Raw genomic sequence first — 113,400 nt, forward strand, 5'->3', positions numbered from 1 at the left:
GTACCGGTATACCGGGCATGACTCCAACCCGTGGGTCGGTATCCCCGGTAAGGCGGTGGATATCGGTGTGGCCGCCGATGGCACCGTCTGGCACGTCAACTCCGGTGGCGGGATCTATCGCTACACGGGAGACCAACCGAGCTGACCCCAGGCAGCAACTGCGAGAGGCCCCTGCCCGGGATGGCAGAGGCCTCTCGTGGCCGAGCACCAGCGCGGCCGGGCCGCTGCCGCGTTGCCCGACCTCGGCAGAGGGAGCAACTTGAAGGTGCTCTGCGAGGCGTAGAGGGCATGACCGAGGAGGGCGAGCAGTCACAGTGTTCCCACTCCGGCAACAGCTCCGAGTGCGCCCTCGCACACAGCCGACCGCTCGGAGCTCTCACTCTGCGGCATTGACGGCCCCTCCAGGTGTATTGATCAGGAGCGTCGAAGGGGGCCTCACACACTCCTGGCGAGCAGGAATACCCGCGCTTCGAAGCGAGCGGTTACCAACATTCGAGTGATCTCAATCGTGTTGATCATCACGCCGTGCTGACTGAACGTATGAGCTAGCGTTCGGAAAGTGATCAACACCGCACTCCCCTCTGACCAGGCCTCTTCAACCGCCGCCGCGCTGACGAGGGCGCTCTTCGGCGAGCGGATGGATGAGCTTCACGAGCCCTGGCGCAAGCTGTTCAGTACTGAGCCGTTCAGCTTCAGGGAAGGGCTGTCACCTGATGAACGTGCCGCACTGTCCTATAAACGTTTACGCCTGATCAACGAAGCGCTCGACAGACCCGAGGACTTCGTGGCCGATGTGGAACGACTCACGGCACTCCATGAATGGGTCGGCCCGGTGGACGCGGGTTTGGGAACAGTGGCGAGTATCCACTACAACCTCTTCCTCGGCAGCCTCCTCGAACACACGTCGGGCCCGAACCGCGATCTGCGGGAGTTCGTCGAGCTGCGGCGCGCAGGAACGTTTCTGTGCACGGAGGCCGGGCACGGCAACAGTGCCTCCCAACTGGAGACCACCGCCACGTACGACCGAACCGCGGGCGAGTTCGTGTTGAACACTCCCAGTGCGGCCGCCCGCAAGTTCATGCCGAACACCAGCTCCACCGGCGGGCCCAAAACCGCTGTCGTCGCCGCCCGACTCATCACGGACGGCAAGGACCAGGGCGTCTTCCTGTTCCTCACTCCGCTCAGCGACGAGACCGGGCGACCGATGCCAGGAGTCGAGATACGCAGGCTGCCCCAGACAGCCACCGCCCCTGTCGACCACTGCGTCACCTCCTTCGACCATGTCCGTCTGCCACACGAAGCGCTTCTGCAGTCCGACCACGGACGCCTCACGCCGGAAGGCGTCTTCACCAGTTCGATCGGCAGTCCCCGCAAGCGTTTCCTGCACTCCATCGGCCGCGTCACCGCCGGCAAGCTCTGCATGAGCGGCTACAGCCTCGGTGTCACGCGCCACGCGCTCGCTGTGGCCGTACGGCACGCCCACGTGAGGCAGACGTCCGGCGTGACAGCAGGCGGCAGTGTTCCGCTGTTCGCTCACCGCAGCCACCACGCTCCGCTCATCGACGCCATCGCCACCACCTACGCCGCGACTCTCCTGCACCGCGCCGCGGTACGGCAGTGGGCGCAGGCAACGGAGCCGGAGCGGGAGAACGGTGAGCGGTTCGCAGCCATAGCGAAGGGCTGGATCACCTGGCGGGCCCGTGCCGTCATGACCGAGTGCCGCGAACGCTGCGGTGCGCAGGGGCTTTTCCTGGCCAATGGGATCGCGGGCCAGCTGGCGGCCAACGAGGGAACCATCACAGCGGAGGGTGACAACCTCGTCATCTGGGTCAAGGCCGCCGGCGAAATGCTTCTTGGGCACTTCACTCCGAAGGAGCCCCATGATGCGCCGCCCGAGGCTCGCGACCTCGACGATCCGGTCTTCCTCCAAGACCTGTTGGCGGACATCGAACGCATCTGGCACCAGCGTGCACGTACGCGCCTGCGCAGCGCACCGGCCGGCAATCCCCTCAACCGATGGAACACCGCCGTCACACCGGCTCTGGAACTGGTCGACGCCTACGCGCACAGCCAGGCTGCCCAAGCTCTTCTGGACGCCGCCGACCAGGCTCCTCACCCCGAAGCGCGGCGCCAGCTGCGTTTGCTGCACCGCCTGTTCACCCTGCGCCGCATCGCGGCTCACAGTGGAGACCTGCTTGCGGAGGGGCACCTGACCAGCGCTCAGGTGAGGCAGCTCCCCGACGCGGCCGAGAGTGTCGTCGTAGACCTCGCACCCGAGGCCGTGACCCTCACGAACGGATTCGCCGTCGTGGAGGACGTTCTCCGTGACCATCCCATCAACCATCCTGATGCCTTCGACGGCATCGAAGGCAGCCTGCTGCCCGGGTGAGAGCTCAAAGTGAGATCTCCGCGCCGTGCGCTCGGCGGCGCCGTGCCGGGAAAGGGCGTGTCACCACAGGGGACACGGTCCTAGAGTGGCGCGGTGATGACCCAGATGATCGTGCTCAACGGCGGCTCCAGCTCCGGGAAGTCCGGGATCGCCCGGTGCCTGCAGGCGGTCCTGCCGGACCCCTGGCTGGCCTTCGGGGTCGACACACTGATCCAGGCGATGCCCGCGTCCATGAGTGCATCGGACGCGGGCATCGAGTTCGCTCCGGACGGTGAGGTGATCGTCGGCCCCGAGTTCCGTGCGTTGGAGACGGCGTGGATCGAGGGGGTCGCCACGATGGCCCGTGCCGGAGCCAGGGTCATCGTCGACGAGGTCTTCCTCGGCGGGGCGGCGTCGCAGCAGCGATGGCAGAAGGCGCTCGGTGGGGTGCAGGTGTTGTGGGTCGGCGTCCGGTGCGAGAGCGCGGTCGCCGCAGCCCGTGAGGTCGCGCGCGGCGACCGGGTCACGGGAATGGCGGCGTCGCAGGCGGATGTGGTCCACCGGGGCGTGATCTACGACCTGGAGGTGGACACGACGCGGAGCGAGTCCATGGAGTGCGCGCGGATCATCGCCGACCGCATCGAGTGATGCGGTGGGTTGCTGTGGTCGCTTCCGGCCACAGCACTACACGTCGCCGAGCTCCAGCTCACCGACGACCTGATCCCCGCTCATCTCCCCGGTCAGCCGGAAACCGAGCTTCAGATAGAACTTCTCGGGCCCGTGTGCCCCGGGAACCCAGGTCACGGTCGTACGCGTCTGCCCGCGCCGTCGTATCTCCTCGCACACCGCCTCCACGGCGAAGCGGCCGTAACCACGGCCCTGTTCATCGGCGGCGATGTTCAGGCGCCAGAGCCCGGAGCGGAGCCTGTCATCCGGCTCGTCCGGATCGAACCGGGCATCGAAGAAAGCCATGACGAAGCCCACGAGCCGCTCACCGTCGAAGATCAGCCGGGGCCAGGCGACCTCGGGTGCGGCATACGCCTGGGCCAGCGACCAGGCGACCGGCTTCACGAGCCCGTCCTGGTCGGGGCGTACTTTCAGCAGGCAGGCGGCCTCGACGTTGTCGGGCGTGACCTTTTCGAGGCGAAGTGATGAAGACATGTCTGCAACCTACAGAGCACGCTGAAAAACCACCGGGATCAACCGCCGACGCACGATGCAGGAGCGCCTTCGCCCCCGTTACGGCCATCGGGCCGTGACGGGGGCGTCTGAACAAACTCCCTTGCGGGAAGCGTCAGTTGGCGGGCGCCTGGTACAGGCCCCGGCCGGCGCGGTGCGCCCGGGAGGTGCCGACGAGTCGGTCGAGGGTGCTGCGTACGGTGTTGATGCTGTTGGGGGTGAGTTCACGCCCCAGGGCCTTCGTGACCTCGCGGGCACGGACAGGTGTGTCGCCGAAGGTGGACAGCACCTTCATGGCCATCTCGGTGAGGCTGCCGCTGTCGTCGACGGCAGGTGCGGCAGGGGCGGCAGGGGCTGCCTTCTTCGACGCCCTGGCCTTGGCGGGCTTGGCGTCCTTGGCAGGAGCGGTGGCCTTGGCGGGCTTGGCGTCCTTGGCGGGCGCGGTGGCCTTGGCAGGCGCGGCGGCCTTCGCGGGCTTGGCGGACTTGGTGGCGACGGCCTTCTTGGCCTGCCCGCGCTCGGTCTTCGGCTTGGCAGGAGCCTGCTTGCGGCCCTTGGGCGCAGAAGTCTTCCGGGCGGTGCGGCGCGCGGGGGCGGCCGCTGCCGGCTCCTGCGGGACCTCCGCCGGGACGACGGAGTCAACGGAATCCTGAGCCTGCTGCGGAATCCTGGGAGCGGCAACGCTCTCGGTCTCCGCCTCCGCCTTGACGTCCACGGCTTCTGCCTTGACGTCCTCCGCCTTGACCTCCTGCGCCTCCGTGGTCGAGGAGGAAAGCGGGGAAGTGGACAGCGAACGCAGGGCCGTCAGTGCGGTCCGCACCGATTCCAGGCGCTCGGTGACGGTCGCGAGCTCCTTTTCCAGGGTTTGCTGGTGCTGTTCCAGACGAGGAAGTTCCGCCTGCAACAAGGCAGTTGTGGCATCGATGGTGCCGAGCGTGTTGGTCTCGGAGGTCATGTTGTCGCCCTTCTCTCCCGGCCGACCGATGGTGACCGATATGTTGCAGCGTACGGTGCGTTGTGTTGTGGCCGGAAATCGACCTTCGGTGCGAACTGTCCCGAGGCACCTTCAACGCTGACTGCCAGTCTCCTGAAACTCCCTGCCGCGCGTCCGGGAGACGGTCTGATCGGCACTCATTTGGCCGCACATGCCTCACCGGAGCCGGCCCCCTCCAGCCCCCTTCTCCAACCCGCTTCCGCCCCCGGTCACCTGCCGTCAGCCGTGGCCGGCCACATCGCCGCCGCGCGAGGCGGCCTCAGCCATGCGAGCCGTGGTGCCGGCGCCGTCCAGTGCCTCGCGGATGATGTCCGCGTGCCCACTGTGGTGCGCGATCTCCCGGAAAACATGCAACAGTACGTGCCGGACGGTCCACGTGATCGGTTTCGGCGGCGACCAGGGGTACTGCGGGAGAGTCACGAGGCGGTCGAGGTCGGGCTCCTGCCGGACCGTGCGATCGAACTCCGCTGCCGCCGCATGGAAGGCATCGAGCAGGCCGGCCAGGGTCTCGCCCTCTGTCATCCGGGTGCCGTCGGGGTCGAGATCGGCCCGGTCGACCTTGCCCGGCGCGGTACCGTCGACCACCGCGAGCCATGTCCGTTGTACTTCGCCGAGATGCTTGAGCAGCCCGCCGAGCGTCAGCTCGCTGACGGTGGTGGCGACGCCGGCCTGCTCATCGCCGATGCCCGCGACGGTGTAGAGAAAGTTGGTGCGCTGATCAGCAACGAGCGCGAGCAGATCCTCGCGCTCACCGCCCTGTAAGTCGTTCGCGCTCGTCGTCCCCATGGGTCATGGCCCTCCTGGTCGGCTCGTGGGAGCCACACCAGGATGCCTTCCGCGCAGGCGGGCGGAGCGGAGACGGATGGGTACGGCTGGAACCGGGTCGGGCGGAGGGCGGCAGAGGCGAGGAGATCCATGCCGCCCTCCAAAGGTTCAGTTGCCCGAGCCGGAGTTCACAGCGTTGCGCCAGACAGTCAGGTCCAGCGTCATGTACGTACTGGGCGAGTCCTCGGGCGAGAAGCCCTGATGGTCACGAGGCCCATGTGCCCCGTGCCTGTGACGACGAGATCTGCCGCCCCTTCGAGAGCTTGCTCACGTAGATGCACTCGGTGAATCGGGTGTCCGCGCGGCAGGCGGCGAGCGATCCCTCCTGCCTCGGATCGAGCAGCATCAGATTCCCGTCCTCGCTCTCCGCGTCGAGGTATCCGCCGGTGTCGTAGGAGAGTTCGTACCCACCGTCCTCGCCCTCCTGAGGCCGGACATTGTCGTCCCCGAGCGTCAGGTGGTAGCCGGCGGTGAGGTTGATGCCCTTGTAGTCGACGGGCTTCGGCCCGGGTTTGACGCTGGGCTTCGGGCTGCTCTCCGGGCTCCCGCTGTTCTTCTCCTCGCTGCCCTGTGAAGAGCCGCCGCCTTGTGCGGAGTTGTCGCTCTGCGTCTGCTTCCCGTCGTCGCCCTTGAGTAGGAAGTACGCCGTGCCGCCACCGGCGATCCCGAAGATCAGCGCGGCGGCGATGGCGATGACCGCGCCCCGGTTGCCTTTACGCTTCGCGGGCTGGGGTGCCTGGGGCATGGGGCGGCCGGGGTACATCTGCGCGTGCGTCGGAACCTGGGTCGGGGCGTAGGCATGGGCCTGCGCTTGTGCCTGCGCCTGGGCCTGGGCGGGAGTGCCGTACGGCCCTTGGGGCTGCGCCGGGGTGGGCGGGCCGTACGGCCCGTGGGGCTGGGCGGCCTGAGTGGGCTGAGCGTGCTGGGCGTGTTGGCTCGTGGCGGGCGGGCCGTAACCCGGGGGTGGGGTGGCCGGGGCGACCGGCGTGGTGGGCGAGTAGGCCGCGGGCGGTGCGGAGGACGGGGGAGGCGGGGTCTGGACCGGGGCGGGGGCCGCCGCGCGTACGGTGATGTCGGCGGCGACCGAGCCCGGCAACCAGTCCTCGGGGCGACGCGTCAAAGGACGGCTCGTCGGCGCGCGTTCCGATGAGGGGCCCGGGGGAGACCCGATGACCGGCTCCGGTCGACTCAGCTCCGAACGTCCCCGAGTGTCCGCATCTCCTGGCCGGTGGGCGGCGTCTGTCGCGCACCGGTGCGGTCCAGTCCCAGCCGCAAGGCCATGGCAATCAGTGCGGCGACCGCGAACCCGGCTCCTGCCCAAGCGAGTTGACGGGCACCGTACTCGGCCAGGACCCAGCCCCCGACCGCGGTTCCGACGGTGATGCCGAGGTTCGAGAACGAGATGAAGAGGCTGTTGCCGAACTCGGGCGCGTCGACGGCGTCCCTCCCCAGCCAGCTCTGGCTCACGATGAGCCCGCCCGAGTGCACGGCCCCCCAGACCAGTACGGCCACAACCATCGGCGCGAACAGCGGGCCGACGGCGTACAGGAGCACGTAGACGAGCAGAATCAGCACGGGGTAGGCGACCACCGTACGAATCAGGTTGCGCCGCAACAGCCCACCGAAGACGAAATTCCCCAGGATCATGATGACGCCGAACGCCATCAGCATGGCGCTGACCCACGTGCCGTCCATGTGCGTGACCTGGCCGAGGTACTCGGCGAAGTAGCCGTAGACCGAGAACATCGCCGCGAAGACGAGGACGACCGACGTGATGGTCAGCCACATCCGGGACTGCTTGAGAACGCTCAACTGGGCACCGTAGGACACCCGTTGACCGACAGGCATCGACGGTACGAACCGCAGGATGCCGAGGAAGGCGATCAGGTTGACGAGCGCACCGAACCAGAACGCCGACGCCAGGGACACATGCTCCGCGAGGTACGAGGTCAGCGGCACGCCGAAGGCGAAGCCGACGGTGACACCGCCGAACACGGTCGCCGTGGCCCGGGTCGCGTCTCCGGCGGGCACCAGCCGCGCGGCGGTCGCGAGCGCGACCGCGAAGAACACGGGGTGGAAGAGGGCGGGAACGACGCGGAAGGCCAGCATCACCTCGTACTGCGTGGTGAGCGCGTAGACGGCGTTGGAGACGGCGAACACCGCGATTGCGGCGGCGAGCACCTTCTTACGGTCGATGCCGGAGGCGAGCAGTGTGGTGAACGGCCCGGACACGGCGATGACCAGGGCAAAGACGCCGACGAGCCACCCCGCGGCGGACGGAGTGACACCGAGCTCGGCCGAGACCTGGGGGAGTACGCCGACCATGCCCATCTCGGTGGTGATGATCCCGAACACGCCCAGGGCGAGCACCAGGACGGTGAGGGAGGTCTTTCTCATCGGGACCTTTCATTAAATCTAGAAAAGTAGATACATTGAGCTGTGGGAGAGGGCGTGCGCACGGAAATCGAGTGGGCTACAGGTGGGCTACAGCTCGTCGCGGACGTGCGCGGCGAACTCGGCGATCACCGTTTCGTTGCGTCGGTAGTACGTCCACTTGCCGATGCGTTCCGAGGTGAGCAGTCCCGCGTCCTTCAGGGTCTGCAGATAGCCGGACACCACCGACTGTGCCAGCCCGGCGCGCTTCCGGATGTCGCCGACGCACACACCGATGTGGAAGCCGAGCCCCTGCTGTCGGTAGGAGTCCTCGTCGAAGTACTTCGCCGGATCCTTGAGCCACTGCATGAACTGCAGGCGCGCGGGGTTGGCGAGCGCCTTGTGTACAGCCAGGGGATCCATCGGTCTGCCTCTCTGTCTGCCTCTCCCAGGACGCATCTAGCTTTCGCGATATGTAGGGACAAGTCAAATCGGGTGGCTTCCCCCCGCTCCCTTCGGGCGATGTTCTGAGCGGCAGGGAGTGGCGGAGTGGTCGGGTCGGCCCGGTCGAGGACCGCCGAGGATCAACGGGGCGTAGGCGGCACTGCCGGGCGACGTGTCCCTGGCCGGTGAGCGTGACGATCCGAGCGTTCGGCAGGGGGTTGCCGCCAGGTCGGCCAGGCGCTCGCGCAAGTGGGCGGGACTGAGGTCTCCCTCGACGAGGGGCGTCGGCATTCCGAGCGCTGCGAAGCGATCAATACCGACGCCGAGCGCCGCTCGAACCCGCTGGTCGGCGAACATCGCATCGACCGCGCCCGCGGGCGTGGGGACGATGTCGCGCATGTGGATCCGCATCGCCTCGACCGGGTCGCCCGCGTCGAGCGCCGCACGGGCGTGAACCCCCGACCGGTGGGGGTCTGCGCTGTGATGCACGGCCACCGCAGGATCTCCGGTTGTCCTCACAAGCCATCGGTGATCAACGCGGTGGCCGTCCTCATGCCCGCGCCACGCCCAACGTCGAATCCGAGTGACGTCGGACTGGCCGCATCAGCCAACGTTCGCCCTGGTGTTCCCCGTCCCTTGCGCCGTTCTGTGAGCCGGTAGGCTCGTGGCCGTTTCCGGGAGCTGGGGGAGAGCTCAGACGGCTTTGGTCAAGAGCCCGATCCCTCATGTATCCCGTTCAGGAAAGACGCTGGATCATTGGGCGCATCCCGCCTTACGGTGGCGCCATGAGCGATCACTCGGAAGTGCCTGTCGCGCCCGTCGAGGCCTATGAACCCCCCTACTACGTGGCTGTCTTCACTACGGTGCGAACCCAGGATCAGAGCGGCTACAGCGAGACCAACGCACGCATGGAAGACCTGGTGAAGGGCATCCCTGGGTTCCTGGGGATGGACCACGCGCAGACTCCCGGCGGGCTGGGCATCACCGTCGGGTACTTCCGCGACGCCGACGCCCTTACGGAGTGGCGGTGCAACGCCGAGCACCGCGCGGCGCAAAAGCGTGGGCAAGCCGAGTGGTACCAGAGCTATACGCTGCATGTGGCGAAAGTGGAGCGGAGCCGCGGGTTCATGCGAGCGTAGGTCCTGCAGAGCCCGACAGCAGGCTGACCAACCGAAGTCACCTCCTGGTCCGGTGAAGCGCCGTCCCGCCAGGCTGTCCGGGTGGCAGAACGAGTACGCGTCCGCGAGATCGATGACGACGAGGGCAAGCGCCTGCTGCGGATCATCCGCAGGGGCACCGGCTCGGTGGTGACCTGGCGGCGGGCCCAGAATTGCCTGATGCGGCACTAGGTGAGAGTAGACACCACGTACGCGGCGGCCTCGGCGAGGAGGGCCTGGTCGTACTCGGCGTCCTTGGTGGCCTTGCTGGACATGATCGCGATGACGAGTGGCGCGGCATTCGGGGGCCACACCACAGCTATGTCGTTGAGGGTGCCGTAGTCACCGGTCCCGGTCTTGTCCGCCACGTTCCATCCCCGCGGTACGCCGGCCCGGATACGTTGCGCGCCGGCAGCGGTGGCGTTGCGTTCCAGCAGGCGGCGGAGGAAGGCGCGCTTGTCCGTCGGCAGGGCGTCCCCCAGCAGGATCTTCCGGTAGTTGGTACCGAACGCCCGGGGCGAGGTGGTGTCGCGGGGATCTCCCGGGGTGGCTTGCGCGATCGTCGGCTCGATCCGGTCCATCCTGGTGACCGTGTCGCCGAGGCTGCGCACGTACGCCGTGAACCGGGCCGGCCCGCCGAGATCGCGGAGCAGGAGATTTCCGGCCGTTCCGTCGCTGTAGCGGACCGCGGCATCACACAGCTGTCGGATCGTCATTCCGGTGGCCACATGCCGCCTGGTGATGGCCGAGCTCTTCATCAGGTCGCCTTCGGTGTACCTGATGACCGTATCCAGGTGCGACAGCGGATTGCGGTGCAGGACCGCCGCCGCCGCCAGCCCCTTGAACGTCGAGCAGAACGCGAACCGTTCGTCCGCCCGGTGGGTGAGGGTGGCCCCGGTGCCGGTGGCGAGGGCATACACCCCTAAGCGGGCTTCGAACTTCCTTTCCAATTCGGCCAGTTGAGCGTGGCGAGTGCGCGCCGTGGCGGAGGGGGACGAGGGCGCGCCCGCTGACGGTCGCGTCGCTGTCCTCTTGCCCTCCGCGCATCCGGCCAACGGCAGGAGTGCCGCCACCCCTAGAAGAGTGCGGCGCGTGATGGCCGGCTGTCGTGACGTCATGGTCTTCCCTCCACTGGGGCGAGTTACGACTACGGCAAGCGGGCTCGAGTTCGCTTGCCGCAGATGGGGTGACCGCCTGGCAGTATTTCCCCTCCGGAAGCTCATTACCGGCAAACCGGTATCTACCTCGAGAGATGACCCAGGTCGGGCAGAAGGCAATCTGGCATCCGGCAGTACATGCTGTCCAAGACAGAAATGCGCAGACCCATGCTGATCCGGCATAGCTATAAGCTCCGGCCGTGGACATGGTCAGGGCCTGCGAGGCGTTCGTGGCGGTGAGTGGGCATGGCAGCTTCACCGTCGGTGCCGCTGCGGCAGGCATGCCGCAGTCGGTCGTCAGCCGGCGGATCGCCGCCCTGGAGGAGCACTTCGGCGCCAAGCTGTTCGACCGGTCGTCGCGAAACGTCACTCTGACCCCGTTCGGCCGGGACATGCTGTCCTCGGCCCGGCGGCTGGTCGAACTCGTCGAGGCGATGGAGCACGACGCCGAGTGCGCCAAGCGGCGCCGGTTCCGGCTGGCCGTACCGGCGGTCTCCGCCCCATGCCGGCTCGCCGGGCTCGTTGCCGAGGCGCGTCGGCACGACCTGAATCTCGCCCTGCACGCAGCCGGGCCGGGTGAACGCGCGGCGCTCGTCCGGACGTTGGAGGTCCGGGCGGCGATCGTGTCCGTACCCGCGGACGGAGCGCCATGGCGGATACCGTTGGGGCTGGCCGGCAGCGCCGAGCCGGCGGGGCAGGCGATATACGTGGAAAACCTGCGCGCGGGCCGGGCCGGACGTAACGCACGCCGACGACGCGTCTGGATCCAGCCGGAGGATGACGTGCCGCACGTACGCGACCGGGTGATCCGCTTACGGGACGGGGTCGGCCTCCAACCCGCCCAGGTCGTGGTCTCGGCCTCACTCGTCGACGCCGCGGCCGAGGTGCTCGGCTCGGCCGACCTGTTGCTCTGCTCCGCCGTCCAGGCCGACGAACTGGGGCTGTACTGGCGGCCGATCGGCGAGTTGGAGCTGGTACGCGGTTACGACGTCGAGGCCGGACTGCGCGAGGATGCCCAGCGCATCCGGACCCTCCCGCTCGCCACGATCGGACGCTGCCTCGGCATGTCGGACCACGGTAGCCGGAGCGGCGACGTGCCGGGCGACGGTGAGGCGTAGTGGTGGGGACGACCAAGGTCCTGCGCGATGCGCGGGAGGCCCTGCACGACGGCGGCCTGCGCGGCTCGTTCCTGGTGCGTGACCTCGACACCGGCGATGAACTCGCGATCGACGCCGAGGTGGAGTATCCGATCGCTTCCCTGGTCAAGGTGCCGCTCGCGATCGCCACACTGGAACGTGTCGGACGCGGCGAACTCGACCTGGCCGCAACGATCGTGGTGCAGCCCGGCCGCGTCACCGTGCCGGGACCGACCGGCCTGACCAAGTTCCGGCACCCGGCCACGGTCGCGCTCGAGGACCTGCTGTATCTCAGCACGGCGATCAGCGACGGCACCGCGGCCGACGCGCTGTTCGCCCTCACCCCGCCCGCCGCGGTCACCGCGGAGCTGCGGCGGCTCGGCTACGACGGCATCGTGGTACGCCACCTCATGGGGGACCTCACCCAGACGCCGGCCGAACGGTTCGCGCCGACCGAGGTGCACCTTGCCCACGCCCTCGCCATCGGCGCGGCGACAGCGGGACAGGGGCATCCCGTGGCCCAGCTCGACATCAGCCGCGCGAACGTCGGGTCGGCCCGGACCTTCGTCGACCTGCTGGACGGATTGTGGCGGCCGACGACGATCCAGCCCGCCACCGCGGCGCGGGTCCGCGAGCTGATGACGAACAACGTGATCCGGCAGCGACTGGCTCCCGACTTCAGCTCCGACGCGTCCCGGTGGTCGTCGAAGACCGGTACGTTGCTCAACCTCCGACACGAGGTCGGGGTCGTCGAGCACGCCGACGGGCAGGCGTTCGCCGTCGCCGCCCTCACCGAATCCCGCGTACCGGCCGTGCTGCAGCCCGAGACGGAAGCACTGATGGCGCAGGTCGCCCGGACGCTCCGCGACCAGTTGCGGATGGCATGAACGGATGGACGCTCCCACCACTCCTGACGGCTCAATGGGTCTTCGCCCGATGATCCGTCAGGTACGCCATCACCGCCCGGTTGGCCTCCCAGCCGTCGGGGAACTCGACCGGGACGTTCAGGTGGACCGGCTCGGTCGACTGGCTCGTCTGATGGTGAGAAGCCCTGTTCGCGTGGGGCTGCCCGCGCCACGGTCATGGGAACACGCTCGGAGCCTACGTTCTCAATCGTTATGCGGGACTAACTGGGCAAGCGGTGCGCTGTGTGACACAAGTGGTCAGAGGTGCATTGACGGGCGCACGCGGTCGCAGGAGGCTGAGCGGACCCCCCACGCAAACCCCCCACGGTAGCCCCCTTTCTCCTTCACCGTTGGATTGCCCATGCGCCCACTCGTTTCCGCAGGCACGCTCACGGCCGCCGTCACCGCGGCCCTGCTGCTCGCACCCACGGCATACGCCACCGCCCCCGGCGACAACGGCACCGTGAAGATCCACGACGCCGCGACCGGTGAAGAGCTCCGTAAGAACGAGCCTCACGTGTGCACCTTCTATCTCGATGCCTTCGGTTTCGACGCCGACCAGAAGGTCGACTGGCGCATCGAAGCCTGGCCCCCGACCGCCGAGGTCAAGGGCGAAACCGTGAAATCCGGTTCGCTGACGCTCGACGACAAGGGGCATCGCCGTTCGCAGGACCAGTCCCTGCCCGACGGCCACTACAAGCTGTTCTGGAACTTCGACGGCGAGCACGGCCGGGCCAAGCACAAGGTCTTCTGGGTCGACTGCGACGGCAAGGGGCAGCCGGGTGGTGGCAAGCCCGGCAAGCCCGATGAGCCCGGCAAGCCCGGTAAGCCGTCGACGCCTGCCACCCCGTCGACGCCTGCCACCCCGTCGACGCCTGCCACCCCGTCGGCGCCCGGCACTTCGTCCGGCCCGGCGCGGCCGACCGCGGAGCCCACGTCGTCCGCCCCCGAGGGCACCAAGCCGACGTCCTCGACCTCCTCCCCCTCGTCCCCCTCGTCGTCACCCTCCGCACAGAGCGGCGGGGACCTCGCCGAGACCGGTAACGGCGCGCCCGTCGGCCTGCTGTCCGCAGCGGCTGCCGCGCTCGTTGCGGCCGGTGGCTACCTGGTGTTCCGCCGTCGCAAGGCGCAGCAGCAGCACTGACGCACACCGGTGCCCCCGTGCTTCGCAGTACGAGCACGGGGGCACAGTCATGCGCGGTCTCAGCCGGACGCGCGCAGACCAACTGCCGGGAGCCCCGAGGCACTCGGTGATACTCCGTGACCGTGCCGGGGCAGTGAGCAGGAGTGAGTCCTGTCTCACCGGCACGCCCCGAACGGTGTTGGGCGCACTGGTCCTCCGCTTTCACGACCTGGGCGGCGACGCATATCACGTATGCGGTCCGTCCCAGGTGGGCGGAATCCCTACGACCTGGCCATGTGGGTGTGGCCAAAGGCGACGGGGAGGCCCCGAACCATCACTCTGGTGATACGGGGCCCCGACTGCTGACACCACACCCGGCGTCCCAGATCGCGTTACACACGTTACGCACACCTAGATGATTGATTCCAAGTGGTCAGTGGTCAGTGGTCATAGGCGGTCAGTGAGCGCAGGACGGGCTGTCCCATGTAGTCGTTGTGCCAGATCGCTGCGGTCAGCGCGAGGATGCGCTGCATGACGCGGGCGATGACCCCGCCGGGCGTGCGTCCTCGATGTTGTTCGAGATCGAGCTGTCCCTTGAAGGTCTCGTTGACTGACTCGATGACCTGCCGCAACGGCTTGAACAGGGGTGCGCCGGGCCGTTCCGGCTCGCCCTTGCGGGCCGGCCGCAGTAGTCGGATGTCCTGCTCAGCCAGTTGATATTCGAAGTCACGGCCGAAGTAGTTCTTGTCGCAGATCAGCGTCTGGCCGGGTCGGCTGGCGAGGAGGGCCGGTTCGGCGGCGAGCAGGGCCAGCAGGGTCTCGCGCTCGTCGGCCTTGGCTCCGGGCAGGGCGAAGATGACGGGCAGGCCCTGGAGGGTGCACACCAGGTGCAGCCGAAGACCCCAGAAGAAGCGGCTGTGGCTGGCGCAGTACCCGTACTCGGTCCATCCGGCCAGGTCGGAGCGTTTGACAGTCTCGCGTGAGCGGCCACACTCCACCGGCGTGGAGTCCACGATCCACACGTCGTCGCTCCACACGGTGGTCTCGGTGGCCAGGAGCCGGGTGACCCGGCGGAGTAGCTCGGCCGCCTTGCGCAGGCGCTTGTTGTAGCCGGGCTGCTTCGGCCGGTACGGGAAGAGATGCCGCAGGTGGGAGCGGGCATGGCGGAGTCACCGGGCCTCGGAGGTGAAGCCGGGCATGGCCTGCATCATCGCGAGCGTGACCAGCTCGGCGTCGGTGAGCTTCGGGGCGATACCCACCGCCGGCCGCCACGGAGCAAGCTGCGGCGAACCTTTCAGCAGGTCGTCGGCCTCCGCATGGAGTGCGGTTGCGAGGGAGCCCAAGTCTGGTGCCATAACTTGACTTTGGGTTCCCTTGTCTCATCAGCTGCGGGTTCCCGCTTCTCGTGGCTGGCGCCGGGTGGACCGCGCCCGGTTGCCGCAGCCGAGGGAACACCATGCCTGGTCACGGCGCCTGGCCAGGAAGAACATGCCGCAACTGGGGGCGGGGCAGCGCCGCACCCGCTGACGGTCCGGACCCGCGGCCAGGACGAGCGTCTCGCGGGCGACGACGGCGTCGGCGCCGCCACCCTGTTCCTGCTGTGCGAGCAGACCGTCGCCGGTCATCCGGAAGACGACGGGGGCGGACGAGGCGAGTTCGTTCAGGCGGGTCCGCAGGCTGTCGGTGAGCGGCCGCTGTCCGGCTGTCGCGTCCAGCGCGTCGCGGACCAACCCACGCAGCCGCTCCAGCTCCTCCAAGGAGAGGGCGGCCAATCTGCGGTCGGCGGCGCGGGCGCGCCATCGCCTGGTGAGTTCCCGATCGGCGAAGAAGTCGATGTCGCCTCGCCCCGGGCCTGCGCCGACGACGACGGTGTTGGCCAGGTCGAGGACCGGGTCCTCGCCGATCCACGGCATTTCCTGCAGGTCCCGGATGGTCATGCCCCTCAATCTACTGGATTCAGGTCAGCGAACCCGTGATAACTTCAACTCACGGATTTGATCCACCAACTCCGTGAGTCACGTGATCGACGAAGGGTGATGCCATGAGTACGACCATCGAGTACGTCAGGTTCGACACCGACGACCCCGCCGCTCTCACCGCCCACCGGGAGCAGCTCGTCGAACTACTCAAGGAGCATTACGGCGACGGCTTTCAGGGCGCCCACCTCGCCCAGTTCGACGACGGCACCGTCCTGGACTTCATCATCTGGTCGTCCGCCGCCGTCGCCGAGCGCGCGGCCAAGGAAATGCCGACCGACCCCCGGGCACAGGGCTTCTTCAGCCGAATCGGCACCGTGCACGAGATGCGGCACGCTCAGGTGCTGCACACCGCATAGAGCCCGAGATCAAGGAGAATGACGCTGTGCCCTCGGCAGACGAACTACTCAGCGCGGACACCGTCGCCAAGCTCGCCCGATGCCTCACGCGAGCCGGTGACGGGATCACGGCGCATGAGACCCGGGGGTGCAGCGCCGCCCTGGACGGGCTGAGCTTCACCGAGCGTGTCGCCCTGATCAGAAATGCCGTCCTGGCTGATCTTCCGGCGGACTACCCGGCCTTCGCGAACGTGTTGCGCGCCGCACTGCGGGACAGCGATTTCACCGGATGGATGGTCTTCCCTGTCACCGAGGCCGTCGCCGTACGGGGCCGGGACGCCTTCGAACCGGCGCTCGCCCTGCTTGCAGAACTCACCCCGCGCCTGACCGCGGAGATCGCCGTCCGGCCCTTCCTCCGTGCCGACCTGGAACGCGCGCTCCGGGTCATGACGCCGTGGACCGCGCATCCCGACCTCCACGTCCGCCGACTGGCCAGTGAGGGCACGCGGCCAAGACTGCCCTGGGCGCCCCAGCTTCCGGAGCTGATCGCGGATCCGACACCCACACTGCCCCTGCTCGACGCGCTGTACCGGGATGACTCCGAATACGTCCGCAGATCAGTGGCCAACCACCTCAACGACATCAGCCGTGACCACCCCGACATCGCCACTGGTGTCGCGGCGCGCTGGCTGAGCGAGCCGGCACCGACGACGACCCGGTTGGTACGGCACGGCCTGCGGACCCTGATCAAGTCCGGCCACACCGGAGCCCTTACGCTGCTCGGCCACTCCCCGGACAGTCCCGTCGCTGTCGAGGGCCCGCACGTCCACGCCTCAGAGATCCGGGTCGGCGACTATCTGCTGTTCGACTACTCGGTGACCAACGCCCACCATCAGACCGCTCACCTCGTCATCGACTACGTCGTCCACCACGTGAAAGCCAACGGCAGCCGCACTCCCAAGGTCTTCAAACTCGCCACGCGGTCCCTGGCTCCCGGCGAGACGTGGCGCGCGACACGCAGACACTCCTTCAAGCCGATCAGCACACGGCGCTACCACCCGGGTGTCCATCTGGTGCAGCTCCAGGTAAACGGCCGATCCCACGGGGAAGCCTCGTTCACGCTGCTCTGCTGAGGGCAACCGCCTCGCATCCCGCTTCGGTGACGTATCCGCCATCGCGCCGCCACCCCCATGGGGCTTCCGCCGCCAGAAACGGGAACCTGCATCCGCGCGGCTATCTCTTGGAATCAATCATCTAGTCAGGCGCACCCACAGACCAGGAACACCGTTCACTCAATCGTGTCCATGTTCGCCAAAACAAGTTACTGGACCAGCAGTTGTGAACCCCCGCTGCAGCGCCTTCTCCGGGGAGTGGTGTGAAGTCCCATTCGCATGGCGGGAGATGAAAACAATGCGGTACGGTGACCAGGCCATCACGCTCTGTGCGCCATCGTGCGCATGGAGCGGCCCCCGGCGGTGCTGTAACACCAACCGAGGGCCTTCATCACCAGTGGATCGAGACCACCGGAAATGCTGCGTCATGCTATCGCGCCGTCCGCGCGCTATACGAAGGCATCGCACGATGTCGTCCGCCATCCGCGTCTGAACAGTGACGCGAAGGTCCTGCTCGTGTACGTCCAGGGTCTTCCCGAGAACGCCATGGACAGGCCCCTGAGCGAACTCGCCCAGAAGCTGGGCATCAAGGGCCGCGCGTACCAGAAGGCGAAGCAACTGCTGGTCGAGCACGGGTACGTACACGAGTGGCGGAGCCAGGGCGGCGGCGGCCGCTGGATCACTGAGCAGCTGGTCGCGAACAACCCTCTGACGAGTGAGCAGGCGGGACACCTGCGAGGGACCTCATCCGCAGCCGCCCCGCCACCGAGTGAGCAGTTCCCGACCGTCGGCGAACCGACTGCCCGGCCGGCCGGTGGCTATGAACCGGTAGAAGACCACAGTGATAAGACCACTCCCCACCCACCCTCCGAAGCCGAGCCAACGGCGGACCCGGATCCCGAACCGACGGCGAGGTCGGCCGACTCCCTCCAACTGGCCCGGGCAGAACGGGTCCTGCTCTCCCTGCGCCACTCCCGCCGCGAACTGCACCTGGGCCTACGCGAGGCCCGCGCACTGGCCGTTGAGGCGGTCAAGTGGCTGGAGCGCGGCCTGAGCGAGTCCGACCTGCGCCAGGCCTTACTCGCCGAACGCCCACAGGACGGCGTGCGCTCAGCAGTCGGCTTCCTCCGCTACCGCCTCATCCAGAAACTTCCCGAGCCCCAGGCCCCACTCCCGCCGTACGAGCCCGCGCCCGTCCGTGAGCTGCTGGAGTGCGAGGGCCCGGGCGAGAAACACGTCTTCCGCCCACTGGCCGACGAGACGGAATGCGCCCCGTGCCGCCGGTCGACAGCACACACAACGTTCCACAACGCCCCCGCACCGGAGCCCGACCGTGTCCCGTGGCGGGAGCGGATCGCGAGAATCAACGGGACGTCGGCGGCGCTGCCCGCGCGGCAGTAGGACTGTCCGACCTGACTGCCATAGTGCGGTCCATGGATGAGGACTCCTTCTGGGCCCTGATGGAGGGCTCTCAGCAGCAGACCGGTGACCCGGACCAGCGGCTGGAGGCGCTGCGTGAGCAACTCATGCGTCGACCACTGGCAGAGATCGTGCAGTTCCAGTCGTGCCTGCACCGGGTGCGACGGCGGATCGACACGTGGGAGATGTGGGTCGCCGCCGAGCAGATCCACGGAGGATCGTGCTCCGACGACAGTTTCTGGTACTTCCAGTTCTGGGTGGTCGGCCTCGGCCGAGAGACGTACGAGAGGGCTGTGGCTGATCCGGATTCGTTGGCGGAGACCCCGAAGCTGCGCGCGCTGGCCGGACGCCCCCTGCAGGACTGGTCGGACGACGAGTGGCCCGAGTGGGAGTCGCTGGACTACGTCGCGGCCGAGGCCTTCGACATGCTGACGGGCGAAGAGGAAGGACTTGAGAAGGCACTGGAGGCCGAGGGCCTGGACAACCCGTGCAATCCCGAACCGAGCGGCGAGGCGTGGGATGTGCGGAACGTGGACGAAGCGTCTCGTCGGCTGCCGCGTCTCAGCAGGATGTTCCCGCTCACCGGCTGAGCGCTCGGGGGCGCGTGGGTGCCGGGGCAGTCGGTTTGCTCTGGCGTTCCTCAGCCCCGGTGCAGAACTGGCGGCGCCACTTCGGCCACAGCTCGCCGACGTGTCGGATCGCGGCGACCAGGGCGACGGCCTTGTGCCCGCTGCGCCCGGTGTAGCTCAAGCACGCCACGTCCACTCGCGCGGAATCTGCTGAAGGTTCCGCGGCCCAGTCGCACCAGAGACACTCGGCCTCGAACGTGACGTCCGCGTCGGGGTGCACGGTGATGCGATGCAGCACGTAGCGGAAAGCGGCTCGCACGCGAGGGGTCGTCATGGGCGCTCCTCGTGATGCCGCCGCACCGCGACAGCCGACGTCACCAAGCCGCATCAGGCGGAAGACGTCGTTGAGAAAGCCATCGACGAGACGGTGGCCGAGGTAGTCACCCCGCCGCGTTGCTGTCGTAAGCACGGCGGCCCCGCCTCATCCGTGACGGCTGAGGCGGGGCGCTCGGATTTGTACATTCACTCAGGCCGGAGGTCCGGAAGCCTCCGATCAGGTGGTGTACTCCAGTTCGGTCATGGCGGCCTGCCGGACAGCCATGGCTACCTGAGATATGTCGAGCCCTGCCAAGTACTGGACCAGGGCGTCGCGAGTGTCCAGGAGCTGTCGACCCAGCTCGGCCCCTCCCAGTTGTCCGGGACGGATGACGCGACGGAACTCGCCCTCTGCGATGACGCCCCGGGCGGTACGTACGTTGTCCAGGGCTAAGAAGTCACCGATCCCGGGGCCCTGGCCCAGATGACGATTCCGGACCACGAGACCGCGGTCGAGGTCCCCAAGGCCGCGATCACAGCCCTTCTGGAGGAACCACATGGAGCTGATCTCCAGCGCCGAGCGCAACCAGCTCTTTGAGAGCTTCACGCACGACGCCTTCCACCTGGAGTTGAGGGACGACTACTCAGTTCCGGACGAGGCGGGACCTTTTGAGGACTGGCTCAACGGGACACGAGCCGACGACTCGTTCATGGAATCCTGGACAAAGCTCATGAAACGAGTCACGGACTCAGGAAAGACCGTCCGCCGAGTGCGGGTTGTCACCGAGCCGCACAGCCCCTACATCCAGTGGGAGTACGCCACCACTGACGTCAACGAAGAGGCCGGCGAGTCGATCCGGTGGTTGCCGCGGCACAAGCTTCCCGAGGGCCTGCGCTTCCCCGTGGACGGCAACGACTGGTGGCTCTTCGACGACAAGCTCTTGGCCGTGGGGCACTTCGACGACGCAGGACGTGTCCTGGGCTCCGAGGTCATCGAGACGCCCGCCATCGTCGCTGAGTGCATCCGCGTTCGGGACCTGCTCTGGCCCATCGCCACTCCCACCATCGAGTACAAGCCCTGACAGACCTGTGAGCGACCAAGCACGAGAGACACGTGAGGCGTTGGGTGCCCGGCTGCGTGGATTCCGCAAGGACGCGGGGTTCAGCAGCGGCCGGGCCTTCGCCGCTGCCACTGGCTGGCAGGAATCCAAGGGGCGGCGCCCGGCGTGCTGCCGGCCCCGCACGGTGGCGCGGGACCGGCACGGGGTGGCCGGTGGGCCGGGGGTCAGGAGGCGGGCAGGACCTTCCAGGAGCCGGTGCCGGTGCCGCGGTCCCAGTAGTGGCTGGTGGACACGTCGTACTTGGCTCCGCCCTGCTGGTTGGACAGGCCGTTGGTGTCGAGGAAGCCGCCGTTGGCGGAGCCGTAGTCGTTGAGCAGGTGCACGGTGTCGTTGGTACGGATGTGGCCGTCGGCGGGGGAGGACTTCTTGCCGAAGATGTGCCACTTGCCGGTGCCGGTGCCGCGGTCCTTGGTGGCGGTGGTGGACACGTCGTACTTGGCACCGGAGCGGGCGGAGTGCCCGTTGGTGTCCAGGTAGGTGCCGCTGGAGTACTGGTTGACGAGGTAGACGACGTCGCCGCTGGTGACGCGGGTGCCGTTGGCCTTGCCGGTGGCGGAGACGATCTTCCAGACCGACGTCTTGGGACCGCGGCTGTTGGGGGTCTCGTTGGTGCTCACGTCGTAGGTGGCGCCGGGTTGCGCGGAGTGCCCGTTGGTGTCCAGGTAGCCGCCGTCGCCCTGGTACTGGTTCTGCAGCAGGATGTTGCTGCCGTAGGTCAGTTCGTTCAAGGCCGCGGAGCCGGCCGCCGCCGTCGGAGCGGTGAATGTGGCTGCCACGGCGGCGAGAACGGCCGTGGCCGCGAGGGCGGGCATGGCGAAGCGGATGCGCATGGGTCTTCCTCTGCTGTCTACGGAAGGGTGGGTACGGAAAACTGACGGCAATCACACAGGGTTGATTGTCGGATGCTGAGCGTAGCAATATGTGATCTAGGTTCGGTTGGGGCGCGCCCCGGCCTTCGCGAGGCCATCGGGCAGCGCGCCCGGTGCAGGGCACCGCCTCGCGGGCCTGGGCCGGCATCGGCTCCACCGGAATGGCATCATGTCGTCCTGCATGAGCTGTTCGCGGCCGAAGTCAACGAGCTCGAATGTTCCGGACTGACGCTGTGAGCCGCCCTGTTGTGACCCCAGTCGCAACAGGGCGCCATCGCTCAGTGAGTTGGCTGAGCTGCCCGTTCCTCACAGCGCCTATGAAGTCGCTCCAGGCCCCCGTGCGCACCTGAATCCGCGCTGGTTGCTACCGACGGAGTCCCGTGGCACGCACCGCTCATCACCTTCCCCCTTCGCAGACGAGGAAGACCTGCAACGACGACCGGGCGAGCGGCCCTTGGCACTCCGTGGTCCTGAACGCTCTGCGATACAGCGCCCGAAGCCTCACCGAAGCAGCGAGCGAGGGGCGCAGGCCCCGGCCGCAAAGGGTCCGCCGCCGCGTGAGCGTCTACCGCTTCCCCCGACACAACCGCGACCGCGGGGTCTCCGGGATTCCGCCCTGGCGGAACGCAGGGCCCGCCAACGCCTCCGCGCTCAGGCAGGGAGCATCCGGCGCCTGGTGAACACTCCCACCGGAGAACTCGCGCGCGAAGCCGCAGACATGGCGGACGTACCACCGGCGAACCACCGGCACAGCTCGATCTGGCTCGCCTGAGGGTGCGAAGTTCCGTTCGCATGGCGGGAGATGAAAACATACCCATGCCCGGCACCGACCAGGCGCAGTCGATCGGCGGGACCGGTCTCGACGGTACCCATGTCGTGTGGCCGGCGGACGACGACGCCGACGGCACGATGGCAGCCCCTCAGTCGCAGGACGGTTGGTGGTTCAGGTGCGGGAGCAGTGCTTTCCACTGCTTCTTCTCGACGCTGAGGGGGTGGGTGTCGCACAGCCGGTCGTAGATGCGGTCGGTGTCGAAGTCGATCAGGTAGGTGAGTCCCCTCGAGTACCGCCCTTCCAGGTTGCTGTTCGGGATCACAGCCATGAAAGGGCTGCCACCGGGCAGCAGCCTCAGGTCCTTGACGCCTTCCACGGTGGCGATGGCCGGCGTGCGCCATCTGCCGTCCTTCTCTGCCTCCCAGATGCGGTAGGGCTCGTCCGTCAGGACCCACCTCCCGTCCGGCGACGGCCTGATGTCCGTGAGGGCACCGTCGAGGCGCATCTCGCCCATCTCCCGGGGCTTGTACGGGTCTCTCGCGTCCCAGAACTTCACGGTTCCGTCGGTGAGCGTCGTCGCCAGGACGCCTTTACCGACCGGCTGATAGCCGCCGGACGCGGCGGGCAGCAGGGCAGCCTTCCGGGGCCTGCGGATGTCTCGCATGTCCCAGAGCTGGGTCCGCTGGGCGAGAGCGTCGTGCATCAGGAGCCGCGTCGAGGGCACGTAGCCTGCCTGCCCCATGGCCGCGTCCTTGATGAGGAGGCCCTTGACCGGCTCGGCGGGATCAGTGAGGTCCCAGATGCGCAGGTCCAGCGGTCTGCCCCGCCCTGGCTCGCCCCGGTCCACGATCGCGAGCCCCCGGTCGCCCAGGAAGAACAGACTCTCCCATTCGGAGACCGGCACCGCGGGAATCGTTGCGCGCCGCACCGGGCGGCGGACGTCCCGTATGTCCCATACCTGCACCGTGCCGGTGGCCAAGCCGCCGAGGACCAGAAGCTTGCCGTCCGCGGATACCGCTGTGCGCACGTCCGCGGCCGTCACCGGGATCTCTGCTCCCGGAACCGGAGGTCTCTTCGCGTCTTTGCCGAAGTCCCACAGCCGGAACGCGTGGTCCTGCGTGCCCTGCGTCCATCGGTGCGCCATCAGCACCGGACGCTTGGTCCCCGGGAGGAAGTAGCGGGCCTTCCACGGCTTGGGCAGCGTGAATCGCAGACGTGGATCGGCCCCTTCGGCCGTGTCCGCGCTGCGGAGGTCCCAGACCTGGGTGGTCTCTGTGTCCCCTGTGCCCTCGGCGACCATGAGCGTTCCGTCGTCGCTGATCGGACTGGTGCCCGGGTCCCCGTCGGTCATCGCCCCGAGAAGCCGGGGTGCGGGAGCACGCTGTGGCCAGACTCGTACGTTGCCTCCCATGTCGCCCGCGGCGAGATGGTGTCCGTCGGGGCTGTAGGCGACCGACTGGGTCGGCTCGCCCCCGCGTGCCGTCCCCAGTTCGGCCAGGGAGCCGAGCAGCTCCGCACCGGTCGCGACCGTTCTTCGGAGCTGGGCGCCCCCGCCGGCCCCGCTGTTCGCCGCGGCGAGCCTTTCCCCGTCCGGGCGGAAGCTCAGTGAGGGCAGGTCACCGTAGTCCCATTGGCTGCCCCACTCGTCCTCGGGCTCGATGCGCTTGAGCCGGCGGCCGCCCTCCACCGTCCACCAGGCCATCTTTCCTCCTGCGCCGGTCGCGACCACCAGGTCCCGCGTCGGGTGGGCGGCGACTGCCATCACTGAGGGGGTCTTGGCGGTGTCCAGCAGCCGCGCCCATGCCGGATCGCGCACATCCCACAACCGCACTTCCGCCGGCCGCTCCGACGCGCCTTTCCCGCTGATGCCGTTGCCCGTGACCAGCAGGCCGTCGTGGCGGAAAGCCAGCGAGATGAGCGCGGTAGGAGCCGCCGAGCGGTCCGTCCGCAGCAGCGGCGCCGAGGGTTTTGACACGTCCCACAGCCGTAGACGTCCCTTGTCGTTGCCTGCCGCGAGCGTGCGGCCGTCCGGAGCGAACCCCAGGGTGTACGTGATGCCTTCGGGGACGCCGCGTGTGGCGAGCCGCTCGGGCCGCCGGGGGTCGGTGACGTCCCATAGGGCGAGTTCCGTGGCCGTCTGCGCCGCCAGCAGCCGGGTGCGCGGGTGGAAGGCGATGGCTGCGCTGCCCTTCAGTTTCAATGTCCCCGCCTTCACGGGCACGTTCCGGCGGGAGATGTCCCACAGCTGCACCCGCCCGCGGCGCTGGCTGGTTGCCAGGACATCTCCGTCCTGGCTGAACGCGATATTGAGCACCGGCTCGCGATGCCCGCCCGAGACTTCGACCGGCGTCTGGGTCAGGTAGGCCGAGTAGAGGCTCGACCGGGTGGCGGGCGTCTGTGCCGTGCGGTACGCCGCCAGGCTGAGCCGCAGCGCGGTCTGCGGATCGCGTTCGCGCATGGCGTCCGCCTTCGCTGCCACCTGGTCGGCGAGCAGGACGGTCGCCCGGCCCTCCGCGTCCCGCTGCGCGCCGCGCGCCAACACGGCGAGCGTCGTGGCGAGCAGGGCCAGCACGGCCACGACGGAGAACGCGGCCCGGCGCAGCTTCCTGGTGCGGTGCTCCGCGCGACCGCTCGCGTGGAGGAAATCCCGCTCGACGGGCCGCATGGGCAGCGTGCCGCCGCTCCCGGGGAGCTGGGTGCGCGCCGAAGCCAGCTGATCGCCCCCGTACAGGCCGCTCTGCGGGCGGCCCGCCTCGTGCCATCCATCGGCCGCATCACTGAGCCTTCGGCGTGCGAGGAGTCCGGCCCGGTCGTCCGCGATCCAGTCCCGCAGCCGTGGCCAGGCGTTGAGCAGGGAGTCGTGGCACAGCTGCGCCTCGTCCTGGTCGACGATGACGAGCCGGGCCGCGGCCAGCTGTCCGAGCAGATCGGCGGCCTGGTCGAGTTCCCGCGCGGGGACGCGGCGGCGCACCGCGCGGCCGCCGTCGTCGACCACCAGGACCATGCGTAGCAGCAGTTCCCGCAGCCGGCTTCGGTCGTCGGCGCCGAGCGCGTCGTGGACTTCGTCGGCGGTCCGGGCGACGGAGGTGCGGATCCCGCCCGTGGCCTGGTACGCGGCGAAGGTCAGCGTGGTGCCGCGGCGCCCGGCCCAGGTCTGCCGCAGGGCGTGGGCAAGGAACGGCAGCGCGACCGCGTCGCCCTCGGCGGCCCGCTCCTGGCGCAGTTCGCGCAGGATGTGGTGGGACAGCCCGTCCTCCAGGCGCAGCCCGGCGTGTTCCGCGGGCTGTTCGACGGCCGCTCGCAGTTCATCGTCGGACATGGCGGCCACGGTGAACTGCCCGGACCTGACGATCCGCGCGAGCCGTGCGTCGTTCAGGCCCTGGTCGTAGAAGTCGGCGCGCAGACCCAGCACGATGCGGGGGCTGCCGGAGACCGCCCCGGCCAGGGCGCGGACGAACAGCTCGCGCTCTTCCACGTCCCGGCACTGGGTGAACATCTCCTCCAACTGGTCGATGACCAGCACGCCCGGCCCGCCGCCGCCGAACCGTCCGGTGCCCAACTCGTTCTCCACCTCGGCGAACGGCCGCCCCACCGCCGTTGCCCAGCTCTCCACGAGCGTACGGAACGGTCGCGCACCGGGCCCCGGAATCAGCAGCACCCCCTCACTCTCCAGACCGGCCACGAGTCCGGCCCTGAGCAGGGAGGACTTACCGGCTCCCGACGCGCCCACCAGGACGACCGGCCCCGCGTACGGTTCATCGGTCACCCGGCTCACCAGGCTGCGCGTCAACTCCTCACGACCGAAGAAGAGATGGTGCTGCTCCGGAAGGAACGGCCGCATTCCGGGGTAAGGGCACGGGCCGCCTCCCTGCGCGGGCTCCGGTTCCATGGCGGCGTCGTGGACGAGCCTGCCGGGGTTACGGGCGAGGATCAGGTCGGAGGCCCGGCCGACACCATCCGAGTGCGGGCGTGCGGCACTGCCCTGGAAACGGTGGTCGAGTATCCGGTAGAGATCGAACAGGGTGAACCAGGCAGGCCCGCCCGGATCGCCTTCCGTCAACAGCCTCAGCAACTCCCCGCTGAACAAGGTGTGTTCGGCATCTGCGGGCGCGAACGAGGCGGCATAGTGCGTCGCCGAGGCCAGCAGAAAGCTGCCCTCGGGGCGGGCCGAGGTGATGACCTCGCGGTACGACTCCTGCGGCGCGGCTTGCGCGAGGCCCGAGAAGCAGCAGTCCAGGACGACCACTGTGCTTGCCGCGGCCTCACCGAGCCGCTTGCCCACCTGGTCGTAGGGGACGGCGTGGACGGTGTCGTCGGCCGAGGAGGTGCCCGCTGTGGCCAGGTACAACTGCCGCCCGGGGCCGACCAGGCCGTGGCCGATGAAGTAGAAGAGGACAACTCCGCCCTCGGAGGCGTCGATAGCGGCCTGCACGGCGGCGAGCACCTCGGTCGGCCCCTCCGGGTCGATGATCTCGGTGACCCTGCCGTCCATGCCGCAGTTCTCCCGCAGCGCCGCGGCGACAGCCCGCGCCGAGCGCGCGGCGCCGGGCAGGTCCGACAGTGCTGTGCCGCCACCTCTGCCGTACCGACCCGTACCGACCACGACCGCATGGCAGTTGGCGCCGCTTAAGTCCCCTTGCTGATCCGTCATGGTCGGTTCCGCTCCGCCGTGTCCGGCTGCTGGTCTTCCCGCCCGTCCGTCGACGGGGCGGGTTGCGGCGGCTGCTGGAGCGCCTCGGCCACCCGCTGCGCGAGATCGCCGGCTCCTTCGGCCGTCAGCCCCCGCACCCGCTCGGAAGTGACGGTGACCTGCGTACCGTCCGGCCGGTTGATCGTCACCGTCTGGTTTCCCCGCCTGCTCTGCAACCAGGCGACGACGGCTGCGGCCACGGCAGCGGTGAGCCCGCCGGGTGTCAGCAGCACGGGGATGAGCTCGGCCGCGCCCCCGCTCATGCTGCCCGGCATGGGCGGCCCGGACAGTGCCCGACCGACGGCGCCCCGCAGCTCGGGATTGCGCCGCAGCCACTGCCGCAGATCGTCGGTCTCGGCGGGGCCGCCGACTTCCAGGGTGATCCTCATGTCCACTCCGGGGTAAGGGTGTTCCACACGAGTCCGCCGAGGATATCCGCCTCTTACCGATGGCGACCAGGCGTTCCTGAGTCATTCCGCAGCGTGATCAGCGGCTTCGGGTAACGGCCCGTTATGCGTCGGCTGCCCGCAGTGAGGTGAGGCGTGCCATCTCCTCCTTCGAGAGCCGCAGCGCGCCGGCCGCCATGTTCTGTGCGAGGTGGTCCGGATTGCCGGTCCCCGGGATCGCCAGCACGTGCGGCCCCTGCTGCAAGGTCCAGGCCAGTCGGACCTGCGCGAGGGACGCCCCGTGCGCGCGGGCGGCGGCGCGCACCGCCTCGCTGTCACCGGAAGCCGGACCCGCCTCGCGGCCGGGACCGGCGATCGCGAAGAACGGGACGAAGGCGACGCCGAGTTCACCGCAGAGCTGCAGGAGTTGCCGGTCCTCGCTGGACGCGCCGATCCCGTACGGGTTCTGCACGCAGACCACCGGGGCGATGGCCCGGACCTCGGTCAGTTGCTCGGACGTGATGTTGGAGACGCCGAGGTGGCGGATCAGCCCGGCGTCGCGCAGCTCGGCCAACGCGCCGAAGTGCTCGCTGATCGAGCCGGTCCGCATGCTGGGTGGCACGCGCAGGTTCACCACGTCCAGGTGATCGCGGCCGAGTTGGCGCAGGTTCTCCTCGACCTGGCCGCGCAATTGCGCCGGTGCGGCCCACCACCACGCGCCCGAGGGATCCCGGCCCGGCCAGACCTTGGTGGTGATGACCAGGTCCTTCGGGTACGGCGCCAGCGCCCGGTTGATCAGCTCGTTGGCGGAGCGCGTTGCGGAGAAGTAGAACGCGGCGGTGTCGATGTGGTTCACGCCGAGCTCGACCGCTCGCCGGAGTATGCCGATCGACTGCTCGCGGTCACGCGGCACGCCGCGGTCGAAGGGCGCGGTACCTGTCAGGCGCATCGCGCCGAACCCGACACGGTTGACGGTCAGGTCGCCGAGCTGCCAAGTGCCCTCGGCTGCCGAGGTGTTCGTTCGTGCGCTCATTACATGGATCTCCTCTTGCGGATTGGGGAACGGGGGACCCGATGGGTGATCGCGACGCGTTCAGGCCGCTCGGCGGGGCGAGCACCTCAAAGCGGGGCAACCAGCGCCGGAGCAGGCGGGCCCCGGGCATGAAAAAAGCCTCCCCGGCGGATCGGTATCCGCACCGGGAAGGCTCACGCGATGGCCAGCATTCTAGCAGGGCAGCAGCAAGGGCGTCCGTCAGCAGTTCATCGGATTCGGGGGCTTCTGGGACGGGTGTCCCAGCGGCAGAGGGACCAGGCGCGTCGGATGAGGCAGCGGACGGCGATGATGGCACTGTCCGACCTGACTGCCATAGTGCGGTCCATGGATGAGGACTCCTTCTGGGCCCTGGTGGAGGGCTCTCAGCAGCAGACCGGTGACCCGGACCAGCGGCTGGAGGCGCTGCGTGAGCAACTCATGCAGCGGCCACTGGCGCAGATCGTGCAGTTCCAGTCGCGCCTGCACCGGGTGCGACGGCGGATCGACACGTGGGAGATGTGGGCCGCCGCCGAGCAGATCCAAGGAGGATCGTGCTCCGACGACAGTTTCTGGTACTTCCAGTTCTGGGTGGTCGGCCTCGGCCGAGAGGTGTTCGGGAGGGCTGTGGCCGATCCGGATTCACTGGCGGAGGTTCCGGAGGTGCGCCGACTGGCCGGACGTCCCCTGAAGGCCTGGCCGGACGACGAGTGGCCCGAGTGGGAGTCGTTGGACTACGTCGCGGCCGAGGCGTTCGACATGCTGACGGGCGAAGAGGAAGGCCTTGAGAAGGCGTTGGAGGCCGAGGGTCTGGACAATCCGTGCAATCCCGAACCGAGCGGCGAGGCGTGGGATGTACGGAACGTGGGCGAAGCGTCTCGTCGGCTGCCGCGTCTCAGCAGGATGTTTCCGCTCACCGGCTGAGTCCACTCAGGAACTGTCCGGGTCTCTTCCGCCTCGGTTGCAGACCAGCGGCTGAACTCGGTTGCAGCGGGCCTGTGGTTGGCGCGCTGAAGTCAAAGTGCTGGCGCAAGACGCGGACGAGGCCATGGAGCCAACGGACCTGGTGACGCGGGAGCGTCCGGCGGGCCGGTGGGCGTAGGCAGGTGGTGGCCGGCACCACGGGCATGGCGGAGCCTTCGACGCGTCCTCGCGTGGGGGGCTTCGCCATGCCGGCCCATGGTGCCGGCTCAAACGGGATCGATGGGGCGTCCGGTGCTCTGCCGAGTGAGGGCTGACCTCGCCGGTGGCGGGGTCTGCGATCAGCGGGGCTCACCGAACGACCACGGCAAACGATGTACGAACGTGCCGGAAGCTCTTGTGCCCACTGAGCCCGGTGCGGCCCATGCACTCCACGTCGACACGCGCGGTTCTGCGGCAGGTTCGGCGGCCCAGTCACACCAGAGACGTTCGGCCTCGTACGTGATGTCCGTGTCGGGGTGCTCGGTGATGCGCGGGTTGCGTGCCCACGCGATGCGACGAACGAAGTCCCGATTGCAGTGGTCCTCAACAAGCGCCGCGCAGTCGTCGAGAAATGCATTAATTCATGGTGATTCGTGCTCACCCAGGGAACGCGTGAGTCGAATCGATATGTCTTCAGAAGCTGCCAGAAGCATATTCGACTCCAACATGCGAACGAGTGTACGTATATCTGCGCCGAGGATTGCACTTGGTGGTCCTGATTCGCCCATACGTGCACGTGGGCCTGGTGTCAGAAGAGTTGAGTTAGGTACACTCAATGGCAATAAAAGGAGAGGGGGGTGGTCGCCATGGGACCGCCATGATGCCCCGAATAGCGGGGCGTTGAGCCAATCGAGGCTCAACGAATCAATGACATATATGAGGTGATATGCCGTGAAGGTCTAGAAGATGAGGAACTGTCAAATGTTGTCTCTGTTCGCCCAAAAAGTATCTGTCTCTCTGAACGTCATCCTCGTCAGCACCACCGTCAGTGGAGTTGTCGCCACCTGTGCGGTTGTTGCTGGAGTGGCCACCCTTACTGCGGTCGGCCTGGCTGTCGGTGTGATTCCGGTAGTGGGAACGTTCGGATTTGTTGTTACCAAGGCCTTGGGCCTGACTTCATGATTTGAGACCCATCCATCGCTGCGGAGCAGCCAGCTCCGCAGCCTGACCGAGGAGTTGGGACCGCTCCCGGAAACCTAGGCTCCACAGCGGCCCCGAATAGGGTGAGGCCCCGAAACCATCGGGGCCTCAGTCATGTCAGCCACCAGCTGGGGCCTGCCGTGATCCGGCCGCCGACGGGCCGACGAACGGCGCTGTTGTCGCCGCTGTAGTCGACCGCGACTAACTCGTGGACGTCGAACTCATCACGGAGCCGACAGAGGTGGTGCACTGCTCGCTGGTGCGCGATGCGGCGTGGCGTCACGCCGTCCCGCAGAGCTGTTCGCGGCCGAAGTCAACGAGCTCGACTGAAAGCACGTGCTGAACCGGTGAGTACGGACTACCGAGAGGCACGGGCGGTCCTGGGGGCCAGGCTTCGGGAACTCCGCACTTCGCGCCCTGGGGCCCGCTCATCGGCTCGGAATTGGCCGCATGCCTCGGCTGGGCACAATCCGAGATCAGCAAGCTGGAGAACGGCCGTCAGTCTGCCGCCCCCCGAAGATCTGAGGCTGTGGGCGGACGCAACCGACCACCCGGATGCGTACGAGGAGATGCATGCCCGGCTGAGGGGATTCGGGTCCCACGTGCGTTCATGGCGAAGGCAGCTCGCGTCCGGCCATCGCCCGGTACAGGACACCTGGAACGAGATGGCCGCCAGTGCCTCGACCACCCACGAGTGGGAACCGACGATGGTGCTGTCCATGCTCCAGACGGCCGACTACGCGCGCCATGTCTTCCTCGGACCCGCGGAGCTTCAGAACTGGTCCGCGACACGGAAGAAGCCGTCCGCTCACGGATGAAACGGCAGGAGTGGCTGTACCGCCCGGGCAAGAGGCTCCACGTCCTGATGTGGGAGGCGGCGCCGCACACCCTGATCTGCCCTCCGCAGGTACTGGCCGCGCAATTGGACCGCCTGGCCGGCGTCACCGGCATGGAAACCGGCGATCTAGGGATCGTCCCCCTCCACGCAGCGGTGAAGGCCTCTCCGGCCAATGGCTTCTGGAGCTTCGACGGCCGCCTCGTGATCACTGAGGACTGGCATGCCGAACTCTGGCTCGACGACGCGGACACCATCGCCACGTACCAGCGGGTGTGGCAGGCCCTGAGCGAATCCGCCGTGTTCGGAGCTGGGGCACAACACGTGATCGCCCAGGCACGTCGGAGCCTCGGCGTCCGCTGACTCGGCCCCGAAGCCTGGATTGATCGCTCACCCTCAACCGCTGGCGGAGCACCCCGAGTCTGATCACGAGCGCCCAGTGCGCCCCCTGGACGCTGGCTGTCGCAGGCTCTGTACGAAATCGGTCCAGGTGCTTCGTTGGACGGCGATTCGCGGCCCTTGGGGCTGCTTCGAGTCGCGTACACCGATGGCGGATATCAGGTCGGCGACCTCGATGCACTCGGTGCCGCTACCGCCGCTGTAGGACGACTTGAACCAGTGCGTGCGTTCGTGATCCATCAAAGCTCCCCACAGACTTGGTCCAGGAGCGCGGCAGACAGGTCGATATCCAACGCCTGCGCTCGCAGGTACTCGAACGCCAACTTATAGCGTGCGAGTTCTTGCGGCTTCTCCATGAAGAGTCCGCCACCGATGATGTCCACGTACACGACGTCGAGTTCGGGCGCAGGGCCGCCGAGGACGACGAAACTGCCCACCGCAGCGGCGTGAGCACCCGCTTCGAACGGCAGTATCTGAACAGTGACGTGGGGCTGGGTGGCCTGCGCACTGAGATGCTTCAACTGCTCGCGCATGACGGCGCGGCCACCCACGATGCGTCGGATGACCGCTTCGTCAATCACTGCCCAGATGTGCGGAGGTTCGGCCCGAGCGAGGAGCTCCTGCCGCTTCATACGGATGTCCACCATGTGGTGGATTTCCTGGTCCGTACACCGCATCTCTGAGGCGCGATGAACTGCTTCTGCGTACGCGCGCGTCTGGAGCAGGCCAGGCACGTACATGCAGGCGTAGTGGTCCTCACTGACCACTTCGTCTTCAAGGGTCAGCATGAGATTCATCGACTCGGGGATTGGATCCGCAAGGGATCGCCACCATCCCTGGATCCGGGCGCCTTTGGCTAGCTCGACCAGTGAAGCACGTTCCTGATCCGAGGTGCCGTACTCACGGCAGAGGGCGTCGACTGCTGGCCACTTGACCGCGCCCTCCTTCGTCTCGTAGCGGCTCAAGGTTGCCTTGGAGATGCCGACCCGAGCCCCGGCCTCCTCCAATGTGAGGCCCTTGCGCTCACGGAAACGGCGTAGATCTGCGCCGAGTTGACGTCTACGAGTGGTTGGTCCGACTGGCATGGCTGTGGTCCTTCACGTTGATCCCTAAGAGCGTGCATCGTGCAGGGTGCATCGAGCAAGACAGCGCACTCCGGGGGCGCGCGTCAGTTCGCGTGCTCCCATTGCTTCTCCATGAGAGTTCCATTTTGAGAGTTCCACTGTCACCGTATGAGAGACAGCGGGCACACATGGTGACCGCCTGGTGGTGGAGGAGTGGTCGGCTTGGATGAGTGTCGTTTCGGCGTGGACAGAAAAGCTTGGGATCTGGCGTTTCTGGCAGAAGCGGAGGAGCTCGCCGGCCTACGGCGAGTGATGCGGTTACACCTGGAGCGCTGGGGGTTGCCGGGAGTCGTCTACGCGGCGCAGATCTGCGTCACGGAGCTAGTCGCAAACGTGGTCAGGCATGTAGGTCCCGGCACCCCGTCGTGTCTCGCCGTATCCATGAACGGAGACCGCCTTCGCATTGAGGTAAGCGATCCCGATCTGCAAGCACTCCCTACGCTCATCACGGCAGCGGGGGAGAGCGAGGCGGGGCGGGGTATGGCCCTTGTGGACGGTTTCGCAGATCGGTGGGGCGTCATCCCGCGCGGTGACTCCAAGGTCACCTGGTGCGAGCTGGCCACCGGCCTTCGGTCATCAAACGATCACGTCGATGGCCCTCAAGTCGCGAAAGCGGAAGCGCTGCTGGGGCTTTGTGGGCTAGGCGGCGTCCCGGCTAGCTCCCGTCGCGAACGGCTGAGCCTGACCTTGGGGAGGGAGATGGCGATCGATCTCATTGTCGACCTCCTCCATTGGCTCCGTGCCCACGGTTGCGATCCGGACGACGCACTCGACTGCGCGCAAACGCACTTCGAAGCCGAGGCGGCCGATCTGGCATGAAGCAGCCTTTGCCTGAGGAGCTTGTCGAAATCGCCGAAGAGCTGGATGACTTGGAAGCGGACTGCGACTGGAGAGACTCGTGCAACCTGTGGTGCCTCGTGTGCGCTGCACAGCATTGTGGCTTCTTGCCCGGAGTATCGGTGCACCAACTCGTGCCCCTCGGTCGGCGGGACGACTTCTTCCTCATCACTGTTGAGGTGACGCCGACGCTCGTGTTGGGGACAGCACCCATTCACTGGCGTGAAATCGAACCTCCAGCTCCGGGTACTGGGACGGCGGCGATCGGTCATCTGTTGGCGAGGATCGGCGATGAGTGCTCGAAGTTGCTCGTGGCCTTTCACGAGAACGCCGCAAGTCGCTTCGATGAGTAGCCAAACCGATCGTCGACCTCTCCACCGGCTGTGCCCGCGGCCAGGACCCCGACGAGGTGTCGGACCGGGCCCAGTCGGTGGTCGCCTTTAGGTCAAGTGTAGTGGGAATTCGGCCACTTAGCCTCACAAGATGGCAGGAGTGATCAAAAATGATCGAATAGCCGGAAGTATGTTCGCATGGCTGCGTACAGAGCTTCCTTTGGGCATGTAGGTGAGTTCCTTCCGGGCGTCCATTTTGAATCCCGGCAAGCTGTCAAGGATGCCAAGCTTCACAAAGAGCGCGAGGCGGGTATCTCCTGGGGGCTTGGTGCTGACGGGGAGAGAGTTGCCGATGCGATCGTGCTAAATCAAGGCTATGAAGACGACCTCGACAAGTGGGATGAGGTCATTTACACGGGTGCTGGCGGTCGGGATCGAAACACTGGTCGGCAGATAGAGGATCAGACTTGGGAGAACCGTGGCAACGCGGGTCTCCGGAGAAGTCGGCTGCTGGCAAACCCCATACGGGTCATCCGGGGCAGTGAAGGTGATCGAGATTATTCGCCTGTAAGTGGATATCGGTATGACGGCCTCTATCAGATTGTCGAGGACTGGGCTGAAGTCGGTAAGGCCGGCTTTCGGATCTGTCGGTTTAGGCTGCGTCGCCTCCCAGCTGAAACGCAGGAACTTACGCCCGTTGAGCAGCAGGTCCGAGACATCCTCGACCGGCAGGACCAAGCTGCAGCAGATGAGCACAGTGCTGACGCGTCTGAGGCGACTACTCAGCGACGGACGACTACGGTCGAACGCATCGTCCGCGACACGGCTGTTGTCCGCCGGGTTAAGCGGTGGCACAAGTACACGTGTCAGATCTGTGGTCTAGCGCTGACAGTTGGGGCTGAGGGTAAGAGCTATGCCGAGGGGGCGCACATACAAGCGCTTGGCGGCTCGGCAGGGGGTCCCGATGTCGAAGGGAACGTGTTGTGTCTGTGCCCCAACTGCCATGTTCGACTTGACCGTGGTGCCCTTTATCTGACCGATGAGTTCCATGTTGTGGATCGCTATGCAGAAGGTCTGACCTCGCGATCGGTTCCGTTGAGGACGGTGGATCAGCATCGCATTGGAAAGCGATTCCTTCGAGCGCACCGACGTTTCTGGCGTATAAGCGATCTGGATCGCTAACCTGCAGCAATCGCTGAGTAGGTCCATACATCAGCAGGAATCTCATGACGGAGCTTCCAGACAATGCCCATGGGCTTGTTGCCCTTGTGTTCGACGTACTCGGCGGGGCCAAGAAGTATCCACGGCTGGGGGCCGCCAATGTCCGTCTTCTTGTAGCGGCGGACGAAGAGCAGGACGTGGGTGTCCTTCTCCTTGTGGGTCTGGTAGCGGATGCCGGTGGGGGATGCCTCGGAGGTCTGGTTCTGGGATTCCCAGTGGAACAGGGACTCGTTCAGGGCGTAGTCCTTGTAGCGAGTCTCCGGGGAAAAGTCCTTCTCATCCTTTTCGAGGGTGATGAGTAGTGCGTCGGTCTCTATGTTTTCGCACCACTTCACACCTTCGCGGAAGTGTCCCGGCATGAAGCCGCCCACGTAGGACTGCCCCAGGGCGGGGAGGATCTCTTCGCGGCTGTACGAGGAGTGCACTGTCAGCGGCAGGCTTGCATGCCTGCCGAGCAGCGCGACGGGTACGTGGTCAGCCTGGTCCAGGACGTGGGAGAGGACCTGGCGGAGCTCGTCGCGGAAGGCGTGCTGAGGGCGAAGGGTGTTGAAGCCTGCCTGGTAGCTGTTGAAGTCGCCGCCCAACGGCCACAGAGAGAAGAAGAACATGCGCGCGTAGGCCTGTTCCTGCTCGCTGAGGTCGTCGTATGTGGGGGCCTCGTCAGCGAGGAGCTTGCTGTACGCGGCGGCTCGGATCGGGTCATCGACGTGAAGGAACGCCGATATGCGCTTCAGTAGGGGTGCTTCACCCTCTGGCCCGGTCTCAGGGAGGAGCTTGGCTCGGCGGAGTAGACCCGTCCATGAGTTCCCGTTGCCTCGGTAGAGCTCCTTGAGCTCTCGACCGCTCTCCTTGAGGTAGTCGGCGAGCTGAGGTTCAGCGTACTTGGCGACCTCGCGAGCAAGTTGAGTGACGTTGACGCTGATCTGACTGCGGATGTTGTCAATGATCAGCTCTTTGGCCTTCGACTCAAGGATGATCTGGCAGCCAGAAGGCAGCTGCGGAAAGTCGTGTTCGATGTTGGCGAGCAGGCGATTGCGGGTGAGGTTGGTCAGCGCGCGGAACTGCTCCTCGAAGCGGAACTCCTTGCGGTGCTGACCGATGAAGTCCAGGACAGTGAGGACGGCCTTGTCCTCGGTCCGACGCAGGCCTCGTCCCAGCTGCTGGAGGAACACTGTGGCGCTGGAAGTAGGGCGCAAGAGGAGCAGAGTGTCGACGTCAGGGATGTCGAGTCCCTCGTTGAACAGGTCGACAGAGAAGATGACTTGGAGCGTGCCTGCCTTGAGCTGATCCAGGGCGTCCTTGCGCTCATGGCGTGAGGTCTCGCCGGACAGGGCGATCGCATTGAGTCCGGCTCGACGGAAGAAGTCAGCCATGAAGACTGCGTGCGCGACTGACACACAGAAGCCCAACGCGCGCATAGAGCCCGGGTCGGCAACCTTGTCCTTCACGGCCTGCACGACGAGCCTGGCTCGTGCGTCATTGCCAGTGAAGAGATTACTGAGGGCCGTGGCGTCGTACGACCCCCGCTTCCAGGTGATGGCGCTCATGTCGGTGTTGTCGGTGACGCCGAAGTAGTGGAATGGGCTGAGTAGGTCGTTCTCCAGGGCTTCCCAGAGACGCATCTCTGCGGCGATCCGACCGTCGAAGAACTCGTCCTGGATGTTCAGCCCATCCATGCGTTCCGGGGTAGCGGTGAGTCCCAGCAGTTCCTTTGGCTCGAAGTGATCCAGAATCCGGCGGTAGGTGGGGGACGTGCCGTGATGGAACTCGTCGATTACGATGACGTCAAAGTGGTCCGGAGCAAAGCGTTCCAGTGAGCGGGAGTTGAGCGACTGGACGCTGGCGAACACATGCGTCCAGTTGTCAGGGATATCCCCACCGACGAAGAGCTCGCCGAAGTTCGCGTCAGTCAGCACGTTCTGGTAGACGCGCAGAGACTGTTCCAGGATCTCCTTGCGATGGGCGACGAAGAGAAGCCGCGGGTCACGGCCCAGCGTCCGCCGCAGGCGCTTGAAGTCAAGAGCGGCCATCACAGTCTTGCCGGTGCCGGTCGCCGCGACGAGGAGGTTGCGGTGCCGATCGTGGACGGTGCGCTCCACTTCGAGGCGCTCCAGCATGTCGCGCTGGTGCGGATAGGCGCGGACTTCAAGCCCGGAGAGCGTGATGGTGGTGCCGCCGCTTTGGCTGGACCCGCCAGCGTGAGATAGCGCATCGTCCAGTCGCTGCGCGTCGCTGTCGGGGTCGTATGGCTCGAAGGAGCGCTCACTCCAATACGCGTCGAATGTTGCTTCGAACTTGCGGAGGACAGATGGCGTGGCGACCGACGACAGCCGAACGTTCCATTCGAGCCCGTCTAGAAGCGCGGCCTTGGACAGGTTCGAGCTGCCGACGTATGCCGTGTCGAAGCCGCTCTCGCGACGGAAGAGCCAGGCCTTGGCATGAAGGCGTGTTGAGCGGAGCTCGTAGTTGACCTTCACCTCGGCACCGAACTCGCGGACCAGGCGATCCAGCGCGCGACGCTCCGTGGCTCCGATGTAGGTCGTCGTCAACACGCGGATGGGTACGCCGCGATCGCGTGCGGAGGAGAGCGACTGCTCAAGGACTCGCAGTCCGTGCCACTTCACAAAGGCGCAGAGGAGATCAACACGGTCCGCCGTAGCCAACTCAGCGCGCAGTTCAAAGCCCAGGCTCGGATCATCAGGCGAGTTGGTGATCAGTGCCGTCTCGGAGAGAGGTGTTGCTGGGCGAATGGCGTAGACGCCAGGAGCTTCTTGCTCCGCGACAGCGAGCAATTGCCGAGGGCCCTCGATGACGAGATCGACCCACTCGGTCGCACCTTCGATGGTGTTGAGCGAATCCAGGATGTGGTTGGCGGCAACCACCTGCTCCGCAGGTGAGAGGCCCTGGAGGACCCGCCGCACGACGCTCCCGATGTGGCGTGACAGCACGTGAGGTGCAGATTCAGCGCCGACTATTTCATCGATGGAGCGCCAGCCCGTGGAGTCGAGTTGCTTCATACGCTCTTCGAGGCGATGGGTGATCAGTGTCTCGTAGAGCCCAGCAACCGGAGCTGCTTCGCCTGCAAAGTCGTCGGGCATGGCCGAGTCCCCCTCGTCTCGTCAGCTATGCATGCAGTTCTATCAAGCAGGACTGACGAAGCCGCTATCGCATGCGCCTGCCCGTGTTGGGCGGAGGGTCTTCAGAAGGGTGTCGTGAACATCCCAAGGTAACTTCCATCAGCGCCGAGGATGCAGCCGAGGGGGCGTTCCCGATGCCACCGAAGGTCCTCGCCCGGAAGCTACGGCAGCGCTGATGCAGAGAGCTTCGTCGCCGCCCCCAAATCCGAGATCGGCTCCATCCTCCGGCCCAGCCGCGAATCGGCTCGGGCCGGCATCTCCCGCTTCGCGCAGTGCACTGCAACCGCCGACAGCTGCACTCCACGCCCGGCTGCCGAAACCCGCACGAAGCGTCTCAAGTAGAGTCACGACATCGCCCTCGCAGCGCAGAGATCGCGTGTCCACCCCGCTGGGGGAGCTTCACCGGGTGGAAACACCACACTTGAAGGAACCACCGCACATGAGCGACAGCCGCACCATCACCAACCCTGCCGGGCTGCACGACCCCACCCCGTTCGGTTACAGCCATGTCGCTTCCGCACCCGGCGAGCTGGTGTTCATCGGTGGGCAGTACGCCTCCGACGACACCGGTCAGGTCGTGCCCGGTGACTTCGCCGCGCAGGTCGAGCGGTCCTTCGGCAACCTGCGCATCGCGCTCGCCGGGGTCGGTCTCGGCTTCGAACATGTCGTACGGCTCGGCACATACATCGTCGACCATGACCTGGAGAAGCTGGAGATCCTCGGCAAGGCGCTGCACGGCGCCTGGGGCGACCGGCTGCCCGCCCAGACGCTCAGCGGGGTCGCTTCGCTCGCGCTGCCCGGGATGCTCTTCGAGATCGACGCGGTCGCGGTCCGTCCGGCCGAGGGACCCGAAAGCTAGGAGCGTGGGTCGCCAACGGGCAACCGCCTTGCCGGGCTCGGTCCGCAGCTTGCGGGCCATGCGTTCCTTGAGCTGCCCGCACGCGTGTCTCACACTGTGGGGCTCTTCAGCGGAGGGAAGCCTGAGCAGTTCCTACGGAGTTGATGGCGTCGGGCCCCTCAGGGCTTTGCCGATTTCGGATGGCCAAGTGGGCCTGTACCGGGCAACGAAATCGGCGAAGTCCTCGCACAGGTACTTCGGATCAGACGGCTTCAGCCGTATCTGCTGGTGACCCGTGTGCACCCACCAGATCTCGAAGTCGGTCACAGTCCCCTCGACAGGCCAGTCCTCGATTCGGCGACGAGGCAGAAGCACGACGTCGACGAACCCTTCGACACCGAGGCCGATGTCCACGAAGACACCGATCGCCCCGGGCTTGGGCACTCGGACGACTGTGCCCGTGATGACCTGACCGAAGCGCAGCTCACCTTGAACTCGCTCCCATTCCGCCTCCGTCACCATTCACGCATCCTCGCACGAGCACCGGCCCGGACAGGTGGGCCCGGTGCGAGCTTCAGCTCGCGCCGGGCCCGACATCTGAATTCGCCAACAGCGTCAGTGTCCGCCGGGGCGGCTCGGGGAGTGGATGGTTTGTTGTCCGGGGCGGTTCGCCGCGGTCAGGGGGCCAGACGGTAGGCGCGCAGGATGGTTTGTTCCACGGTGCCGCCGTCGGTGTTGCGTGCCGTGGCCTTCAGGGAGACGAAGGAGCCGGACCCTGCGGGCGGGGTGATCGTGACGCGGTGGCTCGCGCTGCCGTCCGAGGTGACCGGGGCGTCCTGCCATGTCGCGCCGTCGTCGAAGGAGACCTGCACGTTGAGGCTCTTGGTCCGGGATGCCGCGGCGCCGACCTGCCGTTCCACCCGTGCGGTCAGTGTGTGCTTGGTCCGGGCGGTCTGGTTGGTGGTGTCCACGGGGGCGATGAAACGTACGACATCAAGTGGCAGCGCGTCGCTGCGCACCGCGCCGTCGGGGCCGGGTGCGACCGCCGCGGAGCGGAAGGTCCATGCCGTCTCCACTGTCGTCGACAGCGACGCCCACGGCTCATCGCGGGTGGCCCGGGCGGTCAGCCGGTAGGTGGCCGCGTCCTGGGGGACGGCGAAGGTGGCCCCGGGGGAATCGCTGGAGCCGAGCTTCTGCCCGTTCTTCGCCAGGGTGATGTGCACGGTGTCCTGCTGCCAGTCGGGCATCGGGCCGCCGTAGTGCCTGGGGGCCGCGTCGCTGAACAGCTGCGGTTCCGCGCTGATGGTGCCGTCACTGGCACGGAGAAACGACGGCGCGCCGTTCTTGACGGGCGCCAGGCCCGGGCCGATGACGGCGGCGTTCCAACGGTCGGTGCAGGTGCTGCCGGCCGTGCACGAGGCGATGCCGGTCTGGGTGACGGGCAGCGGCGCGAACTCCCCACCCTCGCCGATCTGTTGGCTGAAGTACGTCTCGCGCTGCTGGCCGCGCACGGTCAGGTACTCGGTGCGTGCCGCGGGCAGCGCGAAGTCCGGTTCGGCGATGCTCATCCCGCCCAGACCGGACTCGGTGGGCCAGCTGGACGTGCTGCCTGCCGTACCGGGCCCCTGCGCGTAGTAGTCGTTCTTGACGGCGGCCAGGTCCTTGCGGGCGAGGCGGAAGGCCGGGTCGGGGAAGGAACCGGTGGTGAGCAGCAGCAGGTCGTAGTGGTCGGGCAGGCGTCCCTTCGGTGCCTGCGCGCCGTTCTGGATGCTGCGGACGTAGAAGCCGAGCGTGCCGTCGGACACCTGCTTGCCGGGGACGACGTAGAGCCGTCCGGGCCTGCCGAGCAGGGCGCCCTGGTCCGCGCACGTCCGGTCCCCTGCCGGGCGGTAGCAGTAGCCGGCCGACAGCGAGTAGGGCTGAGCGCCGGGGTCCGGGACGGCGACGGTGATCGGCTTGCCCTGCCGGGCGTCCACCGTGCGTGTGCTGTCCTGGCGGATGTCCAGCTCGGGCTGGAGGAACATGGTCGACGTCGGTGCAGCGTCGTCGGTTCTGGGAGTGACCAGGGTGCCGCCGAGGTTGTAGCGGCCCTCCGGCACGCGTGCGGTGGCCGTGCCGTCGTCGAAGGTGAGGCCGAACGTCCGGCCGTCGTCGAGGTTCGTCAACTGTGCGGAGGAGAAGCCCTGTTCACGTGAGCCCGGGCCGAGGGGTGCGCCGTTGCGGTCGACGGCCTCGACCGTGACCTGGCGCTGTACGGCCTCCTTGGTGACCGCGAAGGCCGGGCCGGTCACAACGGTGCCGTCCTCGGCGGTCGAGGTGAGACGGCCGCTGAAGGAGGTGCCGGCCGCCGCGGCGCCCGGGTCGATGGTGACCGTGGCCTGGGCCGTGCCCCCGGCGGGGACGGTCAGACCGGTCGGCGACACGGTGAGCAGACCCTTCGGTCCAGGCTCGCCGGCCCGGCCGGTGGCGGCGGCGGCCACGGTGAGGGAGACCTCCGCCGTGCCGGTGTTGTGGTACGTGACGGTGCGGGTGACCGGCTCTGTGGCCTTCGGGTCGTTGAAGTACACGCCGGTGTCCTCGGCGGTGGCGAACACGCTCTGGGCGGTGGCCCGCGCCACGTCCAGGCGTCCGGCGCCCTGCTCGTACGCACTTTGCCCGGCGACCGGTTTCGCCGAGGAGGTCAGTGCGGCCTTGAGCTGCGGCCCCTTCCAGTCCGGGTGGGCCTGGGCGAGCAGCGCGGCGGCGCCGGCGACGTGCGGCGTGGCCATCGAGGTGCCCGACAGGGCGGTGTAGCGGTCGTTGACTGTGTTGTTGCCGTCGGTGCCGGCTGCGCGGGCCGCGACGATGCCGATGCCCGGCGCCGTCAGGTCGGGCTTGACCGCGTGATCGCCCAGGCGCGGCCCCTGGCTCGACAGGCCGGCGAGCGCGTCGTCGCGTTCGACGGCGCCCACGGTCAGTGCGGCATCGGCCGTACCGGGCGTGCTGACCGTACCGGGGCGTCCGAGGTTGCCGGCCGCCGCGACGAACAGCGTGCCGTGGCTCGCGGAGAGGTTGTCGACGGCCTGCGAGAGGGGGTCGGTTCCGTCGGTGACGGCGCCGGACAGGCTGATGTTGACGATGGGTGCCCGCGCCGCGGCCCACTCCATGCCCTGGAGGACCCATGACTCCTGCCCGCCGCCGTTGTCGTCGAGCACCTTGCCGACCAGCAGTTCGGCGTCGGGGGCCATGCCCCGGTAGCGGCCGTCGGACGCGGTGCCGTCCCCGGCGACGGTGGAGGCCACATGCGTGCCGTGACCGTCGCCGTCCGAGGCGGCGCCGCTGATGGCGCCGTTGCCCTGCGTGAAGTCCGCCGACTCGCCGATCGAGCCGGAGAAGTCGGGGTGTGTGGAGTCGATGCCGGTGTCCAGCACCGCGACCTTCACGCCCTTTCCGGTCCAGCCGGACTTCCATGTCTGCGGCGCACCGACCTGGGCCGTGCTGCGGTCCAGGCTGGCGCCGACCTTGCCGTCGAGCCACACCTTGGCCACGCCCGGGGCGAGAGCGGCCGCCGACTTCCGCTTCGATGCGGCGGGGCCCCACTCCTTCCAGACCTGGGACACCCGCTTCTTGTCGGCCCGCAGCGCGGCGCCGTGCACACTCGCCAGGGCGCGCACGGCCGGTGCCCAGGCCGGCGGCTGCGGAGCGGCTCTCCCGCCGACTGCCCTGTCGTAGGTGACGATCAGCGGCAACTGCGGGCTGTGGGCGTCGTCGTACCCCTGGGCCACGAGCCCCGTGATGTCGAACAGCCGCGGGTCCAGGTGCCCGGCGCGCAGCGGTGCCACCGCGTCCTGCGGCACCAGCGACACCGAACCGCCGGATCCCTGCTGGGTGAACGCGATGTCCTCGCGCCCGGGGCCGGGTCGTACCGTGACCACGGACACCGTGCCGTCGGCGCCGACCCGGGCGGTGACCTTGTCGCCCGTGATGAGCGTCATCTGCACCACCGACCCCGCCCCGGCCGCCGTGGCCGCGCGGGGCGGGGCCGCCCCGGCGGGCGGCGCGGCCGCCGTACCGATCAGCAGTGCGCCCAGCACGAGGGCGGTCGGCGGGCCTGCCGTACGTATGCCTCGCATACGTGTCCTCTCGATCGCGCGGCCCCGCGGGAGCGTCCGCCCCCATCACATGGGTGGATGCTCCGGACGCGGGCGCCGCCTGCTCCCATGTCTCGACAGGAACGACGGAGCGGACGGGGTGCGGGGAGGTCACGGGGAGTCAGAAAGAAATTATTCGGAGAGATCTCACGGCTCGTGACATCCCCGCACCCGGCCCGCTCCGTCGAAGGGGGCAGAGACGAACGGAGGCACGCATTGCGTACCGGTGACCTGGAGGAATTCCGCGGCTTCGCCCAGGATCGGCTGGTGCACCTGCGCCGCGCCGCCTACCTGATGTGCGGTGACTGGCACCACGCCGAGGACATCACGCAGACGGCACTGGCGAAGCTGTACTCCGTGTGGGGGCGGCGGCGCCAGATACGGAACATGGAGGCGTACGCCCACCGCGTACTGACTCGGGCCTGCGTCGACCACATGCGGCGACGCTGGCGTCGCGAACAGCCCTCCTGCGTACTGCCCGACCGCGCCGAGCCCTGCGCGGACCCGGCACTGGGGCTCCAGGTGCGCGCCGCGCTGGCCGTCCTGCCGCCGCGGCAGCGGGCGGTGGTGGTGCTGCGTTACTGGGCCGATCTGGACATCGCCGCGACCGCCGCGGCCATGGGCTGCTCCATCGGCACGGTGAAGAGCCACACCGCACGGGCACTGGCCCGCCTGCGCTCCCTCCTGGGGGACGACGCGGACTCCGACACGTTCGGGGCGTTCGCCCCTCCAGCCGATTCCACCCGAAGGAAGGCCGTACTGCGATGAACAACCACGATGTCAAGACCCTTCTGGAGGCCGGGCTCCATGACGAGCCGCCCCTGCGGACCAGCGTCGACACGGCGGTCGCGGCCGGACGGCGCAGCCGTGTCCGCCGCCGCGGAGCACTTGCCGGAGCGGGCCTGACCGCAGGGGCGGCGGTGGCCGCCCTGGCACTGGTCATGCCCGGCGCCGGCCCGGCCGCGACCCCGTCGGCCGCGGCCGACCCGCTCGTCGGTCCGCTGGTGCCCGCCGCGGCCGGCAGCGCGGCGCCGCAGACCGTGCGGCCCGACGCCTTCGGGCCGGGAACCGAGCACACGACCCGGTGGAGCAGCAAGCGGCTCGCCGACACCCTGGTCGGGCTGCTCCCGCCGGGGAAGGCGACCGTCCGGGAGGGAGACTTCCCCGGCCGGACCTACCGCGTGCAGTGGGACAGCGGCACCGGCCCGGTGGAGTTCGTCGGCGGAGCGGAGTACACGGCCAAGGCCCCGCAGGTGCCGCTCTGCGCGAGCATCACGATGCCGAAGGTCGCACCCCGGCCGGGCGCACCGGCTCCGCGCGACACCGCCCCGGCGAGCGACTGCCAGGTGGTCGAACTCGCCGACGGCGCACGGGCGGAGGCCGTGACGCTGCGGTTGCCCCGGGACGGACAGCCGTCCTGGTACGTCCGGGTGCTGCGCAAGGACGGCCGCACGGTGACCCTTCAGCAGTGGGCCGGCCGCACGGACGCGAAGGGGGCGCGCAGCACGCGGTCGCAGCCGCAGCCGGACACCACCGCGATGCTGAAGATCGCGAATGACCCCGCCTGGAAGTTCTGACCTGCGCCATGGCCCCGCCCCGGCCACTGACGGTGCGGACCGGGGCGGGGGGTGACCCGGGGCCACGCCGGCAGGAGGCGACGGGGGACGGGCCCCGGTCGGTGTGGGGCGGCGCGGCGGGGATCGGTGCTCCGGGCACCTGAGCCGTCGTCCGGCGCGCCTTTGGCGGACCGCGTCCCTCGGACCTCCGCCACCCTCAGGCCTCGCCCGCCGTACTCCGTACGTAACCGAGCCCGGGGCGGTCGTTCAGCAGGGTTTCCTCTCCGGTGGGGACGAACCCCGTGCGGGTCAGGACCGCGCGTGAGGCCGTGTTGTCGAGCGCGGCTGCTGCGCGCAGTGTGGTCAGGCCGTACTCGGTGGCGGCCAGGGTGCAGATCTGGCGGACGGTGGCCGTGGCCAGGCCCCGGTGGGTGGCCTTTTCGGCTATACGGAAGCCCAGGTCGGCGGAGCCGTCCGCGACGTCGACCAGGTTGAACCGGCCCAGGATCTCGCCCTCGGCGTCGGAGTCGGTGTCCACCAGGACGTGGAAGTGGCAGGTGCCCGCGGCCTGTTCGGCGAGCAGCGCGGCGTGCCGGGCTTCGAAGTGGGCGAAGTAGTCGTCGCCGCGATCCGGCACCGATGCGGCGAAGAAGGCGCGGTTCTCCTGCTCGAAGGCGAGCAGGGCCGGGGCGTGATCGGCGCGGAGGCGCTGGAGTTCGGGCATGGGGGGAAGGCTACGTGGCCTCGGGAGAGGTCGCCTCGCGGTTTTCGGGCCCTGTCGTGGAAGAACGGGGGCCCCGTCGTGGAGGTGAACGACGGAGCCCCCGGCCCGTTCCGTCACTCCGTCCCGTGGCACTCCCGGTACGTCCGCCCCGAGCCGCACCAGCAGGGTGCGCTGCGGGCCGGGGGCCAGGGGACCGCTCGGCCGCGGGCGGCGAGGGTGGTGGCGTACTGGGGGAGGAGGTCCGGGTCCGCCGGGGACGTGGCTTCCGAGGCGGCGAAGGCCTCGTACGACGGGACCGTGCCCGTCACGATGCCGAGGTTCGGGGTGCCGGCCTGGTGGAGGTCCCGGAGTGCGGCTTCCAGGCGGGCCAGGTGGTCGGTGTGGGAGGGGTACTCGCTGCGCAGGACCGGGTACGCGCCCAGGAGTTCGTCGAGTTCGGTGGCCGGCCAGTGCAGCACCGCAACCGGGAACGGGCGGGACAGCGCGGTGCGGTACGTGCCCAGTTCGGCGCGGAGGCGGGTGATCTCGGCCCGGAGCTCACCCGGGTCCGAGGAGCCGAGCGCCCACAGGCGCTTCGGGTCGTGCAGCTCGTCCAGCGTGACGGAGGCCGTGTGGACGGTGTCGGCCAGCTCGTCCCAGACATCGTGCTCGACGCCCATCAGCCTTCGCACCCGGTGGCGGCCGATCAGCAGGGACTGTGTGGCGTACGGGACCTCCTCGCCCGGCGTGAGGAGGAGCGTCAGCGCGGTCGTGAAGAAGTCGTGGGCCGCCTCCAGCTCGTCGTGCGCTTCGAGGGTCTCGGCCGCGATCTCCCAGGGCGCCGGGTCGTGCGGCCCCGCGGCACGGATGCCGTCGATGATCGCGCGGGCCTCGGCCTCGTGGCCGTACTCCCACAGGTTGGCCGCGTTCAGGGCCTTGACCAGGTGCGGGTGGTCGAGGCCGGGGGAGCCGAGCAGTTCGTCGTAGAGGGTGGTGGCGCGGGCGCGGTCACCGGCGAGCTCCAGATGGGCCGCGGCCTGGAGGAGCAGCGGCTCGCGGTCCTCGGGGTACTGCGCCGCGGTGCGCAGCAGGCGCTCGGCTTCGGTGATGTGGTCAGCAGGCGTGTCGGGGCGCATGAACCACACCGTACTGCTGTACGGCACCTGGACGGAGGGTTGTTCCGGCCCTGGAGAGTTACGGCACATGGCCCTATCGTGCGGGCCGTGCGGGAGCGGATACCGGTTGTGACGCAGCGGAACTTGCGAGGGCGCCGGGTCGCCGCGCGCGGGTTGTGGACGGGCGCCGAGGTGGCGGTGACCTTGGGTGTCGTCCTGTTGTTGCTCGTTGTTCATCAGCTGTGGTGGACCAACCGGCAGGCCCGCGCCGACGCCCAGCACAAGGTGCAGGCCCTTCAGCGGGAGTGGGGGGAGCCGCAGGGGCAGCAGCAGGAACAGCCGCGACAGCCGCAGGGGCCGGAGGACGGTACGGGGAGCAGTGGCGGGTCCGGACCCGGGGCTTCCGGCGGGGGTTCGTCCGGGGGGCGCACCGCACCCCCCGCGCCCCGCTGGGATCAGGCGTACGCCGTCATCCGTATCCCGCGGCTCGGGCTCACCGCCCCCGTCGCCCAGGGCATCAGCAAACGCGGCGTCCTCGACAAGGGGTACGTCGGGCACTACCCGCGCACCGCACAGCCCGGCCAGGCCGGGAACTTCGCGCTCGCCGGGCACCGCAACACGCACGGCGAGCCCTTCCGGTACATCAACCGGCTGCGGCGCGGGGACCGGATCGGTGTCGAGACCCGGGACGCCGTCTACACGTACACCGTCGACCGGACGCTCGGGCAGACCAGCGCCCGTGACAGCGGTGTCATCGCGGCCGTCCCGCGCAGCAATGTGAAGCCGTACACGGGGTACAGCACGGCCGGTTCCTATGTGACGCTCACTACGTGCACGCCCGAATTCACCTCCCGTTACAGGCTTGTCGTGTGGGGGAGGCTGACGGGGGTCCGGGCGCGGTAGCGGTGTCGCACTAAGGTTCCCTGACGTGCTCAGACGACGTCCGCAGTTGTTGTGGTTGCTGGTCCCCCATGTCCTGTACCTGGGGGCGCTGCCGTTCGTGAACCGGGTCCATCCCGTGGTTCTCGGACTGCCGTTCCTCTTCGTGTGGCTGCTCGGGGCGACCCTGCTGACACCCGTCGCCGTATGGCTGACCCGACGGGGGGACCGCCGGTGAACGCCGCAGTCGCGACCTCCGTCTTCGGGGTCTTCATGGTCGTCACCGTCGCCCTCGGGCTGCTCGCGATGCGCGGGCGGAGCAGAGGGAGCGGAGACGGTGGCGGGCTCGCGGAGTGGTCCGTGGGCGGGCGCAGCCTCGGGACCGTGTTCATCTGGGTGCTGATGGCCGGCGAGGGCTACACCAGCTTCAGCTACCTGGGCGCCGCGGGATGGGGCTACAACTACGGGGCGCCCGTGCTCTACGTGGTGGCGTACATGTCCTGCGGTTACGCCCTCGGCTATGTCGTCGGGCCGATGCTCTGGGCGTACGCGCGCAAGCACGGACTCGTCGGGATCACCGACATGGTGGCGCACCGCTTCGGACGGCCCTGGCTCGGTGCGCTGGTCGCCGTCCTCGCGACCGTCTTCCTGCTGCCGTACATCCAGCTCCAGATCACCGGCATGGGCGTGGTCGTATCGACCATCTCCTACGGTGCCATCAGCCTGAACCAGGCCTACTTCATAGCCTTCGCCGTCACCACCGGCTTCGTCGTGGTGAGCGGGCTGCGCGGCAGCGCATGGGTGTCCGTCCTCAAGGACATCCTCGTGATCGCCACGCTCGGCTTCCTCGCCCTCTACGTACCGATCCACTACTTCGACGGCTACGGGCCCTTCCTCGACCGGCTCGTCACCGAGAAGAGCCAGTGGCTGACCTTCCCCGGGCACGGGGACAGCGGGCTCGGGCAGGCATGGTTCATCACCACCTCGTTCCTCAACTCCCTCACCGTGGTGATCTTCCCGACGACCGTCGCCGGCTATCTCGGCGCGAAGAATGCCGACGTGCTGCGCCGCAACGCGATGTGGCTGCCCGCCTACAACGTGCTGCTCTTCGTGCCGATGCTGCTCGGCATGGCCGCTCTCTTCGTCGTGCCGGGGCTCGTCGGCGCCGAGTCCAACCTGGCGCTCTTCAAGCTGGTCGTGGATTCGCTGCCGGCCTGGGCGGTCGGCGTCATCGGTGTGGCGGCGGCTCTGTCGTCGATCGTGCCGATGGCCGTCTTCATGCTGGTCATCGGCACGATGTGGGGGCGCAGTGTGCTGTCGCTCGTGCCGCGGTGGGAGCGGCGGCAGAAGGGCGTCGCCCAGAGCGTCGTGGTGGCCTCGGGTGTGATCGCGCTCGTGCTCACATACACCGCGCCGAACACCCTCGTACGGCTCTCCCTCATCTCGTACGAGGGGATGGCGCAGCTGCTCCCCATGGTGCTGCTGGGGCTGATATGGCGGCGGCTGACCCTGCTCGGGGCGATGAGCGGGCTGGTCGTCGGCGTGGGCCTGGTGTGCGGGTTCGTGTTCACGGAGAACGATCCGGTGTGGGGGGTGAACGCGGGCATCGTGGCGCTCGGCGCCAACCTCGTCGTCGCGCTCGCCGTGACGTACGCGGGTCCGCGCGAGCGCGACGACCGGCCGGACAGCGAGGTGCTCGCGCGGGACGAGATCGGGGTTGCGGAGGACGGGGCGGACGCGGAGCTCAGCCTCGCTCCCGCAGGAACAGGACACTGACCGTCGCCGGCCGGGCCAGGCCCCCTCTGGCCGGTCGTCCGCACCATCGGGGCGTGGGGGCGCGACCACATTCCCGGCACCCGGCCGATGCGCGTCTTCGTCCACGTCTCCTGCGGTACGGAGCTGGGCGTGTACGGCGAATGCCCGGCCTGCGCGCTGCCCGTACCGCCCGAGGACGTCGAGATGCGACCGGGCGACGGACTCGATCCGGACCCTGCCGATCCGGTCAGCCGCGCACTGCTCGCGCCGACTGCTGCGGCCGCTGGAGACCGATCGCGCCTGAGCGCGGACGGGTATGCCGGACCCATCGTGTATAACGGCTGGAGAGCCGAACGCACACCTGCGCGAAAAGCGCGGCTGCGTGAGTTCGGCCGTCAGGTCGCGAAGGGGAAGAAGGGAGGGGCCGATGAGCGGTGACGTGAACCGTCTGCGCGATGGCCTCGCCCGGCTGCTCCGCCCCCTGGGGCTGCTGCTCTTCCTCGTCACCGAAGTCGTCCTCGCCGAAGGCGGCAGCCTCTCCGCCGCCGTCGCGCTCGCCGCCACGGCCGCCGCCGGTTCCGCGCTCGTCGCAGCCTCGGTCATCAGCGCCCGCTGCGCCGTCCCCGTGCCCCGCACCCGGGTCCGTACGGCCATACGCGACCGGGAGAAACGCACCGCGTTCCTGCCGCAGCGAGACCCGGACGCCAAGGGGCGCAGACGCCCCCGAGCCCCCGGCCGTGCCCTCCCGACGGCCGCGTAGGGGCTCGCACCAGCAGTAGCCACCTCTCGCGGTTCGTCATGCCGAGTTCGCTCTTCTTCCCGGCAAGACGAGACCCCCGGAGGGCTCACCCATGTCCGTCTTCATGTCCGCATTCGCCGCTCTGGTCGGCGCAATGGCCGATGTGATGCACCCGCTTTTCCAGGGCGCGTCCGCCGCCGCCGCGATCGTGCTGTTCACGGCGCTCGTGCGGCTCGCCGTGCACCCGCTGTCGCGGGCCGCGGCGCGAGGGCAGAAAGCCCGCACCAGGCTCCAGCCGCAGATCGCCGAGCTGCGCAAGAAACACGGCAAGAACCCCGAGCGCATGCAGAAGGCGCTCATGGAACTGCACAAGGCGGAGAACGTCTCGCCGCTCTCCGGCTGCCTGCCGAGCCTTCTGCAGATGCCCGCCTTCTTCCTCCTCTACCACCTCTTCTCCAGCCAGACGATCGACGGCCACCCCAACGAGCTTCTCGGCCACCAGCTCTTCGGCGCCCCGCTCGGCGAGCACTGGCACGACGCGCTCGCGCACGGCGGACCGTTCGGGGCCCAGGGCATGGTCTACCTCGGCCTGTACGCGATCGTCGCCGTCGTGGCCACCTTCAACTACCGGCGGACGAAGGCGCAGATGGCCGCCAACCCTGTCACCCCGACCACCGGCCCCGACGGACAGCCGGTCCCGGGCATGGGCATGATGACGAAGCTGATGCCCCTGATGTCCTTCGCCACGCTTTTCACCGTCTCCGTCGTACCGCTCGCCGCCGCGCTGTACGTCGTCACGAGCACCACCTGGACCGCGGTCGAGCGGGCTTTCCTCTATCGCGACATGCCGGCCGCGGGCACCGCCATGGCCACCGCAGCGTGATCGGGGCGGCCAGTGCGCTGGTCCAGTGTGTGAACAGGGTCTTGCAGAGTGATCGGATGTCTTGGACGATCGGACAAGCCTGCGATGGCCGACACCCATCCGACGGGCCCGATCTCGACCAAGGGGAGAAAGACCGTTGAAGCTGCTTCGTGTGGGTACGGCAGGCGCGGAACGACCGGCACTGCTGGACGAGGACGGAACCCTGCGTGACCTGTCGGGAATCGTCACCGACATCGACGGCACGCTGCTCGCCGACGAGTCCGCGCTGGCCCGGGTACGGGCCGCCGCGGCCGCGCCCGGCGAGCTGCCCGAGCTCGACGCCGAGGGGCTTCGGGCCGGACCGCCGCTCGCCCGGATCGGCAAGATCGTGTGCATCGGGCTGAACTACCACGACCATGCCGCCGAGACCGGCGCGGAGATTCCCGCCGAGCCGATCCTGTTCTTCAAGGCGCCGGACACCGTCGTCGGGCCCGACGACACGGTGCTGGTGCCGCGCGGCAGCGTCAAGACCGACTGGGAGGTCGAGCTCGCGGTCGTCATCGGGCGCACCGCTCGCTACCTGGAGTCCGCCGAGGAGGGGCTCGCACATGTCGCCGGATACGCGACGGCGCACGACGTCTCCGAGCGCGAGTTCCAGATCGAGCGCGGCGGCACCTGGGACAAGGGCAAGAACTGCGAGACGTTCAACCCGCTGGGGCCGTGGCTGGTGACGGCGGACGAGATCGCCGACCCGCAGGCGCTGCCGCTGAAGCTCTGGGTCAACGGTGAGCTGAAGCAGGACGGCACGACGGCCGACCAGATCTTCCCGGTGGGCGAGGTGGTCCGGTATCTCAGCCACTTCATGACGCTGTACCCGGGCGATGTGATCAACACCGGGACGCCGGCGGGGGTCGCTCTGGGGCACCCCGAGCCCAAGCCGTATCTGAGGGCGGGGGATGTCGTGGAGCTGGAGATCGCGGGGCTGGGGCGGCAGCGGCAGGAGCTGAAGGACGCGTAGTGGTGGTGTCGGGGGCGGGGCGGTTCGCCGGGGGTGCCCGAGTGGCCGCTCTGTCCTCAGGTGCCGGACGGGCTTGACCGACCGGTCATAAAGGTCGGAGGGGTGGGGTGCCGCGGAATCAGCACCCCACCCCTCCTAGCCGTCACGCGCCGATCGTCGTCGCGAACTGTTCCAGCGCCTCGACCACCAGGGCGTGGTCCTCCGCCTGGGGCAGGCCCGAGACCGTCACCGAGCCGATGACGCCCGCGCCCTCGACCGCGATCGGGAACGAACCGCCGTGCGCGGCGTACGTGTCCGGGTCCAGGCGCGAGGACTCGTCGAAGGTCGTCCCCTTCGACCGGAACCGGGATCCGACCAGGTACGAGCTCTCGCCGTACCGTTCCACGACCTTGCGCTTGCGGTCGATCCAGGCGTCGTTGTCCGCGCTCGATCCCGGCAGCGCGGCATGGAACAGCTGCTGTGCGCCGCGGCGGATGTCGATCGCGACCGGGGCGTGCCTTTCCCTGGCCATCGAGACGAGCAGGCCGCCGAGCGCGTACGCGTCGTCGTAGCTGAAATGCGGCAGCGTCAGTCGGCGCTCCTGAGCGATGAGCTCGGAGATGGTCGGAGCGGTGGGATTCATACGGTCTGCTCCTCGGTATCGGTATCGGTATCGGCGGAGGTGGACGGGGTTGCGGCGGGCAGGGGCACGGTCACGCCCTCGCGGGCCGAGCGGCGCGCGGCCTCCAGTACGTCCAGGGCAGCGGCGGCCTGGAGGGCGGTCACTGGATTGTCACCCTTTCCGCGCAGTGCGTCGGTGACCGCCGCGTAGTACGCGGGGTAGTCGCCCGGCAGCGTGCGGACCGGGGCGCCGCCGCCCGTCAGCGGGGACTCGCCCGAGCCGATCCGGCCCCACAGGTGTTCGGGCTCCTCGCCCCACGGCCGGTTCGCCGTCGGACGCGCGCCCGCGCGCAGGTCGGCCTCCTGCGGGTCGAGGCCGTACTTCACATAGCCGGCGGTCGAGCCGAGCACCCGGAAGCGCGGGCCGAGCTGGGCCGTGGTGGCGCTGACGTACAGATGCGAGCGGACCCCGTTCGCATGGGTGATCGCGAGAAACGTGTCGTCGTCGGCGGCGGCGCCGGGGCGGCGTACATCGGACTCCGCGTACACCTGTACCGCCGGCCCGAACAGGACGAGCGCCTGGTCGACGACATGGCTGCCCAGGTCGTACAGCAGCCCGCCGATCTCCTGGGGGTCGCCCGACTCGCGCCAGCCGCCCTTCGGCTGCGGGCGCCACCGCTCGAAACGGGACTCGAAGCGCTGCACGTCCCCCAGCTCACCGTCGGCGACCAGGCGGGCGAGAGTGAGGAAGTCGTTGTCCCAGCGGCGGTTCTGGAAGACCGAGAGCAGCACCCCGCGCTCCTCGGCGAGAGCCGCGAGCTCCCGCGCCTCGGCGGCCGTACCGGCGATCGGCTTGTCCACGACGACCGGCAGACCGGCCTCGATCGCGGCGGTCGCGATCGGGACGTGGGTCCTGTTCGGCGAGGCGATCACGATCAGATCGAGTTCGTCCGCGCGCCCCCACAGCTCCTTGGGCGACGCGGCGAACCGTACGTCGGGGAACTCGGCGCGCGCCTGCGCCTGCCGCTCCTCGTTCGAGGTGACGACCGTGTCGAGGACGAGACCCTCGGTCGCGGCGATCAGCGGGGCGTGGAAGACGGAACCCGCCAGGCCGTAGCCGACGAGTCCGACGCGCAGGGGGGTCTCGGACAGCCCGGGCGTCTCGTGAGTCGCGTTGCCAGTCATGCCCGCCACTTAAGCAACGCTGTTGCCAAAGTGCAAGCGACAGGGACAATGGGGCTGTGAACAGGAGTAATAGCGGCGCGAACCTGCCGACGCTGCGCAGCCACAATGCGGCGTTGGTGCTGGATCTGCTGCGGGTGGCGGGCGAGTGCGGCATCAGCAGGCTCGAACTCGCCGAGCGTACGGGGCTCACGCCGCAGGCCGTCAGCAAGATCACCGCGCGGCTGCGGGCCGAGGGGCTGGCGACCGATGCGGGCCACCGGGCCTCCACCGGGGGCAAGCCGCGCACCGTGCTGCGGCTGGTGCCGGACGCCGGGTACGCGGTCGGCATGCACCTGGACCGCGACGAGCTGACGGTGGTGCTCGTCGACCTGGCCGGCGCGGTCGCCGCCAGCCGTACCGCCCCGCTGGACTTCGGCGCCCCGGCGGACGAGGTGGTCGCGGTGGCGGCGTACGCGGTCGCGGCGGTACGGGACGGGGGTGCGCAGTCCGTGGACCTGCCGGTGCTCGGGGTCGGCGTGGCGGTGCCGGGGCCGCTCGACCACCGGGGCGGGGTGCTGCACCGCGTCACCGGGTTCCCGCAGTGGGACGGGTATCCGTTGCGGGACGCGCTCGCCGCGAGGACCGGGCTGCCCGTCGTCGTCGACAAGGACACCAACGCCGCGGCCCTGGGCCTCGCCCTGCGCGCGGCGGGCGCGGGCGACTTCGCGTATCTGCACCTCGGGACCGGGCTCGGCGCCGGGCTGGTCCTGGGCGGGGGGCTGTATCGAGGGGCCCGTACCGGGGCCGGTGAGTTCGGGCACCAGACCGTCCAGCTGGACGGGCCGGTGTGCAGCTGCGGGGGGCGTGGCTGCATCGAGGCGCTCTGTCTCGCCGCCGTCGCCCGCGGTGATGTCGCGGAGGCCGCACGGGTGCTGGGTACCGGCGCCGCCAACCTCGTCGGGCTGCTCGACATCGACCGGGTGATGCTGGGCGGCCGTACCGTCGCCGCCGACCCCGACGCGTACGTGCGAGGCGTCCGCGCCGTGATCGACGAGCGCGCCCGGCTGGGCGGAATCGACGCGCCCGTGCCGGTCACCGCCGCCGGGGGAGGGGACCGGCCGGTCGCGGAGGGGGCCGCGCAGCTGGTCCTGGCCCCGCTGTTCGGGCGGGTCGCGGGTGCGGACGTCGAAGGTGCGGACGGGGGTGCGGTCCTGGTCCCGTGACCGCCCGGCGGGCGCAACTGAGCTGATCGAGCGGTTCCGGGCCGCCGGCCGGGCGGCCCTGAGGCATGTCGGTGCCGGTCGCCTCGCGCGCGCGTGGCAGCGTCGCGGCCCAGAACCGGTGAACTCCGGCGCACGGGGCGAGCCGACCATCTCGCGAGCAGCGAAGGGTGCCCCCCACATGCCCCCCACACCGGCCCCCACACCGCCCCCGTCCGGCGAGCCTTCCGCTTCCACCCCCGCATCCCTCCCCGCGGCCGGTGCCGTACCCATCCCTCTGTCCGCCGCCGCCTCCGTCCCCGCATCCACCTCCCCCGCACGTCCTCCCTCGCCCCCGCACCCGCTCCCCGGGCGGACGCGCCACGGGCTCGCGCTCGGGCTGGCGGCGGCGAGTGTGGTTCCCGTCGTCCTCGGTGGCACATCCGCCGCACCCGCCTCCGCCGCACCTTCGGTCACCCCGGTCTCGAAGCCGGATTCCGCCACCGCCGACCAGCAGCCCACCTGCGGTGATCCCGACGCGAGGGACTTCCCGATCAGCACCCGTATCCACGGCGGTCCGGACACCTACGCATCCGGTGGCGGCTACGGAATCTGGTTCCTGGACCTCACCAACACCACCACCGAGTCGTGCCGGGCCATCCATCCGGTGCTGGTCCTCACCGACGAGGACCGGAAGCTGACCTCCGACCAGATCCAGTTGGAGTTCTCCGAGCCGAGCCGTCCCGATGTGGAGCACCGCGTCATCTGGGAGACCACCGACCAGGACGAACACATCGGCGTCTTCGGCGGCGACGGCGCCGATGCCTTCGAGGGCTTCACCATTCCCGCGGGCCATACCGTCACCGTCGAGGTCCGGATGGCGTTCACCTCGGACACCGGCCCGGGCCGGATGACCGTCAATGCCGCGATCGTCCAGCGGCAGCCCGCAGCGAGCGGCGGGACCGGGAAGGACGACGGGGCCTGGGTCGGCGAGTCCGACGAATACCCCTTTGCTGTCGTCGACGAAAGCGACGCGACCGGAGAGATGGACGAGACGGAGGAGGTCGGTGGGACTGGGGAGGTCGGTGGGACTGGAGAGGTCGGTGGGACTGGAGAGGTCGGCGGGGTCAAAGATGCCAGAGGGACGGGAGATGCCAGAGGGACGGAAGAAGTCGGTGGGACTGGAGAGGTCGGTGGGACTGGAGCGGTCGGCGGGGTCGGGGATGCCAGAGGGGCGGGAGAAGTCGGCAGGACTGGAGAAGTCGACGGGACAGGGGAGGCCGGCGACACCCCTCGCGACGCCCTGCCCGACGGAGCCCGGCCCACCGCCGCCGGCACCGGTGACGCCCCGCGGCCGCTCGCACCCGGCCGGGCCCCTGCCGACAGCGCCCTCCCCGAGCTGGCCGCAACCGGCCCGGCCACCGTTCCGTACCCCGGTATGACCGTTGCCGGGTTCCTGATCGGTGGCGGGGCCACAGTGGTCTGGTCCCGCCGCCTGCGCCGCCGCCCCCGCCTCTGAACCGCCCCTTCCGCACCCCGTCGCCAGGCCCGTCCGCGCCTGGGCGTTCACGGGTGTTCATGTCCGTCTGCCACCATCGGGCCGTGGACTACCCGTACGACCAGACACCTGGCGCACCCATCCGTTCCGGCATCCCGGAGCATGGCCGTATCCCCAAGTACTACGCGGTCAAGGCCCGTGTATCCCTCCTCATAGAGGAGCTGGGCGAGGGCGGCACGCTGCCCACCGAACGCGATCTGGCCGAGCGCTACGGAGTCTCGCGCGAGACGGTGCGCCAGGCGCTGCGCGAACTCCTGCTGGAGGGGCGGCTCGCCCGTCAGGGGCGCGGCACCGTCGTCGCGGGCCCCAAGCTGGAGCAGCCGCTCTCGCTGGCGAGCTATACGGAAGGCGTACGCCGCCAGGGCCGCACCCCCGGCCGTCACCTCATCGGTCTGGAGCGGTTCCCCTGCCCCGAGGCGCTGGCCGCCGACATCGGGGTCGGGCCCGGCGAACCGGTCTGGCACCTGGAGCGGGTGCTGCTCGCCGACGACGACCGGGTCGGCCTGGAGAGCACGTATGTCTCCGTCGCCCGCGTACCGGATCTCGACAAGGGATTCGACCCCGACTCGTCCTTCTACGCCTACCTCCGCGACCGGCTCGGGATCTCCTTCGGCGATGCGGACGAGCGGATCGAGACCGTGCTCGCGACGCCGCGTGAGGCGCTGCTCATCGGTACCCCGCCCGCACTGCCCATGCTGCTGATCCACCGGATCTCGCGCGATACGGGCGGGAAGCCGCTGGAGCGCGTGCGGACCCTTTTCCGCGGGGACAGGTTCTCCTTCACCGCGCACCTGGGCGCGCAGGGCGGACGCTGAACGACCCCGGACGCGGCAGCCGCCGATCGACTCATCAAGATAACGAGAACGTAACGGGTCTGGTCCAAGCTTGGGGTCCGGTTCACCCTCCCGTTGCCGTACCGATCCGTACGGGTCACCGGCCCCGAGGAGCGTAGCCGTCGTGAGAGTCATCGTCGTAGGAGCCGGCGTGGTGGGAACCATGCACGCCTGGCACGCAATGAACCGCGGCCACGAGGTCGTACAGATCGAGCGCGAGAGCGAGGCGCGCGGGGCATCGCTCCGCAATTTCGGACAGATATGGGTCAGCGGCCGGGCCGGTGGCGAGGAGCTGGAGACCGCACTTCGCGCCCGTGAGTTGTGGGAGGGCATCGGGGCCCGGGTCCCCGGTCTCGGCTTCCGGCCCTGCGGCTCGCTCACCCCGCTGCGCACCGAGCTGGAGACCGCCGTCGCAGAGGCCGCCGTCGCCCGCCCCGACGCGGCGGCGCGCGGCTACAAGCTGCTCACCGCCGACGAGGCCCGCGCGATCAACCCCGCGCTGCGCGGCGACTTCACCGCCGCCCTGTGGTGCGGGCGGGATGCGGCGGTCGAGCCGCGCACCGCCCAACTGGCACTGAAGCAGGAGCTGTTGAAGTCCGGGCGGTATACGTACCTCGGTGGGCGTGAGGTCCGCGAGGTGATGGGTACCGCCTCCGTCCGCGACGACCACGGCGATGTGCACACCGGTGACGCCGTCATCCTGGCCACCGGCGCCTGGCTCGGCGGACTCGTCCGCGAACTGGCCGGCCCCGATCTGCCGGTGCGCCGCGTACGCCTCCAGATGATGCAGACCGACCCGCTCGGCGAGCCGCTCACCACCTCCGTCGCCGACGCCGACAGCTTCCGCTACTACCCGGCGTACCGGAGCGAGGCGCTGGACACCCTCAACGCCCGGCAGGCACAGGCGCCGACCGCCGCCGAGCACAGGATGCAGCTCCTGATGGTGCAGCGCCGCGACGGCGGACTGACCATCGGCGACACCCACGAGTACGAGCACCCGTTCTCCTTCGACACCGTCGAGGAGCCGTACGAGCACCTCACCGGGGTCGTCGAATCCTTCCTCGGCCGCCCGCTGCCGAGGATCCGCCACCGTTGGGCCGGGGTTTACGCCCAGTGCACCGACACCGGCCGGGTCGTCCACCGCCAGCAGGTGCGAGACGGCGTCTGGCTGGTCACCGGACCAGGTGGCCGCGGCATGACCTGCTCGCCCGCAATCGCCGAAACGACCGCCGACGAACTGGGCTGGTGAAGAAGTTGACCTCGCAGAACCCCCTCGACCTGATTGTGCTCGACATGGCCGGCACCACCGTCGCCGACGGCGGCCTCGTCGAGCAGGCCTTCGCCGCCGCGGCCCAGCGCCTCGGCGTGGAGCCCGGCTCCGCCGACCACGCCGGAAAGCTCGACTACGTACGCGCCACCATGGGCGAGTCCAAGATCTCCGTCTTCCGCCACCTCTTCGGTGACGAGGACCGGGCCCAGCAGGCCAACACCGCCTTCGAGGAGGCGTACGGGGAGCTGGTCGACAGCGGCCTCATCGCCCCGGTCCCCGGCGCCCGCGAGGCGATCGAGGAGCTGAAGGCAGCCGGCCGCACGGTGGTCCTCACCACCGGGTTCGCACGCGTCACCCAGGACGCGATCCTCGCCGCACTCGGCTGGCAGGACCTGGCCGACCTGACCCTGTGCCCCGCCGACGCGGGCGGGCGCGGACGCCCCCACCCGGACATGATCCTCGCCGCCTTCCTGCGCACCGGTGCGGTGGACGGCGTCCAGCAGACCGTGGTCGCCGGGGACACCTCGTACGACATGCTCAGCGGCATCCGCTCCGGGGCCGGGATCGTCGCGGGCGTGCTGACCGGCGCACACGACAAGGACCAGCTGACCCGCAACGGGGCCACGCACGTCCTGCGTTCGGTCGCCGAGCTGCCGGACCTCGTCGCCCGGGCGGAAGCATGACCGGCGGGGCCACCGGCGGGATCCGTTTCGATCAGGTCAGCGTCGCGTACGGCGGGAACACCGTCCTCGACCGGCTCGATCTGACCGTCGAACCCGGCGAGGTCATGGCGCTGCTCGGGCCTTCCGGGTCCGGCAAGACCACCGCCCTGCGCGCCGTCGCCGGATTCGTGCAGCCCGCCTCGGGCCGGGTGTACCTCGGCGACCGCGATGTCACCGGGCTGCCGCCGCACAAGCGCGGCATCGGCATGGTCGTCCAGCAGTACGCCCTCTTCCCGCACATGCGGGTCCACGACAACGTCGCCTTCGGACTCAAGGCCCGCAAGGCGGCGAAGGCGGAGATCCCCGAGCGGGTCGCCGAGGCCCTCGAACTCGTCGGCATGGCCGCCTACGCCGAGCGCTACCCGCGCGAACTCTCCGGCGGCCAGCAGCAGCGCGTCGCCATCGCCCGCGCGCTCGCCATCCGCCCCGGCGTGCTGCTGCTCGACGAACCGCTCTCCGCGCTCGACGCCCGGCTGCGCTCCGGAATGCTCGCCGAACTGGCGCGACTGCACCGGGAGTTGCCGGACGTCTCCATCCTGTACGTCACCCACGACCAGGTCGAGGCGCTCACCCTCGCCGACCGGATCGCGGTCATGGACAAGGCGCGGCTGCAGGACTGCGGCACCCCGCAGGAGCTGTACCGCCGTCCGCGTACGGAGTTCACCGCGTCGTTCGTCGGCAACGCGAATCTGCTGCCGGTCACCGTCGCCGACGGCGCCGACACCGTCGACTTCGCGGGGCGCGCGCTCGACGTACCGACCGGCGAAGCGGCCGGCGGTGCCACCGCCACCCTGTGCGTCCGGCCCCACCTGGTCGGGCTCGGCGACGGGCCCAACGCGCTGAGCGGCACGATCGCCGAGGTGCAGTGGCGGGGCTCCACCCACCGGCTGTACGTCGACGTCGACGGACACCGGGTCAAGGCGGACCTCCGCGAGCTGCGTGAGACGCCGGCGCTCGGTGACACGGTGACGCTGCACTTTGCCGCAGAGGATGCGGTGCTGCTGCCTGCGGGCACGGCACCGGGAACCGGGGGAGGGGCGCATGCCTAGCGCGCCGACCGCGGACGTTCGCCCGGGACCGTCGGGCAGCAGGTCCGTCCTCGAACGCCGGACGGGCTCGATCGACGGCCCGCGCAAGCCGGTCGAGGGCCCGGACCGGGGTGCGGGCGACCGCAGGATCCCCCGCTTCGTCTGGGCGCTGCCGCCCGTCGCCGTCCTCGCACTCGTCTTCCTCTACCCGCTGGCCCTCGTCGTTCAGCAGTCCGTCAGCCCGGACGAGGGCGGCACCTCGCTCGCCCCGTACGGCGACGTGTTCGCCTCCGAGTCGTTCCGCTCCGCGCTGACGACCACCGTGTGGCTGGCGGTCGGTTCGACGGCCGGATGTCTGGTGCTGGGCTTCGTCCTGGCCATGGTCATCGCGTTCGTGCCGTTCCCCGGCGGCAGGGCGGTCGCCAGGTTCATCGACGTCTTCCTCTCCTTCCCGTCGTTCCTGATCACGCTCGCCCTGCTGTTCATCTACGGCAATGCCGGCATGGCCAACGGCCTGTGGACGGACGCCACCGGGGCATCGAGCGGCCCCTTCGACTTCCTCACCACCCCGTGGGGCGTGCTGCTCGCCGAGGTCACCTACTTCACCCCCTTCGTGATGCGCCCGCTGCTCGCCGCGTTCTCGCAGCTCGACACCGCACAGCTGGAGGTGGCGTCCTCGCTGGGCGCGGGGCCGGCCCGGATCGTGCGGCAGGTGATCCTCCCCGATGCGCTCCCCGCGCTCGCCGCGGGCGGCAGCCTCGTCCTCGTGATGTGTCTCAACGAGTTCGGCATCGTGCTGTTCACCGGTGCGAAAGGGGTCACGACCCTGCCGATGCTCGTCTACAGCAAGGCGATCCTGGAGTCCGACTACCCGGCCGCCTGTGTCGTCGCCGTCGTCAACATCGCGATCTCCGTGGGTCTCTACAGCCTGTACCGGATGGTGAGCCGCCGTGTTGGTGCATAGCCGTACGGGGAAGTGGGCCGCCTGGGCCGTGTTCTTCGTGCTCTTCGTCCCGCTGTTCGCGGTGCCGCTGCTGGTCATCCTCGCCGCGTCGTTCACCACCAACTGGTCCGGCGCCTTCCCCTCGGGCCCGACCACCGAGCACTACGCGGCCGCGACCGGCGGCGACTCCCTCCAGGCCCTGACCACCAGCCTGATCACCGCCGTCAGCGCCAGTCTGCTCGCCCTCACCGTCGGCTCCTGGGCCGCGCTCGCCGCCACCTCGCTGCGCAGGCGCGGCAGGAGGTTCCTCGACGCGCTGTTCATGCTGCCGGTCGCCGTGCCGTCGGTCGTCGTCGGCCTCGCCGTGCTCGTCGCGTTCAGTAAGCCGCCGATGCTGCTGAACGGGACGCGCTGGATCGTGATCCTGGCGCACACGATTCTTGTCACGGCGTTCGCCTATTCGTCGGTTTCGGCGGCAATAGTGCGTCTCGACCCGATGTACGAACAGGCGGCGGCCAGCCTCGGCGCCCGACCCTCGTACGTCCTGTGGCGCATCAAGCTGCCGCTCCTGCTGCCGGCCCTGACGGCGGCCGCAGGGCTCTGCTTCGCGCTGTCCATGGGTGAGTTGAGCGCCACGATGATGCTCTACCCGCCGGACTGGACACCGCTCCCGGTGCAGATCTTCGCGGCCACCGACCGTGGCTCGCTGTTCACCGGAGCAGCCGTCGCCGTGGTCCTGATGGGAACGACGCTGCTCGTGCTGCTCGGCGTCGCCCGAATCCGCACCAGGGCCTCGTACCGCTGATCCGTCGATCCGTGGATCGGCCGATACCCCCGTACTGACTCCGGCCGGCTTCCGGCCGACACCCAGGAGATACGACCGCCATGCGCAAGAACCACCTCAAGCCCATAGCCGCCGTCACCGGCTGTCTCGCCCTCGCCGCCACCCTCTCCGCCTGCGGCGGCTCCTCGGCCGCCTCCGACGAGAAGGTCGTCACCGTCTACAGCGCGGACGGCCTCAAGGGCGAGAACGGCGACGGCTGGTACGACAAGGTCTTCAAGGACTTCGAGAAGAAGACCGGCATCGAGGTCAAGTACGTGGAGGGCGGCTCCGGAGAGATGGTGCAGCGCGCCGTCCGCGAGAAGTCCAACACCCAGGCCGATGTGCTGGTCACCCTGCCGCCGTTCATCCAGCAGGCCGACAGCAAGGGCCTTCTGACGGCGTACGCACCGGCCGGCTCCGACAAGGTCGACGGCGCCGACAAGGCGTCCGACTCCAAGTGGACCTCCGTCGTCAACAACTACTTCGGCTTCATCCACAACAAGAAGGAGCTGAAGTCGGCACCCACCACCTGGGAGGAGCTGCTCGACGGAAAGTTCAAGAACAAGATCCAGTACTCCACCCCAGGAGTCGCCGGTGACGGCACGGCCGTACTGATCAAGGCCATGCACGACTTCGGCGGCAAGGAGCAGGCGATGGAGTACCTGAAGAAGCTCCAGGCAAACAACGTCGGCCCGTCCGCCTCCACCGGCAAGCTCGCTCCCAAGGTCGACAAGGGCGAACTGCTCGCCGCCAACGGCGACGTCCAGATGAACTACGCACAGTCCAAGGACATGCCGAACCTCGGCATCTGGTTCCCCGCGAAGGAGGGCGGCAAGGCCACCACCTTCGCTCTGCCGTACGCCGCCGGCCTGGTCGACAAGGCCCCGCACAGCGCCAACGGCAAGAAGCTGCTCGACTTCATGCTCTCCGAGCAGGCCCAGAAGGACGTCAGCGCGGTCGGCGGCGGCTTCTCGGCCCGCAAGGACGTCGAGGCCACCGACGCCAACGCCACCGAGCTTGCCGGGCTGATGGACGGCGTGGAGATCTTCCAGCCCGACTGGTCGGACATCGGCACCAACCTGGACACGTACGTCGAGGCCTGGAAGGCGGCCACCGGCAGCTGACCGCAGGCCGGCGATTCACCTTGAGGAAAAGGGACTTCGGCGGATCATCGCGCAAAGGTAACGGGTCTGGACCGTCCCGAAGGCGGCACCGGGCGGCCGGGCGCCGGTGGTCCGGCACCGGGTGATTCGGCACCGGGCGTTCCGGCCGTATCGGCTGGTTGAACGGACGGCCTAAAATCGGGGATGTCGGCGCTGCACAACGCGGTGCCGCCGGCGTCCCCGCACACGGCGTACGGCAGGAGTCCCACATGGCAGAGCGCAAGCCGATCTCATCCTGGCTCACCGACATGGACGGAGTCCTGATCCACGAGGGGACTCCGATCCCCGGGGCGGATGCCTTCATCAAGCGGTTGCGGGACTCGGGGCTGCCCTTCCTGGTCCTCACGAACAACTCGATCTACACCGCTCGTGACCTCCACGCCCGCCTGGACCGCATGGGTCTCGACGTACCTGTGGAGAACATCTGGACCTCCGCCCTGGCCACCGCCCAGTTCCTGGACGACCAGCGGCCCGGCGGCACGGCGTACGTCATCGGAGAGGCCGGGCTCACCACCGCCCTGCACGACATCGGCTATGTTCTCACCGACCACGACCCGGACTACGTGGTCCTCGGCGAGACCCGCACGTACAGCTTCGAGGCGCTCACCAAGGCGATAAGGCTGATCAACGGCGGCGCCCGCTTCATCTGCACCAACCCGGACGAGACCGGCCCGTCCGCCGAGGGCCCGCTGCCCGCCACCGGGTCCGTCGCCGCCCTCATCACCAAGGCCACCGGCAAGGCCCCGTATTTCGCGGGCAAGCCCAACCCGCTGATGATGCGCACCGGGCTCAACGCGATCGGCGCCCACTCCGAGTCCAGCGCCATGATCGGCGACCGGATGGACACCGATGTGCTGGCCGGCCTGGAGGCGGGGATGCAGACGTTCCTGGTCCTCACCGGTCTCACCGCAATGGCGGATATCGACAGGTACCCCTTCCGGCCGTCCACGGTCGTCGATTCCATCGCCGATCTGGTCGACCTCGTCGACGTGAGCTGAGCCCGGCGGGGCGCCGGCCCGAGGGGGCGGGGGGAAACGTTCCGAGGGGGCCTTGCCTGCCAGCCCCGCCCCCTGTGCTCCTGCGGATGCGAAAAGCCGGAGCAGGCGTGAACCTTCCCTAAGGAGGTTCACGATGCGTTCGATACCCCTCACGTTCTGTGCCGTCGCGGCCGTCGCGGCGACCCTGGTGCCGGCTTCCGCCGCGCTGGCCGAGTCCGGGTCCGACCAGACGGGCTCGGACTCCCGCACCACACTCTCGGTGACCCCGCCCTCCGCCGCCGCGGGCGGCGACGTGGCCCTCAGGCTGGACGCCTGCGGGGGCAAGGAGGCCAGGGGCACTTCCGATGCCTTCGTCTCGGAGGCGCGCTTCTCGCCCGCCACGGACGGGGGGCTCTTCGCGCAGGCCCGGATCAGCTCGGACGCCTCCCCGGGCGACCACGACATCCAGATCGTCTGTACGGACGACAAAGGCACCAAGGCATCCGGCAGGGTCACCGTCATCGACCGCGACCGGGCGACGCCCCTCGCCCCGGTCAGCGCGGGCGGCGGCGGCACCGCCGTCCTCACCGACAAGGAAGCCCATCAGGACGGCCCCGGCGTCGTGCATGTGGTGATCGGTCTGGCCCTGGCCGCCGTCGCGGCCGCCGCCGTGGGGTTCCGCAGCGTGCGCCGTCGCCGCCCGGCCGAGGACTGACGTGTCCGCCCCCGACCGCCCCGAGGGTCGCGGTCGGCTGCTCACCGGAGTGACCTGGGCCGTCCTGCTGATGGGTCTGTGGCTCTGGGGCCGCGACATCGCCGACGGCTCCGGCGCCAGCTCCGCCCCGACCACTGGCGACATCGCCGCGGTCGGGCGCCCGCTCGGCGTCCCGCTGCCGCCGCCGCACGACCCGATCGAGGGCGCCGCGCCGGAGCGCGTCGAGGTCCCGTCGATCGGCGTCGACGCGCCCGTGGTCGCCCGTGGCCTGGACAAGGACGGGGCGATCGAACCACCGCCGTTCGACACGCCCCGGACCGTCGGCTGGTACGGCAGCGGCACCGAGCCCGGCGCGAAGGGCCCCGCCCTCTTCGTCGGCCACGTCGACACCGAGACCCAGCCGGCTGTCTTCTACGGGCTCAGCGCGGCCCGCCCCGGTGCCAAGGTCGAGGTGACCCGCGCGGACGGCAGGGTCGCCGAATTCACCATCGACGACGTTCAGGTCTTCACCCGGGAACGCTTCAACGCCGACAAGGCGTACGGCCCTCGTGAGAAGGGCCGCGCGGAACTCCGTCTGATCACCTGCGGCGGCACCTACGACCGGGCGGCGCGCTCGTACGACGCGAACGTGGTCGTCTCGGCCTACCTCACCGGTGAGAAGTCCGCAGGGAGCGGCAGCGGCTGACGGCGCCGACACGGGAGGCCAGGGGGGCGGACCGTGCCAGACGCTCCAGGTCCATGAACCGCCTTGGCTCAGCACCTTTCTGACGTAACGTCGGCAATCGGTCACTCTCGGCTTCCGGGTGAACGGACAGAAGCCCTGTGCCAGGATGAAGGGGACGCGGCAGTGCACCGCCGCCGCACCCGAGGGGGAGTGGATGTACGGCAGCTGCAACGGCCGGTCGGGCGTGGTGCGGGCGGGTGCGGTGGCCGCGGTCGGGGCCGTTCTGCTGCTCGCGGGATGTTCCTCCTCGTCCGGCTCATCCGGTTCATCCCCCGGTTCCGGCGGCGCGGGAAAGAATGCCGGTGCCATCGGTCAGCGTCCCGGGGGCAGCGATCCGTACTGGGTCAACCCGGACGGGAACGCGGCCAGGCAGGTCGCCGCGTACACGAAGGACGGCGACGGGGAGAACGCCGGCCTGATCGAGAAGATCGCGCGGCAGCCCGTCGGCGAGTGGATCGGCCCGGACGATCCGGAGGCCGAGGCGAAGGGCTTCACGGAGGCGGCCGAGAAGGCCGGCCGGGAAGCGCTGCTGGTCCTCTACAACATCCCGCACCGTGACTGCGGCCAGTTCTCCAAGGGCGGCGCCGCCGACGGCAATGCGTACCGGGCCTGGCTGGAGGGCGTCGCCAAGGGTATCGGTGACCGGCGCGCCACGGTGATCCTGGAGCCGGACGCGCTGCTGCACATGGTCGACGGGTGCACGCCGCAGGAGTTCCACGAGGAGCGGTACGACCTGCTGAAGGGGGCCGCCGAGCGGCTCAAGCAGCAGCCGGACACGCGCGTCTACATGGACGCCGGCAATGCCGGCTGGCGCACCCCCGACGCGCTCTTCCGGCCGCTTTGGCGGGCGGGCATCGCAGCGGCCGACGGATTCGCCGTCAACGTCTCCAACTTTCAGACCACGGCGGCCAGTACGGACTTCGGCAAGCAGCTCTCGGCGAAGATCGGCGACAAGCCGTTCGTCATCGACACCAGCCGCAACGGCAACGGCCCGTACAGCGGGGGCGCGCCCGAGGAGAACTGGTGCAATCCGCCCGGCCGCGCGCTCGGCGAGACGCCGACGACCGACACGGGTGACGAACTGGTCGACGCATACCTCTGGGTCAAGCGGCCCGGCGAGTCCGACGGTGACTGCAAGGGCGGCCCGAAGGCGGGCGATTGGTGGCCCGAGTACGCGCTGGGGCTGGCCCGGGCGACGAAATAGGGTGCGGGGCGCCCCGGATCGCCGGATGCCCCCGTGCGGGGCGCCCCGGATCACCGGACGCCCCGCCCCGGGGACCCGCACCTACGGCACCTCGACCCACATCCCCTCGGACGGCGTCCCCCTGTCGTCCGTCACGAACAGCATGTACCACCCCGACGGAACCAACGCCCGGTTCCCCGGCACCGTCACCGTGATCCCGCCCGCCGTCCTCTTCAGGCCCAGCGCCACCGACCGCTGGTCGGTGTCCGTGACATGGGTGACCGCACTCGGCCGCATCAGCTTCGCCGAGGTGATCGTCGCCCCGCGAGCCGTCGTGAACCTGCCCGTACCGCCGCGTCGGATGCTCTTCGGCCCGGCCGTCAGCTCCGGGCGCGAGCCGCGGTACAGATACGGCGGCGTGTAGATCTCGATGCGCTGCTCGAAGACACCCGGCCGGGTGTTCGCCCGGTCCGCGTAGAGCGAGTCCGAGCCGAAGACCATGACCCGGCCGTCAGGGAGGAGTACGGACCCCGAGTGGTAGTTGCGGCCCACCGCCGGGTCGGCGACCCGCTTGTACGTGTCCGTCCTCGGGTCGTACAGCCGGGCCTGCAGCACATTGGACCCGCCGCGGCCGCGGTAGTCGTTGGAGCCGCCGGTGACCAGCAGCGAGTCGTCGGGGAGGAGGGAGGCGCTCGGATAGCGGGTGCCTTCCTCCAGCGAGGCGCCGTCCCGGAACCTCGGGGCGGGGTCCTTCAGGTCGACCAGACGTGACTTGGCGCTCGACCTGTCGGACTCGCCGACCCCTCCTCCGCCGATGACCATGAACTTCTCGTCCTGGGCCGGGGGCAGCCGTACCGTCGCCGAGGTCTCCATCTCGTCGGCGTCGCCCATGCCGGGGATCTTCCTGAAACGGTTCGTCGCCAGATCCCAGATGCCGGGCTCGCGGCCGACATCGGCGGGGCCGTATCCGGCGTTCGAACCGGAGTAGAAGAGCTTCCCGTCGTTCAGCAGGAAGACCGCGGGGTACGTGGGGAACCTCCGGACGATGCCGGTGTACTGCCACTTCCTGGTCTTCGGGTCGTAGATCTCGTCCTTGCCGGGGACGATCTGCCCGATCTCGTCCAGCCCGGAGAGGGCGAGGACCCTGCCGTCCCGGAGGGTGGTCAGCGTCGGGTACCAGCGCGCCTCGTTCATCGGGTCGACGGTGATGTACTTCTCCGCCACCGGGTCGAACTCGAAGGCTTCCCGGATGCCCTGGAAGTCCTTCTTGTCGAGGGCGAGCTTCTGCGCGATTCCGTACACGTTCCGCGCGTCGGAGCCGGTCAGGCCCGCGATCCGGTAGTTGTCCTCGGTGCCCGTCCCGTACTTCTCACCGGATTTCTGTGCCTCGACATAGATCCGGCCGAGGCCGGCGTCGTTGCGCAGGAACGCGCCGGTCCTCCGGTCGAAGACCTTGGTGGCCCTCTCGACCAGCACCGGATCCTTGGAGACGAACGTCCTGCCGTTGGCACTGCCCGTGAACCGGGTGCCCGCGGGCAGGGTGATCGGCTTGTCCGGGTCCTCGTTGTGGACGATCATCAGGCCGCCGGCCTTGGTGACATCGCCCTTGAGCTTCTCGTAACGCCTGGTGCCGCCGGCTATGAGCAGCTTGCCGTCGGGCAGCTGGGTGTGACCCGAGCAGAACATGTCCTTGGGCGTGGGCATGTTCGTGAACTCATCGGTCTTCGGGTCCCACAGCACCGACCGGAAACTCTTCGCGTCGAAGTTCTTCCGGTTGTTGCCGGAGCCCGCGACGAGCAGCACCTTGCCGGTGTGCAGCAGTGCCGCGTGGATCGTATTGATCCGGTACCCGGAAGGGATGTCCAGGAGGTCCCAGTGGCCGTTCGCGGCCTTGTAGTCCGGCTTATTGATCTTGTACTCGTGGTAGCGCTCGCTGCTGAAGCGGTACACCCACGGCCCGTTCGCTCCCGAGAGCGCCAGAACCACCGCCGTACTCATCGCCATGCGGCGGGTACGGAGGCTCGGACGGTACTTCATCGTTCACGTCCTCCAAGAGCGGTCTGCATGGTCCGTTCGTCGTCGGCCCGCTCGGGATCGGCCCGTATGCGCGCCGGCTGCGGGGGTGGGGTGGTGCGCCGCTTCCGCTTCTCCGTGCGGACGGTGTACTGCCAGCCGAGGACCGGTGCCGCGGTGATCAGCAGTGCCATGGCGGCCCAGGTGAGCATCGCCGGATGGCTGTGTCCGAGTACGAAGGAGGCGGTGATGGAGCCGCCGAAGACCAGGAGGAAGAAGAGGTGGATCCGGAAGGTGCCGAAGAGGGTGTCCGGGCTGGACGAGTCACCCTTGGGCGTCACCACGAACGAGCTCTTGCGGCGCAGCACGGCATCCAGCAGCGAGCGTGCGTAGACCGGGGCGGAGAGCGCGGACATCATCATGCCGGCCAGGCCGCCGGAGCCCTCGGGCTCGTGCGGTGAGACATTGTGCCGCCGGTTCCAGATGTACAGGCCGATCTGGAGCGCCGAGGCATTGCCGTACAACATCATCCAGACCGTCGGGTCGATCTGCACGCCCGAGGCGCCCGTCCCCAGGAACAGGGCGCAACTCAGCGCCGCGAGGATCCAGTTCAGGGCGGACATCGGGTAGAAGATGATCATCATGGTGTAGTTGAAGAGCTTGCCCACGGGGAGCGAGAAGAAGCCCTTCCAGTACTGCTTGAGGATCGTCTCGTACGTCCCCCGCGACCAGCGAAGCTGCTGGGTGAAGAAGTCCGTCCACGCGGTCGGGCCCTCGCCGACGGCCAGCACGTCCGGGGTGTAGACCGAGCGCCACTTGCGGCCGGTCCGCGGATTGCGGGCGCGGTGCATCTCGAAGCCGGTCGCCATGTCCTCGGTGATCGAGTCGTACAGACCGCCGATCTGCTTGAGGGCAGAGATCCGCACCGCGTTGCTGGTGCCGACGAACATAGGGGCGCCGTAGCGGTTGCCCGCGCGCTGGATCAGCGCGTGGAAGAGGAACTGCTGGGACTCGGCGGCCTTGGTGACCAATGTGTCGTAGTTGCCGTAGACCTGCGGGCCGATGACGAAGCCGACGTCCGGGTCACGGAAATAGCCGAGCATCCGCTCCAGATAGTTGGGCAGCGGTACGTGATCGGTGTCGACGGAGGCGAAGAAGTCGTACTCGCCGCCGTGCGCGTCCAGCCAGGCGTTGTAGTTGCCGTGCTTGGTCCTCGCCCGGTGCGCACCCTCGGCCCGGTTCCAGTGCGCGACGCCCTTGCGGGTGAAGTGGTGCACCCCGAGCCGGGCGCAGACCTCCTTCACTGCCGGGTCGTCGCCCTCGTCGAGCAGCCAGACGTGCACCGTCCCGCGGTGCCGGATGCGGACCGCGGCCTGAAGGGTCTTCGTCACCATCTCCAGGGGCTCCTTGCCCGGGACGAAGGAGGTGAGGAAGGCGACCCTGGTGCCGGTCTCCGGTACGACCGGGACCGGGTCGCGCGCGACCAGCGTCGCGTGTGCGTTCGACAGGACGTTCAGTGTGCGGAAGAGCTCGATCAGGCCGATCGAGACCAGCATCACGATGTCGAGGACCAGCAGCGTGTCGTTCTTGAGGTTCGGATCGCGCCGCGTCCAGTGATCCGGCTGCATGAGCCAGACGAACAGGCCGATCGAGACGAGGGGCGCGGCGCCCAGCAGGAGCGCCGCGCGGATTCTGTGCGGCTCCTGCGAGAGCAGCGAGCGGTACTGCACCCGGTACGGTCTGTCCGGATCGGGCCGGGTCAGTGGGCCGGCGAGCCGGCTGTAGTGCTCGTAGTCGTAACGCGGCAACGCATTCTCCGGGTGCCGCCGTTGTTCCCCGGTCCTCGGCCGCGCCAGGATCCGGAGCTGAGTGGTCCGGGAAGGGTCGTTGTTCTGCTGCCGGGCGCCTGTCGGCGTCGACGTCATGGGTCATCCCCCTGCACGCATGGTCGGTGCGTGACTGGTCGGTCGTCTCGGCCGCGGCGATTCCCCGTCGGTCGCCGCGGGCGACATCAATGGCGGGCGACCTTCCGCTCAGAGGCGGAACGGCGCCCTTCCGGTTGCCTGATGCCTCCCCGGCATCTGTCCCTGAGCGGGGCCCCCACCCCACGTGGCGGACAACCGGAACTTCCCCCTCTGCATCCCCCAACTGCATGGCGCATCAGCCTGGTTGGAGCTGGCGGCCCCCTAGACAGGTTGTCCGACCCCGGTCCCGATCGCAAGGGTGAAAAGGGTGGGTTACCAGTCATACGTGCGATTTGCGGAGTCCTTGCGGAGGGGCGCGCGGAGGCGTATGCGAGAGCCCTGTGCGCCTCTGAGTGACGGGACGGCGACTGTGTGACAGCGGCGCGTCGCCCGTGGGTCCCGTGAAAGCGGCGATGCGGGGGTCCGGTTCGCGAACGAACAAGACCCCCTCACGCATGGTGAGGGGGTCTTGACTTTGCGTGCGCCGCCAGGGACTCGAACCCCGGACCCGCTGATTAAGAGTCAGCTGCTCTAACCAACTGAGCTAGCGGCGCCTGCTGACCTGGAGAACTCTACCTGAAGGTGAGGTGTGCTCCTGACCATTTCCCGTCCATCACGGCCTGTCGGATGGTCGTTTTTTCTCTTCTGTCCGTCAAAATGCGATATGTCAGGAGAGTTGAGACACTGGCGCCCGTGCAGATGCGCCCAAAGATCTTGACGAGCACGGAGGGGAGTCGCATGACTGTGCCGGCTTTCGAGGAGTACGTCCCCGCCGGCGACTGCACCTGTGCGGGATGCGCCGCACAACGGCGCAGCGCCGCCAGTGCCTTGCCCATGCGGTACGGAGGTCATCCGGCCGCACATGGCGCGCGCCGCGCGCTGGTGCTGGTCACCGCGGCCGGAGTGGTGCTGAGCACCGGCGTGGCCGAGGCGGCGAGCGCGCCGGGCGACCGGGCGGCGGAGCCGACCGGAGCCGCCCGTGCGGACGGGACGACGGTGTCGGTGGACCCGGAGACCCCGGCCGACGAGGGCGACCCGCTCACCCCGGCCGACCGGGATCCGGGCAGTCCGCAGGGCGGGCCGGGGCCGCTGCGGGGCGCGGGGGCCTCGGGCCCGCCCTCGTCCACCGGGACCACATTGCGCAAGACCAGCCGGGCCGCGATCATCGACCGCGCGAAGAAGTGGGTGTCCGCACCGGTTCCGTACAGCATGAGCAAGTACTGGTCCGACGGCTACCGGCAGGACTGCTCCGGCTATGTGTCGATGGCCTGGAAGCTGCCCGGCAACGAGTGGACCGGCAGCCTCGCCAAGTACGGGCAGAAGATCGCGCGGTCGAAGCTGCAGCCAGGCGACATCCTGCTCTTCCACAATCCGGCCAACCCCTCGAAGGGCTCGCACGTCACGATCTTCGGCGGCTGGACCGACAAGACGCACACCCGCTACACGGCGTACGAGCAGACGAAGCCGCACACCCGCAAGCAGACGACGCCCATGGCGTACTGGACCAACTCCGGCAAGTACGTCGCGTACCGCTACAAGGCGCTCAGCAGCGACAGCGGAGTGTCGACGAAGGCGTTCCCGGGTGCCGGAAAGTTCGGCCCCGGCATCAACAACACGTACGTCACCCAGCTCGGGAAGATGCTCGTGGACCGGGGTGGCAAGCGCTTCTACAAGGTCGGCCCCGGGCCGGGCTGGGGCGAGGCCGACCGGCGCGCGACCCGGGCTTTCCAGGAAGCCCAGGGCTGGAAGGGCAAGGAAGCGGACGGCATTCCCGGCCCCCACACCTGGCGCCACCTGGCCAACGGGACCGGTCGCGACATCCCTGCCACCAGGAGCGGCCAGGGTGATTCGAACTCGGCTTCGAAGTTCCCCGGGCGGGGCCATTTCCGGCCCGGTCGGTCGAACAGCCATGTCGACAGGCTCGGCAAGCAGTTGGTGAAGAAGGGATACGGCAAGCACTACCTGTCGGGACCGGGACCCCGGTGGACCGAGGCGGACCGGCGCAATGTCGAGGCATTCCAGCAGGCCCAGGGCTGGCGGGGCGGAGCGGCCGACGGCTACCCCGGCCCGGAGACCTGGCGACGACTCTTCGCGTGACAAAAAGGACATGACGGAGGCGGGAATGGGATCCACGGTGTCGGACAGCTCCGGAACCCCGGAGGACGCGAGGGAACGGGAGCAGGGGGAAACGCCGGTGCGGGTGTGGGGTCCGGACCAGGTGAAGGCGCGCGACGGGGCGGGGGCTCCGGGCGAGGAGACGGCTCTTGAATCGGGGCGCGGCGCGGGCTCAGGGGCGGCATCGGGTTCGGGTGACCGTGCGGGCCCGGGGGCCGCCCCGGACGGGGAGCCGGGCGCCGGTCCCGACTCGGTGGTCGACCTCGTGCTGGACCTGGTCCGGGGTGAGGACGTGGACTCCGCAACCCTCGGCGCGACCTCGGCCTCGGTATCGGTCCCGGCCGTGGGCACCGCACCTGTCCCGGACGCCGCGCCCGTCCCGGCCCTGACCGGCCACCGCGCCGGGCCCGGTTCCGACGCCCCGTCCTCCCCCTTGCCTCCGTCCCCGTCTCCCTCCCCGCACCGGGCCGTCCCCGACACCGTCTGCGGCTCCCTCCCCGCCGCCGGGGGTGACGGGGCCGAGCACGCCGACGACGCCCCGCGAAGGACCGGGCGGCATCACGCGGTCATCACCAATGAGCGGACCGCCACGATCCCCGTACACCTCCTCTTCCGTGAGGACCCCGAGCGCACCGACGCAGCCGCGCTCCCCGCCGGTGTGATGCGGAGGGGGGCCGACGGTGACCAGCCGTCGGAGGGGGTGCGTCGGCCGCCCGTGCCGAGGGGGCCGCAGGTGCAGCCCTCGACGCGGCCGGCGCCGACCGGTGATCCGCAGCTTGTCGAGCGGTCGGGGCCTGCGCTGCCCGGCTGGGTGGCACTGCTTGCCGGGCCGGCCGCGATCGCTGCCGGTGGGGCTGTCCTCTGGTGGGTCGGCGCGCTGCCCGCCACCACGCTCGCCCGGGTCGGGATCGGCTCGCGTCCGTACGACGGGATCGGTTCCGGTGCCTGGGCGGTGCTCGCCGTGCTGGTGACGGCGGCGCTCTTCGCGCTCGGCGGCCTGAGTCGCGGACGGGTCGGGTATGCCTGGGTGCTGACGCTCTTCGGCGAGTACCGGGGGAGTGTGCGGCGGACCGGGCTGATGTGGATCAGCCCGCTGCTGCAGCGCCGCCGGGTCGACGTACGCCTGCGGCACTGGCGCAGCGAACCGCTCCCCGCCGTGGATGCCAACGGTACGGCGCTGCGCGTCGTCGTCCTCGTCATCTGGCGGATCAGGGACACCGTACGGGCGACGCTCGGGGTCGCGGACCATGAGGCGTATCTGCGGGAGCAGGTCGAGGCGGCGATGGCCCGGGTCCTCTCGCAGCTGCCCGCCGACGCCTTCCACGAGGACGCGCACACCCTGCGCAACGCGGAGGCCGTCGGTGATGCTCTGACCCGGATGCTGAAGGCGGACTGCGAACCCGTCGGCATCGAGGTGTACTCCGCGCAGCCGACCGGAATCGAGTACGCACCGGAGATCGCCGCGGCCATGCAGCGTCGCCGGATCGCCGCCATCGACGCCAAGCACCGTGACAGTGTGCTGACTTCGGTGGTTGACGCGGTGGACGACACTGTCAACCGGCTGACCGCGAGGGGGCTCGTGGAGCTGGACGACTACGAACGGAAGGTGCTGGTCAAGGACTTGACGGTGGCCTTCTACACCGGACGCAGTGGCGGGGAGGGCGCCTGAGGGCTTCGGGGGGCGCGCCGACGGCGAAACGGAATCCAACTCCCATTGGTCTGGACATGTTCATATCGCGTCAATAATCTAAGGCTTGGTCTAGACCGCAGCACGTGCGCGCATCAGGGCTCATGGAACCTCCCCCACGTTCTTGAGGAGCGACAGCAATGCGTAAAAGGGCAAGCGCGGCCGTAGTCGGCCTGGCGATAGCGGGCGCCTCGATGTTCGCGACGAGCAGTGCCGGTAGCCACGGCTACACCGACAACCCCATCAGCCGCCAGAAGCTCTGCGCCAATGGCACGGTGACCGGTTGCGGCAACATCCAGTGGGAGCCGCAGAGCGTCGAGGGCCCCAAGGGCTTCCCGGCGGCAGGGCCGGCCGACGGCAGGATCTGCTCCGGCGGCCACTCCGAGTTCGCCCAGCTCGACGACCCGCGCGGCGGCAACTGGCCCGCCACCGATGTCACCGCGGGGCAGGGCTTCGGCTTCCGCTGGCAGTTCACCGCGCGCCACGCCACGACGGACTTCCGCTACTACATCACCAAGAACGGCTGGGACCCCACCAAGCCCCTCACCAGGGCCGACCTGGAGCCGCAGCCCTTCATGACGGTGCCGTACGGCGGTAAGCAGCCCCCGGCGACCCTGACCCAGCAGGGCACCATCCCCACCCAGAAGACCGGGAAGCACATCATCCTGAGCGTCTGGACCATCGCGGACACGGCGAACGCGTTCTATGCGTGCTCCGATGTTCAGTTCTGACGTGTAGTCAGTTACCGTGCGGCGCCATGGGGAGCGCAGGCACCGTCGCGGAGCTCGTACAGCGCCAATGGGGCGACCACCGGCCCGGACTGAGATCTGAGGACACCGTCCTCAGCCATCACCAGGTCGCCTCGGGCGCTGCCGCACGGGCCGCGCTCCTGGCGGATCTGCTGCCGGCGGGCAGCGAACCGCACCTCGGGGTGCTGCTGGACAACACCCCTGAATTTGCCCTCTGGTTGAGCGCGGCGGCCCTGGCCGGGGTCGCCGTCGCCGGTATCAACCCCACCCGGCGCGGCGCTGAACTGGCCCGCGACATCCTGCACATCGACTGCCGCGTCCTGGTGACCGAACGCGCGCATCTCTCGCTGCTCGACGGCCTGGATCTCCCGGGTGTACGGGTGCTGGTCACCGACACCGATGCGTACACCGAACTGCTCGCCCCGTACGCCGGAGCGAAACCGGGCGACACGGTCCTGGCCGAAGTCGGGCCCGGAACCCGGATGCTGCTCTACTTCACCTCGGGCTCGACCGGTGCCCCCAAGGCCGCGATCTGCTCCCAGGGGCGGCTGGCAGCGGCCGGGCGGTCCCTCGTCGATCACTTCGGCGTCCGGCGCGAGGACGTCCACTACATCTGCATGCCGATGTTCCACGGCAACGCGGTGATCGCCGACTGGGCTCCCGCGCTGGTCGGCGGGGCCGCGGTCGCACTGTGCCGCCGCTTCTCGGCCTCAGGATTCCTCGACGACGTACGGGCGCACGGCGCTACGTACTTCACCTATGTCGGCCGCGCTGTGCAGTATCTGCTGGCCACCCCCGAGCGCCCCGACGACCGCGAGCATTCGCTACGGCTCGGCTTCGGCACCGAAGCCGGCGCGGTGGACGCGGCCCGCTTCCGGGAGCGGTTCGGGGTGCGGCTGGTCGAGGGCTACGGCTCCTCCGAGGGCGGCGCGGCGATCCAGCGGACCCCGGACACCCCGGAGCGTGCGATCGGGAAGGCGGCGTCGCGCGACGATCTCGCGGTCGTCGACCCGGAGACCGGCGAGGAGCGGGCCGCCGCGGTCTTCGACGAGTCCGGAAGGCTGACCAACGGGGCTGATGCGATAGGGGAGTTGGTCAACCGGGGCCGTACGCCCTTCGAGGGTTACTGGCGCAACGCGGCGGCGGAAGCGGACCGGGTGCACGGCGGCTGGTACTGGACCGGGGACCTCTTCTTCCGCGACGCCGACGGCTTCCTCTACTTCGCGGGCCGTACGGACGACCGGCTGCGGGTGGACAGCGAGAACCTGGCTGCCGCGGTGATCGAGAACATCCTGGCCCGCTGGCAGGACGCGGCGGCCGTGGCGGTGTACGCGGTGCCGGACCCGGTCGCCGGTGACCAGGTGATGGCGGCGCTCGCGATGCGGGAGGGCACCGCCTTCGACCCGTCCGCCTTCGCCGCGTTCCTCGGGGCGCAGACGGACCTGGGTACGAAGATGGCCCCCCGCTTCGTGCGCATCGTCCCGGCGATGCCGGTGACGGCGACGAACAAGGTGCACCGGGTGGGGCTGCGCCGCGAGGGGTTCTGGTGCGGGGGGTCGGTGTGGTGGAACGGTGCCCGGGGCGGGTACGAAGCGTTCGGCGAGGAACAACTGGAAGCCCTGCTGGGCGAGTTCAAGGCACACGGGCGAGACGGCCTGCTGCCCTCGATCTCCCCCATGGCCTGAAGGCCATGGCAGGGGCCCCTCGACGGGCTTGAGGATCAGGCCCGTCCGGCGACCGAGGACAGAGCGGCGAGGTGGGTGGAGCCGCACTGAGACCGACCGGCAAATAGGGGGCGGCGTCGCGGGGCTGGGCACGCACATCTGCCGCGTTGTCGTCAATCATCATGGCTCCTCCCCAAGCTCTCGGCTGCGCTCGGAGACCCCATCTGTCTCAATCCTCCGCCTCGCAGCTGCACGCACCCAGCCCCGCTCCTTCTCCCACCCCCCATTTGCCGGTCGGTCTAATGCGTCAGGACCAGCTCCTCCCGCGCCGCCACCGCGGACCTCCGTCGCAGCAGCGTCACGGTCAGCACCGCTCCCGCCAGCAACAGCGCGGCCCCAGCCACTGAGGCGTACTGCATGCTGTGCACGAATGCCTCCCTCCCGACCGAGATCAGCGAACCGTCCCCCGTGGCCACCGCGCCCGGCAGCGTCTTGCGGGCCGCCTCCGGTGCCGAGCCGGGCATGTCCGCGCTGTAGACCGCCGTGGCCACCGCACCCAGCAGGGCCATCCCCATCGCACCGCCGAACTCCTGGCCCGTCTCCAGCAGCGAAGCCGCCGAACTCGCCTTCTCCGGCGGGGCGGTGGACAGCGCCAGGTCCGAGACGAGCGCCATCACGGTGACGATGCCGCAGCTCATCACTGCGCAGCCGCCGAGCAGCAGCCACAGCGAGTCCGTACCGGTCAGGGCGAGTACGGCGAAGCCGGCGGCGGCGATGACGAAACCGGCGCAGACGACTCGCGTACGGTCGGTCCGCTGGGCGATCGCCGTGGCCGTCGGGGCCGCGGCACCCACCGCCAGTGACGGGGCCAAGCTCCACAGCGCGGCCTCCATCGTGCCCATGCCGAGCACCGACTGCAGATACTGCGTGGTGAAGAACGCCGAGCCCATCATGGCGAAGGCGGCCAGCGAGTTCAGCCCGATTCCCGCCGCGAAGCCGCGGTCGCGGAACAGTTCCCGGCTGATCATCGCGTCGCTGCGGCTGCGCTGGCGGCGGACGAAGAACCAGCCGACGAGGAGCCCGGCGGCGACGATCAGTCCGTATCGCAGATCGATCCCATGGGCGGCGCTCTCCTTGATCCCGTAGACGACGGGCAGCACGGCACCCATCGACAGCGGCACGCTCAGGAAGTCGAACCGACCGGGGTTCGGGTCCTTGAACTCCGGAACCAGCACCGGCACCAGGACCAGCAGCAGCACCATCGCCGGAACATTGATGAGAAAGACCGAACCCCACCAGAAGTGCTGCAGCATGACCCCGCTGAGCACCGAGCCGAGCGCGATCCCGCCGGCCATGGCACCCGACCAGATGCCGATGGCCCGGCCGCGCTGCCGCTCGTCGCGGAACATGTTCCGCACGAGACCCATCGTCGACGGCATCAGCGTCGCACCGCCGATCCCGAGCAGCGCGCGGGCCGCGATCAGCATCTCGGGGCTGGTGGAGTACGCGGCCGCGACGGACGCGGTACTGAACGCGAACGCCCCGAGGAGCAGCAGCCTGCGGCGGCCGATCCGGTCACCGAGCGAGCCCATCGTGATCAGCAGACCGGCCAGGGCGAAGGCGTACACATCGAAGATCCAGAGCTGCTGGGTGGCGCTGGGGGCGAGATCCCGGTCGATGGACGGGATTGCGAAGAAGAGGACGGAGACGTCCATCGAGACGAGGAGGAGGGGCAGCAGGAGGACCACGAAGGCGGTCCATTCCCGGCGACCGGCGAGGTGGCCGCGCTCGGCGGTGGTGCTCGTGGCGTTCGTCATGCCAGGAAATGTACGAGCGTTTAAAACGCTTGTCTAGTACGCATGTGTAAAACGTTCGTACATCTCTATGGGCAGCAAAAAACGCACTGGGCGGCTCACGTGTGTACGTGAACCGCCCAGTGCGTTGTCTGTGCGCCGCCAGGGACTCGAACCCCGGACCCGCTGATTAAGAGTCAGCTGCTCTAACCAACTGAGCTAGCGGCGCCTGCTGACCAGAAAATAATACCTGGTTCCGAGGGGTGCTGATGACACGCGCCCGCGACGGGTCCGCGGGGACATCCGGCCTGACCGGACGGCCACTAGGAGGGTGCTGAAGATCTTGGCCGGGCTCGCGACGCCCGGCACGCACATCTGCGGCGTTACCGAAACGCCCTCATAGCTCCTTCCCCAAGCTCTCAACTTCGTTCGAGCAGGGGAGACCCCATTCGAGGACGCTCCGGCGCCTTGCAGCTGCACGCACCGAACGCCGCTCCCTGAACCGGCCAAGATCTTCAGCACCCTCCTAGTGGCTGGGGAGTGACACGCGGGCGGTGAGCCCGCCGCCGGGGTTGGGGGTCAAGGTCAGGTCGCCGTGGTGGGCGCGGACGATACCGGCGACGATGGCCAGGCCGAGGCCGTGCCCGCGGCGCGCGGGGTCCTTCTCGGCCATGCGTCCGCTGCCGCGCAGGAACGGTTCGGTGAGGTGGTCGACCGTGTCGGGCAGGAGGGGCCCGGTGTTGGTGACGGTCAGGACGGCGCGGCCAGGGTGTACCGGGTCGGGGCCGGTGGTCAGGGTGAGCGATCCGCCGGTGGGCAGGTTGTGCCGCAGGGCGTTGTGGAGCAGGTTCAGGGCGAGCTGGCGGAGCAGTACGCCGTCGCCGGTGGCCGGGGCCGGGTGGATGTCGGCGGAGAGGGTGATGCCTCGTGTCCGGGCTTCCTCGCGGACGAGATCGAGGGCTTCTTCGGCGGTGTCGGCGAGATCGAGGGGCTGGGTGGTGGGCGGGGTGTGGTCGAGGGCGGAGAGTTGCAGCAGGGCGTCGGTGACCTCGATGCCGCGCTGGTTGGTCTCGCGCAGCCGGGCCACGAGTCGGGGGTACTCCTGGCCGTCGGGGTCGGCGGTGGCGACGTCGAGCATGGTGCGGTTGATGGCGAGCGGGGTGCGCAGTTCGTGCGAGGCGTTGGCGGCGAAGCGCTGCTGGGCGTCGAAGGACCGCTGCAGGCGGGCGAGCATGGTGTCGAAGGTGTCGGAGAGATCGGTGAACTCGTCGCGCGGACCGGTGAGTCCGATGCGGTGGTCCAGGGAGCCGTCGGCCGCCCGCCTGGCAGCTCGGGTGATGTCCTGCAGGGGCCGCAGGACGCGGCCCGCGATGAACCAGCCGCCGCCGACCCCGACGAGCGCCAGCAGGAGCAGCGTGAGGCCGGAGGCTTCGAGCAGGTTCTGAAGGATCTCCTGCCGGGAAGGGGCGCCGCTGTCGTCCCGTGGGTTCGCGGCGGTCAAAGGGTAGTTGGGCACGAAGCGCATGGCCAGGTAGACAACGGCAAGGGTGAACGCGCCCGCGACGACCACGAACAGGGCATAAGTGAGGGTGAGCTTCATCCGGGCGGTCAGCCGCCGCGGCCGAATGGGGCGCGCCGGGTCGTCCGCCGCCGGTGCCGCTGCGGTGGCTCGGTGGGGTGCCGATCGCCGGTTCACCGTCCGTGTCCCGCCGGTTCGTCGAGCCGGTATCCGACGCCGGGCACGGTGTGGATGGACCACGGTTCGCCCAGCCGTTTGCGGAGCGTGGACATGGTGATGCGGACAGCGTTGGTGAACGGGTCGGCGTTCTCGTCCCAGGCCCGCTCCAGCAGTGTCTCCGCGCTGACGACCCCGCCCCGCGCCGTCATGAGGACTTCCAGGACGGCGAACTGTTTCCTGGTGAGCGCGACGTACTTCCCGTCGCGGAAGACTTCGCGCCGGAACGGGTCCAGCCGGATTCCGGCGTACTCGAGGACCGGGGGTGTGCTGTCCTTGGGCCGGCGGGCCAGTGAGCGGAGCCGTACGACCAGCTCTTTCAGGTCGAAGGGCTTGGTCAGGTAGTCGTCGGCGCCGATCTCGAACCCGGTGACCTTCTCGCTGAGGAGGCCCGCCGCCGTCAGCATGAGCACGCGGCAGCCGAGGCGCCGCTGCACGATGATCCGGCACACGTCGTCGCCGTGCGTGCCGGGGATGTCGCGGTCGAGTACGACGACGTCGTACTCGTTCACGTCGAGGCGCTCCAGGGCGGTGTCGCCGTCCCCGGCGATGTCGGAGGCGATGGCCTCAAGCCTCAGACCCGCCTGCACCGCCTCGGCGAGATACGGCTCGTCCTCGACAATCAGCACCCGCATGCGGCCTCTCCCACTCTGTCTCAAACCGGCCGATACCCGACTTCCGGTCCAGCCTACGGCCCTATGAGGGAACGGTGGCGAAGAGTGATTTCCGCACTGCGGAGGGCTCCTGCCGAGATTCCCGCCGCGAGCCGGACCGGCCGCCGGTCCTGTACCCGGCCATCCCTATTGGAGCGGTCCGGGCCTATCGAAAACGTATCGGGAAATCGAGACGGCCCGACAACACGGCCCGCCCTTGACTCAAGGCATTACCGAGCGGCACCCGCCGCTGTGTCCGTGATGCCTGGAGGCCGCGATGCACGACAACCACGTGGCGAACCGCTCAGCCGCGGCGGCGCGCCGATTCCCCGGCTGGATGATGGCAGGAATCGGCGCATCCCTGGTTCTGATGCTGTCGGCGATATGGGTCGTGACGACCCGGAGCGAACCGGCCGCACGGGCTACCGCACCAGCCGCACGGGCTACCGCACCAGCAGAGCATCCGCCGGGCAGCGGCGGAGCGCCCGCGGAGGTCCCGGCCGCGGCTGCCGACGACGGTGCCCTGCCGGACGACCGTGAAATCACCCCTTTCGACACCCGGCACACGGCCGTCGCCCGTCTGGACAAGCGTCTGCTGAAGGCCGTGCAGGAAGCGGCCCGGGATGCCCGGGACGACGGCATCGAATTCGTGGTCACGTCGGGCTGGCGCAGCAAGGAACACCAGCAGCGCCTGCTGGAGGAGGGAATCGAGAAGTACGGGAGCCTGGAAAAGGCGCGGGAGTTCGTGAACACCCCGGAGAAGTCGACCCATGTGTCCGGGAAAGCGGTGGACATCGGTCCCACCGACGCCGACGACTGGCTCATCCGTAACGGCTCCGCCTATGGCCTGTGCCAGGTCTACGCCAACGAGATGTGGCACTTCGAGTTGCTGACCAGCCCCGGCGGCACCTGCCCCGGCCCCCTGAACAATGCCGCCGGCTGACGGGTACGCATCGCCTCGCCCTGAGCCGGCACCGCCGAGCCGGTCCGCGCCGACCCACCCCCTCCTTTGAAGGACACGGCATGCCCAACCTGCACGAGGACCCACACCCGGATGTGTACATCGGTGGCGGATTCTTCGACCCCGCCCAGATACCGCCCATCGATTCCGAGCCCGAACAGCAGACCGCTTCCGAGGCAGCACCCGTGCCGGACCGACAAGCCCACGACCGGCCGGACCACATGTCGGATCGGCATGGACGTGACTACGGATGGCGCAAGGGCCGGGTTCCGACCGCCCTGGCGGTTATGACGGGGATCGTGCTGGTCGGCCACTCGCTGGTTCCCAACTCGGTGGGCAATCCGGGCAGCCTGCTCGAAACCCTGCTGCCCTGGACAGGTCTGGCCGTGCCCGTGCTGCTGTCGGCCGCCCTGCTCCGCAGGTCGGTGCCGGCCGTCGTCGCCACGCTCCTGGTCGCTGCCGTGTGGGCTGCGATGTTCGGGCAGTTGTTTCTCGGCGGTCGGCCGGGTGCCGAGCCGGACCTGACGGTCGTCACCCACAATGTCGGTGCCGCCAACCCGGACCCTGCCGGGACCGCCCGGACGCTGCTTGCCGCAGACCCCGACCTGGTGGCCCTGGAAGAGATCACCGATGACGCGATGCCCGCCTACCAGAAGGTGCTGGGCCGCAGGCTCACGCACTCGGTCCACATCGGCACCGTTGCCCTGTGGAGCCGCTACCCGATCGACGACTCGGAGCGCGTCACCATCGACCCCGGCTGGAGCCGCTCCCTGCGCGCCCGGGTCCAGGGGCCGGGCGGCCCGCTCGTCGTCTACGTGGTGCACCTGCCCTCCGTCCGGGTCGGCGCCTCCGGATTCACCATCGCACGGCGCGACCGAGTCCTGACCGCGCTCGATCAGGCAGTCGACCAGGAACGGCAGAAGAAAGTCCTCCTGATGGGCGATCTCAACGGCGCCACCACCGACCGGGGCCTCGCCTCCCTGAACTCCCGGCTGACGTCTGTCCAGGACGAGGCGGGGACCGGCTTCGGCTTCAGCTGGCCCGCAGCGTTCCCGGTCGCCCGTATCGACCACATCCTCACCCGGGGCGTCACCCCTACCGACGCCTGGACCCTCCCCGCGACCAGCAGCGACCACCGGCCCGTCGCCGCCAGGCTGAAGATCAGGTCAGAGCGCCAGTGACAGCAGGACCGGCGCCGCCCGCCGATTCAGCGTGGCCGCCGCCGCGCGCAGGCGATGCGCGTCCTCGACCGGCAGGGACAGTGCCAGGCAACCCGCCGACGACCCGGCCGTCAGCGGTACCGCCGCGCACACCGTGCCGACCGCGTACTCCTGGAGGTCGAGCACCGGGACCGTCGCCGACTGGCTGTCCAGCTTGGAGAAGAGCACCTTCTCGTTGGTGATCGTCCGCGAGGTGAGCCGGGCCGTCTTGTGGCGCGACAGGTGGTCGCGGCGGCCGTTCTGGTCGAGCTGGGCCAGCAGGCACTTGCCGACGGCCGAGGCGTGCGCGGAGGAGCGGAAGTCCACCCACTCGTTGACCGCGGGGGTGCCGGGGCCGTCGGCGTACTGCGTGACGCGGATCTCGCCGTCGACGTACCGGCTGATGTAGACCGCCGCACCGACCGAATCGCGCAGCTGCGCGAGCATCTGCTGGAGCTTGGTCTCCAGGGCCTGTCTGCGGGCCGCGCCGGAGCCGAGGAGCAGTAGCGAGGAGCCGATGACATACGCGCCGTCGGTGACCTGCTCGACGTACCCCTCGCGGCGCAGCATCAGCAGCAAAGAGGTGAGATGCCCTAGGGGCAGTCCCGTCTCCCGGGAGATCTGGGTGTCCGGCACGCCGGTGCCGTGCTTGGAGACCGTTTCGAGAACGCGAAGGGCGTACTGCACCGAATGGAACGGCGCGGTCGGTTCGGGCTTCAACGTCACAGTTTCCCCCCACCAGGTTGTGACCGCAGGCTCTGCATCACGATAGCCGCCAAGAGCCCTTTCCGGGGCGGCTGTTGGTGACTTGATGGGGCGTCCCGACGCCGTAAGCTGGGGTGCACCCGTATGGCATATGCCAGAGTCATTGGCGTGCGACAAAGTGCCGAGGTCACAGCACTGCGGTGAGGAACTCGCGCGTACGTTCGTGTGCGGGATCCGTGAAGATTTTTTCCGGTGATCCAGACTCGATCACACGTCCAGCGTCGAACATCAGTACCGTTTCTGAGACGTCCCGTGCGAAGTTCATCTCGTGGGTCACGCAGAGCATGGTGATGTCGGTGTTCCTGGCGATGTCGCTCAGCAGCTCCAGTACGCCCGCCACCAGTTCCGGGTCGAGTGCGGACGTCACCTCGTCCAGCAGCAGGATCTCCGGCTGCATCGCCAGCGCTCGGGCGATCGCCACCCGTTGCTGCTGGCCGCCGGAGAGCTGGGAGGGGTGTGCGTCGGTCTTCCCCGAGAGTCCCACCAGATCGAGCAGCTCACGGGCGCGGGTCTCCGCCTCGTCGCGGCCCATGCCCAGCACACTGACCGGGGCCTCGGTGATGTTCTGGAGCACCTTCATATGGGGGAAGAGGTTGAACTGCTGGAAGACCATGCCGATCTTCTTCCGGGCCTTGCGCAGATGCTTCTCCGTCGCCGGCCTCAGTGAGCCGTCGGGCGCCCTGGTGTGGGACAGCGGGTCGCCGTCCACCCAGATCACTCCGTCGCTGACCTTCTCCAGCGTCATCAGCAGCCGCAGGATGGTGGTCTTGCCCGAGCCGCTCGGCCCGATCAGGGTGACGTTTTCGCCGCGCCGTACCGAGAAGTCCAGCCCGTCGAGGACGACATGGTCGCCGTACCGCTTCACGACGTTGTCGAAGCGGACCAGCGGACGGCCGGTCTGCGACGTGGCGGGGACCGGGGCGATGTCCACGGCCGCCGCGGCCGCCGTCTTCTGCAGGGGGAGGGGTTCAGTGGCCAAGACGCTTCTCCAGCTTTCTCATCAGCAGCGAGGTGGGGTAGCTCGCGACCAGGAAGACCAGCCCGGCGAGCGTGAATGCCTCGGTGTAGGCGAAGTGATCGGCGCCGTACTTCCGGGCCTCGAAGACCATTTCCTGCACCGTGATCACGGCGAGGAACGGGGTCTCCTTGAACATCGAGATCGCGTAGTTGCCGAGGGCGGGCAGCACATTGCGCACCGCCTGCGGCAGGATCACGGCCTGCCAGGTCCGCCGCGGGGAGAGCGAGAGCGCCCGGCAGGCCTCCCACTGGCCCTTCGGTACACCGTCGATCCCGGCGCGGTACACCTCGGAGGTGTACGTGGAGTAGTGGATGCCCAGCACCACGATGCCGATCGTCAGCGGCTCAACGAAGGTGAACAGGGCGGCCGCGCCGACCAGTTGGACGAGCAGCGGGGTGGAGCGGATGAACTCCATCACGACCCGCACCGGCACCGTCACGAACCGGCTCGGGGCCCGTCCGGCGATTGCGATGGCGAGCCCGAGGACCGCGGCGACGAGCGTGCCGAGCACGGTCGCGAGCAGCGTGACCTCGAAACCTTCGAGTACCAGGGGAAGGGCGTCCCGGGCGGCGCTCCAGTCGAAGCCGTTCACCGGGCACCTCCGGCCGTCGATGCGACGGCTTCCGCGGCGCTGCGGCCGCGCAGCAACGAGCCCGCACCGGTCTGCAGACCGAGTCGCCGTTTGGCGCTCCGCTCCAGCAGATTCATCAGCAGGGTCAGCGCGTAGGCCAGGACGAAGTAGGTGACCAGCAGGGTCATGTATGCCGTGAGCGTCTCACCGGTACGGTCGCGCAGCTGCTGGATCACGGTCATCAGGTCGGCCGCGGAGATCAGCCACAGCAGCGGGGTGCACTTCAGCAGCTGGATCAGCAGATTGGTGAAGGACGGGATCATCTGCACCCAGGCCTGCGGAAGGATCACCTTCCGCATCCGGCGCAGCGGCGTCATGTTCAGCGCGACGGCCGCCTCGTACTGGGCGCGCGGTACGGAGTTGACCGCCCCGCGCACCACCTCGGAGCCGTACGCACCGTAGTTGAGTCCGAAGGCGACGACACCGCAGAGCAGCGGCGTCAGTTCGTACCCCGTCAGCGGCGGCATCGCGTAGTGGAGCCAGAACAGCTGGATGTAGAGCGAGGTGCCGCGGAAGAACTCCACGACCACGCGTGAGACACCGCGCAGCACCAGCAGCCGGCTGACCGACATCAGACCGAGGACGAACGACAGGAGCAGGGCGAGCAGCGCGCCCAGGACGGTGGCCTGGAGGGTCACCCACAGCCCCGAGCGCAACTGCGGCAGATCGTCGAAGAAGGCGGAGAAGAAATCACTCATGCGGTGCGTTCCGTCCCCGTCAGCCCTTGCACAGATCGGCCGTCTTCAGGGTGGCCGGCGGGAGCTCGGTGGCCCCGAATCCGTACTCCCCGAGCAGGCCCACATAACGCGAACTGTCCGAGACGATCTTCTTCAGCTCGCGGTTGAAGGCGTCCCGCAGATCCTCGTTGCCCTTGCGGAAGACGGCACCGCCGGGGCTGTACTGCTTCTTGCCGTCGAGCTCCGGCAGGAAGGCCTCGGTGACCTCGGTGTCGGGGTTCGTCTTCGCGAGCAGGCGCAGCGAGATGCCGGTGAGCAGGAACGCGTCGATCCGGCCGCCCTTGACCGCGTCGGCGCCGTCCTGCGGCTTCTGCAGCGACTTGATCCTGTCCTTGGAGATGCCGGCACCCTCGGCGTACGAGCCCTCGACGGCACCCGACATCACGCCGACGGTGATCCCGGCGGCCTTCGCCGATGCCAGGTCGGTGACCTTCTTCGGATTGCCCTTCTTCACCATCAGTGCGGTCGGCGAGATGAACTCGGGCTCGGAGAAGATGGCATTGGCGCAGCGCTGCGGAGTGATCGCCATGCCGGCGCTGACCACGTCGTACTTGCCCGCCTGCAGCCCGGGAATCAGACCGTCCCACTCGGAGAGCGTGGGCTTCAGTTCGTCGACGCCGAGCGCCTTGAAGATCTCCCGGTGCAGGGTGGGCGCCTCGCCCTTGAGCTGCCTGCCCTCCAGATAGCCGTACGGGGCCTCATTGGCGTACGCGACCCGGACGAAGCCCTGCTTGCGGAGCTTGTCGAGCGCCCCCGCGCCGTCCGCGGAACCGGCGTCGGTCCTGCTGCACGCGGAGAGCAGACCGGGAACGACGAGCAGGCCACCCACGGCCGCCGATCGGTTGAGAAAGCCCCGGCGGGACAGGTTCGGGAAGTCAGCCATGGTTCGCAATCTCCTGGAGCGGTCGAACAGTCCGGACAGGAGGTGCGCCTGCCCGATCCCGTACGTCTATGCAGGAAGAGGCCTCCTGTGATCGAACGGTGACCGGAGCGCGACCTTCCCGTGTCCAGTCGCGGGCGGAGTGCGAAGGCCGGTGCGCAGTGCGTATTGCCCTACGTGGAAAGCTCCATGACTGACCGTCATGCGGAAACGTCCGTGAGGGGCGGGTGAAGTGACCGGCGGGCCGGGCCCGTTGAGGTCACTCGCTCCGGTCCCGGGCGGGGACGTACCCGCGCTGCTTGTCCACCACGTTCGGCAACGGCTCTCCCGCCGACCAGAGTTCGTACATCTCCACGAACTGCTCGCCCAGCCGGTCCCGCCAGCCCGCCGTGTCACCGCTCATGTGCGGCGACACGATCAGGTCCGGTACGCCCCAGAGCGGGCTCTGCGGCCCGAGCGGCTCCTGCTCGAACACATCGAGCGCCGCGCCCGCGATCCAGCGCTTGCGCAGTGCGGCGACCAGGTCGTCCTCGACGACCAGCGGGCCGCGCCCCACATTGATGAATCGGGCCGACGGCTGCATCAGCCCGAAGAACCGCGCGTCGAACATGCCACGGGTCGACTCCGTCAGCGGAGCCGCGCAGATCACCCAGTCGGCCATGGAGGCCAGCCGGTCCAGCTCTGCCACGCCGTGGATGGTGCGCCGCGCCCGGCGTCCCACGAGCGCCACCTGGACCCCGAGGGCGATCAGCAGCCGGGTGATCTCCCGCCCGATCGGGCCCGCGCCGACGACCACCGCACGGCTGCCCGCGACCTGCGCGCTCTCCCTGTGGCGCCACAGCCGCCGGTGCTGGAGCTCCAGAGTGCCCGGGAGATCCTTGGCGAACGCCAGCACCAGGCCCGTCACATACTCGGCGATCGGCCGCTCGAAGATGCCGCGCGCATTGGTCACCACCGTGTCGGAGGCCGCCAGCTCCGGGCAGAGCAACCGGTCCACGCCCGCGCTCGCCGTATGCACCCATGCCGGGCGCGGTCCGTCACCGGGCCAGGCGGCCCGTACCGCGTCGGAGGTGAAGTCCCACACCAGCAGGACGTCGGCCAACGGGAGCTGTGCGGCGAGTCCGGCCTCGTCCGTATAGCGGACGGAGGCCCGGCCGGTTAGCCGGCCGAGACGCGGCGACGGGTCGGTGTCCAGGACGAGCAGGGTGGGCTCTGACATGAGAGACGGTCGCTCCGCTGCCTCTGAGATGCACGGATTGACCACGCTCGCACCCCCGCCCGGCTTCGTCAACAGGTCGCAGTGGGGGTGGCGACGGATGGGGGAATACTGGGGAGGGACGGGCGAAAACGGCCACGGGCAGGGCGTACCCGGCCCCGCCCGGCCCCCGAGTGCCCGTCCAGGAACCCGCAGGAACAGGAAGGGTGGACATGACGACCCTCGGTTTTCTCTACCCGGGCCACCACTACGCGGAGGACGACTTCCCGCGGATGGAGATCCTGCTCGACGCCGTCAGGCTGGTCGTGAACCACACCGAAGTCGACGAGGACGTCTACGGGATCGACGCGCTGGTACGGACCGGCACGCCCGAATGTCTGGCCGCCGGGGTGGCGGAGCTGCAGCGCGCCGGTGTCGAGTCCGTCGTGTGGGCGAGCAGCGGCGGCAGTTTCCTGTACGGCTGGGAGGGTGCCCATGAACAGACCGCCGCCCTGGCACGGGCGGCCGGCGTGCCCGCCTCCAGCACATCCTTCGGTTTCGTCCATGCGGTACGGGAGCTGGGCGCCGACCGCGTCGCCGTCGCCGCGACCTACCCCGAGGACATCACCGCGCTGTTCACCGCCTTTCTCCGGTCCGCGGGCATCGAGGTGGCCGCCACTCACACCGCCTCTCTCCCCTCGGCCGTCGAGGCCGCCGCCTGGGACCTGGACAAGGTGAAGGAACTCGTCACGGCCGCGGACCGGCCGGAGGCCGATGCGATGCTGCTGCCCGACACGGCCCTGCACACCGTCTCGCACGTGACGGAGCTGGAGAAACTCCTCGGCAAGCCGGTCCTCACCGGGAACCAGGTGACGGTCCGGGAGGGGCTGCGGCTGGCGGACCGCCGGTCCTGGTCCCCGAGGCTCGGCAAGATCTTTGCCGAGCGCGAGGCGCCCCCGGCCCCGGTGGCCGCATGGGGCGCGGGCCGGGAGCGCGCGCACAGCGGGAAGAAGGGGTGGCCCGGAAAGCAGACCCACCCCGGCTGGTGAGCCGGGGGACGGTCGATGAGCCGAGGGATGGCCCGTGAGCCGGGGGAATAAGCGGAGACCACCTCCTGTTGTGCTTTTCCGGACGTATGAGCCGGACGTAGGCGCAACACCGGAGAGGCCAGGACGTGGACGAGATTCGAGGCGACGAGATCCGTGGCAAGACGGAGGGGACGGCCACCGTTCCGCTCTCCGTGCTGGACCTGGTGACCGTGGGCCAGGGCCGCACCGCCACCCAGGCGCTGCGTACGAGCGTGGACATCGCGCAGCTCGCCGAGCGCCGCGGATTCCATCGCTACTGGGTCGCCGAACACCACTCCATGCCTGGCGTCGCCTCCTCCTCACCCGCCGTGATCCTGGCCCACCTCGCCGCACGCACCGAGCGCATCAGGCTCGGCTCCGGCGGCGTGATGCTGCCCAACCACGCACCGCTCGTCATAGCCGAACAGTTCGGCACCCTGGAGGCCATGGCCCCCGGCCGCATCGACCTCGGTCTCGGTCGCGCCCCCGGCACCGACGGCGCGACCGCGGCCGCCCTGCGCCGCACGGACCGGCTGGGCGAAGGCGCTGATGACTTTCCGCAGCAGCTCGCCGAGCTGACCCGGTTCCTGGACGACGACTTCCCCGACGGCCACCCCTACGCCCGTATCCACGCGGTCCCCGGCCCGGTCCAGGCCACCGCCGAGGGCGGGGTCCAGTCCCCGGCCCGCCCGCCGATCTGGCTGCTCGGCTCCTCCGGCTTCAGCGCCCGGCTGGCCGGCGTACTCGGGCTGCCGTTCGCCTTCGCCCACCACTTCTCGGCCCAGAACACGGTGCCGGCCCTCGACCTGTACCGGGAGTCGTTCCGGCCGTCCGCGGTGCTCGACGCCCCGTACGCCCTGATCGGGGTCTCGGCCCTGGCCGCCGACGACGAGCGCGAGGCCCGCCGCCAGGTGCTCTCCGGCGCCCTGTCCATGGTCCGCCTGCGCACCGGGCGCCCCGGTCTGGTCCCGACACCCGAGGAGGCGGAGGCGTACGCCTTCAGCCCCATGGAGCGGGAGTTCGTCGACAGCTGGCTGGTCAACATCGTCCACGGCACGGCGGACGAGGTCCGTACGGGCCTCGACGACCTGGCCAAGCGCACCGGCGCCGACGAACTGATGATCACCGCCAACGCCCATGGCGGCGAGGCACGGCTGCGCAGCTACGAACTGATTGCGGACGCGTACGGGCTGCCGGCGGCCTGACACCGGCAGCCGGCGTTCAGACCTTCAGCCTTCCGCTGCCGATCAGCTCGGCGATCCGCTCCGGGGCCACCGCCCGTGAGTACAACCAGCCCTGCCCGGTGTCGCAGCCGATCCTGCGCAGCCGTTCCGCCTGGCCTGCCGTCTCCACGCACTCCGCGGTGACGGTCAGGCCCAGGCGATGCGCCAGTTCCACCATCGCCTCGACGATCGTCTCGTCGGCGGGGCTCGGGGGGTCGCCGTCGTCGTGGCGGAAGCCGCGTACGAACGAGCCGTCCAGCTTCAGTACGGAGACCGGCAGCCGGCTCAGATAGGCAAGGTTCGAGTAGCCGGTCCCGAAGTCGTCGATGGCGATCCGCACGCCCATTTCGCTGAGCGACTGGAGGGCCTGGAGCGGGCGGCCCGCCGAGCCCATCACGGCGGACTCGGTCAGCTCCAGCTGCAGCAGTCCGGGATCGAGGCCGGTCTCGGCGAGGATCTCCGCGACATCGGTGACCAGGTCGGAGTCCCAGACCTGCCGTACGGCGACATTGACGCTGATGAACAACGGCGGTTCGGCCGGGTGGTCGAGCTGCCAGCGCCGGGCCTGGCGGCAGGCGGACCGCAGCACCCACCGGCCGAGCTGGACGATCGAGCCGTCCTCCTCGGCGATCGCGACGAACCGATTCGGCGAGAGCATGCCGAACTGCGGGTGGTTCCAGCGGACCAGCGCCTCCACCCCGCGTACGACTCCGTCGGCCATGCCGACCAGCGGCTGGTACTCGATGGTGAACTCACCGCGCTCGACGGCGGGCCGCAGATTGGAGGAGAGCGTCTGCCGGGTCATCCGGTGGGCGTTGCGCTCCGGGTCGAAGACCGTCCAGCGGGCCTTGCCGTCCGCCTTCGCCCAGTACAGCGTGGTGTCGGCGGCCTGCATCAGACCGGTCGCCGAGGTGCCGGCCACGGCCCGTTCCACCACTCCGATCGAGGCCGAGACGGAGAGCCGCTGCCCGCCCAGGTCGAAGGGCTTCTGCAGCGCGGCAAGGACCGTGCGGGCCAGGTCGGTGAGCTGCTGCGTACCGGCGGAGTCCTCGACCAGGATCGCGAACTCGTCGCCGCCCAGGCGCGCCACGAGATGTGAACCGGGGCGGTGCGGGCCGTCCTGGGCCGCGCACTCGGTGAGCCGCGCGGCGACGGCGGCGAGCAGCCGGTCGCCGATCCGATGGCCCATCGTGTCGTTGACGGCCTTGAAACCGTCGAGATCGAGATAGCAGAGCCCGATACGGCCGTGTCCGGGGACACTGCCGTCCTGGTACGGCAGGGTCTCCAGGGCGGCCGAGAGCCGTTCGAAGAACAGCGTCCGGTTGGGCAGCCGGGTCACCGGGTCGTGCATCTGGAGGTGGCGCAGCCGCTTCTGCAGCTCACGCCGGTCACTGATGTCCGCGACGGAGAGCAGCACCCGGCCGGTCCCGGGGCCGTCGGCCCTGCCGGCCTCCGGTTCGGGCATCGGTACGACGGTGATCTCGGCCCACATCGAGCGCCCGTCGGGGTGCTTGAGGCTGCGGGTGCAGCGGAACCGTGAGCGCCGGCGGTGCAGCACCTCGCGGTACGCGTGCCAGGTGCGGCCGTCCGCCACGAGGTCGAGCAGATCGGCTGCGGACTGTGTGGTCAGTGCCGCGGCGGGGAAGCCGAGGAGGCCGCCGAGGGCGTCGTTGGCGGCGACGACCAGGCCCTCGTGGTCGATGACGGCCATCGGGAGCGTGGCGGCCCGGAAGGCGGCCCGGTAGCCGTGCGGCTCGGACCCTGCGGCTCCGACAGGGGGCCACGGAAGGTCACTCTCCGCGACCGAAGGTCCTGCGGAATGTGGGGATGTGCCCACCGCAGGCCTCGGCCCTTCGGAGGTTCCGCTCACCATTCGCTCCCGCCGTGCAGTTCTGTCCTGAACAGGTGTGGCCGGACTGGCCCGCCGCGCGGGGCGCCGTTGTCGGAGGCGGGAACCACGCGGGAAAGCCTGGTGAAGCATAGAGGTTGGTGCGTCGGCCGTTCCAGCGCCCGACCCCTCCGCGCCCCGCGTTCGCCCCACTTGGGTCAGTTGCGCGCCGATCCGGTTTGCCCGCAACTGATCTTTTCTGAGCGGTTCTGTTCTCTCGCAATGTCCTGGTGATTGATTGTGACTGTCCGTGAGGGTGAATGTTTCGACCGGCTGCTGACTCGACTGGGGCAGCTCAACAGGACGAAAGCCTCGAATCATCACAGGGTGGGTGGGTGACCGCATCTCGCACCCGGAGGTAGCTGTGCCGCGTCAGCACGGAACCGGGGGAGTGGCGAGGCCGAGCCTGCGAGGTGTGGTCGCGGCTGCGACCTCCCTGCTGGCGCTCGCTGCCACCTCCCTCGTCGCCGGGCCCGCCGTGGCGGCCACCGGCGAAGCGGGTCCGTGTGCGCTGCCCCGGACCGAGGTGCACCACTCGCTCGGCGTGGGGGACTGGAACGACGCCTACCCCCGCCCCGACCATTCCCTCGACGCGGTCATGGTCTTTCTCTCCTTCCCGGACCACCGCCCCACCCACACCCCCCAGGAACTCGCCGCCGACCACTTCCCCGCCACCACCCAGTTCTTCCAGCGCGCCTCGTACGGGAAGTTCACCCTGCGCCCGCACCCGCTGCGGCAGTGGATCCAGATGCCCAAGGCGTCCGACTGGTACGGCATGCAGCGGGACTGGAACAACGAGCGGCGCAGTGTCTATCTGCGCGACGCCATCGCCGCGGCGGATCCGAAGGTCGACTTCTCCCGGTTCGCCATCGTCTACCTCGTCGCCGACCCGGACGCCCCGGGCGTCGACTCCGACGCCACCAAGGTCGTCAACTTCGACCAGCCGCTGCACGCCGACGGTACGGACATCCGGCGCGTCGTCACCGTTTTCGAACAGCACCCGCCGGACCACAATGTGCTGGCCCACGAGACCGGGCACGTCTTCGACCTGCCGGACCTCTACCATCGGCCGTCCGACGGCAAGGGCGACTGGGACACCTATGTCGGCGACTGGGACGTGATGGGCAGTCAGTTCGGTCTCGCGCCGGACTTCCTCGGCTGGCACAAGTGGAAGCTGGGCTGGCTGGACCGCAGGCAGGTGGTGTGCGTCCAGCGCAGCCGGGACATCACCCTGGAGTCGATCGCTGCCGTGCCCGCGCCCGGGGCCTCCATCGGCACCCGGCTCGCGGTGATCAGGACCGGTGAGGGAAGCGCCGTGGTCATCGAGGCCCGCAGCGCCACCGGCAACGACCGGACGACCTGCACCGAAGGCGTCCTGCTCTACCGGGTGCGCAACGAAACCCCGTCCGGCGGGGGCCCGGTCCAGGTCATCGACACCCACCCCCGCACCGACGCCTGCTGGGACCTGTCCGTCTACGCACCGCTCGCGGATGCCCCGCTGGGGGTCGGCGAGACGTACAGCATCCCCGGCGCGCACGCCAGGGTCGAGGTCGCCGGCCGGACACCGTCGGGCGCCTGGACGGTCCGGATCACCACGGGGACGTAGGCTCCCGCGAACACGAAGAAGCCCCCTCGCTTTCGCGAGGGGGCTTCTTCCGTCTGTGCGCCGCCAGGGACTCGAACCCCGGACCCGCTGATTAAGAGTCAGCTGCTCTAACCAACTGAGCTAGCGGCGCCTGCTGACGTCGTAGACATTAGCATCCTGATCGGCGGGAGGAAAAATCGAATTCCTGGCCGCCGACGAGGGCGTCGACCTGGTCACCCGTACACAGGCCCAGAGCAGTGCGTCCGGCCCCGGCAGCCAGGGGCTGCGGGTGTCGGGGGCCACCACCCAGCGGGGCCCGGGGGTGGAGGAGGTACAGGTCAGGGGCGGTACGGTCACCGCGTCCCCGATGCCGTGGCAGAGCAGCGGCGGGACCTTGCCGTCGACGCCGTCCCGCCCCTGCGCGCCCCTGCCGGTCCGCGGTTCGTGGTCGCCGCCCCACTCCTCCCAGTCGAGCAGCGACGGCAGCCGCTGGGCGGTGCCGGGGGAGGCGAAGAGCAGCATCCGTCCGCGGTGAGTGGCGACGGGGCCGGAGCCTGGGCCGTCCGCCCACAGGTGTTCCAGCATCCGGCGCCCGAAGAGGGTGGGCACATTCACCACATCGAAGGCCGAACCGCACGGCAGCACCCCGGGCGAGGAGGGGTGGGCCTCCCACTGGGCCAGCGTGCTGCGCGGATAGGCCGCGGCGCCGGCGAGCCAGGCGGCGCCGGCCGCCGTGACCTGAGCCGTCTGGTTCGCGGCCCGGTCCCGCAGGAGGGCGAAGATGTCGGCGCCGTGGTGGGGGCCGTCGCCGTGATGCAGGGTCGTGTCGTCTGGCAGCCATGCGCTCATGTGCCCATGTCTACCGGGAGTGATCAAGAGGATTCCGAGAGTTGCCGGAAAGCGGGACAGGTGGGGGTGAGGGGGAGTATCTTGCGCTCGGGCATATGCCACTGGTTGTACCCGGTGTCAGGACCTGGTGTGGACGGATGGTCCGGATGGTCCGGTGCGATGGCGGGCCGGGGCCGGTGGCAGGCCCGGTGGGACCGGTGGGACGGTCGCGTCGGGGCCGACGCGGCGGTCAGGGCGTGGAGCCGCCCAGCAGGCTCCGGCCGAACTCGACCATCTTCTTGGCATAGTCCTCGGTCCACTCCGCACGCTGCGCGATGTCCGCGGTCGTCAGCCGGTCGAACCGGCGCGGATCGGCGAGCTGGGCGGCGGCGATCGCCTGGAACTCGGCCGCACGGTCGGCCGCGGCACTGAACGCCAGGGTCAGCTCGGTGGCGCGCGACAGCATCTCCTTCGGATCGTCCATCGACTCCAGGTCGAAGAAGTGCTCAGGATCGGCGACTGCCGCCGACGGCTCGAAGAGCAGGGGCGCGGGGCGCAGCCGCTGCTGCTCGTTCCGCTCGGGTTGTGGCATGTGGTGTTTCCTCCTTCGGTGGGCCCGACGGCCACCCTCCATTGTCCAACGTCGCGCAAGAGGGCTCCGCGGATTCCCGGAAGCGGGGCTTCGGCCTGCCGGGACCGGGCGCGCTCACGCCTCCCACCGCACCCGGTGCTCACCCAGATGTGCCAGCACCGCGTGGTTCGCCTCCCAGCCGTCCGGGAACTTCACCATGACCCCCAGCTGCACCGGCTCCGTCGACGGGTGCTCGTCCAGCAGCTCCGCGACGCCCGCCCGGCACACCACGATGCACGCATGCCGGTGGCGCGAGGCCAGTACGCACAGCCGGCCCGTCTCCAGATGGAACGCCGTGGCGTCCGGGCGGCCGGACAGCGGGTGCAGGACCACCGTCACATCGAACTCGCGGCCCTGGAGCCGGTTCGCCGTGTCCACCGCCACGCCCGTCACACCCAGCTCCGCCAGCGCCGCCCGCACCGCCGCCGCCTGGTCGCGGTGGGCGGTGCCGACCGCGACCCGGTCCGCCGTCACCGGAACCGGATCCGGGGAGCGCTCACTCGTCGCCGCGCCACCCCGGTCGAGGAGCCGGCGGACGACCAGGGCCACCGCCCGTACCGCCTCCGGATCGGTGCGCGGGGTGTGCCGGGCCGGGAGTTCGAGCAGACCCCAGCCGGATTCCGCGGCCTCGTCCAGCACCCGGTCCGGCGCCGAGCCGTCGGACGCGACGCCGAACGACAGCCGCCGGTCCCCGTGGTCCGTACCGCTGCGGAACGGGGTGTACGGGTAGAACGCGTCCGAGACGAGCGGCGCGGCGGAGGCGGGCAGCCGCCACGACACCGGCAGCCGGTGCTGCGGCAGTTGGGGATTGTGCGCGAGCAACGTGGAGACCGCGCTCGCGGACGGGTCGTACGACAGCCCCGCCCACTGGTCGGCGCCCACGATCGAGAACGGGTCCAACTGGCCCGGATCGCCGACGAACAGCGCCCGTTCGAAGAGACCCGCGACGGCCAGCAGCGCATCCGAACGCATCTGGTACGCCTCGTCGACGATCGCGTGCCCCCACGGCTCGACGTTCTTCACATGCGCCCACTTGGCGGCCGTCGAGATGACGACATCGAGTCCGGCGAGATCCGACGCCTTGGCCGACTTCCGTACATTGGCCAGGCCGTCCAGCACCTTGTCGTACGGGTCGGAGTCATTGCTGTGCAACCGTCCGACCGGCAGCCCCGGGTCCTTCTCGGCCAGCCGCACCACCAGGTCGTCGACCTGGGCATTGGTCTGCGCGACCACCATCAACGGGTGCCCGGCCGCCGCGAGTTCGAGTGCGGCACGCACCACGAGCGTCGACTTGCCCGCGCCCGGCGGGGAGTCCACCACGATGCCGCGCGACGTACCGCTCAGGGTGTCGGCGAGGATCGCGTCGGTCGCCCGCGCGGCCTGGGCGCCCGGGTCGAATACGGCCGTCACAGAAGGTCCTCCGCGGTCACGGGATCGGGGCGCTCGGCCTGCCCGGCAGTGGCGCCCGGCGGGCCGCCGTGCGTCCATGGCGTCTCCTCGGGGTCCGGCAGCTTCGGGCCGCCGCGCTGATCGTGCTCGAACAGCGTCCAGGCGATCCGGTCGCCCGGCTCGGGCACCGAACCCGGGGCCGGCTCCTTGCTCCGGCCCATCCGGTCGGTGATCCGCAGCACCAGCAGGGGCGCGTCCCCGTCCTCCGGCTCCGCGGCGTACTCCACGAACTCGGCGGTCTGCGGCCTGCCGTCCAACGAGCGGTACACCTTGGTGCGCTCCCCGAGATGCGGGCGCTCGTCCGTGCGGACCGTGACCAGCGGGCGCGGGGACGGGCGCTTCGACTCGCTGTACGCCATCACCACCCCCGTCACGTCGCCGACGAACGCCTCACCGGCCAGCCGCCGCCCGGCCAGCACCAGCGGATCGTCCAGCGCCTCCTGCGCCTCCAGTTGGGCCTGCGCCGTCTCGCGCGAGGCGAGCTTCTGCGCGGCCGTCACCGCGTCGTCCCGGCGCGGCTGCGGCGGCTCACCGGACCGCACCCGGTCCCGGTGGCCGGTGAACGACCAGCGGTCCCTCGTCCAGCGGTCCTCGGCCCGAGACCCCTCGGGCAGTTCCTTCAGCAGATCGAGCCCTCGCCACACCGCGTCCCAGGTCGGCCGCATGATCCCGGCCAGCAACGCCCTGATGTCCCGCTCAGCGGCGGTCAGTTCGGCGAGCCGGGCATCGGCCGCCAGACCGTCCTCGGCCGCTGCGAGGGAGGTGCGCGCCCGGTCGTACTTCTCGATGGCCGGCGCCAGCAGCCGGTTGTCGAACGCGGGGTCCGTGGCCGGACCGGCCGGCGGGCACAGCAACTGTCCTTCGCCGTCACGCTCCAGCTCCGCACGGAGCGCAGCCCGCGCCCCGGACTCGCCCGCCGGGGCGGCGATCCACGCCAGCAGCGCACCCAGATGCTGATCCTCCAGGCTGCTCTGCCCGGTCGCCCAGTGCCGGTTCAGCAGATCGGTCGTGGCCAGCAGCAGCGAGGAGCCCGGCACCCTGGCCCGCTCCCCGTAGTGCGTCAGCCAGCGGCCCAGCAGCGGGACACGCGCAGGGGCGGGGTACGGGGTGTCGGGATCGTCCTCGGCCGTGCGCCTGAACCGCATGGAGCGGCCGAGCAGCCGTACGAAATCGATGCCCGCCCGGCTCGGCACGATCAACTGCGGTGCGTCCGCGCACAGCTCGACCTCGACCTTGACCTTCTTCCCGGTCTCCGGATCGGTCTCATTGCGCTCGGTGGGCTCGACGACATCCTCGTACGCCTCGATGTGCGGCAGCACCGCCTCGGCCAGCTCGGCGAGGAAGGCGAACCGCAGATCCCGGTCGCGCGGCTGCGAAACCGCCAGCAGCCGGGGCGAATCCCGGTCGGTCCCGACGAGCGCGCCCAGCGGGGCGCCCGCCTCACCGGCGGTGGTCAGCGGCACCAGGACGAGCGGCCGGTCGGTGAGATGGCGGTGCAGGACCGTCGTCATCGGCTGCGCCCGGCCGCTCTCCACGGCCTCCAGCCGGGCCAGGGTGCTGATCAGCGACATGCCGCACTGCCCTCCAGCGCCTCGGCACGCAGCGCCGCCGCACGCCGCAGGGCCACGACCGTCGGATCCGCCGGGTCGCCCTCCTTGCCCGCGGCGGCGGCCAGCACCGCACCCACCGTCGTCAGCCCGCCGAGCTCACCCCGCACGCTCCGCCCCAGTGCCTCCACGGCACCGGCCGCGCGGGCCTTCGCCCGGCAGTGGAAGGCCAGTTCGCAAGCGGCCAGGCACTCCGGGGCGTACGTCGCGCCGACGGACTCGACCGCGGCGTCGAGCTGCTGCGGGGAGCACTCCGGATCGAAGGTGGTGCCCTCGGGCAGGGCCGCCGCGATGTCCTCGATCCTGGTCAGCCTGGCCAGCTGGCGCCGGGTGACCGCACGCTGTTTGCGTACGTCGACGACCGAGGCGGTGGGCAGATTGGAGAAGTCCTTCGGGCAGACCAGCAGCACCCGGTGGCCGACCTCCACGCCCTCGGTCAGCTCCGCGATCCGCTCCAGCGCCAGTACGTAGACGGCGGACTGCCGGGCCGCCGCACCGACCTTCGCCGCGTCGGCAGAACCGTCGATCATGGGGAAGGACTTGATCTCGACGACCGTCCAGGTGCCGTCGGGGTGCACCGCGACCGCGTCCGGCTCCAGGTAGGTGGGGGAACCCGCCACCTCCAGCGCCAGCATCGGGTGGTCCAGCAGCGCCCAGCCGCCCGCCTCGGTCGCCTCCCGCAGCGCCAGCGCCGTACGCGCCGCGCGGCCCTCGGGACCGGCCGCGGTCAGATCGGGCACCAGGACCTCGCGCGGCGCCTCGGCGCCGCCGCCGAGGCGCTCGTGGAGCAGCCGCATCAGCTCCGTACCGCCGTCGGCCTTGACCTTGGCCTCGAAGGCGTTGCCCCGGACGAAAGCGAACTGGGACTGGCCGAAGGGGGCCGGTGAACCGAGCGCCGTGGCCAGCGCGGCCTTGTCCACCCCGGCGCCGTCCAGCAGGGCGCGGCGCCGGCAGCCGGGGTTGGCGGCGAGGGCGGCCAGCGCGCGGGCATCCAGCGGACGCGGTGCGACAGCCGTGCCCCGCAGCTCAGCGAGCCGCTGCCGGAGTGTCGTCCCCCGCTGCTCCCGCGCCTGCGGGGGCAGCGGCGTCGGCCCGGAGTGCGCGACCGGCCGAGGCGTCTGCATCGGCCGATGCTGCGGCATCGGTGGAATCTGCGGAGGTGGTCCGCTGGCCAGGGATTCGCTCACCCGCCGAAGTCTTGCATCCGGCACTGACAATCGGGGACTTCGTGGTCCGGGCGAACCGTGGGAAGCGGGTTGCGAGCCGGTCCCCGACCCGGTCGGCGATACGCATCACCGGTCCGGCCAGCAGGGCTCCGACGCCCATCACGGCAGCGCCCGCGACCGCGTCGAGGAAGTAATGGTTGGCCGTGCCCATCACCACGAACGTGGTGACCAGGGGGTACGCGATGCCCGCGGCCCGTACGAGCGGGTGCCGGCCGTGACGCCACAGCAGGATGCCGCACCAGAGCGCCCAGCCGACGTGCAGGCTCGGCATCGCCGCGTACTGGTTCGTCATTCCGCCCATGCCGCGCGGAGCACTCGCCTCGGTGCCCCACCAGCCGTACGAGCTGTACTGCGCCATCGTGTCGACGAAGCCGTGAGTGGCGTGGAGCAGCCGGGGCGGGCAGGTCGGCATCAGCGTGAAGCCGATCAGGCCGAGCAGCGTGGAGGTCATCAGCCAGGTGCGGGCCCTGCGGTACACGGCCTGGCGGCGGCGGAAGAGCCAGATCAGAACGGCTGGGGTGACCAGATAGTGCAGGGACGCGTAGGTGAAGTCGGCGGGTATGCCTATCGAGGGGTGGGCGGTCAGCAGCCGGTTGAGTGGGTGCTCGAAGTTGATGTGGAGCGTCTTCTCCAGGTGCAGGATGCGCAGACCGTGGTCGACGGCCGTGGACACGTCGCCGCGCGCCACCAGTCGGCCCACCGAGTAGGCTGCGTACACGAGGGCCAGCAACGGCAGTTCGGTCCACCAACGAGGCCGCGGGCGCGGCACGTACGCGGTGCTGGCATGCTGCATCCGGAAGCTCTCCATTATATGTTCATGCGACCGACGGCGGGCGTTCAACCGTACGGTGCAGGCCGGTCGCGATTCCCCCCGGGGGTCCTTGTCGGGTGCCCCCTGTGTGCACAGATTTCTCCGCGCAGGGAGTGACGCCGATCCGGCCCCGGAGGTTGCCTCCCGAAGACGTGCGCGATGATGGGAAAACCGGACGATCCGTTCTGTCTCGATCTCCGGCCTCAGATCTCAGTCCCAGGGAGAGCCGTCATGGCACCGCGTATCCTGCTCGCCCGGCACGGCCAGACGGAATGGTCCGTCAAGGGCAATCACACAGGCAGGACGGACATCCCACTGCTCGACACCGGCCGTGCGGGCGCCAAGCTCCTCGGTGAGCGGCTGCACCGCAAGCCGTGGGCGGACCTGCCGGGCCTGGAAGTCCGCACCAGTCCGCTGCTGCGGGCCAAGGAGACCTGCGACATCGCGGGTTTCGGGGACCGGGCCGAGCCGTGGGACGCGCTGCTGGAGTGGGACTACGGGGCGTACGAGGGGATGACCCCGGCACAGATCAAGGCGATCCGTCCCGACTGGTTCATCTGGCGTGACGGGGTGCCGGAGGGGGAGACCCTGGCCGAGCTGTCCGCCCGGGCCGACGAGATCGTCGACTGGGCCCGCTCGGCCGACCGCGACGTCCTGGTCTTCGCCCACGGTCACATCCTGCGGGCCCTGGGGGCGCGGTGGCTGGGCGAGGACGTGTCGTTCGCGGCGCGCATCCGGCTCGATCCGACGTCGCTGTCGGTGCTGGGGTGGGCGTACGGTGCGCCCGCCATAGAACGCTGGAACGACACGGGCCACCTGGACCGGTAGTCCTGCCGCCCCCGGCAGCCGGGGCCGTCGATCGCCGGACGGGCTTGATCTTGCCGGCGCGCGGTGGAAACCGGCCCGGCCCGCGATCGAGGACGGAACCGGTCACGTCGAGGACGGAACCGGTCACGTGACGCGGGGAATCCGGGCCGTCCGGCGAGCTCCTACACCCCCGCTTCGGAGACCTCCGCGTGCCGCTCGAGGAATCCCCGTACCTCCGCCGCACCCCGCTGCGGCGCCAGTACCCCCGCCGCCCCCGCCAGCATCGCCCGGATGCGGGACGACTGGACGCGGTCCAGCAGGTCCAGCACCCGGTGGCCCGCCGTCGCCGCCTCTGCGGCCCGGCCCGCCCGGGCCAGGTCCGTGGTCAGCTCGGCCCGGTACAGCGCCAGGTTCCGGGTGAAGTGCGGGTCCTGGAGCCGCGTCGCCCGCAGCGCATGGCGGGCCGCCCGCGACCAGTCGCCCAGCGCCGACCAGCACTGCGCCTCCAGCATCTCCAGCTCCGCCTCCCGGAAGAAGGTCATCCACTCCGGATCGGCGTCGGACGGACCGCGCTCGAACGCGGTGTGCGCCCGGCCGATCGCCCGTTCGCAGCCCGTACGGTCCCCGAGTCCCGCCCGGCCCCCCGCCTCCCGCAGCGCGAGCAGCGCCAGCAGCCGCGGCGAGCCCAGCGGCTGCGCCGCCCGCTGCCCGGCCTCGGCCGCGCGTACGGACTCGCGGGGCCGTCCCGTGTCCCTGGCCAGGAACGAGGTATTGCAGAACGCATGCGCCTCCAGCGCCGCGTCGCTCGCCACCCGCGCCGTGGCCAGCGCCTCCGCATAGTGCGAGCGGGCGTCCTCGAACCGGCCCGAGTCATGGGCCAGCCAGCCCACCGAGATGGCCAGTTCGCCCGCCCCGGCATGCAGCCGGTCGGCCGTGGAGCGCCGGGTGGCGGTTCCGGAGTCGAGCAGCGCGTACGCCGCCCGCAGCGGCTGGGACGCCTTGCGGTACAGGCCGTCACCGCCGTGCCGGTCGTCGAGCAGCCGGATCTGCCGTACGGCCTTCTCGACGGCGCTCACCTCGGCCTCTCCGACCCGGTGCCGGTCGGGCAGGGCGGCGGCGGACGCGCCGTCGAGGCCGAGGCCCAGGGTTGCGGCCGCCATCGCGGTGGTGCCGCTCGTCATGAATACGCGACGCAGCACGTCGCTCTCCTCGTCGGTGTCGCTGTGGGGCGTGGGGGGCGGTGGGGTTTCGGCAGTGGTCCGTGCCCCCCGGCCGCGTACCGATTCGCGCGGTGAGAAGCCCAGGTCCGCCAGGGTGGCGCCGGGGAACATATGCAGGAAGACCCGCTCGTACGCGTAGTTGGGGCAGCGGATCTCGCCGGACTCCACGCGTCCGATGTACCGGGCGTCGCACGCGACCTGCTCGCCGATCTCGCGGGCGGACCTGCGTACCGCAGCGGCGAACTCCCCGGCGGAGCGCGGTCCGCGCAGCCGCCGGAAGGAGAGGTTGGGAACTGCCCCTGTCGACACCATGGCTGAGCCCTCTCTGGTGCAGCCGGGCTCCTGCTTCCGGTGTCCCGGCGGAGCAAGAACGTACCTGTTGTGACGGACCGCAGACGCGGCGTTTGCCTATAAAGGGGATATCTCGCCCGCGATCCGCCATGAACTGCCACCCTTTGCGGCGGCGTGGCACCGTAGCCCTTGACGCCGTCGGCGCGTTGGTCCACATGGAGACGGAATCCGGCTCCGCCCGGCGATGAGAGGAGAGGTCCCTTGTTGCACATCGGCACGGAGACCGGCTCGCGGACGACTGCGACGACCCCGGCCGCAACGGGTGCCACGGCGCCCACCGCGCCCACGGAGGACCACGGCGCCGTACCCTGCGACCTGGTGACCGTCCCGGCACGTCAGGGACTGGAGGCCGTGGACATCCTGCGCCGGGGCGCCGCCCAGGAAGCAGTCGGCCCGGTCCTGCACGACGGCGCCTGCGACACCCTCGGCTTCCTGGTTCCCCCGGGGACCGCCGAGGCATGGGACGTACCGGGCAGCGCCTGTACGCGGACCGACGGCCGCGGGCTGCGCATCCCCGCCGAGCCGCCCGTCACCGGCAGCGGCTGGCTGCTGCCGCCCGAGGAGGACGCCCCGGTCACCGACCCGGCCGTGCTGCGGGCCGCTCTCGACCAGGCGGCCCGGCTGATCGAGGCGGCCGACAACTGCCGCTGACCGCGGGCTCCCCGCCCGCGCGCTCATAATGGGCCGGTGGCCGGGTTTCCCCGGCACGGCCGGTTCCCTGCCGGCCCGGAGCGATGAGCAGTGAGCAGGCACGAGCAGCAGTGGCACGTCGAGGAGCGTCGAGCGCAGGCGCGGGCGCCCGTAAGAGGTCCGACCGCAAGGCCGACGGCAGGACCGGACGCGGGACCGGGCGCAGGACGGAACCCCTCGCCGAACCGGTGGACGGCGGTCTCGCCGAGCTGGTGCCCGACCGGGAGCGCCCGCATGCCTGGACGCTGACGCTCGACGGAGCCCCCCAGTCCCATGTGGACCTCGACGACCCCACGTATCTGTCCTTCGAGTACCAGCGCAGGATCGGCCACATCGCCGACCTCGTCGCACCCCCTGGGCAGCCCCTGCACGTGGTGCACCTGGGCGGCGGAGCCTTCACGCTCGCCCGCTACATCGCCGCGACCCGGCCCCGCTCCACCCAGCAGATCGTCGAGGTGGACGCCGCGCTCGTCCAACTGGTCCGCCGGGAGCTGCCGCTGGACCCGCAGGCCAGGATCCGGGTCCGGGCCATCGATGCCCGCGCCGGGCTAGGGAAGATCCAGGACGGCTGGGCGGACCTCGTCATCGCGGATGTGTTCAGCGGGGCCCGTACCCCCGCGCACCTCACCAGCACCGAGTTCCTCGCCGAGGTGCGCCGGGTCCTGAAGCCCGGCGGGAGTTACGTGGCCAACCTCGCGGACGGCCCGCCGCTGACCCATCTGCGCGGCCAGATCGCCACCGCGGCCACGGTCTTCCCCGAACTGGCGCTCGCCGCCGACCCGACCGTCTGGCGCGGCCGTCGCTTCGGCAACGCCGTGCTGCTCGCCTCGGATCTGCCGCTGAAGGTCGCGGAGCTGAGCCGCCGGGTCGCGACCGACCCGCACCCCGGACGCGTCGAACACGGGCGGGCGCTCGCCGACTTCACCGGCGGCGCGGCGGCGGTGAGCGACGCGGACGCCAGGCCTTCACCGGCTCCGCCGCCGTCGGCGTTCGGGTAGTGCGGGCACCATGAATGTTCGCCGGGGCCGGCGACACGCCGGTCGATGTTCGCAGAGGTTGAATCTCAAGCTCACTGCTTGAGGCTTGACATCAGGTCACGCATGTCGCTGATCATGGCCGATTGGTGCGGGGACAGGTCAGGGATGTCCGGCCCATCACCGGCCTCGGATTCGCGGCGGTCGTCGCCGTGGTGCTGCGTGATGGCGAAGATAGTCAGCGTGAGGACCGCTCCGCCCTCCAGTACCCGCAGCTCCGAGTCACCGTCCCGGGTCAGCAGATACGCCTTGTCGCCAAGTTCCGGAACTGTCTCCAGCTTCGCTTCAGGATCGACGCCGAGATCAGTCACTCCTCGCCGCGCCTCGAATTCGCCGCCGGGGTCGGTCTTCTTGTGCAGTGCCACCGTGATTCCGACGGTGTATTCGATGGACCAGCCGTTCCCGGGCCGCTCCGCCCCGGCCTGAGACCGAAGAGGGATGAAGCACCGGATCTGGTCGAGGGCGGCATGGTTCAACAGCCCTGATTTGGTCTCGGTGGTGGGCTCTCTCGGTGCGATCGCCGCGCCGATCGACTTCAGCTGTAAAGCTGGGCAAGGGTCTTGGCCCAGCTGGTACCCATGCATGTCCGGCTTCCGATCGCCTACTCCATACAGGAACAGCGCCGCCGCCCAGAGGGCCGATGCCATTACCACCCCGCCCAGCGCCCACGGCCACGGCCTTCGCGGCCGACGTTCCCCGACGAACTCCCGGTCGAAGCCGCCCATCACCTCGCGGGTTTCAACCCCACCGAACTCCCCCGCCATCTCCGGCTCGGAAATCATCCTGCTCCCCCTCGGTCGCGCCTTGTGCCTTCGTCGTGATGATCGCAGCACTGACTCCGTTCCCGCAGAGCCAAGCAGACGGATCCCGGACACGGGGAACCTATGCGGCCACAGCACCGGAGAAGGCTCAACTGCACGACCTCGACCTGTGGCGGACAGTCGTTCCAGGTGCAGAAGACCGACACCACCCGGCCGCCGTCCTGGCCGAAGTCCACCCGGATCCAGGTCGAGTCCGTCCAGACCTGCATCGACCAGTTGGGCGCCGGTGCGGCAGAGACCAGCTTCGCCCAGTCCTTGCCGACCTCGAAGACGATCCGGCCGCCGTCCGTTCCATAGCTCTTCACCGTGCCCTGACGCGGGGCGGAACGGGCGGGCGAGGGGCTGTTGCCCGCCGGGGTGAGGGACGGCTGCCGGGACGGGGAAACGGACCGCGGCGGTCGTGGTCGCCTTCGCCGTACCGCTCGGTCTCGTCATCAAGGAGAGTCCGCCCTTTCCGTCGCCCCCGGCGCCCCCGTGATGGTGCGTCGGGTTCGGAGACAGAACGCGGATACGCCCCCGGCCGCCCTCACCGCGAGACACCGCGTTCACCTTCCGGCGGGCGGTCGGGTGTGAATCGGGGATGACCAAGACCGCTCCGGGGGTGGGCGGAAATGCGGCGCGGGCGCGGCGGCTCGGCGTGACCGGCGAGTCGATCCCTCCTCGATAAGCCCTTGTCCTGCGCCTTTTCGGAACCGCGTGAGTCCTCGGCCGGTGCCCGCGGGATATGGCAAGACGTGGGCGGGACACGGTCTCGTGACTTGAAGGACACACTCGGGCAACGGAAGCGTCTTCAACTCTTGACACTCACCCCCTCAAGGCAGGAACCTTCCGACATCGACGCATGGGAGCGCTCCCATATCGTGCGGGGATTTCCCGCTCGAACGGCACTGCCCGTGTCCTCCCCCCTGAACCAGTCGGCACCCGCACTCACAGCGCGTATGCCACGCAGTCAGAACGCCAGTCCCACCCTGGAACAAGGAGTAGTGGAATGCGCATCACCCGCACCGTCGCCGGCCGGAGCCGCAGAGTCGCGGTTCTGGTCACCACGGGCCTGACAGCTTCGGCCCTGTTGCTGACCGGCTGCAGCAGCGATTCGGATTCATCGGACAACACGGGCTCCGATGCGAACGGGAAGATCACGCTGACCGTCGCCGACTTCGGGCAGTTCGGCTACAAGGAAGCCGGTCTCTTCGCCAAGTACCACGAGCTGCACCCGAACATCACGGTCAAGGAAGACGTCACCTCCGACGAGAAGGTCTACTACCCCAAACTGCTCCAGCAGCTGAACTCGGGCAGCGGTCTCGCCGACGTCCAGGGCATCGAGGTCGGCCGGATCAAGGAGATCGTCGACACCAAGGCGGACCGGTTCGCCGACCTGAGCAAGGTCATCGACGTCAACGAGTGGGTGTCCTGGAAGGAGAAGCAGGCCACCACGGCCGACGGCGCGGTGATCGGCGCGGGCACCGACATCGGTCCGATGTCGCTCTGCTACAACACCGAGCTCTTCAAGAAGGCCGGTCTGCCGACCGACCGTGAGGAGGTTGCCCAGAAGGTCGCCGGCGGCTGGGAGGACTACCTCAAGCTCGGTGAGGAGTACAAGAAGAACGCGCCCGAGGGTACGTACTTCATGGACTCCGCCAGCGCGATGTTCAACGCCGTGGTGAGCTCGAACGCGAAGCAGTACTACGACGAGAGCGGCAAGGCGATCTACAAGGACAGCCCCAGCGTCAAGCAGGGCTGGGACCTGGCGGCCGAGGCAGCGTCGAAGAAGCTGACGCAGGGCCTCGCCCAGTTCACCGACCCGTGGAAGGCCGGCCTGCGCAAGGGCACGATCGCCACCGTGGCCTGCCCCGCGTGGATGGCCGGTCAGATCTCGATCAACTCCGGTGACGCCAACAAGGGCAAGTGGAACATCACCACCGCTCCCGGTGCGACCGCCGCCAACTGGGGCGGCTCGTTCCTCTCCGTGCCCAAGTCGGGCAAGCACGTCGACGAGGCCACCGAGCTCGTCAAGTGGCTGACCGCCCCCGAGCAGCAGGCCGCGGTCTTCAAGGCGATCGGCAGCTTCCCGTCCAACAAGGGCGCGTACGACCTGCCGGACGTGAAGAACGCGAAGCTCCCCTACTTCAACGACGCGCCGATCGGCCAGATCTACGCCGATGAGGCCAAGTCCATCCCCGAGACGGTTCTCGGCCCGAAGGACGGCGTGATCAAGGACAGCATCTCCACCCAGATCAACAACATGGAGCAGCGCGGCACCAGCCCGGACGACGCGTGGAAGGCCGCGACCAACGTGGTCGACAAGGCGATCGGCTGATCGGCGCCGGTGCGGGCGGCCCCCAGGAGCCGCCCGCACCGGCACGCGCCCGGCCCAGCCCCTTACCCGGGCACCCCTCGTACAGGGCAACCCAGCAACGCAGGGAAGGACTCCCGCCCGTGGCCACCTCCACTCCCACCCCGGACGCATACGCCCCGCCACCCGGCGGTTCCCAGAAGACACCGGCGGCCCCCCGCCGGCACACATGGCGGAGCCGGCTGTGGCGGTTCGACGACAAGGCGTCGCCGTACGCCTACATAGCCCCGTTCTTCCTCGTCTTCGGCGCCTTCGGGCTCTATCCGCTTCTCTACACCGGCTGGATCGCCCTGCACCGGGTCGAGATGACCGGCATGAACCAGATGGAGTGGGTCGGCTGGGACAACTTCGACAAGATCCTGCATGACAGCGAGTTCTGGACCGCCGTCACCAACACCTTCCTCATCGGCGTCATGTCCACGGTCCCGCAACTGCTGGTCGCGCTCGGCCTGGCCCACCTGCTGAACTACAAGCTGCGCGCCAGCACCTTCTGGCGGACGGTCATCCTCACCCCGTACGCCACGTCCGTGGCCTCCGCGGCCCTCGTCTTCGCCCTGGTCTTCCGGGCCGACGGCGGCCTGTTGAACTGGGCGCTGGAGTTCGTCGGCCTCGGCCACACCAACTGGGCCAACGGCCACTGGACGTCGAAGATCGCGATCTCCGTCATCGTGATCTGGCGTTGGACGGGCTACAACACCCTGATCTATCTGGCCGCCATGCAGGCCGTACCGGCCGATCTGTACGAGGCCGCGTCACTCGACGGCGCATCGCGCTGGCAGCAGTTCCGCAAGGTGACCATCCCCTCGCTGCGGCCCACGATCCTGTTCACGATCGTCATCTCGACCATCGGCTCCATGCAGTTGTTCGGCGAGCCCCTGCTGCTGGAGGGCGGCACCCTCGGAGCCACCGGCGGCAACGAGAATCAGTACGAGACGCTCAGCGTCTACCTCTACAACTACGGCTGGAATCTGGGGCACCTCGGTCCGGCCGCCGCAGTGGCCTGGGCGATGCTCGCCCTCCTGCTGATCATCGCCGCGGTCAACTGGCTCATCGGCCGCTTCGTACGCAAATCCGCGGTCTGACCGGGAGCGATTTCCATGACCATGACCAGCCCCATCAAAGCCCCGGAGCTCGGCCTCCCGCAGCCGGCCCACCGGGCGACGCGGCGCCCGATCCGCTTCAGGCCGGGCGCGGGCCAGCAGTTGCGGGGCGGCCCGTTCGCCTATGCCGCGCTGGCCGTCGTCGGCATCGGTTCGCTCCTGCCGCTCTACTGGACTTTGGTGGCCGCGTCCCACACCCAGGACGAAGTTCTCGCCACCACACCGCCGTTCGTGCCCGGCGGGCGGCTGATGCACAACCTCGACGCCGCCTGGAGCCAGGCGCACCTCGGCAGGGCGATCGTCAACAGCGTCATCGTCTCCGGCTGCATCACGGCGGCGACACTCTTCTTCTGCACCCTGGCCGGCTACGCCTTCGCCAAGATGCGCTTCAGGGGCCGTGGCGGACTGATGACCGCGGTCGTCGCCACGCTCACGATCCCGCCGCAGCTCAGCGTCGTCCCGCTGTTCATGATGATGTCCGACATCGGCTGGGGCGGAAAGCTGGAGTCGGTGATCTTCCCGACCCTGGTGAGCGCGTTCGGGGTGTTCTTCATGCGGCAGTACCTGACCGAGGCGCTGCCCTACGAACTCATCGAGGCCGCCAAGGTCGACGGCGCGAACAACTTCCGCATCGTGCGGAGCGTGGTGCTCCCGGTTGCCCGCCCCGCGATGACGGTGCTGGGGATGCTCACCTTCGTACAGGCGTGGAACGACTTCTTCTGGCCCTACCTCGCCCTCAATCAGCAAAACCCCACGCTCCAGGTGGCCCTCGGCCAGCTGAGCGCCTCCTACACCCCCGACCAGAGCATCGTGATGGCGGGCGCCCTGATCAGCACGCTGCCGCTGCTCGTGGTCTTCGTGATCTTCGGCAAGCAGATCGTCGGAGGGATCATGTCCGGCGCCGTCAAGGGATGACACCGCGTCACCCGCTTTTCCCCGGACTCTCCGTACGGCCTGTTCCCTGACCGCAGGCCGTACGGGCCCCCGCAGCTCCACCCCGTACCTGCCCCTGTTCGTCCACCCCTGGGAGCGCTCCCGCATGACTGCTGCACGACCCGACATCGCCCCGAAGCAGGCGCCCGAGGCAACGGACTTCCCGACCGGTTTCGTCTGGGGGGCGGCCACCGCCGCCTACCAGGTCGAGGGTGCCGCCGCCGAGGACGGCCGCACCCCTTCCATCTGGGACACCTTCAGCCGCACACCGGGCAAGGTCCGCAACGGTGACACCGGTGACATCGCGGCCGACCACTACCATCGCTACCGCGACGACGTGCAGCTGATGAAGCAACTGGGCCTGAAGGCCTACCGCTTCTCCATCTCCTGGTCCCGGGTGCAGCCCACCGGGCGGGGCCCCGCCGTCGAACGCGGTCTGGACTTCTACCGCAGGCTCGTCGACGAGCTGCTCGAAGCCGGCATCACCCCTGTCGCCACGCTCTACCACTGGGACCTTCCCCAGGAGTTGGAGGATGCGGGCGGCTGGCCGCAGCGCGTCACCACCGATCGGTTCGCCGACTACACAGCCATCATGGCCGGCGCCCTCGGCGACCGCGTCGGCATGTGGACCACGTTCAACGAGCCGTGGTGCTCGGCCTTCCTCGGATACGGCTCCGGTGTGCACGCTCCCGGCCGCACCGAGGCCGCGTCCGCACTGCGGGCGGCCCACCACCTCAACCTCGCCCACGGCCGGGCGATCGAGGTTCTGCGTGGTCAACTCCCCGCCGGCGCGCAGACCTCGGCCACCCTCAATCTCCACCAGGTCCGCCCGCTGACCGACAGTGCGGCCGACGCGGACGCCGCCCGCCGGATCGACGCGGTGGGCAACCGGGTGTTCACCGGACCGATGCTGCGCGGTGAGTACCCCGAGGACCTGATCGCCGACACCTCGCACATCGTCGACTGGTCGCAGCTGGTCCACGACGGCGACCTGGCCGCGATCTCCCGTCCGGTCGACGTCCTGGGCATCAACTACTACACGCCTACGCTGGTTTCCACGCCCGCCGAGGGCGCCGGCGACTCGCGCAACGACGGCCACGGCAACAGTGACCACTCCCCGTGGCCCGGCTCCGAGCATGTGGCCTTCCACCTTGCCGAGGGGAAGGAGCGCACCGCGATGAACTGGGCGATCGACCCCAACGGCCTGTACAACCTGCTGATGGACGTCACCCGTGACCACCCCGGGCTGCCGCTGATGGTCACCGAGAACGGCGCGGCCTTCGACGACTACGTCTCGCCCGAGGGGCGGGTCGAGGACCCCGAGCGGATCGAGTACCTGCACGGCCACCTCGACGCCGTGCAGCGAGCCATCGCCGACGGCGCGGACGTCCGCGGCTACTTCCTGTGGTCGCTGATGGACAACTTCGAGTGGGGGTACGGGTACTCCAAGCGCTTCGGTGCGGTGTACGTGGACTACGCGTCCCAGCGCCGCATCCCCAAGGCGAGCGCCCACTGGTACGCCGATGTGATCCGCCGCCACGCACTGCCCCCGGTCACCGATCTGCGCTGACCCGTACACCCTCCTTCCGGGACCCGGCCGCCGTGCCGGGTCTCCGCCGTTTCCGCCCGGCTGCCGGGGCGACGGACCGAGGCGCGGCGCCGCCGTACGATGGGAGCGCTCCCAAAAATGATGTGCGCAGAGGCCGCCGGGCCCGGACGAGCGTCGAGGGATCGAGCACCAGGACTTGGTTCGGTTATCCGACTGTGAGAAATTGACCGCGAACGGGAGGCAGCCATGACGGCAGCGCGAGTACGGAGCGGCGGGCGGCCCACGCTCGAAGAGGTCGCGGCACGGGCGGGGGTGGGGCGCGGCACGGCCTCGCGGGTCATCAACGGCTCCCCACGGGTCAGCGCGCACACCCGCGAGGCGGTGGAGGCGGCCGTCGCCGAACTGGGGTACGTGCCCAATCGCGCGGCCCGCGCGCTCGCCGGGAACCGTACCGACGCCATCGCCCTCGTCGTGCCGGAGCCGGAGACCCGTTTCTTCGCCGAGCCGTACTTCTCCGACATCGTCCGTGGTGTCGGCGCGGCGCTCGCGGACACCGACATGCAGCTGCTGCTCACTCTCGTCGGCAGCGACCGCGAGCGCCGGCGGCTGGCCCAGTATCTGACCGCGCACCGCGTCGACGGAGTGCTGCTGGTCTCCGTCCACGCCGGCGACCCGCTCCCGGACCTGCTGGAGCAGCTCGGCATGCCGGCCGTGATGAGCGGCCGCAGATCCGCCTCCGAACCGCTCGCCTCGGTCGACTCCGACAACTTCGAGGGCGCCCGCGCAGCCGTCGACCATCTGATCTCCCGGGGCCGCCGCTCCATCGCCACGATCACCGGGCGCCTCGATGTCTACGGTGCCCGGCGCCGACTCGACGGCTACCGCAAGGCGGTCTCCGCGGCCGGTCTCGGACCGGATGAGCAGCTGATCGCCCCCGCCGACTTCACCGAGGAGGGCGGCGCACAGGCCATGCGCGATCTGCTCGCCCGCCGCCCCGACGTCGACGCGGTCTTCGCCGCCTCCGACGTCATGGCCGCAGGGGCCCGCCAGGTGCTGCGCGAGGCCGGCCGGCGCATCCCGGACGATGTGGCCCTCATCGGCTTCGACGACTCGGCCGTGGCCCGTCACATGGACCCGGCGCTCACCAGCGTGCGCCAGCCGATCGAGGAGATGGGTCGCACGATGGCCCGCGTACTGCTCCAGGAGATCGCGGGTGAGAACCAGGAGCGGCCGCAGATCGTGCTCCCCACGGAACTGATCGTCCGCGACTCCTCGTGACGATCGTCACACGGCCGTCGGTGAGGGTGGTTCAGACACGAGAAGGGCCCCGGTCATTGACCGGGGCCCTTCCCTTCAGGGTGAGTAACGGGACTCGAACCCGCGACATCCTGGACCACAACCAGGTGCTCTACCATCTGAGCTATACCCACCATGCCCGGTCTTTTTCTGACCGGCCGAGAAAAAGTGTACAGGGTCCGAGAGGGTGCTCGCGCCCCAGTTGTTCAGCCGCTGATCCCGGCCCCCGAAAGGCCCGTGACCAGCGGCATCGCAACGTCCTACGGAGTGGGCGGCGCGACACGTGCCGCGATCGCCTTGGCGCGCTCCGAGTCCGGCCCGGGCTGCGGCACGAAGATCGCCTCGCGGTAGTAACGCAGCTCCGTGATGGAGTCACGGATGTCCGCGAGTGCCCGGTGGTTGCCGTTCTTGTCCGGACTGTTGAAGTAC

Annotated in this window: 102 protein-coding genes, 4 tRNA genes and 3 pseudogenes (1 of these 109 only partly in view); 60 read left to right on the plus strand and 49 right to left on the minus strand. The window is 69.4% G+C overall.

Annotation, left to right across the window (positions count from 1 at the left end; all coding sequences use genetic code 11):
- The 3 genes from IEZ15_RS46975 to cpt form a co-directional block, all read left to right on the plus strand.
- The coding region (locus IEZ15_RS46975; RefSeq protein WP_373302501.1) for a tectonin domain-containing protein at positions 1-145 on the plus strand (145 nt) is incomplete at its 5' end.
- Positions 146-637: 492 nt separating this feature from the next.
- The gene (locus IEZ15_RS03000; RefSeq protein WP_189274657.1) at positions 638-2,389 is read left to right on the plus strand and encodes an acyl-CoA dehydrogenase family protein; all 1,752 of its coding nucleotides are present in this window, start codon (positions 638-640) and stop codon (positions 2,387-2,389) included.
- Positions 2,390-2,494: 105 nt separating this feature from the next.
- Positions 2,495-3,016: a chloramphenicol phosphotransferase CPT gene (gene cpt / locus IEZ15_RS03005; protein WP_114249038.1), complete on the plus strand. Its 522-nt coding sequence runs from the start codon at positions 2,495-2,497 to the stop codon at positions 3,014-3,016.
- Between the two features lie 36 nt (positions 3,017-3,052).
- Here the strand turns inward: cpt and IEZ15_RS03010 are convergent, their stop codons facing one another.
- The 6 genes from IEZ15_RS03010 to IEZ15_RS03035 form a co-directional block, all read right to left on the minus strand.
- Positions 3,053-3,529: a GNAT family N-acetyltransferase gene (locus IEZ15_RS03010; protein WP_189273996.1), complete on the minus strand. Its 477-nt coding sequence runs from the start codon at positions 3,527-3,529 to the stop codon at positions 3,053-3,055.
- Between the two features lie 133 nt (positions 3,530-3,662).
- A complete protein-coding gene (locus IEZ15_RS03015) occupies positions 3,663-4,502 on the minus strand; it encodes a hypothetical protein (RefSeq protein WP_189273998.1) in 840 nt (279 codons plus the stop codon).
- A gap of 258 nt (positions 4,503-4,760) precedes the next feature.
- Positions 4,761-5,327, minus strand: coding sequence for a DinB family protein (locus IEZ15_RS03020; protein ID WP_189274000.1), 567 nt, complete (start codon positions 5,325-5,327; stop codon positions 4,761-4,763).
- Between the two features lie 244 nt (positions 5,328-5,571).
- A complete protein-coding gene (locus tag IEZ15_RS03025) occupies positions 5,572-6,486 on the minus strand; it encodes a hypothetical protein (RefSeq protein WP_189274002.1) in 915 nt (304 codons plus the stop codon).
- 68 nt (positions 6,487-6,554) lie between these two features.
- Complete coding sequence (locus IEZ15_RS03030; protein WP_189274004.1) at positions 6,555-7,763, minus strand: MFS transporter; 1,209 nt, start codon at positions 7,761-7,763, stop codon at positions 6,555-6,557.
- Between the two features lie 87 nt (positions 7,764-7,850).
- Entirely contained in the window at positions 7,851-8,162 is a 312-nt protein-coding gene (locus IEZ15_RS03035; protein ID WP_189274006.1) for an ArsR/SmtB family transcription factor, read from the minus strand.
- 806 nt (positions 8,163-8,968) lie between these two features.
- On the opposite strand from IEZ15_RS03035, the gene IEZ15_RS03040 reads away from it, so the two are divergent.
- Entirely contained in the window at positions 8,969-9,322 is a 354-nt protein-coding gene (locus IEZ15_RS03040; RefSeq protein WP_189274008.1) for an antibiotic biosynthesis monooxygenase family protein, read from the plus strand.
- An 81-nt stretch (positions 9,323-9,403) separates the two neighbouring features.
- A pseudogene (locus tag IEZ15_RS46345) lies at positions 9,404-9,523 on the plus strand (IS630 family transposase); the annotation flags it as partial.
- Positions 9,524-9,528: 5 nt separating this feature from the next.
- Here the strand turns inward: IEZ15_RS46345 and bla are convergent.
- Positions 9,529-10,458: a class A beta-lactamase gene (gene bla / locus IEZ15_RS03050; RefSeq protein ID WP_189274010.1), complete on the minus strand. Its 930-nt coding sequence runs from the start codon at positions 10,456-10,458 to the stop codon at positions 9,529-9,531.
- 245 nt (positions 10,459-10,703) lie between these two features.
- Between bla and IEZ15_RS03055 the strand changes: the two genes are divergently transcribed.
- From IEZ15_RS03055 to IEZ15_RS03065, 3 genes are all read left to right on the plus strand, one after another.
- Positions 10,704-11,615, plus strand: a complete 912-nt coding sequence (locus tag IEZ15_RS03055; protein ID WP_308427384.1) for a LysR family transcriptional regulator — start codon at positions 10,704-10,706, stop codon at positions 11,613-11,615.
- Positions 11,616-11,617: 2 nt separating this feature from the next.
- On the plus strand, positions 11,618-12,520 hold the full coding sequence (locus tag IEZ15_RS03060) for a serine hydrolase (RefSeq protein ID WP_189274016.1): 903 nt from the start codon (positions 11,618-11,620) through the stop codon (positions 12,518-12,520).
- Between the two features lie 379 nt (positions 12,521-12,899).
- A complete protein-coding gene (locus tag IEZ15_RS03065) occupies positions 12,900-13,682 on the plus strand; it encodes an LPXTG cell wall anchor domain-containing protein (RefSeq protein ID WP_189274018.1) in 783 nt (260 codons plus the stop codon).
- Positions 13,683-14,101: 419 nt separating this feature from the next.
- On the opposite strand, the pseudogene IEZ15_RS03070 reads toward IEZ15_RS03065, so the two are convergent.
- Positions 14,102-15,016 (minus strand): annotated as a pseudogene (locus IEZ15_RS03070) (IS982 family transposase).
- Positions 15,017-15,043: 27 nt separating this feature from the next.
- Positions 15,044-15,598, minus strand: a complete 555-nt coding sequence (locus IEZ15_RS03075) for an ABATE domain-containing protein (RefSeq protein ID WP_189274020.1) — start codon at positions 15,596-15,598, stop codon at positions 15,044-15,046.
- A gap of 104 nt (positions 15,599-15,702) precedes the next feature.
- On the opposite strand from IEZ15_RS03075, the gene IEZ15_RS03080 reads away from it, so the two are divergent.
- The 4 genes from IEZ15_RS03080 to IEZ15_RS03095 all read left to right on the plus strand — a co-directional run bounded on the left by IEZ15_RS03080 (position 15,703) and on the right by IEZ15_RS03095 (position 19,096).
- Positions 15,703-15,996: a hypothetical protein gene (locus IEZ15_RS03080; RefSeq protein ID WP_189274022.1), complete on the plus strand. Its 294-nt coding sequence runs from the start codon at positions 15,703-15,705 to the stop codon at positions 15,994-15,996.
- A gap of 26 nt (positions 15,997-16,022) precedes the next feature.
- On the plus strand, positions 16,023-17,108 hold the full coding sequence (locus tag IEZ15_RS03085) for a DNA alkylation repair protein (RefSeq protein WP_189274024.1): 1,086 nt from the start codon (positions 16,023-16,025) through the stop codon (positions 17,106-17,108).
- A gap of 396 nt (positions 17,109-17,504) precedes the next feature.
- On the plus strand, positions 17,505-18,488 hold the full coding sequence (locus tag IEZ15_RS03090; protein ID WP_189274027.1) for a hypothetical protein: 984 nt from the start codon (positions 17,505-17,507) through the stop codon (positions 18,486-18,488).
- Positions 18,489-18,520: 32 nt separating this feature from the next.
- A complete protein-coding gene (locus tag IEZ15_RS03095; protein ID WP_189274029.1) occupies positions 18,521-19,096 on the plus strand; it encodes a DUF4240 domain-containing protein in 576 nt (191 codons plus the stop codon).
- On the opposite strand, the gene IEZ15_RS44430 is transcribed toward IEZ15_RS03095, so the two are convergent.
- Positions 19,086-19,409, minus strand: coding sequence for a DUF7848 domain-containing protein (locus IEZ15_RS44430; protein ID WP_229845715.1), 324 nt, complete (start codon positions 19,407-19,409; stop codon positions 19,086-19,088). The two genes, IEZ15_RS03095 and IEZ15_RS44430, sit on opposite strands and share 11 nt — an antisense overlap.
- 219 nt (positions 19,410-19,628) lie before the next feature.
- Positions 19,629-19,949, minus strand: a complete 321-nt coding sequence (locus IEZ15_RS03105) for a hypothetical protein (RefSeq protein WP_189274030.1) — start codon at positions 19,947-19,949, stop codon at positions 19,629-19,631.
- Between IEZ15_RS03105 and IEZ15_RS03110 the strand changes: the two genes are divergently transcribed.
- On the plus strand, positions 19,948-20,472 hold the full coding sequence (locus IEZ15_RS03110) for a DUF6879 family protein (RefSeq protein WP_189274032.1): 525 nt from the start codon (positions 19,948-19,950) through the stop codon (positions 20,470-20,472). The two genes, IEZ15_RS03105 and IEZ15_RS03110, sit on opposite strands and share 2 nt — an antisense overlap.
- 203 nt (positions 20,473-20,675) lie before the next feature.
- Here the strand turns inward: IEZ15_RS03110 and IEZ15_RS03115 are convergent, their stop codons facing one another.
- The 4 genes from IEZ15_RS03115 to IEZ15_RS03135 all read right to left on the minus strand — a co-directional run bounded on the left by IEZ15_RS03115 (position 20,676) and on the right by IEZ15_RS03135 (position 28,261).
- Positions 20,676-21,341, minus strand: coding sequence for a hypothetical protein (locus tag IEZ15_RS03115; protein ID WP_229845716.1), 666 nt, complete (start codon positions 21,339-21,341; stop codon positions 20,676-20,678).
- Between the two features lie 959 nt (positions 21,342-22,300).
- Positions 22,301-26,803 (minus strand): caspase, EACC1-associated type, encoded by a 4,503-nt coding sequence (locus IEZ15_RS03125; protein WP_189274034.1) that lies wholly within the window; start codon positions 26,801-26,803, stop codon positions 22,301-22,303.
- Complete coding sequence (locus IEZ15_RS03130) at positions 26,800-27,231, minus strand: effector-associated constant component EACC1 (RefSeq protein WP_189274036.1); 432 nt, start codon at positions 27,229-27,231, stop codon at positions 26,800-26,802. The genes IEZ15_RS03125 and IEZ15_RS03130 overlap by 4 nt, the downstream gene beginning before the upstream one ends.
- Positions 27,232-27,352: 121 nt before the next feature.
- Positions 27,353-28,261 carry an aldo/keto reductase gene (locus IEZ15_RS03135; RefSeq protein ID WP_189274039.1) on the minus strand — a complete coding sequence of 303 codons (909 nt, stop codon included), beginning with the start codon at positions 28,259-28,261 and terminating at the stop codon, positions 27,353-27,355.
- Positions 28,262-28,606: 345 nt separating this feature from the next.
- On the opposite strand from IEZ15_RS03135, the gene IEZ15_RS03140 reads away from it, so the two are divergent.
- The 3 genes and pseudogenes from IEZ15_RS03140 (at position 28,607) to IEZ15_RS03150 (ending at position 31,559) form a co-directional block, all read left to right on the plus strand.
- On the plus strand, positions 28,607-29,182 hold the full coding sequence (locus IEZ15_RS03140; RefSeq protein ID WP_189274041.1) for a DUF4240 domain-containing protein: 576 nt from the start codon (positions 28,607-28,609) through the stop codon (positions 29,180-29,182).
- 960 nt (positions 29,183-30,142) lie between these two features.
- Positions 30,143-30,343, plus strand: coding sequence for a hypothetical protein (locus IEZ15_RS03145; protein WP_189274043.1), 201 nt, complete (start codon positions 30,143-30,145; stop codon positions 30,341-30,343).
- A 365-nt stretch (positions 30,344-30,708) separates the two neighbouring features.
- A pseudogene (locus IEZ15_RS03150) lies at positions 30,709-31,559 on the plus strand (helix-turn-helix domain-containing protein).
- 63 nt (positions 31,560-31,622) lie between these two features.
- On the opposite strand, the gene IEZ15_RS03155 reads toward IEZ15_RS03150, so the two are convergent.
- Both IEZ15_RS03155 and IEZ15_RS03160 read right to left on the minus strand, forming a co-directional pair.
- A complete protein-coding gene (locus IEZ15_RS03155) occupies positions 31,623-31,835 on the minus strand; it encodes a DUF397 domain-containing protein (protein ID WP_189274045.1) in 213 nt (70 codons plus the stop codon).
- A complete protein-coding gene (locus tag IEZ15_RS03160; protein ID WP_189274047.1) occupies positions 31,835-32,680 on the minus strand; it encodes a helix-turn-helix domain-containing protein in 846 nt (281 codons plus the stop codon). The genes IEZ15_RS03155 and IEZ15_RS03160 overlap by 1 nt, the downstream gene beginning before the upstream one ends.
- Positions 32,681-32,881: 201 nt before the next feature.
- Here IEZ15_RS03160 and IEZ15_RS03165 point away from each other — a divergent pair, with 201 nt between their 5' ends.
- The 3 genes from IEZ15_RS03165 to IEZ15_RS03175 all read left to right on the plus strand — a co-directional run bounded on the left by IEZ15_RS03165 (position 32,882) and on the right by IEZ15_RS03175 (position 35,070).
- Entirely contained in the window at positions 32,882-33,538 is a 657-nt protein-coding gene (locus IEZ15_RS03165; RefSeq protein ID WP_229845717.1) for an ATP-binding protein, read from the plus strand.
- Positions 33,535-33,909 carry a hypothetical protein gene (locus IEZ15_RS03170; protein WP_189274049.1) on the plus strand — a complete coding sequence of 125 codons (375 nt, stop codon included), beginning with the start codon at positions 33,535-33,537 and terminating at the stop codon, positions 33,907-33,909. Before IEZ15_RS03165 ends, IEZ15_RS03170 begins: the two co-directional genes overlap by 4 nt.
- A gap of 177 nt (positions 33,910-34,086) precedes the next feature.
- Complete coding sequence (locus tag IEZ15_RS03175; protein WP_189274051.1) at positions 34,087-35,070, plus strand: YDG/SRA domain-containing protein; 984 nt, start codon at positions 34,087-34,089, stop codon at positions 35,068-35,070.
- Here IEZ15_RS03175 and IEZ15_RS03180 read toward each other — a convergent pair.
- Positions 35,067-38,207, minus strand: a complete 3,141-nt coding sequence (locus IEZ15_RS03180; RefSeq protein ID WP_189274054.1) for a DEAD/DEAH box helicase — start codon at positions 38,205-38,207, stop codon at positions 35,067-35,069. The genes IEZ15_RS03175 and IEZ15_RS03180 overlap by 4 nt on opposite strands.
- A 478-nt stretch (positions 38,208-38,685) precedes the next feature.
- Between IEZ15_RS03180 and IEZ15_RS03185 the strand changes: the two genes are divergently transcribed.
- Complete coding sequence (locus IEZ15_RS03185; RefSeq protein ID WP_189274056.1) at positions 38,686-39,105, plus strand: RidA family protein; 420 nt, start codon at positions 38,686-38,688, stop codon at positions 39,103-39,105.
- Positions 39,106-39,237: 132 nt separating this feature from the next.
- Here the strand turns inward: IEZ15_RS03185 and IEZ15_RS03190 are convergent, their stop codons facing one another.
- Both IEZ15_RS03190 and IEZ15_RS03195 read right to left on the minus strand, forming a co-directional pair.
- A complete protein-coding gene (locus IEZ15_RS03190) occupies positions 39,238-39,606 on the minus strand; it encodes a S1 RNA-binding domain-containing protein (protein WP_189274058.1) in 369 nt (122 codons plus the stop codon).
- A gap of 155 nt (positions 39,607-39,761) precedes the next feature.
- Positions 39,762-43,196, minus strand: coding sequence for a S8 family serine peptidase (locus IEZ15_RS03195; RefSeq protein ID WP_189274060.1), 3,435 nt, complete (start codon positions 43,194-43,196; stop codon positions 39,762-39,764).
- Between the two features lie 234 nt (positions 43,197-43,430).
- Here IEZ15_RS03195 and IEZ15_RS03200 point away from each other — a divergent pair, with 234 nt between their 5' ends.
- Both IEZ15_RS03200 and IEZ15_RS03205 read left to right on the plus strand, forming a co-directional pair.
- Positions 43,431-43,982 carry a SigE family RNA polymerase sigma factor gene (locus IEZ15_RS03200; protein WP_229845719.1) on the plus strand — a complete coding sequence of 184 codons (552 nt, stop codon included), beginning with the start codon at positions 43,431-43,433 and terminating at the stop codon, positions 43,980-43,982.
- Positions 43,979-44,791, plus strand: a complete 813-nt coding sequence (locus IEZ15_RS03205) for a hypothetical protein (RefSeq protein ID WP_189274064.1) — start codon at positions 43,979-43,981, stop codon at positions 44,789-44,791. The genes IEZ15_RS03200 and IEZ15_RS03205 overlap by 4 nt, the downstream gene beginning before the upstream one ends.
- Positions 44,792-44,987: 196 nt before the next feature.
- On the opposite strand, the gene IEZ15_RS03210 is transcribed toward IEZ15_RS03205, so the two are convergent.
- Together IEZ15_RS03210 and IEZ15_RS03215 are read right to left on the minus strand one after the other, a co-directional pair.
- A complete protein-coding gene (locus IEZ15_RS03210; RefSeq protein ID WP_189274066.1) occupies positions 44,988-45,494 on the minus strand; it encodes a GNAT family N-acetyltransferase in 507 nt (168 codons plus the stop codon).
- A gap of 113 nt (positions 45,495-45,607) precedes the next feature.
- Positions 45,608-46,609, minus strand: a complete 1,002-nt coding sequence (locus tag IEZ15_RS03215) for an SEC-C domain-containing protein (RefSeq protein WP_189274068.1) — start codon at positions 46,607-46,609, stop codon at positions 45,608-45,610.
- A gap of 108 nt (positions 46,610-46,717) precedes the next feature.
- Here IEZ15_RS03215 and IEZ15_RS03220 point away from each other — a divergent pair, with 108 nt between their 5' ends.
- The 7 genes from IEZ15_RS03220 (at position 46,718) to IEZ15_RS03250 (ending at position 51,841) form a co-directional block, all read left to right on the plus strand.
- Positions 46,718-47,491, plus strand: coding sequence for a class E sortase (locus tag IEZ15_RS03220; RefSeq protein ID WP_229845720.1), 774 nt, complete (start codon positions 46,718-46,720; stop codon positions 47,489-47,491).
- A 55-nt stretch (positions 47,492-47,546) separates the two neighbouring features.
- Entirely contained in the window at positions 47,547-47,705 is a 159-nt protein-coding gene (locus IEZ15_RS03225) for a DUF3311 domain-containing protein (protein ID WP_114249032.1), read from the plus strand.
- Complete coding sequence (locus IEZ15_RS03230) at positions 47,702-49,243, plus strand: sodium:solute symporter family protein (protein WP_189274072.1); 1,542 nt, start codon at positions 47,702-47,704, stop codon at positions 49,241-49,243. The genes IEZ15_RS03225 and IEZ15_RS03230 overlap by 4 nt, the downstream gene beginning before the upstream one ends.
- 87 nt (positions 49,244-49,330) lie before the next feature.
- Positions 49,331-49,660: a hypothetical protein gene (locus IEZ15_RS46680; protein WP_189274075.1), complete on the plus strand. Its 330-nt coding sequence runs from the start codon at positions 49,331-49,333 to the stop codon at positions 49,658-49,660.
- Complete coding sequence (locus tag IEZ15_RS03240; protein WP_114244700.1) at positions 49,650-49,982, plus strand: DUF6412 domain-containing protein; 333 nt, start codon at positions 49,650-49,652, stop codon at positions 49,980-49,982. The genes IEZ15_RS46680 and IEZ15_RS03240 overlap by 11 nt, the downstream gene beginning before the upstream one ends.
- Positions 49,983-50,073: 91 nt before the next feature.
- Positions 50,074-50,844: a YidC/Oxa1 family membrane protein insertase gene (locus tag IEZ15_RS03245; protein WP_114244699.1), complete on the plus strand. Its 771-nt coding sequence runs from the start codon at positions 50,074-50,076 to the stop codon at positions 50,842-50,844.
- A 136-nt stretch (positions 50,845-50,980) separates the two neighbouring features.
- Positions 50,981-51,841, plus strand: a complete 861-nt coding sequence (locus IEZ15_RS03250; protein ID WP_189274077.1) for a fumarylacetoacetate hydrolase family protein — start codon at positions 50,981-50,983, stop codon at positions 51,839-51,841.
- 142 nt (positions 51,842-51,983) lie between these two features.
- Here the strand turns inward: IEZ15_RS03250 and IEZ15_RS03255 are convergent, their stop codons facing one another.
- Both IEZ15_RS03255 and IEZ15_RS03260 read right to left on the minus strand, forming a co-directional pair.
- The gene (locus IEZ15_RS03255) at positions 51,984-52,463 is read right to left on the minus strand and encodes a heme-degrading domain-containing protein (protein ID WP_114244697.1); all 480 of its coding nucleotides are present in this window, start codon (positions 52,461-52,463) and stop codon (positions 51,984-51,986) included.
- Positions 52,460-53,626, minus strand: a complete 1,167-nt coding sequence (locus IEZ15_RS03260) for a Gfo/Idh/MocA family oxidoreductase (RefSeq protein WP_114244696.1) — start codon at positions 53,624-53,626, stop codon at positions 52,460-52,462. The genes IEZ15_RS03255 and IEZ15_RS03260 overlap by 4 nt, the downstream gene beginning before the upstream one ends.
- A gap of 56 nt (positions 53,627-53,682) precedes the next feature.
- Between IEZ15_RS03260 and IEZ15_RS03265 the strand changes: the two genes are divergently transcribed.
- The 13 genes from IEZ15_RS03265 (at position 53,683) to IEZ15_RS03325 (ending at position 66,764) form a co-directional block, all read left to right on the plus strand.
- Positions 53,683-54,828, plus strand: a complete 1,146-nt coding sequence (locus IEZ15_RS03265) for an ROK family transcriptional regulator (protein ID WP_189274079.1) — start codon at positions 53,683-53,685, stop codon at positions 54,826-54,828.
- Positions 54,829-55,006: 178 nt separating this feature from the next.
- Positions 55,007-56,323: a hypothetical protein gene (locus IEZ15_RS03270; protein ID WP_229845722.1), complete on the plus strand. Its 1,317-nt coding sequence runs from the start codon at positions 55,007-55,009 to the stop codon at positions 56,321-56,323.
- Between the two features lie 83 nt (positions 56,324-56,406).
- Positions 56,407-57,177 carry a GntR family transcriptional regulator gene (locus tag IEZ15_RS03275; RefSeq protein WP_189274081.1) on the plus strand — a complete coding sequence of 257 codons (771 nt, stop codon included), beginning with the start codon at positions 56,407-56,409 and terminating at the stop codon, positions 57,175-57,177.
- A gap of 142 nt (positions 57,178-57,319) precedes the next feature.
- Positions 57,320-58,444 carry a TIGR03364 family FAD-dependent oxidoreductase gene (locus tag IEZ15_RS03280; RefSeq protein WP_114244694.1) on the plus strand — a complete coding sequence of 375 codons (1,125 nt, stop codon included), beginning with the start codon at positions 57,320-57,322 and terminating at the stop codon, positions 58,442-58,444.
- The gene (locus IEZ15_RS03285; protein ID WP_268250335.1) at positions 58,441-59,148 is read left to right on the plus strand and encodes a phosphonatase-like hydrolase; all 708 of its coding nucleotides are present in this window, start codon (positions 58,441-58,443) and stop codon (positions 59,146-59,148) included. The genes IEZ15_RS03280 and IEZ15_RS03285 overlap by 4 nt, the downstream gene beginning before the upstream one ends.
- The gene (locus IEZ15_RS03290; protein ID WP_189274083.1) at positions 59,145-60,236 is read left to right on the plus strand and encodes an ABC transporter ATP-binding protein; all 1,092 of its coding nucleotides are present in this window, start codon (positions 59,145-59,147) and stop codon (positions 60,234-60,236) included. The genes IEZ15_RS03285 and IEZ15_RS03290 overlap by 4 nt, the downstream gene beginning before the upstream one ends.
- Positions 60,229-61,179, plus strand: a complete 951-nt coding sequence (locus tag IEZ15_RS03295; protein ID WP_189274085.1) for a 2-aminoethylphosphonate ABC transporter permease subunit — start codon at positions 60,229-60,231, stop codon at positions 61,177-61,179. The genes IEZ15_RS03290 and IEZ15_RS03295 overlap by 8 nt, the downstream gene beginning before the upstream one ends.
- Positions 61,166-61,963, plus strand: coding sequence for an ABC transporter permease (locus tag IEZ15_RS03300; RefSeq protein ID WP_189274087.1), 798 nt, complete (start codon positions 61,166-61,168; stop codon positions 61,961-61,963). The genes IEZ15_RS03295 and IEZ15_RS03300 overlap by 14 nt, the downstream gene beginning before the upstream one ends.
- 80 nt (positions 61,964-62,043) lie before the next feature.
- Complete coding sequence (locus IEZ15_RS03305) at positions 62,044-63,105, plus strand: 2-aminoethylphosphonate ABC transporter substrate-binding protein (protein WP_189274089.1); 1,062 nt, start codon at positions 62,044-62,046, stop codon at positions 63,103-63,105.
- Between the two features lie 248 nt (positions 63,106-63,353).
- Positions 63,354-64,142, plus strand: coding sequence for an HAD-IIA family hydrolase (locus tag IEZ15_RS03310; protein WP_189274091.1), 789 nt, complete (start codon positions 63,354-63,356; stop codon positions 64,140-64,142).
- A gap of 133 nt (positions 64,143-64,275) precedes the next feature.
- Positions 64,276-64,836 carry a hypothetical protein gene (locus IEZ15_RS03315; RefSeq protein ID WP_189274093.1) on the plus strand — a complete coding sequence of 187 codons (561 nt, stop codon included), beginning with the start codon at positions 64,276-64,278 and terminating at the stop codon, positions 64,834-64,836.
- 1 nt (position 64,837) lies between these two features.
- On the plus strand, positions 64,838-65,521 hold the full coding sequence (locus IEZ15_RS03320; RefSeq protein WP_114244685.1) for a class F sortase: 684 nt from the start codon (positions 64,838-64,840) through the stop codon (positions 65,519-65,521).
- Between the two features lie 193 nt (positions 65,522-65,714).
- Complete coding sequence (locus tag IEZ15_RS03325; protein WP_189274665.1) at positions 65,715-66,764, plus strand: glycoside hydrolase family 6 protein; 1,050 nt, start codon at positions 65,715-65,717, stop codon at positions 66,762-66,764.
- A gap of 81 nt (positions 66,765-66,845) precedes the next feature.
- On the opposite strand, the gene glxA is transcribed toward IEZ15_RS03325, so the two are convergent.
- The 3 genes from glxA to IEZ15_RS03340 all read right to left on the minus strand — a co-directional run bounded on the left by glxA (position 66,846) and on the right by IEZ15_RS03340 (position 71,274).
- Entirely contained in the window at positions 66,846-68,780 is a 1,935-nt protein-coding gene (gene glxA, locus IEZ15_RS03330; protein WP_189274095.1) for a radical copper oxidase GlxA, read from the minus strand.
- Entirely contained in the window at positions 68,777-70,681 is a 1,905-nt protein-coding gene (locus IEZ15_RS03335; RefSeq protein ID WP_189274097.1) for a glycosyltransferase family 2 protein, read from the minus strand. Before IEZ15_RS03335 ends, glxA begins: the two co-directional genes overlap by 4 nt.
- 519 nt (positions 70,682-71,200) lie before the next feature.
- A tRNA-Lys gene (locus IEZ15_RS03340) sits at positions 71,201-71,274 on the minus strand.
- 184 nt (positions 71,275-71,458) lie between these two features.
- Here IEZ15_RS03340 and IEZ15_RS03345 point away from each other — a divergent pair.
- The 4 genes from IEZ15_RS03345 to IEZ15_RS03360 all read left to right on the plus strand — a co-directional run bounded on the left by IEZ15_RS03345 (position 71,459) and on the right by IEZ15_RS03360 (position 76,956).
- Entirely contained in the window at positions 71,459-72,817 is a 1,359-nt protein-coding gene (locus IEZ15_RS03345) for a peptidoglycan-binding protein (protein ID WP_189274099.1), read from the plus strand.
- Positions 72,726-74,504, plus strand: a complete 1,779-nt coding sequence (locus IEZ15_RS03350; protein WP_444545158.1) for an SPFH domain-containing protein — start codon at positions 72,726-72,728, stop codon at positions 74,502-74,504. The genes IEZ15_RS03345 and IEZ15_RS03350 overlap by 92 nt, the downstream gene beginning before the upstream one ends.
- A 158-nt stretch (positions 74,505-74,662) precedes the next feature.
- Complete coding sequence (locus IEZ15_RS03355) at positions 74,663-75,253, plus strand: lytic polysaccharide monooxygenase auxiliary activity family 9 protein (protein WP_189274101.1); 591 nt, start codon at positions 74,663-74,665, stop codon at positions 75,251-75,253.
- A gap of 26 nt (positions 75,254-75,279) precedes the next feature.
- Entirely contained in the window at positions 75,280-76,956 is a 1,677-nt protein-coding gene (locus tag IEZ15_RS03360; RefSeq protein ID WP_189274102.1) for an AMP-binding protein, read from the plus strand.
- 278 nt (positions 76,957-77,234) lie between these two features.
- Here IEZ15_RS03360 and IEZ15_RS03365 read toward each other — a convergent pair whose 3' ends face one another.
- From IEZ15_RS03365 to IEZ15_RS03380, 4 genes are all read right to left on the minus strand, one after another.
- Positions 77,235-78,752 (minus strand): MFS transporter, encoded by a 1,518-nt coding sequence (locus IEZ15_RS03365; RefSeq protein WP_189274105.1) that lies wholly within the window; start codon positions 78,750-78,752, stop codon positions 77,235-77,237.
- A 131-nt stretch (positions 78,753-78,883) separates the two neighbouring features.
- Positions 78,884-78,957 (minus strand) — tRNA-Lys (locus tag IEZ15_RS03370).
- A gap of 297 nt (positions 78,958-79,254) precedes the next feature.
- Positions 79,255-80,424 carry a sensor histidine kinase gene (locus IEZ15_RS03375; protein WP_229845723.1) on the minus strand — a complete coding sequence of 390 codons (1,170 nt, stop codon included), beginning with the start codon at positions 80,422-80,424 and terminating at the stop codon, positions 79,255-79,257.
- A complete protein-coding gene (locus tag IEZ15_RS03380; protein ID WP_114244676.1) occupies positions 80,421-81,098 on the minus strand; it encodes a response regulator transcription factor in 678 nt (225 codons plus the stop codon). The genes IEZ15_RS03375 and IEZ15_RS03380 overlap by 4 nt, the downstream gene beginning before the upstream one ends.
- 295 nt (positions 81,099-81,393) lie before the next feature.
- On the opposite strand from IEZ15_RS03380, the gene IEZ15_RS03385 reads away from it, so the two are divergent.
- Positions 81,394-82,059: a M15 family metallopeptidase gene (locus tag IEZ15_RS03385; protein ID WP_229845724.1), complete on the plus strand. Its 666-nt coding sequence runs from the start codon at positions 81,394-81,396 to the stop codon at positions 82,057-82,059.
- 239 nt (positions 82,060-82,298) lie between these two features.
- A complete protein-coding gene (locus tag IEZ15_RS03390; RefSeq protein WP_373302502.1) occupies positions 82,299-83,258 on the plus strand; it encodes an endonuclease/exonuclease/phosphatase family protein in 960 nt (319 codons plus the stop codon).
- On the opposite strand, the gene IEZ15_RS03395 is transcribed toward IEZ15_RS03390, so the two are convergent.
- The 6 genes from IEZ15_RS03395 to IEZ15_RS03420 all read right to left on the minus strand — a co-directional run bounded on the left by IEZ15_RS03395 (position 83,244) and on the right by IEZ15_RS03420 (position 88,526).
- Positions 83,244-84,002 carry an IclR family transcriptional regulator gene (locus IEZ15_RS03395; RefSeq protein WP_189274109.1) on the minus strand — a complete coding sequence of 253 codons (759 nt, stop codon included), beginning with the start codon at positions 84,000-84,002 and terminating at the stop codon, positions 83,244-83,246. The genes IEZ15_RS03390 and IEZ15_RS03395 overlap by 15 nt on opposite strands.
- A 166-nt stretch (positions 84,003-84,168) precedes the next feature.
- The gene (ehuA, locus tag IEZ15_RS03400; protein WP_189274111.1) at positions 84,169-85,020 is read right to left on the minus strand and encodes an ectoine/hydroxyectoine ABC transporter ATP-binding protein EhuA; all 852 of its coding nucleotides are present in this window, start codon (positions 85,018-85,020) and stop codon (positions 84,169-84,171) included.
- Positions 85,010-85,651: an ectoine/hydroxyectoine ABC transporter permease subunit EhuD gene (gene ehuD, locus IEZ15_RS03405; protein ID WP_189274113.1), complete on the minus strand. Its 642-nt coding sequence runs from the start codon at positions 85,649-85,651 to the stop codon at positions 85,010-85,012. The genes ehuA and ehuD overlap by 11 nt, the downstream gene beginning before the upstream one ends.
- Positions 85,648-86,388, minus strand: coding sequence for an ectoine/hydroxyectoine ABC transporter permease subunit EhuC (gene ehuC, locus IEZ15_RS03410; RefSeq protein WP_189274115.1), 741 nt, complete (start codon positions 86,386-86,388; stop codon positions 85,648-85,650). Before ehuC ends, ehuD begins: the two co-directional genes overlap by 4 nt.
- Positions 86,389-86,407: 19 nt before the next feature.
- On the minus strand, positions 86,408-87,310 hold the full coding sequence (gene ehuB / locus IEZ15_RS03415) for an ectoine/hydroxyectoine ABC transporter substrate-binding protein EhuB (RefSeq protein ID WP_189274117.1): 903 nt from the start codon (positions 87,308-87,310) through the stop codon (positions 86,408-86,410).
- A 256-nt stretch (positions 87,311-87,566) separates the two neighbouring features.
- A complete protein-coding gene (locus tag IEZ15_RS03420) occupies positions 87,567-88,526 on the minus strand; it encodes a D-2-hydroxyacid dehydrogenase (protein ID WP_189274119.1) in 960 nt (319 codons plus the stop codon).
- Positions 88,527-88,735: 209 nt separating this feature from the next.
- Here IEZ15_RS03420 and IEZ15_RS03425 point away from each other — a divergent pair, with 209 nt between their 5' ends.
- Both IEZ15_RS03425 and IEZ15_RS03430 read left to right on the plus strand, forming a co-directional pair.
- Positions 88,736-89,551, plus strand: a complete 816-nt coding sequence (locus tag IEZ15_RS03425; RefSeq protein WP_189274121.1) for a maleate cis-trans isomerase family protein — start codon at positions 88,736-88,738, stop codon at positions 89,549-89,551.
- Positions 89,552-89,676: 125 nt separating this feature from the next.
- Complete coding sequence (locus IEZ15_RS03430) at positions 89,677-90,774, plus strand: LLM class flavin-dependent oxidoreductase (RefSeq protein ID WP_189274123.1); 1,098 nt, start codon at positions 89,677-89,679, stop codon at positions 90,772-90,774.
- Positions 90,775-90,790: 16 nt separating this feature from the next.
- Here IEZ15_RS03430 and IEZ15_RS03435 read toward each other — a convergent pair whose 3' ends face one another.
- Complete coding sequence (locus IEZ15_RS03435; RefSeq protein ID WP_189274125.1) at positions 90,791-92,665, minus strand: putative bifunctional diguanylate cyclase/phosphodiesterase; 1,875 nt, start codon at positions 92,663-92,665, stop codon at positions 90,791-90,793.
- Positions 92,666-93,071: 406 nt separating this feature from the next.
- Between IEZ15_RS03435 and IEZ15_RS03440 the strand changes: the two genes are divergently transcribed.
- Positions 93,072-94,286 (plus strand): M6 family metalloprotease domain-containing protein, encoded by a 1,215-nt coding sequence (locus tag IEZ15_RS03440; RefSeq protein ID WP_373302484.1) that lies wholly within the window; start codon positions 93,072-93,074, stop codon positions 94,284-94,286.
- Between the two features lie 56 nt (positions 94,287-94,342).
- Here IEZ15_RS03440 and IEZ15_RS03445 read toward each other — a convergent pair.
- The 7 genes from IEZ15_RS03445 to IEZ15_RS03475 form a co-directional block, all read right to left on the minus strand.
- Positions 94,343-94,416: transfer RNA gene (locus tag IEZ15_RS03445), tRNA-Lys, on the minus strand.
- Complete coding sequence (locus tag IEZ15_RS03450; protein ID WP_189274129.1) at positions 94,407-95,114, minus strand: hypothetical protein; 708 nt, start codon at positions 95,112-95,114, stop codon at positions 94,407-94,409. Before IEZ15_RS03450 ends, IEZ15_RS03445 begins: the two co-directional genes overlap by 10 nt.
- Positions 95,115-95,343: 229 nt before the next feature.
- Positions 95,344-95,685 carry a DUF8844 domain-containing protein gene (locus tag IEZ15_RS03455; protein ID WP_114244663.1) on the minus strand — a complete coding sequence of 114 codons (342 nt, stop codon included), beginning with the start codon at positions 95,683-95,685 and terminating at the stop codon, positions 95,344-95,346.
- A gap of 114 nt (positions 95,686-95,799) precedes the next feature.
- Positions 95,800-97,134: an AAA domain-containing protein gene (locus tag IEZ15_RS03460; protein ID WP_189274131.1), complete on the minus strand. Its 1,335-nt coding sequence runs from the start codon at positions 97,132-97,134 to the stop codon at positions 95,800-95,802.
- Complete coding sequence (locus IEZ15_RS03465; RefSeq protein ID WP_189274133.1) at positions 97,131-98,744, minus strand: hypothetical protein; 1,614 nt, start codon at positions 98,742-98,744, stop codon at positions 97,131-97,133. Before IEZ15_RS03465 ends, IEZ15_RS03460 begins: the two co-directional genes overlap by 4 nt.
- Positions 98,735-99,922: a hypothetical protein gene (locus tag IEZ15_RS03470; protein WP_229845726.1), complete on the minus strand. Its 1,188-nt coding sequence runs from the start codon at positions 99,920-99,922 to the stop codon at positions 98,735-98,737. The genes IEZ15_RS03465 and IEZ15_RS03470 overlap by 10 nt, the downstream gene beginning before the upstream one ends.
- Positions 99,807-100,799: a phosphatase PAP2 family protein gene (locus tag IEZ15_RS03475; protein ID WP_229845727.1), complete on the minus strand. Its 993-nt coding sequence runs from the start codon at positions 100,797-100,799 to the stop codon at positions 99,807-99,809. The genes IEZ15_RS03470 and IEZ15_RS03475 overlap by 116 nt, the downstream gene beginning before the upstream one ends.
- Before the next feature lie 249 nt (positions 100,800-101,048).
- On the opposite strand from IEZ15_RS03475, the gene IEZ15_RS03480 reads away from it, so the two are divergent.
- Positions 101,049-101,645 (plus strand): histidine phosphatase family protein, encoded by a 597-nt coding sequence (locus IEZ15_RS03480; protein WP_114244660.1) that lies wholly within the window; start codon positions 101,049-101,051, stop codon positions 101,643-101,645.
- A gap of 161 nt (positions 101,646-101,806) precedes the next feature.
- Here IEZ15_RS03480 and IEZ15_RS03485 read toward each other — a convergent pair whose 3' ends face one another.
- Positions 101,807-103,156, minus strand: a complete 1,350-nt coding sequence (locus IEZ15_RS03485; RefSeq protein ID WP_189274137.1) for an NsdA family TPR-like regulatory protein — start codon at positions 103,154-103,156, stop codon at positions 101,807-101,809.
- 240 nt (positions 103,157-103,396) lie between these two features.
- Between IEZ15_RS03485 and IEZ15_RS03490 the strand changes: the two genes are divergently transcribed.
- The gene (locus IEZ15_RS03490) at positions 103,397-103,846 is read left to right on the plus strand and encodes a hypothetical protein (RefSeq protein WP_189274139.1); all 450 of its coding nucleotides are present in this window, start codon (positions 103,397-103,399) and stop codon (positions 103,844-103,846) included.
- A 110-nt stretch (positions 103,847-103,956) separates the two neighbouring features.
- Complete coding sequence (locus IEZ15_RS03495; RefSeq protein WP_189274141.1) at positions 103,957-104,883, plus strand: spermidine synthase; 927 nt, start codon at positions 103,957-103,959, stop codon at positions 104,881-104,883.
- 71 nt (positions 104,884-104,954) lie between these two features.
- Here the strand turns inward: IEZ15_RS03495 and IEZ15_RS03500 are convergent, their stop codons facing one another.
- Positions 104,955-105,701, minus strand: a complete 747-nt coding sequence (locus IEZ15_RS03500) for a hypothetical protein (RefSeq protein WP_189274143.1) — start codon at positions 105,699-105,701, stop codon at positions 104,955-104,957.
- A 168-nt stretch (positions 105,702-105,869) separates the two neighbouring features.
- Here IEZ15_RS03500 and IEZ15_RS03505 point away from each other — a divergent pair, with 168 nt between their 5' ends.
- From IEZ15_RS03505 to IEZ15_RS03530, 6 genes are all read left to right on the plus strand, one after another.
- Complete coding sequence (locus IEZ15_RS03505; protein ID WP_189274145.1) at positions 105,870-106,037, plus strand: hypothetical protein; 168 nt, start codon at positions 105,870-105,872, stop codon at positions 106,035-106,037.
- Between the two features lie 691 nt (positions 106,038-106,728).
- Positions 106,729-108,057 carry an ABC transporter substrate-binding protein gene (locus IEZ15_RS03510; RefSeq protein ID WP_189274147.1) on the plus strand — a complete coding sequence of 443 codons (1,329 nt, stop codon included), beginning with the start codon at positions 106,729-106,731 and terminating at the stop codon, positions 108,055-108,057.
- Positions 108,058-108,176: 119 nt separating this feature from the next.
- Entirely contained in the window at positions 108,177-109,175 is a 999-nt protein-coding gene (locus tag IEZ15_RS03515) for a carbohydrate ABC transporter permease (protein WP_189274149.1), read from the plus strand.
- Positions 109,176-109,190: 15 nt separating this feature from the next.
- Positions 109,191-110,108 (plus strand): carbohydrate ABC transporter permease, encoded by a 918-nt coding sequence (locus IEZ15_RS03520; protein WP_189274151.1) that lies wholly within the window; start codon positions 109,191-109,193, stop codon positions 110,106-110,108.
- 124 nt (positions 110,109-110,232) lie between these two features.
- The gene (locus IEZ15_RS03525; protein ID WP_189274153.1) at positions 110,233-111,696 is read left to right on the plus strand and encodes a GH1 family beta-glucosidase; all 1,464 of its coding nucleotides are present in this window, start codon (positions 110,233-110,235) and stop codon (positions 111,694-111,696) included.
- A 225-nt stretch (positions 111,697-111,921) separates the two neighbouring features.
- Positions 111,922-112,953, plus strand: coding sequence for a LacI family DNA-binding transcriptional regulator (locus tag IEZ15_RS03530; protein WP_189274154.1), 1,032 nt, complete (start codon positions 111,922-111,924; stop codon positions 112,951-112,953).
- A 79-nt stretch (positions 112,954-113,032) separates the two neighbouring features.
- On the opposite strand, the gene IEZ15_RS03535 is transcribed toward IEZ15_RS03530, so the two are convergent.
- Both IEZ15_RS03535 and orn read right to left on the minus strand, forming a co-directional pair.
- Positions 113,033-113,105, minus strand: a tRNA-His gene (locus tag IEZ15_RS03535).
- Positions 113,106-113,231: 126 nt separating this feature from the next.
- A protein-coding gene (gene orn, locus IEZ15_RS03540; RefSeq protein ID WP_114244651.1) for an oligoribonuclease crosses the window boundary here: on the minus strand, positions 113,232-113,400 show its final stretch. It continues 434 nt past the right edge of the window; only the last 169 of its 603 coding nucleotides appear in the window; its start codon lies off the right edge, out of view; the stop codon is at positions 113,232-113,234.

Source organism: Streptomyces atratus (assembly GCF_014648655.1).
Taxonomy (GTDB): Bacteria; Actinomycetota; Actinomycetes; order Streptomycetales; family Streptomycetaceae; genus Streptomyces; species Streptomyces atratus.

Excerpts from the sequence above, each read along its gene's own strand:
- IEZ15_RS03000 (WP_189274657.1), top strand. The coding sequence starts at position 638 with ATGGATGAGCTTCACGAGCCCTGGCGCAAGCTGTTCAGTACTGAGCCG.
- cpt (WP_114249038.1), top strand. The coding sequence starts at position 2,495 with ATGATCGTGCTCAACGGCGGCTCCAGCTCCGGGAAGTCCGGGATCGCC.
- IEZ15_RS03010 (WP_189273996.1), bottom strand. The coding sequence starts at position 3,529 with ATGTCTTCATCACTTCGCCTCGAAAAGGTCACGCCCGACAACGTCGAG.
- IEZ15_RS03015 (WP_189273998.1), bottom strand. The coding sequence starts at position 4,502 with ATGACCTCCGAGACCAACACGCTCGGCACCATCGATGCCACAACTGCC.
- IEZ15_RS03020 (WP_189274000.1), bottom strand. The coding sequence starts at position 5,327 with ATGGGGACGACGAGCGCGAACGACTTACAGGGCGGTGAGCGCGAGGAT.
- IEZ15_RS03030 (WP_189274004.1), bottom strand. The coding sequence starts at position 7,763 with ATGAGAAAGACCTCCCTCACCGTCCTGGTGCTCGCCCTGGGCGTGTTC.
- IEZ15_RS03035 (WP_189274006.1), bottom strand. The coding sequence starts at position 8,162 with ATGGATCCCCTGGCTGTACACAAGGCGCTCGCCAACCCCGCGCGCCTG.
- IEZ15_RS03040 (WP_189274008.1), top strand. The coding sequence starts at position 8,969 with ATGAGCGATCACTCGGAAGTGCCTGTCGCGCCCGTCGAGGCCTATGAA.
- bla (WP_189274010.1), bottom strand. The coding sequence starts at position 10,458 with ATGACGTCACGACAGCCGGCCATCACGCGCCGCACTCTTCTAGGGGTG.
- IEZ15_RS03055 (WP_308427384.1), top strand. The coding sequence starts at position 10,704 with ATGGTCAGGGCCTGCGAGGCGTTCGTGGCGGTGAGTGGGCATGGCAGC.
- IEZ15_RS03065 (WP_189274018.1), top strand. The coding sequence starts at position 12,900 with ATGCGCCCACTCGTTTCCGCAGGCACGCTCACGGCCGCCGTCACCGCG.
- IEZ15_RS03075 (WP_189274020.1), bottom strand. The coding sequence starts at position 15,598 with ATGACCATCCGGGACCTGCAGGAAATGCCGTGGATCGGCGAGGACCCG.
- IEZ15_RS03080 (WP_189274022.1), top strand. The coding sequence starts at position 15,703 with ATGAGTACGACCATCGAGTACGTCAGGTTCGACACCGACGACCCCGCC.
- IEZ15_RS03090 (WP_189274027.1), top strand. The coding sequence starts at position 17,505 with ATGCTGCGTCATGCTATCGCGCCGTCCGCGCGCTATACGAAGGCATCG.
- IEZ15_RS03095 (WP_189274029.1), top strand. The coding sequence starts at position 18,521 with ATGGATGAGGACTCCTTCTGGGCCCTGATGGAGGGCTCTCAGCAGCAG.
- IEZ15_RS44430 (WP_229845715.1), bottom strand. The coding sequence starts at position 19,409 with ATGACGACCCCTCGCGTGCGAGCCGCTTTCCGCTACGTGCTGCATCGC.
- IEZ15_RS03110 (WP_189274032.1), top strand. The coding sequence starts at position 19,948 with ATGGAGCTGATCTCCAGCGCCGAGCGCAACCAGCTCTTTGAGAGCTTC.
- IEZ15_RS03105 (WP_189274030.1), bottom strand. The coding sequence starts at position 19,949 with ATGTGGTTCCTCCAGAAGGGCTGTGATCGCGGCCTTGGGGACCTCGAC.
- IEZ15_RS03115 (WP_229845716.1), bottom strand. The coding sequence starts at position 21,341 with ATGCGCATCCGCTTCGCCATGCCCGCCCTCGCGGCCACGGCCGTTCTC.
- IEZ15_RS03125 (WP_189274034.1), bottom strand. The coding sequence starts at position 26,803 with ATGACGGATCAGCAAGGGGACTTAAGCGGCGCCAACTGCCATGCGGTC.
- IEZ15_RS03130 (WP_189274036.1), bottom strand. The coding sequence starts at position 27,231 with ATGAGGATCACCCTGGAAGTCGGCGGCCCCGCCGAGACCGACGATCTG.
- IEZ15_RS03135 (WP_189274039.1), bottom strand. The coding sequence starts at position 28,261 with ATGAGCGCACGAACGAACACCTCGGCAGCCGAGGGCACTTGGCAGCTC.
- IEZ15_RS03140 (WP_189274041.1), top strand. The coding sequence starts at position 28,607 with ATGGATGAGGACTCCTTCTGGGCCCTGGTGGAGGGCTCTCAGCAGCAG.
- IEZ15_RS03145 (WP_189274043.1), top strand. The coding sequence starts at position 30,143 with ATGTTGTCTCTGTTCGCCCAAAAAGTATCTGTCTCTCTGAACGTCATC.
- IEZ15_RS03155 (WP_189274045.1), bottom strand. The coding sequence starts at position 31,835 with ATGGATCACGAACGCACGCACTGGTTCAAGTCGTCCTACAGCGGCGGT.
- IEZ15_RS03160 (WP_189274047.1), bottom strand. The coding sequence starts at position 32,680 with ATGCCAGTCGGACCAACCACTCGTAGACGTCAACTCGGCGCAGATCTA.
- IEZ15_RS03170 (WP_189274049.1), top strand. The coding sequence starts at position 33,535 with ATGAAGCAGCCTTTGCCTGAGGAGCTTGTCGAAATCGCCGAAGAGCTG.
- IEZ15_RS03175 (WP_189274051.1), top strand. The coding sequence starts at position 34,087 with ATGGCTGCGTACAGAGCTTCCTTTGGGCATGTAGGTGAGTTCCTTCCG.
- IEZ15_RS03180 (WP_189274054.1), bottom strand. The coding sequence starts at position 38,207 with ATGCCCGACGACTTTGCAGGCGAAGCAGCTCCGGTTGCTGGGCTCTAC.
- IEZ15_RS03185 (WP_189274056.1), top strand. The coding sequence starts at position 38,686 with ATGAGCGACAGCCGCACCATCACCAACCCTGCCGGGCTGCACGACCCC.
- IEZ15_RS03190 (WP_189274058.1), bottom strand. The coding sequence starts at position 39,606 with ATGGTGACGGAGGCGGAATGGGAGCGAGTTCAAGGTGAGCTGCGCTTC.
- IEZ15_RS03195 (WP_189274060.1), bottom strand. The coding sequence starts at position 43,196 with ATGCGAGGCATACGTACGGCAGGCCCGCCGACCGCCCTCGTGCTGGGC.
- IEZ15_RS03205 (WP_189274064.1), top strand. The coding sequence starts at position 43,979 with ATGAACAACCACGATGTCAAGACCCTTCTGGAGGCCGGGCTCCATGAC.
- IEZ15_RS03210 (WP_189274066.1), bottom strand. The coding sequence starts at position 45,494 with ATGCCCGAACTCCAGCGCCTCCGCGCCGATCACGCCCCGGCCCTGCTC.
- IEZ15_RS03215 (WP_189274068.1), bottom strand. The coding sequence starts at position 46,609 with ATGCGCCCCGACACGCCTGCTGACCACATCACCGAAGCCGAGCGCCTG.
- IEZ15_RS46680 (WP_189274075.1), top strand. The coding sequence starts at position 49,331 with ATGCGCGTCTTCGTCCACGTCTCCTGCGGTACGGAGCTGGGCGTGTAC.
- IEZ15_RS03240 (WP_114244700.1), top strand. The coding sequence starts at position 49,650 with ATGAGCGGTGACGTGAACCGTCTGCGCGATGGCCTCGCCCGGCTGCTC.
- IEZ15_RS03245 (WP_114244699.1), top strand. The coding sequence starts at position 50,074 with ATGTCCGTCTTCATGTCCGCATTCGCCGCTCTGGTCGGCGCAATGGCC.
- IEZ15_RS03255 (WP_114244697.1), bottom strand. The coding sequence starts at position 52,463 with ATGAATCCCACCGCTCCGACCATCTCCGAGCTCATCGCTCAGGAGCGC.
- IEZ15_RS03260 (WP_114244696.1), bottom strand. The coding sequence starts at position 53,626 with ATGACTGGCAACGCGACTCACGAGACGCCCGGGCTGTCCGAGACCCCC.
- IEZ15_RS03270 (WP_229845722.1), top strand. The coding sequence starts at position 55,007 with ATGCCCCCCACACCGGCCCCCACACCGCCCCCGTCCGGCGAGCCTTCC.
- IEZ15_RS03290 (WP_189274083.1), top strand. The coding sequence starts at position 59,145 with ATGACCGGCGGGGCCACCGGCGGGATCCGTTTCGATCAGGTCAGCGTC.
- IEZ15_RS03295 (WP_189274085.1), top strand. The coding sequence starts at position 60,229 with ATGCCTAGCGCGCCGACCGCGGACGTTCGCCCGGGACCGTCGGGCAGC.
- IEZ15_RS03305 (WP_189274089.1), top strand. The coding sequence starts at position 62,044 with ATGCGCAAGAACCACCTCAAGCCCATAGCCGCCGTCACCGGCTGTCTC.
- IEZ15_RS03310 (WP_189274091.1), top strand. The coding sequence starts at position 63,354 with ATGGCAGAGCGCAAGCCGATCTCATCCTGGCTCACCGACATGGACGGA.
- IEZ15_RS03315 (WP_189274093.1), top strand. The coding sequence starts at position 64,276 with ATGCGTTCGATACCCCTCACGTTCTGTGCCGTCGCGGCCGTCGCGGCG.
- IEZ15_RS03325 (WP_189274665.1), top strand. The coding sequence starts at position 65,715 with ATGTACGGCAGCTGCAACGGCCGGTCGGGCGTGGTGCGGGCGGGTGCG.
- glxA (WP_189274095.1), bottom strand. The coding sequence starts at position 68,780 with ATGAAGTACCGTCCGAGCCTCCGTACCCGCCGCATGGCGATGAGTACG.
- IEZ15_RS03335 (WP_189274097.1), bottom strand. The coding sequence starts at position 70,681 with ATGACGTCGACGCCGACAGGCGCCCGGCAGCAGAACAACGACCCTTCC.
- IEZ15_RS03345 (WP_189274099.1), top strand. The coding sequence starts at position 71,459 with ATGACTGTGCCGGCTTTCGAGGAGTACGTCCCCGCCGGCGACTGCACC.
- IEZ15_RS03350 (WP_444545158.1), top strand. The coding sequence starts at position 72,726 with ATGTCGAGGCATTCCAGCAGGCCCAGGGCTGGCGGGGCGGAGCGGCCG.
- IEZ15_RS03355 (WP_189274101.1), top strand. The coding sequence starts at position 74,663 with ATGCGTAAAAGGGCAAGCGCGGCCGTAGTCGGCCTGGCGATAGCGGGC.
- IEZ15_RS03360 (WP_189274102.1), top strand. The coding sequence starts at position 75,280 with ATGGGGAGCGCAGGCACCGTCGCGGAGCTCGTACAGCGCCAATGGGGC.
- IEZ15_RS03365 (WP_189274105.1), bottom strand. The coding sequence starts at position 78,752 with ATGACGAACGCCACGAGCACCACCGCCGAGCGCGGCCACCTCGCCGGT.
- IEZ15_RS03380 (WP_114244676.1), bottom strand. The coding sequence starts at position 81,098 with ATGCGGGTGCTGATTGTCGAGGACGAGCCGTATCTCGCCGAGGCGGTG.
- IEZ15_RS03385 (WP_229845724.1), top strand. The coding sequence starts at position 81,394 with ATGCACGACAACCACGTGGCGAACCGCTCAGCCGCGGCGGCGCGCCGA.
- IEZ15_RS03390 (WP_373302502.1), top strand. The coding sequence starts at position 82,299 with ATGTCGGATCGGCATGGACGTGACTACGGATGGCGCAAGGGCCGGGTT.
- ehuC (WP_189274115.1), bottom strand. The coding sequence starts at position 86,388 with ATGAGTGATTTCTTCTCCGCCTTCTTCGACGATCTGCCGCAGTTGCGC.
- ehuB (WP_189274117.1), bottom strand. The coding sequence starts at position 87,310 with ATGGCTGACTTCCCGAACCTGTCCCGCCGGGGCTTTCTCAACCGATCG.
- IEZ15_RS03420 (WP_189274119.1), bottom strand. The coding sequence starts at position 88,526 with ATGTCAGAGCCCACCCTGCTCGTCCTGGACACCGACCCGTCGCCGCGT.
- IEZ15_RS03425 (WP_189274121.1), top strand. The coding sequence starts at position 88,736 with ATGACGACCCTCGGTTTTCTCTACCCGGGCCACCACTACGCGGAGGAC.
- IEZ15_RS03435 (WP_189274125.1), bottom strand. The coding sequence starts at position 92,665 with ATGGTGAGCGGAACCTCCGAAGGGCCGAGGCCTGCGGTGGGCACATCC.
- IEZ15_RS03450 (WP_189274129.1), bottom strand. The coding sequence starts at position 95,114 with ATGAGCGCATGGCTGCCAGACGACACGACCCTGCATCACGGCGACGGC.
- IEZ15_RS03455 (WP_114244663.1), bottom strand. The coding sequence starts at position 95,685 with ATGCCACAACCCGAGCGGAACGAGCAGCAGCGGCTGCGCCCCGCGCCC.
- IEZ15_RS03465 (WP_189274133.1), bottom strand. The coding sequence starts at position 98,744 with ATGTCGCTGATCAGCACCCTGGCCCGGCTGGAGGCCGTGGAGAGCGGC.
- IEZ15_RS03470 (WP_229845726.1), bottom strand. The coding sequence starts at position 99,922 with ATGCCGCAGCATCGGCCGATGCAGACGCCTCGGCCGGTCGCGCACTCC.
- IEZ15_RS03475 (WP_229845727.1), bottom strand. The coding sequence starts at position 100,799 with ATGCAGCATGCCAGCACCGCGTACGTGCCGCGCCCGCGGCCTCGTTGG.
- IEZ15_RS03480 (WP_114244660.1), top strand. The coding sequence starts at position 101,049 with ATGGCACCGCGTATCCTGCTCGCCCGGCACGGCCAGACGGAATGGTCC.
- IEZ15_RS03485 (WP_189274137.1), bottom strand. The coding sequence starts at position 103,156 with ATGGTGTCGACAGGGGCAGTTCCCAACCTCTCCTTCCGGCGGCTGCGC.
- IEZ15_RS03500 (WP_189274143.1), bottom strand. The coding sequence starts at position 105,701 with ATGATTTCCGAGCCGGAGATGGCGGGGGAGTTCGGTGGGGTTGAAACC.
- IEZ15_RS03510 (WP_189274147.1), top strand. The coding sequence starts at position 106,729 with ATGCGCATCACCCGCACCGTCGCCGGCCGGAGCCGCAGAGTCGCGGTT.
- IEZ15_RS03520 (WP_189274151.1), top strand. The coding sequence starts at position 109,191 with ATGACCATGACCAGCCCCATCAAAGCCCCGGAGCTCGGCCTCCCGCAG.
- IEZ15_RS03525 (WP_189274153.1), top strand. The coding sequence starts at position 110,233 with ATGACTGCTGCACGACCCGACATCGCCCCGAAGCAGGCGCCCGAGGCA.
- IEZ15_RS03530 (WP_189274154.1), top strand. The coding sequence starts at position 111,922 with ATGACGGCAGCGCGAGTACGGAGCGGCGGGCGGCCCACGCTCGAAGAG.